This is a genomic window from Rothia terrae (assembly GCF_014705925.2).
Lineage (GTDB): Bacteria > Actinomycetota > Actinomycetes > Actinomycetales > Micrococcaceae > Rothia > Rothia terrae.
Window position 1 is genome coordinate 2,249,189 of record NZ_CP061539.1, and the last position, 115,343, is coordinate 2,364,531.

Annotated in this window: 96 protein-coding genes and 5 pseudogenes; 36 read left to right on the top strand and 65 right to left on the bottom strand. The window is 54.5% G+C overall.

Features of this window, described 5'->3' with window-relative positions; genetic code table 11:
* The first annotated feature begins 288 nt into the window (after nt 1-288).
* The 4 genes and pseudogenes from IDM49_RS10285 (at nt 289) to IDM49_RS10300 (ending at nt 3,795) form a co-directional block, all read left to right on the top strand.
* Nucleotides 289-1,059, top strand: coding sequence for an ABC transporter ATP-binding protein (locus tag IDM49_RS10285; RefSeq protein WP_228008088.1), 771 nt, complete (start codon nt 289-291; stop codon nt 1,057-1,059).
* Between the two features lie 17 nt (nt 1,060-1,076).
* Nucleotides 1,077-1,820 (top strand): ABC transporter permease, encoded by a 744-nt coding sequence (locus tag IDM49_RS10290; protein WP_190724438.1) that lies wholly within the window; start codon nt 1,077-1,079, stop codon nt 1,818-1,820.
* A complete protein-coding gene (locus IDM49_RS10295) occupies nt 1,821-2,600 on the top strand; it encodes an ABC transporter permease (protein ID WP_190724439.1) in 780 nt (259 codons plus the stop codon).
* 110 nt (nt 2,601-2,710) lie between these two features.
* Nucleotides 2,711-3,795: pseudogene (locus tag IDM49_RS10300) on the top strand (glutathione S-transferase family protein).
* A 156-nt stretch (nt 3,796-3,951) separates the two neighbouring features.
* Here the strand turns inward: IDM49_RS10300 and IDM49_RS10305 are convergent.
* Nucleotides 3,952-4,911 (bottom strand): phosphoglycerate dehydrogenase, encoded by a 960-nt coding sequence (locus IDM49_RS10305; protein WP_190724440.1) that lies wholly within the window; start codon nt 4,909-4,911, stop codon nt 3,952-3,954.
* A gap of 121 nt (nt 4,912-5,032) precedes the next feature.
* Nucleotides 5,033-5,689 (bottom strand): TetR/AcrR family transcriptional regulator, encoded by a 657-nt coding sequence (locus tag IDM49_RS10310; protein ID WP_190724441.1) that lies wholly within the window; start codon nt 5,687-5,689, stop codon nt 5,033-5,035.
* A 129-nt stretch (nt 5,690-5,818) separates the two neighbouring features.
* On the opposite strand from IDM49_RS10310, the gene cls reads away from it, so the two are divergent.
* The 5 genes from cls to IDM49_RS10335 all read left to right on the top strand — a co-directional run bounded on the left by cls (nt 5,819) and on the right by IDM49_RS10335 (nt 10,198).
* Nucleotides 5,819-7,306: a cardiolipin synthase gene (cls, locus tag IDM49_RS10315; protein ID WP_190724442.1), complete on the top strand. Its 1,488-nt coding sequence runs from the start codon at nt 5,819-5,821 to the stop codon at nt 7,304-7,306.
* A gap of 88 nt (nt 7,307-7,394) precedes the next feature.
* Nucleotides 7,395-7,703 (top strand): gamma-glutamylcyclotransferase family protein, encoded by a 309-nt coding sequence (locus tag IDM49_RS10320; protein ID WP_168614134.1) that lies wholly within the window; start codon nt 7,395-7,397, stop codon nt 7,701-7,703.
* Nucleotides 7,704-7,815: 112 nt separating this feature from the next.
* Complete coding sequence (locus IDM49_RS10325) at nt 7,816-8,238, top strand: GNAT family N-acetyltransferase (RefSeq protein WP_168614133.1); 423 nt, start codon at nt 7,816-7,818, stop codon at nt 8,236-8,238.
* Between the two features lie 141 nt (nt 8,239-8,379).
* Entirely contained in the window at nt 8,380-8,931 is a 552-nt protein-coding gene (locus IDM49_RS10330) for a hypothetical protein (protein WP_190724443.1), read from the top strand.
* Between the two features lie 49 nt (nt 8,932-8,980).
* Nucleotides 8,981-10,198 (top strand): glutathionylspermidine synthase family protein, encoded by a 1,218-nt coding sequence (locus IDM49_RS10335; RefSeq protein WP_190724444.1) that lies wholly within the window; start codon nt 8,981-8,983, stop codon nt 10,196-10,198.
* Nucleotides 10,199-10,218: 20 nt separating this feature from the next.
* Here the strand turns inward: IDM49_RS10335 and IDM49_RS10340 are convergent, their stop codons facing one another.
* Nucleotides 10,219-11,595 (bottom strand): carboxylesterase family protein, encoded by a 1,377-nt coding sequence (locus IDM49_RS10340; protein WP_190724445.1) that lies wholly within the window; start codon nt 11,593-11,595, stop codon nt 10,219-10,221.
* Between the two features lie 194 nt (nt 11,596-11,789).
* Between IDM49_RS10340 and IDM49_RS10345 the strand changes: the two genes are divergently transcribed.
* Entirely contained in the window at nt 11,790-12,335 is a 546-nt protein-coding gene (locus IDM49_RS10345; protein ID WP_190724446.1) for a VOC family protein, read from the top strand.
* Nucleotides 12,336-12,595: 260 nt separating this feature from the next.
* On the opposite strand, the gene IDM49_RS10350 is transcribed toward IDM49_RS10345, so the two are convergent.
* From IDM49_RS10350 to IDM49_RS10370, 5 genes are all read right to left on the bottom strand, one after another.
* The gene (locus tag IDM49_RS10350) at nt 12,596-14,215 is read right to left on the bottom strand and encodes a glycerophosphodiester phosphodiesterase (RefSeq protein WP_190724447.1); all 1,620 of its coding nucleotides are present in this window, start codon (nt 14,213-14,215) and stop codon (nt 12,596-12,598) included.
* A 437-nt stretch (nt 14,216-14,652) separates the two neighbouring features.
* Nucleotides 14,653-15,390, bottom strand: a complete 738-nt coding sequence (locus tag IDM49_RS10355) for an amino acid ABC transporter ATP-binding protein (protein ID WP_168614127.1) — start codon at nt 15,388-15,390, stop codon at nt 14,653-14,655.
* Nucleotides 15,383-16,060 carry an amino acid ABC transporter permease gene (locus tag IDM49_RS10360; RefSeq protein WP_168614126.1) on the bottom strand — a complete coding sequence of 226 codons (678 nt, stop codon included), beginning with the start codon at nt 16,058-16,060 and terminating at the stop codon, nt 15,383-15,385. The genes IDM49_RS10355 and IDM49_RS10360 overlap by 8 nt, the downstream gene beginning before the upstream one ends.
* Nucleotides 16,061-16,309: 249 nt before the next feature.
* On the bottom strand, nt 16,310-17,131 hold the full coding sequence (locus IDM49_RS10365; protein WP_168614125.1) for a transporter substrate-binding domain-containing protein: 822 nt from the start codon (nt 17,129-17,131) through the stop codon (nt 16,310-16,312).
* Nucleotides 17,132-17,184: 53 nt separating this feature from the next.
* The gene (locus tag IDM49_RS10370) at nt 17,185-18,318 is read right to left on the bottom strand and encodes a trans-sulfuration enzyme family protein (RefSeq protein WP_190724448.1); all 1,134 of its coding nucleotides are present in this window, start codon (nt 18,316-18,318) and stop codon (nt 17,185-17,187) included.
* 361 nt (nt 18,319-18,679) lie between these two features.
* Here IDM49_RS10370 and IDM49_RS10375 point away from each other — a divergent pair, with 361 nt between their 5' ends.
* Nucleotides 18,680-19,252, top strand: coding sequence for a GNAT family N-acetyltransferase (locus tag IDM49_RS10375; protein ID WP_190724449.1), 573 nt, complete (start codon nt 18,680-18,682; stop codon nt 19,250-19,252).
* A gap of 185 nt (nt 19,253-19,437) precedes the next feature.
* Here the strand turns inward: IDM49_RS10375 and IDM49_RS10380 are convergent.
* The 3 genes and pseudogenes from IDM49_RS10380 to IDM49_RS10390 form a co-directional block, all read right to left on the bottom strand.
* Nucleotides 19,438-19,948 (bottom strand): annotated as a pseudogene (locus tag IDM49_RS10380) (CoA-binding protein).
* Nucleotides 19,948-21,390, bottom strand: a pseudogene (locus tag IDM49_RS10385) (O-acetylhomoserine aminocarboxypropyltransferase/cysteine synthase family protein). The pseudogenes IDM49_RS10380 and IDM49_RS10385 overlap by 1 nt, the downstream one beginning before the upstream one ends.
* Nucleotides 21,391-21,579: 189 nt before the next feature.
* Complete coding sequence (locus IDM49_RS10390; RefSeq protein WP_228008090.1) at nt 21,580-22,275, bottom strand: lytic transglycosylase domain-containing protein; 696 nt, start codon at nt 22,273-22,275, stop codon at nt 21,580-21,582.
* A 362-nt stretch (nt 22,276-22,637) separates the two neighbouring features.
* Here IDM49_RS10390 and IDM49_RS10395 point away from each other — a divergent pair, with 362 nt between their 5' ends.
* Complete coding sequence (locus IDM49_RS10395; protein WP_168614122.1) at nt 22,638-23,273, top strand: DedA family protein; 636 nt, start codon at nt 22,638-22,640, stop codon at nt 23,271-23,273.
* Between the two features lie 278 nt (nt 23,274-23,551).
* On the opposite strand, the gene IDM49_RS10400 is transcribed toward IDM49_RS10395, so the two are convergent.
* From IDM49_RS10400 to IDM49_RS10410, 3 genes are all read right to left on the bottom strand, one after another.
* Entirely contained in the window at nt 23,552-25,081 is a 1,530-nt protein-coding gene (locus tag IDM49_RS10400; protein WP_190724451.1) for an MFS transporter, read from the bottom strand.
* 222 nt (nt 25,082-25,303) lie between these two features.
* The gene (locus tag IDM49_RS10405) at nt 25,304-26,500 is read right to left on the bottom strand and encodes an RNase H family protein (RefSeq protein WP_190724452.1); all 1,197 of its coding nucleotides are present in this window, start codon (nt 26,498-26,500) and stop codon (nt 25,304-25,306) included.
* Nucleotides 26,501-26,546: 46 nt separating this feature from the next.
* Nucleotides 26,547-27,587: an AAA family ATPase gene (locus tag IDM49_RS10410; protein ID WP_190724453.1), complete on the bottom strand. Its 1,041-nt coding sequence runs from the start codon at nt 27,585-27,587 to the stop codon at nt 26,547-26,549.
* A 195-nt stretch (nt 27,588-27,782) separates the two neighbouring features.
* Here IDM49_RS10410 and IDM49_RS10415 point away from each other — a divergent pair, with 195 nt between their 5' ends.
* Nucleotides 27,783-28,064, top strand: coding sequence for a putative quinol monooxygenase (locus tag IDM49_RS10415; RefSeq protein WP_168614118.1), 282 nt, complete (start codon nt 27,783-27,785; stop codon nt 28,062-28,064).
* 73 nt (nt 28,065-28,137) lie between these two features.
* Here IDM49_RS10415 and ilvD read toward each other — a convergent pair whose 3' ends face one another.
* The 7 genes and pseudogenes from ilvD to IDM49_RS10450 form a co-directional block, all read right to left on the bottom strand.
* A complete protein-coding gene (ilvD, locus tag IDM49_RS10420; RefSeq protein WP_190724454.1) occupies nt 28,138-29,976 on the bottom strand; it encodes a dihydroxy-acid dehydratase in 1,839 nt (612 codons plus the stop codon).
* Nucleotides 29,977-30,181: 205 nt separating this feature from the next.
* Nucleotides 30,182-31,768: a GDSL-type esterase/lipase family protein gene (locus tag IDM49_RS10425; protein ID WP_190724455.1), complete on the bottom strand. Its 1,587-nt coding sequence runs from the start codon at nt 31,766-31,768 to the stop codon at nt 30,182-30,184.
* A 186-nt stretch (nt 31,769-31,954) separates the two neighbouring features.
* Nucleotides 31,955-33,160, bottom strand: coding sequence for a cobalamin-independent methionine synthase II family protein (locus tag IDM49_RS10430; RefSeq protein ID WP_190724456.1), 1,206 nt, complete (start codon nt 33,158-33,160; stop codon nt 31,955-31,957).
* Between the two features lie 260 nt (nt 33,161-33,420).
* Nucleotides 33,421-34,952, bottom strand: a pseudogene (locus IDM49_RS10435) (amino acid permease).
* Nucleotides 34,953-35,272: 320 nt separating this feature from the next.
* The gene (locus IDM49_RS10440) at nt 35,273-36,472 is read right to left on the bottom strand and encodes a cobalamin-independent methionine synthase II family protein (RefSeq protein WP_190724457.1); all 1,200 of its coding nucleotides are present in this window, start codon (nt 36,470-36,472) and stop codon (nt 35,273-35,275) included.
* 232 nt (nt 36,473-36,704) lie between these two features.
* Nucleotides 36,705-37,358 carry a LuxR C-terminal-related transcriptional regulator gene (locus IDM49_RS10445; RefSeq protein ID WP_190724458.1) on the bottom strand — a complete coding sequence of 218 codons (654 nt, stop codon included), beginning with the start codon at nt 37,356-37,358 and terminating at the stop codon, nt 36,705-36,707.
* A 101-nt stretch (nt 37,359-37,459) separates the two neighbouring features.
* The gene (locus IDM49_RS10450) at nt 37,460-38,992 is read right to left on the bottom strand and encodes a sensor histidine kinase (protein WP_190724459.1); all 1,533 of its coding nucleotides are present in this window, start codon (nt 38,990-38,992) and stop codon (nt 37,460-37,462) included.
* A gap of 371 nt (nt 38,993-39,363) precedes the next feature.
* On the opposite strand from IDM49_RS10450, the gene IDM49_RS10455 reads away from it, so the two are divergent.
* The 5 genes from IDM49_RS10455 (at nt 39,364) to IDM49_RS10470 (ending at nt 45,612) form a co-directional block, all read left to right on the top strand.
* Nucleotides 39,364-40,335 carry an amino acid permease gene (locus tag IDM49_RS10455; protein WP_265578813.1) on the top strand — a complete coding sequence of 324 codons (972 nt, stop codon included), beginning with the start codon at nt 39,364-39,366 and terminating at the stop codon, nt 40,333-40,335.
* A gap of 43 nt (nt 40,336-40,378) precedes the next feature.
* Nucleotides 40,379-40,633, top strand: coding sequence for a hypothetical protein (locus IDM49_RS12430; RefSeq protein ID WP_265578794.1), 255 nt, complete (start codon nt 40,379-40,381; stop codon nt 40,631-40,633).
* Between the two features lie 333 nt (nt 40,634-40,966).
* Nucleotides 40,967-41,683 (top strand): trehalose operon repressor, encoded by a 717-nt coding sequence (gene treR / locus IDM49_RS10460; protein ID WP_190724460.1) that lies wholly within the window; start codon nt 40,967-40,969, stop codon nt 41,681-41,683.
* A 35-nt stretch (nt 41,684-41,718) separates the two neighbouring features.
* The gene (treC, locus tag IDM49_RS10465; RefSeq protein ID WP_190724461.1) at nt 41,719-43,362 is read left to right on the top strand and encodes an alpha,alpha-phosphotrehalase; all 1,644 of its coding nucleotides are present in this window, start codon (nt 41,719-41,721) and stop codon (nt 43,360-43,362) included.
* Between the two features lie 63 nt (nt 43,363-43,425).
* A complete protein-coding gene (locus IDM49_RS10470; RefSeq protein ID WP_190724462.1) occupies nt 43,426-45,612 on the top strand; it encodes a glucose PTS transporter subunit IIA in 2,187 nt (728 codons plus the stop codon).
* Between the two features lie 124 nt (nt 45,613-45,736).
* Here IDM49_RS10470 and IDM49_RS10475 read toward each other — a convergent pair whose 3' ends face one another.
* The 7 genes from IDM49_RS10475 to IDM49_RS10505 all read right to left on the bottom strand — a co-directional run bounded on the left by IDM49_RS10475 (nt 45,737) and on the right by IDM49_RS10505 (nt 51,180).
* Nucleotides 45,737-46,297, bottom strand: a complete 561-nt coding sequence (locus tag IDM49_RS10475; RefSeq protein ID WP_322745995.1) for an MATE family efflux transporter — start codon at nt 46,295-46,297, stop codon at nt 45,737-45,739.
* 9 nt (nt 46,298-46,306) lie between these two features.
* Nucleotides 46,307-46,978, bottom strand: a complete 672-nt coding sequence (locus tag IDM49_RS10480) for an MATE family efflux transporter (protein WP_228008256.1) — start codon at nt 46,976-46,978, stop codon at nt 46,307-46,309.
* A gap of 608 nt (nt 46,979-47,586) precedes the next feature.
* Complete coding sequence (locus IDM49_RS10485) at nt 47,587-48,507, bottom strand: glycine betaine ABC transporter substrate-binding protein (RefSeq protein ID WP_190724465.1); 921 nt, start codon at nt 48,505-48,507, stop codon at nt 47,587-47,589.
* Between the two features lie 9 nt (nt 48,508-48,516).
* On the bottom strand, nt 48,517-49,176 hold the full coding sequence (locus IDM49_RS10490; RefSeq protein ID WP_190724466.1) for an ABC transporter permease: 660 nt from the start codon (nt 49,174-49,176) through the stop codon (nt 48,517-48,519).
* Complete coding sequence (locus tag IDM49_RS10495; protein WP_168614101.1) at nt 49,173-49,847, bottom strand: ABC transporter permease; 675 nt, start codon at nt 49,845-49,847, stop codon at nt 49,173-49,175. Before IDM49_RS10495 ends, IDM49_RS10490 begins: the two co-directional genes overlap by 4 nt.
* The gene (locus tag IDM49_RS10500; RefSeq protein WP_322745984.1) at nt 49,844-50,908 is read right to left on the bottom strand and encodes an ABC transporter ATP-binding protein; all 1,065 of its coding nucleotides are present in this window, start codon (nt 50,906-50,908) and stop codon (nt 49,844-49,846) included. Before IDM49_RS10500 ends, IDM49_RS10495 begins: the two co-directional genes overlap by 4 nt.
* A gap of 77 nt (nt 50,909-50,985) precedes the next feature.
* Entirely contained in the window at nt 50,986-51,180 is a 195-nt protein-coding gene (locus tag IDM49_RS10505) for a hypothetical protein (protein WP_190724467.1), read from the bottom strand.
* 880 nt (nt 51,181-52,060) lie between these two features.
* Between IDM49_RS10505 and IDM49_RS10510 the strand changes: the two genes are divergently transcribed.
* Complete coding sequence (locus IDM49_RS10510) at nt 52,061-53,437, top strand: NAD-dependent succinate-semialdehyde dehydrogenase (RefSeq protein WP_190724468.1); 1,377 nt, start codon at nt 52,061-52,063, stop codon at nt 53,435-53,437.
* 155 nt (nt 53,438-53,592) lie between these two features.
* Here the strand turns inward: IDM49_RS10510 and IDM49_RS10515 are convergent, their stop codons facing one another.
* Nucleotides 53,593-54,639, bottom strand: coding sequence for an ABC transporter substrate-binding protein (locus tag IDM49_RS10515; RefSeq protein ID WP_228008091.1), 1,047 nt, complete (start codon nt 54,637-54,639; stop codon nt 53,593-53,595).
* Between the two features lie 98 nt (nt 54,640-54,737).
* Here IDM49_RS10515 and IDM49_RS10520 point away from each other — a divergent pair, with 98 nt between their 5' ends.
* On the top strand, nt 54,738-55,919 hold the full coding sequence (locus tag IDM49_RS10520; protein WP_190724469.1) for a FecCD family ABC transporter permease: 1,182 nt from the start codon (nt 54,738-54,740) through the stop codon (nt 55,917-55,919).
* Nucleotides 55,903-56,940 (top strand): FecCD family ABC transporter permease, encoded by a 1,038-nt coding sequence (locus IDM49_RS10525; protein ID WP_190724470.1) that lies wholly within the window; start codon nt 55,903-55,905, stop codon nt 56,938-56,940. Before IDM49_RS10520 ends, IDM49_RS10525 begins: the two co-directional genes overlap by 17 nt.
* A gap of 110 nt (nt 56,941-57,050) precedes the next feature.
* Here the strand turns inward: IDM49_RS10525 and IDM49_RS10530 are convergent, their stop codons facing one another.
* The 3 genes from IDM49_RS10530 to IDM49_RS10540 all read right to left on the bottom strand — a co-directional run bounded on the left by IDM49_RS10530 (nt 57,051) and on the right by IDM49_RS10540 (nt 59,678).
* The gene (locus tag IDM49_RS10530) at nt 57,051-57,812 is read right to left on the bottom strand and encodes a GTP pyrophosphokinase (RefSeq protein WP_190724471.1); all 762 of its coding nucleotides are present in this window, start codon (nt 57,810-57,812) and stop codon (nt 57,051-57,053) included.
* A 160-nt stretch (nt 57,813-57,972) separates the two neighbouring features.
* Nucleotides 57,973-58,995: a magnesium and cobalt transport protein CorA gene (locus IDM49_RS10535; protein ID WP_190724472.1), complete on the bottom strand. Its 1,023-nt coding sequence runs from the start codon at nt 58,993-58,995 to the stop codon at nt 57,973-57,975.
* A 107-nt stretch (nt 58,996-59,102) separates the two neighbouring features.
* Nucleotides 59,103-59,678 carry a hypothetical protein gene (locus tag IDM49_RS10540; RefSeq protein ID WP_190724473.1) on the bottom strand — a complete coding sequence of 192 codons (576 nt, stop codon included), beginning with the start codon at nt 59,676-59,678 and terminating at the stop codon, nt 59,103-59,105.
* Nucleotides 59,679-59,876: 198 nt separating this feature from the next.
* On the opposite strand from IDM49_RS10540, the gene IDM49_RS10545 reads away from it, so the two are divergent.
* The gene (locus tag IDM49_RS10545; RefSeq protein ID WP_190724474.1) at nt 59,877-60,650 is read left to right on the top strand and encodes an SDR family NAD(P)-dependent oxidoreductase; all 774 of its coding nucleotides are present in this window, start codon (nt 59,877-59,879) and stop codon (nt 60,648-60,650) included.
* 168 nt (nt 60,651-60,818) lie between these two features.
* Here IDM49_RS10545 and IDM49_RS10550 read toward each other — a convergent pair whose 3' ends face one another.
* A complete protein-coding gene (locus IDM49_RS10550) occupies nt 60,819-62,114 on the bottom strand; it encodes an adenylosuccinate synthase (RefSeq protein WP_190724475.1) in 1,296 nt (431 codons plus the stop codon).
* 292 nt (nt 62,115-62,406) lie between these two features.
* On the opposite strand from IDM49_RS10550, the gene IDM49_RS10555 reads away from it, so the two are divergent.
* From IDM49_RS10555 to IDM49_RS10565, 3 genes are all read left to right on the top strand, one after another.
* Entirely contained in the window at nt 62,407-63,252 is an 846-nt protein-coding gene (locus IDM49_RS10555) for an HAD family hydrolase (protein WP_228008092.1), read from the top strand.
* A gap of 181 nt (nt 63,253-63,433) precedes the next feature.
* Complete coding sequence (locus tag IDM49_RS10560; RefSeq protein WP_190724476.1) at nt 63,434-67,318, top strand: S8 family serine peptidase; 3,885 nt, start codon at nt 63,434-63,436, stop codon at nt 67,316-67,318.
* Nucleotides 67,319-67,426: 108 nt separating this feature from the next.
* A complete protein-coding gene (locus tag IDM49_RS10565) occupies nt 67,427-68,581 on the top strand; it encodes a polysaccharide pyruvyl transferase family protein (protein ID WP_190724477.1) in 1,155 nt (384 codons plus the stop codon).
* Between the two features lie 87 nt (nt 68,582-68,668).
* Here the strand turns inward: IDM49_RS10565 and IDM49_RS10570 are convergent, their stop codons facing one another.
* Nucleotides 68,669-69,319: a DUF4870 domain-containing protein gene (locus IDM49_RS10570; RefSeq protein ID WP_190724478.1), complete on the bottom strand. Its 651-nt coding sequence runs from the start codon at nt 69,317-69,319 to the stop codon at nt 68,669-68,671.
* A gap of 219 nt (nt 69,320-69,538) precedes the next feature.
* Between IDM49_RS10570 and nadE the strand changes: the two genes are divergently transcribed.
* Nucleotides 69,539-70,360, top strand: coding sequence for an ammonia-dependent NAD(+) synthetase (gene nadE, locus IDM49_RS10575; protein WP_190724479.1), 822 nt, complete (start codon nt 69,539-69,541; stop codon nt 70,358-70,360).
* Between the two features lie 107 nt (nt 70,361-70,467).
* Here the strand turns inward: nadE and IDM49_RS10580 are convergent, their stop codons facing one another.
* The 5 genes from IDM49_RS10580 to IDM49_RS10590 all read right to left on the bottom strand — a co-directional run bounded on the left by IDM49_RS10580 (nt 70,468) and on the right by IDM49_RS10590 (nt 74,367).
* Nucleotides 70,468-72,153, bottom strand: coding sequence for a glycoside hydrolase family 13 protein (locus IDM49_RS10580; protein ID WP_190724480.1), 1,686 nt, complete (start codon nt 72,151-72,153; stop codon nt 70,468-70,470).
* Between the two features lie 141 nt (nt 72,154-72,294).
* A complete protein-coding gene (locus IDM49_RS12435) occupies nt 72,295-72,426 on the bottom strand; it encodes a hypothetical protein (protein WP_265578795.1) in 132 nt (43 codons plus the stop codon).
* 54 nt (nt 72,427-72,480) lie between these two features.
* Nucleotides 72,481-72,786 carry a LysE family transporter gene (locus tag IDM49_RS12310; protein WP_322745996.1) on the bottom strand — a complete coding sequence of 102 codons (306 nt, stop codon included), beginning with the start codon at nt 72,784-72,786 and terminating at the stop codon, nt 72,481-72,483.
* Nucleotides 72,787-72,826: 40 nt separating this feature from the next.
* Nucleotides 72,827-72,970, bottom strand: a complete 144-nt coding sequence (locus tag IDM49_RS12315) for a hypothetical protein (RefSeq protein WP_228008094.1) — start codon at nt 72,968-72,970, stop codon at nt 72,827-72,829.
* 86 nt (nt 72,971-73,056) lie between these two features.
* Nucleotides 73,057-74,367: a M18 family aminopeptidase gene (locus IDM49_RS10590; protein WP_190724481.1), complete on the bottom strand. Its 1,311-nt coding sequence runs from the start codon at nt 74,365-74,367 to the stop codon at nt 73,057-73,059.
* A gap of 151 nt (nt 74,368-74,518) precedes the next feature.
* On the opposite strand from IDM49_RS10590, the gene IDM49_RS10595 reads away from it, so the two are divergent.
* A complete protein-coding gene (locus tag IDM49_RS10595; protein ID WP_190724482.1) occupies nt 74,519-75,391 on the top strand; it encodes a hypothetical protein in 873 nt (290 codons plus the stop codon).
* 45 nt (nt 75,392-75,436) lie between these two features.
* Here the strand turns inward: IDM49_RS10595 and IDM49_RS10600 are convergent, their stop codons facing one another.
* The 7 genes from IDM49_RS10600 to IDM49_RS10630 all read right to left on the bottom strand — a co-directional run bounded on the left by IDM49_RS10600 (nt 75,437) and on the right by IDM49_RS10630 (nt 83,227).
* Nucleotides 75,437-76,549 (bottom strand): CPBP family intramembrane glutamic endopeptidase, encoded by a 1,113-nt coding sequence (locus IDM49_RS10600; RefSeq protein ID WP_190724483.1) that lies wholly within the window; start codon nt 76,547-76,549, stop codon nt 75,437-75,439.
* Nucleotides 76,550-76,766: 217 nt separating this feature from the next.
* Nucleotides 76,767-77,300 carry a carboxymuconolactone decarboxylase family protein gene (locus IDM49_RS10605; RefSeq protein ID WP_168614076.1) on the bottom strand — a complete coding sequence of 178 codons (534 nt, stop codon included), beginning with the start codon at nt 77,298-77,300 and terminating at the stop codon, nt 76,767-76,769.
* The gene (locus IDM49_RS10610) at nt 77,300-77,890 is read right to left on the bottom strand and encodes a peroxiredoxin (RefSeq protein ID WP_168614075.1); all 591 of its coding nucleotides are present in this window, start codon (nt 77,888-77,890) and stop codon (nt 77,300-77,302) included. Before IDM49_RS10610 ends, IDM49_RS10605 begins: the two co-directional genes overlap by 1 nt.
* A 278-nt stretch (nt 77,891-78,168) precedes the next feature.
* Nucleotides 78,169-79,653, bottom strand: coding sequence for an anion permease (locus IDM49_RS10615; protein WP_190724484.1), 1,485 nt, complete (start codon nt 79,651-79,653; stop codon nt 78,169-78,171).
* Nucleotides 79,654-79,780: 127 nt separating this feature from the next.
* Nucleotides 79,781-80,533: a succinate dehydrogenase/fumarate reductase iron-sulfur subunit gene (locus IDM49_RS10620; protein ID WP_168614073.1), complete on the bottom strand. Its 753-nt coding sequence runs from the start codon at nt 80,531-80,533 to the stop codon at nt 79,781-79,783.
* The gene (locus tag IDM49_RS10625; RefSeq protein ID WP_190724485.1) at nt 80,533-82,473 is read right to left on the bottom strand and encodes a fumarate reductase/succinate dehydrogenase flavoprotein subunit; all 1,941 of its coding nucleotides are present in this window, start codon (nt 82,471-82,473) and stop codon (nt 80,533-80,535) included. The genes IDM49_RS10620 and IDM49_RS10625 overlap by 1 nt, the downstream gene beginning before the upstream one ends.
* A 10-nt stretch (nt 82,474-82,483) precedes the next feature.
* Entirely contained in the window at nt 82,484-83,227 is a 744-nt protein-coding gene (locus IDM49_RS10630; RefSeq protein ID WP_190724486.1) for a succinate dehydrogenase cytochrome b subunit, read from the bottom strand.
* A 635-nt stretch (nt 83,228-83,862) separates the two neighbouring features.
* Between IDM49_RS10630 and IDM49_RS10635 the strand changes: the two genes are divergently transcribed.
* Complete coding sequence (locus tag IDM49_RS10635) at nt 83,863-84,729, top strand: VIT1/CCC1 transporter family protein (RefSeq protein WP_228008095.1); 867 nt, start codon at nt 83,863-83,865, stop codon at nt 84,727-84,729.
* A 107-nt stretch (nt 84,730-84,836) separates the two neighbouring features.
* Here IDM49_RS10635 and IDM49_RS10640 read toward each other — a convergent pair whose 3' ends face one another.
* The 3 genes from IDM49_RS10640 to IDM49_RS10650 form a co-directional block, all read right to left on the bottom strand.
* The gene (locus IDM49_RS10640; protein WP_190724487.1) at nt 84,837-86,120 is read right to left on the bottom strand and encodes a glycosyltransferase 87 family protein; all 1,284 of its coding nucleotides are present in this window, start codon (nt 86,118-86,120) and stop codon (nt 84,837-84,839) included.
* Nucleotides 86,121-86,606 carry a hypothetical protein gene (locus tag IDM49_RS10645; RefSeq protein WP_190724488.1) on the bottom strand — a complete coding sequence of 162 codons (486 nt, stop codon included), beginning with the start codon at nt 86,604-86,606 and terminating at the stop codon, nt 86,121-86,123. It abuts the gene before it with no gap.
* Between the two features lie 141 nt (nt 86,607-86,747).
* Entirely contained in the window at nt 86,748-87,248 is a 501-nt protein-coding gene (locus IDM49_RS10650; RefSeq protein ID WP_190724489.1) for a DUF456 domain-containing protein, read from the bottom strand.
* Nucleotides 87,249-87,398: 150 nt separating this feature from the next.
* Here IDM49_RS10650 and IDM49_RS10655 point away from each other — a divergent pair, with 150 nt between their 5' ends.
* Together IDM49_RS10655 and IDM49_RS10660 are read left to right on the top strand one after the other, a co-directional pair.
* A complete protein-coding gene (locus IDM49_RS10655; protein ID WP_228008096.1) occupies nt 87,399-90,206 on the top strand; it encodes a multicopper oxidase domain-containing protein in 2,808 nt (935 codons plus the stop codon).
* A gap of 184 nt (nt 90,207-90,390) precedes the next feature.
* Nucleotides 90,391-91,050, top strand: a complete 660-nt coding sequence (locus IDM49_RS10660) for a lytic transglycosylase domain-containing protein (RefSeq protein WP_228008097.1) — start codon at nt 90,391-90,393, stop codon at nt 91,048-91,050.
* Nucleotides 91,051-91,133: 83 nt separating this feature from the next.
* Here the strand turns inward: IDM49_RS10660 and IDM49_RS10665 are convergent, their stop codons facing one another.
* A complete protein-coding gene (locus tag IDM49_RS10665) occupies nt 91,134-92,735 on the bottom strand; it encodes a Na+/H+ antiporter (protein WP_190724490.1) in 1,602 nt (533 codons plus the stop codon).
* A 152-nt stretch (nt 92,736-92,887) separates the two neighbouring features.
* Here IDM49_RS10665 and IDM49_RS12440 point away from each other — a divergent pair, with 152 nt between their 5' ends.
* Complete coding sequence (locus tag IDM49_RS12440; RefSeq protein WP_265578796.1) at nt 92,888-93,016, top strand: hypothetical protein; 129 nt, start codon at nt 92,888-92,890, stop codon at nt 93,014-93,016.
* Nucleotides 93,017-93,263: 247 nt separating this feature from the next.
* Here the strand turns inward: IDM49_RS12440 and IDM49_RS10670 are convergent, their stop codons facing one another.
* The 11 genes from IDM49_RS10670 to IDM49_RS10720 form a co-directional block, all read right to left on the bottom strand.
* Entirely contained in the window at nt 93,264-94,859 is a 1,596-nt protein-coding gene (locus tag IDM49_RS10670) for a GMC family oxidoreductase (RefSeq protein WP_190724491.1), read from the bottom strand.
* A 30-nt stretch (nt 94,860-94,889) separates the two neighbouring features.
* The gene (locus IDM49_RS10675) at nt 94,890-96,365 is read right to left on the bottom strand and encodes an aldehyde dehydrogenase family protein (protein WP_190724492.1); all 1,476 of its coding nucleotides are present in this window, start codon (nt 96,363-96,365) and stop codon (nt 94,890-94,892) included.
* Nucleotides 96,366-98,594: a choline BCCT transporter BetT gene (betT, locus tag IDM49_RS10680; RefSeq protein WP_190724493.1), complete on the bottom strand. Its 2,229-nt coding sequence runs from the start codon at nt 98,592-98,594 to the stop codon at nt 96,366-96,368. It lies immediately after the preceding gene.
* A gap of 348 nt (nt 98,595-98,942) precedes the next feature.
* Nucleotides 98,943-100,097: a cytochrome P450 gene (locus IDM49_RS10685; protein WP_228008098.1), complete on the bottom strand. Its 1,155-nt coding sequence runs from the start codon at nt 100,095-100,097 to the stop codon at nt 98,943-98,945.
* A 164-nt stretch (nt 100,098-100,261) separates the two neighbouring features.
* Entirely contained in the window at nt 100,262-100,744 is a 483-nt protein-coding gene (locus IDM49_RS10690) for a hypothetical protein (protein WP_190724494.1), read from the bottom strand.
* A gap of 43 nt (nt 100,745-100,787) precedes the next feature.
* A complete protein-coding gene (locus IDM49_RS10695; protein WP_190724495.1) occupies nt 100,788-101,342 on the bottom strand; it encodes a cysteine hydrolase family protein in 555 nt (184 codons plus the stop codon).
* Nucleotides 101,343-101,351: 9 nt separating this feature from the next.
* Complete coding sequence (locus tag IDM49_RS10700) at nt 101,352-101,783, bottom strand: MarR family winged helix-turn-helix transcriptional regulator (protein ID WP_190724496.1); 432 nt, start codon at nt 101,781-101,783, stop codon at nt 101,352-101,354.
* A gap of 78 nt (nt 101,784-101,861) precedes the next feature.
* Nucleotides 101,862-102,602 carry a glycerophosphodiester phosphodiesterase family protein gene (locus tag IDM49_RS10705; protein WP_190724497.1) on the bottom strand — a complete coding sequence of 247 codons (741 nt, stop codon included), beginning with the start codon at nt 102,600-102,602 and terminating at the stop codon, nt 101,862-101,864.
* 390 nt (nt 102,603-102,992) lie between these two features.
* Nucleotides 102,993-104,495: a glycoside hydrolase family 32 protein gene (locus IDM49_RS10710; protein WP_168615585.1), complete on the bottom strand. Its 1,503-nt coding sequence runs from the start codon at nt 104,493-104,495 to the stop codon at nt 102,993-102,995.
* Nucleotides 104,496-104,624: 129 nt separating this feature from the next.
* Entirely contained in the window at nt 104,625-105,632 is a 1,008-nt protein-coding gene (locus tag IDM49_RS10715) for a hypothetical protein (RefSeq protein WP_190724498.1), read from the bottom strand.
* A 114-nt stretch (nt 105,633-105,746) separates the two neighbouring features.
* Nucleotides 105,747-107,105, bottom strand: a complete 1,359-nt coding sequence (locus IDM49_RS10720; protein ID WP_190724499.1) for a sugar porter family MFS transporter — start codon at nt 107,103-107,105, stop codon at nt 105,747-105,749.
* A gap of 90 nt (nt 107,106-107,195) precedes the next feature.
* On the opposite strand from IDM49_RS10720, the gene IDM49_RS10725 reads away from it, so the two are divergent.
* Both IDM49_RS10725 and IDM49_RS10730 read left to right on the top strand, forming a co-directional pair.
* Nucleotides 107,196-107,618: a GNAT family N-acetyltransferase gene (locus IDM49_RS10725; RefSeq protein WP_190724500.1), complete on the top strand. Its 423-nt coding sequence runs from the start codon at nt 107,196-107,198 to the stop codon at nt 107,616-107,618.
* Between the two features lie 176 nt (nt 107,619-107,794).
* The gene (locus IDM49_RS10730; protein WP_190724501.1) at nt 107,795-108,637 is read left to right on the top strand and encodes an SDR family oxidoreductase; all 843 of its coding nucleotides are present in this window, start codon (nt 107,795-107,797) and stop codon (nt 108,635-108,637) included.
* Nucleotides 108,638-108,744: 107 nt separating this feature from the next.
* Here IDM49_RS10730 and IDM49_RS10735 read toward each other — a convergent pair whose 3' ends face one another.
* Complete coding sequence (locus tag IDM49_RS10735; RefSeq protein WP_190724502.1) at nt 108,745-109,359, bottom strand: isochorismatase family protein; 615 nt, start codon at nt 109,357-109,359, stop codon at nt 108,745-108,747.
* A 118-nt stretch (nt 109,360-109,477) separates the two neighbouring features.
* Nucleotides 109,478-110,464 carry an aldo/keto reductase gene (locus IDM49_RS10740; RefSeq protein ID WP_190724503.1) on the bottom strand — a complete coding sequence of 329 codons (987 nt, stop codon included), beginning with the start codon at nt 110,462-110,464 and terminating at the stop codon, nt 109,478-109,480.
* A gap of 502 nt (nt 110,465-110,966) precedes the next feature.
* Here IDM49_RS10740 and IDM49_RS12320 point away from each other — a divergent pair.
* Together IDM49_RS12320 and IDM49_RS10745 are read left to right on the top strand one after the other, a co-directional pair.
* On the top strand, nt 110,967-111,143 hold the full coding sequence (locus tag IDM49_RS12320; protein WP_228008099.1) for a hypothetical protein: 177 nt from the start codon (nt 110,967-110,969) through the stop codon (nt 111,141-111,143).
* Nucleotides 111,144-111,178: 35 nt separating this feature from the next.
* Nucleotides 111,179-111,709, top strand: a pseudogene (locus IDM49_RS10745) (trypsin-like serine protease); the annotation flags it as partial.
* 409 nt (nt 111,710-112,118) lie between these two features.
* Here the strand turns inward: IDM49_RS10745 and IDM49_RS10750 are convergent.
* A complete protein-coding gene (locus IDM49_RS10750; RefSeq protein ID WP_168615579.1) occupies nt 112,119-112,313 on the bottom strand; it encodes a hypothetical protein in 195 nt (64 codons plus the stop codon).
* A 26-nt stretch (nt 112,314-112,339) separates the two neighbouring features.
* On the opposite strand from IDM49_RS10750, the gene IDM49_RS10755 reads away from it, so the two are divergent.
* On the top strand, nt 112,340-113,338 hold the full coding sequence (locus tag IDM49_RS10755; protein ID WP_190724504.1) for a S1 family peptidase: 999 nt from the start codon (nt 112,340-112,342) through the stop codon (nt 113,336-113,338).
* A gap of 446 nt (nt 113,339-113,784) precedes the next feature.
* Here the strand turns inward: IDM49_RS10755 and IDM49_RS10760 are convergent, their stop codons facing one another.
* On the bottom strand, nt 113,785-115,278 hold the full coding sequence (locus IDM49_RS10760) for a DHA2 family efflux MFS transporter permease subunit (RefSeq protein ID WP_190724505.1): 1,494 nt from the start codon (nt 115,276-115,278) through the stop codon (nt 113,785-113,787).
* Nucleotides 115,279-115,343: the final 65 nt, after the last annotated feature.

Consider the following 115,343-nt stretch of genomic DNA (forward strand, 5'->3'; position numbering starts at 1 on the left):
TCCCGCGAGGGGTCACTTCACGTTCAAAAATTACGCTTTTTTGAACGATAAGTGACCCCTCTCGGCATTTAAGAGTATGATTCAGATAACATCTTTGTTTTTCTAAGGAATGCCACATGTCAACAACTGTTCGCGCGCACGGGATGCTGAAGGTAACCGCCTAACCCGTCTTAAAACAGTTGATACCTCCTGCCCGTAAATACCGGACTCGTAGGGTTTATTTGTTGTGCCTTCGGCTCCCCTTTCATCACGCATCCTCTGAATTTCTCATGCTTGAAAGGCATAACGTTGGCTTTCCAACCTATTTTTAGCGCGCACAATCTGGTGCGCGATCTGGGCCCGAAGAATTTTCGCGCGGTCAATCACGTCTCTTTTGAAATCAACGCTGGGCAGATTCTCTGCTTTCTCGGGCCAAATGGTGCCGGTAAAACCACCACTATTAACATGTGCTCCACTCTGTTAGCGCCGACGTCCGGCGATATACAGGTAGCCGGTGTGGACGCGGTTGCGCAGCCCCGCGCGGCACGTCAGCACATTGGACTGGTCCTCGGTGGCGATCGAGGTTTCTACTCGCGTGCCACAGCTCGGGATAACCTACTCTTCTTCGCAGATGTCTTGGGCGTCCCCCGTAAGCTCCGCAAGGAACGTGTTGAAGATGCGCTAGAGGCTGTGGCTCTCACCGACCGCGCCGATTCTAAGGTTCAAGATTTTTCGCGCGGTATGAAGCAGCGACTGCACATCGCGCGCGGACTACTCAACGACCCCGCCCTGCTTTTTCTGGACGAGCCGACCAACGGGCTTGATCCAGAACTGGCTCTTGAGGTGCGCAAACTCGTGAAGTCGCTAGCGCAGCGTGGCACGGGCATCCTACTCACCACGCACTATCTGGCAGAAGCTCAGGCACTTGCCGATGACCTTTTGATTATCAATGAGGGCAAGACAGCTTTCCACGGAACGCTACAGGATCTACGGGCGCACAGCTCACTTGCCGACCATGCCACCTTAGAGGACGCCTACTTTGCGCTTCTGGGCATTGAAACTGAGCAGGAGGGCGAGTAGTAGTGAGGGTTCTTCGTATGCTCGCCTTTCACACACGCTTATTCGCGGGCAATAGTTATTTTGTACAGTTGATGATTACATCGACGGTGACGATTTTACTGATGCAGTATGTGGCGTCGTTTGCATCGCACTCCCCCTCATCGGCCAGTAGCGCCTGGTTGCGCGCTGGACTAGTGGGTACGTGGACGGTCTGCACGGTTGCCGCGGGCCTCATTGGTTTTCAACGGTTTCAGGGCACACTGGTGCACTTGGTATTTACTCCAACGCGTGCCGGTTCTACCCTGCTTCCGCTCGTAGGTTCGGCGTCAGCTTTTGGTCTGTTTGCTTTTCCGCTTGCCGGTCTACTCGCGTGGATTCTGCGGTTACACCCGCAGGTTAGCTGGCAGCTGGTGCCCGCGGTATTCGTTTTCTGGCTCGCATGTTTGAGTATTTCGTGTGCAGTGGCGGCTTTGTTTGTGCTGACGCCCTACGCCATGACGTACGAGGGGTTGCTAGTTGCTCCCTTGATTCTGGTCAGTGGCATTTTCGGTATTCCAGCCTCCATTGAGCACTGGGCAGTGCCGGTGAGCTATCTGCTACCGACGTCCAGCGCAGTGCGTGCCGTGTTGAACGCGGGGTCAACAAGTACGACGGAATCTAGCTTCTGGGGCGCCATTGCTGTCTCGGTAGCGGTGAGCTTAGCGTGGTTTGCTCTCAGCACCGTTCTGCTCAAACGCGCCCTGATCAAGGCACATCGCGACGCGTCATTGGAGGTGATGTAAGTGAGTACCTCACGCTACGCAGTTGCGGCGCGGCTTGCTGCAACGCAAACCTTCATCAACGTGCCCACCACTCTCACCACGCTGGTGGCGCTACCTCTGACAGAGTTACTGATGCTGGTAGCTGTGGCATCCGCGATGAACTCGCCTCAGCTAGTCATGACCGCCTACTGCGGTGCGCTAGTAGCTGCTGCAACCGGGGTGATGGCACAGAGTATTGCCTTGGTAACCTACGACCGCAATATTGGTGTGTTGCACGATGTATTGCTCACCCGCTTTTTCAACCCTGTGTTCTGGTTTTCGAAGCTGGCTGTTCCTTGTCTCAACGCAGCGCTGATGGGGTGCGTGATGATCGGCGGTATCTGGTTATTCGCACCGGATTCTTCAGCGAAAATAGCGGGAACAGCACTTGCACTACTCCCCTGTTTTATTCTGGCGGGTACGCTATTGGGGTTTGCCTGTGCGACACTTTCGGTTGCCCTCAATGACCCTTACCTGATCTCCAACGTGGTGGCAGCTGCACTACCGCTCACGGCCGGGGTGCTCGCGCCTGTTTCTGCCTACCCTGCGTGGCTGGCCGTACTGGTGCAGTGGTTACCTCTCACCCACGGGATAGTAGTTTTCCGTGAGGTCGCAGCCGGGAACGGGTTATCCGACGCGGTGCTTCTGCATGCCCTCGCCGAGCTGGCAATCTGCTGCACCTGGGCACTTGCGGGGGTACTCGCGTCCTCACGTATTCTGGCGCTGATTCGTAGCGGACGACGTACCGAAGAAATCTGGTAGTTATCCGCTGTAGATAGTTGAAGGTCGCATAACATTCGACATCAAGTAATTTTCGGATGTTTGTGCGGCCTTCAACCCCGTAAAATAAAGAACAATACTTTACTTCGAAAATATATTGGGAGTATAGTAACACGCATGACTACTCCACCCTCGGCTCTTACGTTCACGCGGGCGAAGAATACAGCCGCGACACCAACTATATCGAAGACCGCATCGTGGCAGACCCTGCCGCGCACACAGCGGATAACAACCACGAGTTCTGGCGGGTTGAAGCCGGCAAATACCGCTTGGTTGCCGCACGCGCCTGCCCCTGGGCAAACCGCACCCTGATTGTGCGTCGTCTGCTTGGCCTTGAGGACGCTATTTCCATTGGACTCCCCGGCCCCACCCACGACGCACGTTCCTGGACGTTCGACCTCGATAAAGACGGCAAGGACCCCGTGCTCGGCATCGAGCGCCTGCAGGAAGCCTACTTTAAGCGTTTTCCCGACTATCCGCGCGGCATCACCGTACCCGCGATTGTCGATATCAAATCTGGCGCAGTCATTACCAACAACTTCCCGCAAATCACCGAAGACTTCTCGAAGGAATGGAAAGAATTCCACCGTGAGGGTGCACCCAACCTCTGGCCTGAGGAACTGGAAGACGAGATGAACCAGGTCATGAAGCGCGTTTACACCGAGATTAATAACGGCGTTTACCGCTGCGGTTTCGCGGGCTCACAAGAAGCATACGATGCGGCGTTTGAACGCCTATGGACTACACTTGACTGGGTTGAAGAACGCCTGGCCACCCGCCGCTACCTCATGGGCGACCACATCACCGAGGCTGACATTCGCCTCTTTACCACCCTGGTTCGCTTTGACGCGGTCTACTACGGCCACTTCAAGTGCGGACGCAGACCATCGCATCCATGCCCAATCTGTGGGGGTACGCACGCGACCTCTTCCAGACTCCCGGCTTTGGTGACACCGTAGACTTCCAGCAAATCAAGGAACACTACTACATCGTTCACGAGGACATTAATCCCACCGGCATTGTTCCTGTAGGCCCTGACCTTTTGGGATGGCTGAGCGAGCACGGACGCGAAAAGCTGGGCGGCTCGCCCTTTGACGCGGATGCCGGTGCCACCGCACCCGGCGAGGTTCGCGCGTCCGAACGTGTGCAGGCCGGACATAACCCGATGTATGCGTAAGCTTTAGCTTTTGACCGCGAGAGGAGCTAGGGAAGAATTTTCCGAGCGAGCGAGGAAATAAAAATTCTTTCCTAGATAGAACGTGAGAGGGGAGGGATGTACCGTTTTTAGCTAAAAACGGTACATCCCTCCCCTCTCACGGCTCTAAGACGGCGCTTACATCTTGTTACGCCAGTTCGGCTCCTTACCCGCTTCAAGGTCGCGTACAGCCTGCAGGTTCTGCGCGATGAGCTCCTCGGGGTTGACCGGACGTCCGCCAGCTGAGTGAGGAGTAATCACAATGTTCTTGGTACCCCACAGCGGTGAGTCCTCAGGCAACGGCTCTTCAACGACAACGTCCAGTGCCGCACCCGCGATCTCACCGGAATTGAGCGATGCCATCAGAGCATCTTCATCAACAGTGGTGCCACGTCCAACGTTGATGACGTAGCTACGCTTGGGCAGCTTAGCCAATTTGTCGGCATCCAGCGCATTCTTGGTGGAATCGCTGGTGGGCAGAATCATGACCAAAACATCAGTCCTCTCAAGCTGAGCATCAATATCTTCGGTAGCAATCACGGGGTAACCGTGACGCTCACCCGCGGTAGTTGCCACACCGGTGACGTTCGCACCAAACGCCTTGAACAGGTCAGCCGTTTCTTTACCAATAGAACCGAAGCCCCAAATGGTGACGTTAGCGTTCAGCAGGGTGGTGACCTGATCTTCAGGATAAAGCTCCTGCGCACCACCTAGTTCTGATGCCCAGTGCTTGCGTTCCTGGTGATCCGCCAGGGTCGGCAGAAAACGGATGAAGTTGAGCGTCAGCGCCAGCGTATGCTCAGCAACGGTCTTAGAGTGCAAGCCACTACCTGAGGTAATGACAGCTTCATCGCGGAAGCCCGCAGCTCGCGCCTGATCAGGGCCAGCCAACAGCGCCTGCACCAGCTTGACATCCTTCAGGTTGGCAGCCGCGTCCTTGAGCTGATCATTGGTGTTAGCCCAGGCAATCATGACGTCCGCATCGTAGTCGGCAGAATCAATAGGCTTCTTGGGGTCGTAGCTGACAGTAGTGTCTTCGCTGGTCAGACCCAGCTTTGATTCATCGAGCTTTACGGAGGTGGGTACAAGAATCTTCATTGGAACTTCTCCTTCACGGTTTGAGGTCTCTCACAAAAATACCGCACTTTCTAAGCCTACTGGCTAAAAAGTGCGGTAGATACGTTTATTGCGCTCTTTGAATTTCAGCGGTGTACCAGCGCTAGTCTTCGCGAAGCAGCATACGGAACATCGCCACAGTATCTGAGATGTACCGGTCAATGTTCTCAAGATCTACAGCGCCCTTGTGCAGCTCAAGGTGACGCACTGCTGCAGAAGCAATGAGAACGGACGCGCGCACACGCGAGAAAGTATCAGCATCAGGTTCAACACCCTCCCCCAGCAAAGGGAACTCGCCCTTACGGCCGTTCGCGGCGAACGTTTTCCAGTCAATCGTCAGCAAAAAATCGGTAAGAATCTGCTCACCGGAGATTTGAATCCATTTGATGCGATTGCGAAGCTCCGGGTACTGTTCCACCTTTTTTTTGATGCGCGGCAGGGCGTCCTCACCAAAACTTGCCACCAGGATATCGAGTAGCAAATGGGTGATGCGTTCAAAGACATAGACATCGTGACGGCCGGCATCGGCCTCAAGCATTTCAGGAGCTAAACGAGGCTTGCGTAAGCCCAGTACGGCGTCCTCTTTCGTGGCAAAATAGTTGAAGAAGGTACGCGGCGACACCCCGGCACTCACCGCGATTTCTTCGGTGGTAGTGCCTTTTAGACCGCGTTCTTGCACGAGTTGCTGGGCAGACTCGTGAATTGCTTTCCAGGTGCGATCTTTTCTGCGTTCGCGTAGCGATACCTCACTTTTTTGCATAACTGCAATTTTATGTCTCTTTTGAGTTTTGAAATACCCCAAACCGGCTTTAACCGCGGTTGTGTTCACCACAAGAACCTTCGACACAAAAAGAAACCAGCCAGCCCACACACGATACACTTATAAACGATGAACCAGCTAACCTATCCCTTCATTAACATCCCAGACTTACTCCCCTGGGCATCTGTTGTTGCAGTCATTATCGATATCGTCATCCGCATTATCGCTATCTGCTGGTTACCGTACAACCGCAAACCCAACGTGGCACTCGGTTGGCTCATGGCAATCTTCTTCCTGCCCTACATAGGGTTTATTGCCTTCTTGATTTTCGGATCATCACACCTGCCCCGCTACCGTCGCGCTCGTCAGCGCGTCATGAACGAACTCATGCGCGAGGCAGTCCCCACCAACGATCCGATCCTGGGCAACAACCACCGCATCTCAGACGAGGTGCGCGTAGCCGCAAACCTGAACTACAAACTCGGCGCGCTTCCCATGGTCAGCGGCAACAGTTTTACTCTGCACCCTGATAACCACCAGGCAATGATTGACCTAGCGGCAGAAGTCGATAAGGCACAGCACTATGTGCACGTAGAGTTCTACATCGCCGCTTACGACAAAGCCACCTCGCCCCTGTGGGACGCCCTTGTGCGCGCCCACCAGCGCGGCGTCACCGTTCGTGTCCTCGTTGACCATATCGGCTCGCGCAAATATGCAGGCTTCAAAAAGCTCAAGCGCATTTTGAAGCAGGACGAGATGGACTGGCACCTCATGCTACCCGTCAAACCCTTCAAAGGTAAATGGCAGCGTCCTGATCTTCGCAACCACCGCAAAATCGTCATCATTGACGGCGAACAAGCATTCGCCGGCTCGCAGAACGCTATTCACCGCTCCTACGAAACCCGACGCAACAAACGAAAAGGTCTTGAATGGCTGGACCTCTCGTTCACTGCCCGCGGCCCCATCGTCGAAGAACTCAACGCAGTCTTCATCTCAGACTGGTACTCAGAAACCAAAGAACTCCTTCTCGAAGAAATTAAACCTACCCTCGAAGAAGTTCACGGCGGTGCGCTAGCCCAGGTAGTACCATCAGGCCCCGGTTACGAAACCGAAAATAACCTGCGCCTGATCAACTACCTCATCTACAATGCCGAAAAACGCATCCTTATTTGCTCGCCCTACTTCGTCCCTGAAGAAACACTTCTGCAAGCGCTCACCAACGCCGCTCTCTCTAACATTCGGGTGGACCTCATCGTGACGGAAAAGGGCGACCAGTTCCTCGCCAACATGGGACAACGCTCCTATTACGAGCAACTTCTGCGCACCGGCGTCAAGATTCATGCCTACCCCGGCCCCACCGTCCTGCACTCCAAGTTCATGCTTATTGACGATGACATCGCTTTCATCGGCTCATCAAACATGGACCCGCGCTCATTCTCGCTCAACATGGAAATCTCAACTTTCGTCGTCAACCGAGAGGTCGTCCACGAAATTGAAAGCATCGTTGAAGACTACGACAAACTCACCAAAGAAATTCGCTACAGCGAATGGGTAGAACGCCCGCTACGCGTAAAAATGGTAGAGAACGTCTGCAGACTCTGGTCATCGCTCCTGTAAGACTTTTCTCGCGGGATTCTAAGTATAAAAATCCTCCGTGCTCGTTCTCGTTTTCAGGACGCGAGCGCAGAGGCTTGTAAGCAGTGGCTTGACAGCTAAGCGTTGGGGCGGCAGCTTTCCCTATCTTTTGCCCGCCCAGGATGCGAGCGCCCGCATCCTCGGCACCCTAGTTTTTGTGGATGCGACCGCTTGGGCGCAGGTTTCGGCTGCCCTTGACGAACTTGAAGACACTGACCCGGCGCATCCTGAGCATGACGACAATTTGTATAACAGGGTCCTTCACGAAGTAGAGACCACGGACGGCACCACACACACCGCCTGGGTGTATATTCCACCGGCCAAAAACCACGCGTCATTGCGTAAACAGTACGCAGTGATTGGCGGGGAATGGCGTTAGACCCCACCAATCACCGCACTTTCCGTGGATTTGCGCTGTAAAAACACCAAAATTACAGCGCGAATCCACGGAAAGTAAGGTCAGCCCGATTCAGGTGCTGTAGATTTCACTCATGAAGTATGTTGAAACCAAAGAACTAGACGCCGAGCAACTGCTCAACCTCTACACCGCCGTAGGGTGGGGCGCATACAGCAATAATCCTGAAGATCTAGTACCCATGGTAAGAAACTGCTGGTATGTGTACGCTGCCTTCGATGAGGATGCTCTTGTTGGGCTAGCGCGCGTGGTTGGCGACGGTTTTAGTGTTGCCTATATTCAAGACCTCTTGGTTCTACCTGACTATCAACGGCAGGGCATCGGTCGCGAGCTAATGAATCGCGTCCTCACCCGTATTTCTGAGGCTAAAATTCGCCAAACTTATCTGACGACAGACTCTGCAGCTGCTAATCAGCACGTCATTGATTTCTACCTCTCATTAGGTTTTAAAAACGTTGATGGCTATGAGTGCACCACGCTGGCACAATTCACGTTCTAGGAGCTAAGCACTTTCCGTGGATTTGCGCTGTAAAAACGACCAAATTCCAGCGCAAATCCACAGAAAGTGAGGTTCCTCGTTACTGGCCGACCCTCTTCGATAAGATAGTGAGGTCACGCTCACTCACCGATTGGCTTTTCTATGTCACTTCACCGCCCTCGCCACCCGTTCATCATCGCGGTGACCACTGCCGCAGCCGCGGGCGTCCTCGCTGCGGCCGGCTACGGCGTCACGCACGCACCCGTGCGCGCTACACAGCCACGTCCGAACCGAACCAACCGCGAAGTTTCACGCCAGTACGCGCAGGTTTGCTACGACGAAGCCACCAATGAGCGTGTTGATGACTCCTACTGTAAGAACATAGACGACGGTGAATCCGGCGGCGGCGGACATTCCAGCGGTGGGCACGGCTGGTACTGGGTTAGCAACTCCTCATCCTCAGCAAATCGTGTTCCCGGCATGGGGCAAAAAGTAGCTGGTGGTCAGACGACGCGTCCCACCAACGGCCATATTTACAAGGGTATTTCACGGCAGGGTGGCACCTTCGCGCAGTCGTTCCGCGACGCGAAAAGTAGCAGCAGCGCAGGTAAAGCATCCGGTGACAGCAAATACGGCGGAAAGTCAAGCAAGAGCTCGAGCCGCGGTGGCTTTGGTAGCGGCGCGCGTACAGGTGGCGGATCAAAGGGCGGGTAATAGAGACCTCAACCGCTAGTTTTACCCGTTCACAACTTCAGAGGATTCCATGCAACGCAAAACCTTCCCCGCCCCTCGCCCAGATTGGGAAAACACCATCAAGTCTGAGGGCCTCGTTTTCTCGCAGGATTTTGACGGCGATGACCACTACTGGAACGAATTTGCCGCCTACACTTTCACCCGCGGTGAGACGATGTGGTTGCAAGACCGCATCGAAGAAGCCCACGCCATGTGCTTGGAAGCTATCGATCACATCATCAACGGCCCGCTCCTATTCCGTTTAGGGTTGCCCGATCACGCTATCCGCTTGGCGTTAGATTCTTGGCGACGACGCGAGCCCGACTTTTACGGCCGCTTTGATTTCATCTACAACAGTGACGATGATTCTCTCAAGTTGCTGGAATACAACGCAGATACCCCCACCGGCATGGTGGAGGGCGCTATCTCGCAGTCCACCTGGTTTACCGACAAGAACATGCACTTGCAGGGCTTTGAAGAGTGGAACGAGCTAGGCACCGGTTTTGCGTCACGCTGGCGCGAACTACGTGACTATACCGAGCATCATGTGCTGCATCTTGCCTGCGTCAATGACGAGATCAACCCCACCGGCGAAGACAAAGCCAACCTTGAGGTAGTGGCACACGCCGCGAAGATGGCGGGCTGGGAAACCCACATTATCGATATTGATCAGCTATTTTGGGACGCGAAAAACCGCATCTGGCACGATGCTGCTGGGCGGCGCGTCCGCAATCTCTTTAAGCTCTACCCGTGGGAAGATATGGTCTCTGACGAGTACGGCAAGGTGCTTGCCAACGGCGGTTATGAGGCGATGGATAACTGGTTTGAGCCAGCGTGGAAGATGTTCCTCTCTAACAAGATTCTGCTGGTGGCGCTGTGGGAGCTGTTCCCGCATCATCCGCTACTTGTGCCTGCTTACCTTGATTCCCCGCGCGAGATGCGCGACTGGGTAAAGAAACCCCTGTTTGGGCGCGAGGGTGACGGCATCGTGATTAACGCGCCGAGTTTTGACGTGCACGTTGAACACACGGACGGCTACATCACCGAAACGGCAACAGAAGAGGAGTACATCTACCAGGCGTACGTTCAGGCACCGAACTACCTGAGTGATGAGAACGAACCTAACCACCCGCTACTTGGTGCGTGGGTGGTGGACGCTGAATCCGTCGCTTTTGCTATGCGCGAGGCAGACGGGTACATCACCGACTATTACAGCCGTTTTGTGCCGTGCATGATTGAGCGTTATTAGGTTCGCCCCTAGCAATAATGTTAGATAAAGCTGATAATTCCTTCTTCACGCTGTGTTGACACGTCGAGTCCTCGGGCAAAATCAGCCCAAATATTACGCAGCAGCACCCCTGCACGGTGAACCTCTTGGGCGGTAGCGCCATCGATAATCGGCAGGTTTTCAATGCCGGGTTCTTCAAAAAGCAGTGGCACGTCGATGCCGTGAACCGCTCCAAGTTCCCCTGACCCGTGCCAGCTCAGCTCGTACCGAGTCACCGGTGCGCCCGCCTCCTGCTGGTTACGAGTGAACTCCTCGATCCCCGCGGCGTAGACCGAACGCGTCGTTGATTCAATCAGTTTTTCTTGGATGCGTGACCCCGTCTTGCCCAGCGGCTGTAGAGCATCGGCGATGCCGAGAGTCTGGGTAAAGAACCCCGTCTCGTACTGTGTGTGCCCTACCATGAGCGCTACGTGGGATTTCTTTTGCCACGCAATAGGGAGCATGGCGGCGGGTGGAACGGGTTCGGCACCGTGTTGCACACCGAATGCCATACCCGTTTTTACCCCGTACCCGAGCACCGATTTCAGAATCTTTTTCTCGAGGGCCAGAATGTCAGAAATCGGGGTGTCTTGGTTCAGGTCGGCGCCAAGTTTAAGCATTTTGGCTGTCATTGACTCGCGTCCTAGCACGATACCAGCAGGTGGGCTCTGCAAGATTGCACGGTCAAACAATGACTCAGGCAGGGATAGGAGGTGCTGGATAGCATCCGCGCCGGCGGACTGGCCAAAGACCGTGATGTTCTCAGGGTTACCGCCAAAAGCTGCGATATTACGACGCACCCAGCGCAAAGCTTCTGCCTGATCTAGAAGACCGCGGTTGGCGGGGTGACCCTCAATATTGAGATATCCCAGGATGCCCAGGCGGTAGGTCACGTTCACCACTACCACGTTCTGTTCGGTGACCAGGGCAGTCGGATTTGTACCGTGCATATCGCCTGCACCGCAAATGTTTGAACCGCCGTGAATCCACACCATTACCGGCAGGTCATCGCCCTCAGCCGCATCCTCGGGCGCTGTAATCGAAAGGTTCTGGCAATCCTCGCTAAAGCCCAGTTCTTCGACGCGGGCGTGAAACATGTTCTCAATGGCGGGGCTGGGATTTTGCGGGCATGCCGGGGCAGGACGCGTCGCCACTAGGACATCGTCCCAGCGATCAAGCGGGTGAGGAGCTTCAAATCGTTCCGCCCGAGCATACGGGATTCCGGTAAAACGTGCGGTCCCACGCTCATAGAAACCTTGAACATCACCCGCTGGCGGATGCGCAAAAGGGGCAGAGCGAATCATTGTCTGAGCAGCTGCTGGGACAGTCTTACCCTTCGATAGCGATTGCTGACCGATTTCATGTTCAAAACGACTCACAAGAAACCCCTTCGTTTGTTTACTCACTTTTAGCCTTACATATACCCATATCGCACGGCTAGTGGCAGGAGCACATTTTACGGCGAAGAAACACCGCGTTCCCGATAAACAGTGCACTGTAATACCTTCGCAATGACCTTCCGCATTTTAAAAGCAGGCTGATTACCTTCGTGCCAGAGGAGTATGTTTAAACCATGACTAACAAGAAGAATCTCGCACTGCCCCGAGCTGTACAACATATCGGAGTGACGGTTTCCGATTTAGAAGCTGCAACCACATTTCTTGTAGAAGGTCTGGGTGCCAAGATAGCGTACGACGGACTCTCACCGGATGATGAGCCACGTCAGGGGCCGGAGGTAGAACGTCAGCTAGGACTACCCCAGGGAGCTGCAATCCACCGTCAGCGATTCTTTGTTATCGGCAATGGACCCGGCTTAGAAGTTTTTGAAATTTCAGGAAAGCAAAGAGAAGCCGCAGGACTCGCTGACTTTGGTCTCAACCATGTTTCTTTTTACTGCGACGACATCAACGAATCTCTTGAACGCTTGGTCGCCGCAGGCGGCACAGCACTGTCAGAAGTACACGGAAATAGCCGATACGAAGACTCAGAGGGCAACGGCAGCGTCTATGTAAAAGCTCCTTGGGGAATGCTTATCGAACTTCAAACGATTCCTGAGGGGCATTATTACCCATCAGATTCTGAAGCAGAGGTATGGATGCCCACTCCTCGTGCTGATTAAGGAAAAATTCGCCAAGATACCGGACAGTAACAAAAAGACATAAAGCCTACACTGAAAAATACCTGAAAAGAATTTAGTAAATGTGGGTGACTATCTGCATATTTACTGAGAAGATAAAAACGTCCTCAAAAGACAAGCAGTGAACATAGCGCAAGGCAACTCACCGATGAGAAACCGCGGGAACGACCAGACCCGTCACGCTATAACAAAGCGGGGAGCACGATAAACCGTGCTCCCCCGCTTTGCTTTATACAAGCGTCCTACAGGCGGTACGCAGTCACATTGCTGAGCGCCAGACCGCCACCGGTTGAGTTGTCATGGTAACGACCAAAGTGCATGTAGGGGCCACGGTACGCGGTATCTGCAATAGCCTCTGAACGCGCACCGGCAACATCAATAGTGATTGAGTCAGGACGAACGATAATCTTGCCGTTGATATCCTTATTCGGCGCAAAACCCTGCTTGGGGTAAAGAGTCTTCACCGGCACAGGATTATTCGTTCCATTATCGATACGAAGCAGCTGAATCATGTCGCCGTTGACGTACTTGCCGTTCTCATCCATAGCATCAGCCTTAGGACGAATCGCCAAAACATAGCAACCATTGTTGTTCGTAACAGCGTGCTTACCACCCAAGCCGAACGGCGCATCGGTCTGGCGACCGAAAGCAATGTAGCCGTACTGCCAGTTAGTGGTCGGCAACAGATCTTCCCACTTCATCGTGAAGTACAGAACATACGAAGGGTAAGACTGCGCCAACGGAGTCAAAGGACCAAGCATGATGGACTCATCGTAGGTCTGACGGTGAATCAGCGCACCGTTTTCCCACACCGGCATATTCGCAACATCCTGCTGGCCAGCCGGAAGCATACCGTGCTGACGACGCGCGGTGGTCAGCTTCAAATCTGCCGCCATGCTACCGCCGGAGAGCCAGTAAGGATCCGGCGACATGAAGCCGCGAACGCCCAAGGATGCGAAGTGCTCCATTGCGCTGCGACGGTGAATTTCCCACATAATAACGGGCTTACCCATCGCTACAACCTGTCGCACCTTGTAATCAGACATTGATGCGTAGTTGCGATCCAGAACAGTCTCAAAGTAGGGCAGACCAATCAGGTCAACATTAGCTGACTGAGCCATAGCGTTAATCGAGGTGGCAGCATCGCCAGCGTCGAAGTAGCACCAGGTCAAGAAACCAGCGTCCTTGGCGTACTTTGCAAAACCTGCGTTGGGATCAAAGCCACCGGCACCGTTGCGGTACATCTTAATGACGGTCTGACCAACCAGGCCACGGCGGGTCATAACATCCAGAATCTTCAGCTGAGCCGCAGAATCCTTAGCTTCCAAGAAGAAGATGGTGTTAGGGCCAGATGAGCCGTAAGTACCGCCTGCAGGAGTTGCCGCAATCAGATCTAGAGCTTCGTCAAGAGTCACGATATTCTGCAGCGGAGTGCCAGAACCCAGGAACGGGCGCATATCAATCATGGCGCGCTTTACATCAGCCAAAGTAGTGCTGCTGACGTAGCCGCTCTTCTGAGTGGTGGTGCGTGAAAGTGCGTTATCGTGCATACACACGAGCTCGCCATCCACAGTGGAGCTCACTGAGATTTCTATAGCCTGCGCACCCTTAAGGATTGCCTGCTGGTAAGCGTAAGCGGTGTGCTCAGGATTAACATCGCCAGCACCGCGATGTGCAATAACAAACTGCTGCTGCGAGATGAATCGCTGAGCAAGAGTCTGTGTGCTGGGATCAGGTACAGGAGTCGGCGGAGTAATTGTGCCTGATTCTTCAGCCGCATAAGCCGGTGATGCGGCAAGTACGCCGGCACCTGCACCGACAGCGATCAAAGCAGTTCGACGGTTTAGACGGAAGTCGCCCATAAAATTTGTTATCCCCTTGTAGATAAAAATGGGCGTGATTTACGCGTAACACGGTGTGTGCGATACAGTCTTGCTCTTCCCCGCAGTTCAGGTTTCCCCTACCCGAACTGGTGCAAGACCATCTACCACGCTACGGGTTTTTGGCTATTTATAAGCAGTCTGAGCGTCCGACATACAGCCCCAGGCTGTACCCATATTGGTTGAAGAAAAAAGTATTTTGCAGATAATAAGCACCGTGACTAGGCAAAACGGACAACACTAAATTGTGGTTTTTAGCCAACCTTGAGAGATAACCTTAAACATAGATTCCAGTTACTGGACTGTTAATCAAGTGAACTATAAAAAGTTCAGGTGCCCGTAAATAAAAGGACAACAAAAGAGCGGGTAAGGCGCCAACGCCTTGCCCGCTCCTCATTTATTGATCTACTCAAGCAGCCTTAAACGGTTTCGAAGATATTTAAGAACCTGCGAATACGTTCATTCGTTGACGAGAAAAAGCCTTCTGGTCTGCCGTTATACAGCACATGCCCGCCCTCAAGAAAGACGATGCGGTCGGCTACCTTCTGCGCAAACGCCATATTGTGGGTAACCACAACCAACGAACGCTTTTCACGCGCCAAATCAATCAGAACACCGATTACTTCAGCCTCAAGCTCCGGATCAAGCGCGCTCGTTGGCTCATCAAACAGCAAGTAATCGGGTGAGACCGCAAGCGCGCGAGCAATAGCCACACGCTGCTGCTGACCACCCGAAAGATTATCGGGGTACGAATCCTTCTTCGCACCCAAACCCACCTTATCCAGCAAGTCAGACGCCAGCTTGTTCGCGTCCTTCTTATTCATCTTGCCGTTAAGAACCGGCGCCAACGCCACGTTCTGCAAAGCAGTGTAATGCGGGAAAAGATTAAAGCTCTGAAACACCATAGCCGAGTGCTTGCGGATAGTGCGCACCTGCTCATCGGTGAGCTTACCGCCGAACTCCACAAGATCGCCCTCAATAAACAAAGTGCCGGACTGCGGAGTCTCCAACAAGTTCAAGCAACGCAGCAACGTAGACTTACCCGAACCCGACGGGCCCAAAATAACAGTGGTCTCGCCACTCTCAAGGTCCAGCGAGATGTTATCGAGCACCGTGGTGGCCTCAAAGCTCTTTGTAAGATCCTCAAGCTTAAGCATTCGCACTCCTTACATAGCGGCTGCTGCGCTTCTCAAGATAACGCTGACCCCACGAAAGAATCGTGACAATAATCAGGTACAGGAAAGCGACCTCAAGGTACATCGCCAGCGGCTCGTAGGTACGAGCAGCCACCTGGCGTCCTGACTGGAAAAGATCAACCAGCGAAATCGTTGAAACCAACGCAGTGCCCTTCACCAAGTCAATCAAATCATTACCCAGCGGCGGCAAAGCAATACGCACAGCCTGCGGAATAACCACCTTGGTCAGCGTCTGCATCTTAGTGAAATTGAGGGTGCGAGCAGCCTCAAACTGGCCACGCGGAATAGACGCCACAGACGCGCGGAAAGTCTCAGCAACGTACGCGCCAGTATTGAGGCTCAAGGTGATAATGGCGGCCGTCCACGTATCAAGGGTAATGCCCAGACGCGGCAGGCCGTAGAAAATCAAAAAGAGCTGTACCAGCAGAGGCGTTCCGCGGAAAACCCACACATAAAAACGTGAAATCCAGTTCAACGGGTTCACATTCGAGCGGGTGCGCATCACGGTTGCCAAAATACCAATCAGCAGTGAAAGCACGAACGCAATCAGAGTCAGCGGCAAAGTCACCTTCACCATTGCCTCAAGCAACTGAGGCAGCGACTCTATCCAGAGTTCAATGTAGCGGTTCATCAATAACCTTTAAAAATATTGGGGGTGTAGATGGTGCCTGCAATCAACAAAACTTACACAGAGCAGGCCTGACGAAGACAGTTTCAACGCCTTCTATCGGCGTCCGTTGAACGGTAGATACATCTGTCGTCCGCTGCTGGCTCGGGGCTGGCGTGAATCGCTTCCGAGCGCCCCGCGCGAGTGAAGCGAGAGGGACAGCGGACGACGATGTATCTGCCGGACAGAACACTACTCTTGAGATGGTGTTAGTTATGCCTTCGGGCTCAAATCAGCGTTGACGTACTTCTCGTAGATCTTCTTGAAGTCGCCGTTGTCCAGGTGCTTGGTGATAGAATCATCCACTGCTTTCTTAAGGTCAGTTGCACCCTTAGGCATAAGGATCGCAGCCTCTGAACCTTCGCCCAAAGTGCCATCAAGCAAGCGGAGCTTAGCTTCGGGGTGCTCCTGGATGTACGCCTGGAAGGTCACGAAGTCATTGCCGGTAAGGTCTGCGCGACCCGAGAGAACCTGCTCAATTGCCTCATCAAAACCGGTGACGGGAATGATGGTCGCGCCCTTTTCTTCAACCAGGGTGCGGAAGTTTGAGGTCTCTGACTGCGCTGCGGTCTTACCTGAAATGTCGTCAATCTTCTTCAACGATGAGTTGTCGAGCACGCCCACGCGTCCCTCTGAAATTGCGTAAGGAACTGAGAAGTCGTACTTCTGCTTGCGCTCATCGGTAGCCGAAACGTTGTTGATCACAAGATCGTAGCGGTCAGCATCAACGCCACCAATCAGTGAGTCCCACTGAGTTTCAATGTACTCCGCTTCAACGCCGAGATCCTGAGCGATAAGGTCGCCGATTTCCTTCTCGAAACCGACAAGCTTACCTGACTCGTCGTGGTAGCCGAAGGGCTTAAAGGTGCCTTCCATACCGATGCGGATTTTGCCGGCATCCTTAATTGCCTGCAACTTATCTGCAGCGTTGGTGCTCCCTGAGCCGTTGTCTGACGAGCATGCCGCGAGAAAAGCGCCAACTGCGCCCAAACCAACAAGCTGAAGAGCTGCTTTACGTGTTACTGCCGGTGCCATGTGTGTTTACCTTTCGTTGGCGGGGTTATTTTTAAACTCTAGTGGACGCGGGTTTACGCGGCGTCGAGCGCGGTGCGCAAGTCGCCCAGAAGATCGTCGATGTCTTCGATACCGACCGCTACGCGAAGCAGGTTGGGGGCAACGTGCGAGTCTTTGAGGTGCTCAGGTGCGTAGGCGCCCTGCGTCATGGTTGCAGGCAGGCAGATCAGTGATTCGATGCCGCCCAGTGATACCGCGAATTCAAAGATTTGAAGGGTGTCGAGGAAGGCCTTGACGTCCTTACCTTCTGTGAGGGTGAAGGAGAACAGTGCGCCGATGCCCTTTGCCTGGCGTGACTGGATTTCAGCCTCATTCTCGTTGGCTGAGCCCGCGTAGAAAATTTCGTCAACGGCGGGGTGCTCGCGCATCATCTCAATAATCTTGAGAGCGTTTTCCTGCTGGCGTTCCATGCGGATTGCCAAGGTCTTGACGTTCTGCATCAGGCGGTATGAATCCATCGGAGGCAAGATGCCGCCGGAAATCAGCTGTGCTTTGAAGACCTGCTCGTCGATTTCTGCATCGTTGGTGGTGACAACACCACCCAGCAAGTCACCGTGACCAGCTAGGTACTTGGTGGCTGACTGTACAACGACGTCCGCGCCGAGTTCTAGCGGGAGCTGCAGGTAGGGCGTCATGAAGGTGTTATCGACAACCACGATTGCGCCGTTGCGGTGGGCAATCTCAGCGATGCGCGCAATGTCAGCAACACGCAGGGTGGGGTTGGTGGGAGTCTCGAGAAAGACCATCTTGACGGTCTCATCGAAGTCATCATCGCTCAGGGTTGCAAAGTCGTGGATAAAGCGTGATTCGACGCCGCGCTTGGGTAGCTCGATGGTTGCAAAGCGGTAGTTACCGCCGTATACAGGCATTCCCATGAGCATGGTCTCGCCGGTCTTGAGCATACCCATAACCGCTGCGGTTGCACCCATGCCGGATGCGAAAACACGCGCATGCTTGGCACCCTCAATTTTTGCCATGGTGGTTTCCACATTGGCGCGGGTGGGGTTGCCGCCGCGCTGGTATTCAAAGGGGCCCTCTTCGAAAGTGGTGGGCTGACCGAAAGTGGATGCGAGGTAAATCGGCGGGACGATTGCCTCATTCTCGATGTTCTCAATGGCGTGAATAGCGCGAGTAGTAAAACCTGACATGTGAAACTTCTTTCGTGGTTGTTCGGGGACGCTTCGCGTACTTCTGTGATTGGGTTAGTTTATGCCCGTCAAAAGTGGTTACCGTAATTAATATGAAGCTTTATGACTTAAAAGCTTTTGGTACGCTTTTCTTGTGAGCCAGCCTACGAAAAACCGCTTTACTTCGCGGGTTTTTAGCCGCTCGGACACTCTCTAATACTTTCAAATGCAAGAATTAGCGGAATATTCCCCGCACATTTCGCCCCGCTAGATTTTGCGACGCCCACGCAGACTGGTAATGATTTTTGGTTAAGAATTTATCGGCCAGCGGGCTTGCCTTCAGGCTCCCCCGGTAAATAAGCCTCACTAAAGGACGGCTCTCATGCACCCAGATCTCATTGCCGAACGCTTTACGTTGCGTCCTTTGCGGGAGGCAGACGCATCCGCTATTACTGCCGCTTGCCAAGACCCTGAGATCTTGAAATGGTGCATGGGTGTGCCGTTGAACTACACCGAAGAAACGGCGCGCAACTACATCAGTCTTACGCGTGCAGCCGGTGAACAGGGCACTGAATTGGTATGGGGTATTGATGCTTCGGGTAAGCTCGCCGGAATCGTCACGCTCCACGAGATTGAGGGGCCTTTCGCGGAGCTAGGCTTTTGGGCGCACCCGGAATCTCGTGGGCAGGGATTGCTCACCGAGGCGCTTCGCGTGATGATTGGGTTTGCGTTTGACCCGCAGGGCCTGGGCTTTGACGCATTAGGTTGGACGGCTATTTACGGCAACGATGCCAGCCGTCATGTGGCAGAAAAACTCGGCTTTAGCGACATCGAGTTCGTAGAAAACGGCACGGCAGGACGCCCGGACGCGGCAAGCGCCCCCACCCGCCTGGATGCTTGGCGCGCAACCATGACGCGGCAGCAGTGGCTAGAGAAAAACTTTCGGGTCTCGTAAACCGCGAGATGAGCTGACGGTGAAAATTCCGAGCGGGAAACAAATTTTCACCATCAGAAAAGCCCACTGTAGGGAAATCGCTCACCCACCCTTTTCGCGGGCGAGATTTTATGTGTGAGAGAAAGCTGTGGTGCACTTTATGAAAGTGATAGTGCACCACAACTACTCTCACGTTTGCTCAGACTCTAGGCTGTGACCTGACGCTTTGAGCTAATGACGCCGGTATTGAAGCCTGCCAGGTGCAGGCCGCCGTGGAATCGTGCGTGCTCAATCTTCACGCAGCGGTCCATGACCACGTTGAGTCCGGCATTCTCACCAAGATGCGCCGCGTCCTCATTCCACGACCCCAGCTGCATCCAGACGGTCTTAGCTCCGAGATCAATGGCTTCTTGCACAACGCCGGGAAGGTCCCTCGTTACGACGGAAAATCTCAACCATATCGGGCACCTCAGGCAAATCCTCCAAAGAAGCGTAAACCTTCTGCCTCAAAACTTCCTTGCCCTTCGCCGCGAGAATAGGGTTCACAAAGTACACGGTGTAACGCGAAGATGACAGCAGGTAAGTTGCCACAAAGTAAGATGCACGAGAAATCTTGTCGGACATACCCACGATCGCAATGGACCGGGTATCACGTAGAATGTTCAGACGCTCCGGTGCTGACGGGCCTTCCCAGGTGCGTTCGGTAGTCTCAGCCATTATTTGCCCTCCTTTTTGGCAGCTTCGTAGGCAGCAGCGTCCGCGTCGAATGCCGCCTGTTCAGCAGCTAATTGAGCGGCGCGTTCTGCGGCAGCACGCTGATCCGCAGCGGACTCACCCACCTTCTCACCTTCGCGATTAGTACCGGTGGCATAAGTCAGTGCCTGATCAAGATCCCAGGTAATGTCTTCAACATCTTCAAGACCTACCGAAATACGAATCAAATCTTCTTTCACGCCGCCTTCTACCAGCTACTGCGCGGTGAGCTGCTGGTGAGTGGTGGACGCCGGATGCAACACGAGCGTGCGAGCATCGCCAATGTTAGCCAGATGCGACGCCAGTTGTAGCGCACCAATAAACTCGGCGCCCACGTCGCGTCCACTCGCGTTCTCATTACCAGCAACACCAAAGGAAAAGACAGAACCCACGCCTAGTGGCAAAAGCTCCTGCGCACGCGCATGATGCGGATGATCAGGCAAGCCAGCGTAGTTGACGTACGCGATGCGAGGATCAGTGTTCAGCCACTCGACAACAGCTTGCGCGTTGGCAAGGTGGGCGTCCACGCGCTGAGGCAGGGTCTCAACACCCTGCAACAGGTTAAACGCTGACTGCGGGCTCATGGACGGACCAAAGTCACGCAACTGTTCAGAACGCAGTTTGGTCAAGAAACTATATTCACCAAAATTGCCCCACCATGAAACATTGTTGTACGAAGGCACGGGCTCGGTCATGGTCGGAAAGTTACCGTTACCCCAGTGGAACTTTCCAGACTCAACCACAACACCACCGAGAGTGGTACCGTGACCACTCAAGAACTTGGTCACGGAGTGAATCACGATGTCAGCACCGTGTTCGAAGGGGCGCACCAGGTAAGGAGTGGAAAGCGTCGCATCCACCACCAAGGGAATATCGGCCTCGTGAGCGACCTGAGCCAGCCCCTTCAAATCGGCAATCTCACCGGACGGGTTAGCCACAATCTCGGTGTACACTGCCTTAGTCTCAGGGCGGATAGCCGCCTTGAAATCAGCCGGATCAGTTCCCGGCACAAAAGTGGTCTCAACACCAAAACGACGCAACGACACATCCAGCTGGGTCACGGTGCCGCCGTACAGCTGGGAGGACGCCACAATATGATCCCCTGCCTGGCACAAAGCAACGAACATAATGAACTCAGCCGCCATACCCGATGCGGTCGCTACCGCACCGATGCCACCTTCCAATGACGCAATGCGCTCCTCAAGCGCCGCCACGGTGGGGTTTGAAAGTCACGAATAAATATTGCCGTACTTCTGCAAGGAGAAGAGATTAGCGGCGTCATCTGCATCCTTAAAAACGAAGGACGAGGTCTGGTAAATCGGGACGGCACGAGAACCGTGCTCAGCGTCAGGGGTGCCACCGGCGTGCAATGCGCGCATGCGGAAACCGAAAGTATGTTCAGCCACCTCAGTGCTCCTTTAATCAGGGTAGAACTTTTCACTGTCCATAGTGGGTGAAGGCGGCGCAGGTAAACAACTGTGACCCAGGTTTCGAAATATGACGGACGCGGGTGGCGGCACGCGTCTTGCCCTCTCACTTTCCGTGGATTGGCGCTAAAAAAACCCGAAAATTACAGCGCAAATCCACGGAAAGTATTAGCTAGTCTCTTCATCCGCATAGTGATTGGCGTAGTCAGTGACCTGATGCGCGTAGCGTCTAGACCTGTTATACGAATAAACCGCCGAATGCCAGCTATCGTTTACGCTCACATCGCCCTGTCGTTCATTCTCAACCGCGCCCTCACACAGGTGCACAGCAGCTGCCAGCGCAGCGTCATCTATCTGATGCGGATCGCGAGTACCATCGTCATTCCCGTCTTGCCCAAGGCTCTCCCACGTTGAGGGAATAAACTGCATTGGGCCCACTGCCCTATCCCAGTTTCTATCGCCATCAAGCACACCGTCATCGGTATCTTCAATCGCCATCACGCCCTCATCACCGTTGAGGGCAACACCTCGAATATGCGGGGTGACACTACCCTGCTCATCAACAGATGCTCCCTGAAAAGTGCCGTGCGCGGTTTCAACAGCGCCAATTCCCGCGATAGCGTTCCACCCGAGATTGCACTGCGGGTTATCGTGGTGAACACGTAAGGATGCGCCAGCGTAAGCAGTGAGCGCGCGTTCGGAAATGCCCGTGCGGGCGGCTGTGGTTTGTACCCACTCGGAATCAGCAAGTTCCGCAATCGGCCCGCTAGCCGGGTTTGCGCCAGCTTTAAGCGGAGCCATTTTTTGAGTCGGAGCATCCGGAAAATCTGTGTACTCGGGCTCAGGGGCCGTTTGTGTCTGCACACCGCATCCTGCCAATACCGCGCTGAAAGTAACTAAAGTTGCTGTCCGTACAGTGGCAGAGCAAAAAGATGATGCGCGCATATATCTCTTTTCAGGGGTAGGAGGTGAAGGAGCCTCAAGCCTATTGGGGCAACCTGATAATTCACCGGCATTTACCTCTCACTTTCCGTGGATTGGCGCTAAAAAAACCCGAAAATTACAGCGCAAATCCACGGAAAGTGACACTCAGTATGTTTTTTGACAGTCCCGCCTAAAACTTTTACAAGAGGTCAGTTTCACAGGTGACACGGAGCAAGTTCTGTAGCGCAATACAGTAAGTTCGCTGAGAATAGTGAGAACCACAAAAATTTTGAAAGGCCTCAATGTTCGATTCGATCGTCAACTGGATCATCTCTCTCATGGAAACCCTCGGCGCGCCCGGCGTGGGCATCGCCATCTTCCTTGAGAACGTCTTCCCGCCGATCCCATCCGAAGTTGTTCTGCCGCTCGCCGGCTTTACCGCATCCGTTGGCACCATTAACGTGTGGGCCGCCTTTATCTGGGCAACAGTAGGCTCAGTAGCCGGTGCCTACGTGCTCTACTACATTGGTGCCGCCATCGGCGCGCAACGTCTGCGCCGCGTCGCCGAATGGATGTGGCTAGTTGAGCCCGAGGACGTTGATAAGTCCCTCGCATGGTTCGATAAATACGGTCAATGGTCCATTTTCTTTGGACGCCTACTGCCCGGTGTGCGCTCACTCATCTCGATTCCAGCAGGCATCGACCGCATGAATCTTGTGACCTTTGGCCTGTTCTCGCTGGCAGGTTCTGCCCTGTGGAACGCCGTACTTATCTACCTCGGTTTTGTGCTGGGCGAAAATTGGGAGCAGGTAGGAGTCGTCATCGATGAATACTCCCTGATCGTCAAAATTGTTCTGGGCCTTGCAGTTGCGGCGCTACTTTTCTTCTTGATTCGTCGCCAGCGCAAGCGCAAAAAGCAGGGCAAGCCGGCGCTGTAAAACACTGAGTCCAAGGATGCGACGCTCAGCTGCGATAGGCGCGCTCGATAGCCGATCGCAGTCGCCAGCAAACGGATGCTTGTAGGACGCTACGACCCGCCAGCAGTCCCTCTCGCAGGGTTCGCTGACGCTCACATTGCGATTCATGCCAATCCCAATGCCAGCTGACGGTCGCATCGTCCTACTCGCTTTCCTCTTCTTTAAACGCAAGGACGCCGATGCCCAGCAGTTGCTGAGCGCCGGCGTCCTTCATGTTTCTTCGCGAAGGTTCAGGCAGTTTATTCTACGCGCTGTGAATCTTCTGCAGCAGAAGTTGCAGTACCGTTTTCGGATGCGAGTTCTGCTTCTGCCTTCTCGATGCGAACAACGGGAATGGGCATGGTTGAGGTGTCGAGCTTGTCGTTTTCAAGCTGGGTTTCAACCAGTTCCTGTACTTCTTCGTGTGATTCAACGGTGGGCATTGAGCCGAGCAGGTTGCGTCCTGCTGATTCACGCAAGAAGAACATACCGATCAGGCCAACAACGCAGGCAATCATGATGTAGTAGGCGCCGGCATAGTCGGTCTTCCACCATGATTCAAGAACGGTAATGACTGAACCGGTGGTTGAGCCGAGCAACGCAACAGCGATGTTGAACATGATACCCATTGCTGCGTAGCGGTTTTCGGTTGCAAAGAGTGAGGGCAGTGCCGAGGGCTGGATAGCTGCCTGGAACATGAGCATGAAGCCCATAATCAGCAGGCCGAAGAAGGTCATCCAGACGCCGCCGTTCATCATGAGGTAGAAGGACGGGATTGCCAGGAAGATGCTGATGATAGCGCCGGCGATCAGAATCGGCTTGCGGCCGATCTTGTCTGAGAAGTGACCGAAGATGGGCAGGCCAGCCGCCACAATCAGCAGTACCGGAATGAGCAGGGCGTTACCGTGCAGGGTGTCGTAGCCCAGGTTCTCGGTGAGGTAGGTGGGCATGAAGGTGGTCAGCGCGTAGCCGATAACCTGTGCACACATTACCAGAGCAGCACCGGTGAGAAGCTGGGGCCAGTACTTCTTGAAGATTTCAATAAGGGTTGCGCCCATACCTTTTTCTTCTTCGTCTTTAGCGGCTTCCTGCTGCGCTTCGAAGGTTGCTGATTCCTTGATGTGCGAGCGCATGATAACGCCGATGATACCGAGGGGCAGAGCAACCCAGAAGCAGATACGCCAGCCAAATGAGATCATCTGTTCGTCGGTGAGCAAGAGTTCAACACCGGTTGCTAGGGCAGCTGCGAAAGCGAAGCCGATGTATGAGCCCATGTCCAGGAAGGACGCCCAGAAGCCGCGTCGGCGGTCTGCTGAGTATTCTGCGATGAAGGTTGCTGCACCTGCGTATTCGCCACCGGTTGAGAAGCCCTGAACGAACTTGAGCAGGATCAAGGTGATGGGTGCCCACATGCCCCAGCTGTCGTAGGAGGGGATGCAACCGATGAGGAAGGTGCCCAGCGCCATCATGATGATGGTGAATGCGAGTACCTTGCGGCGTCCGAGCTTGTCGCCCAGCGGCCCGAGAATGAGACCGCCGATAGGACGCACGATGAAGGTCGCGGCCAGCGCACCGAAGAACGCTAGCTGGTTCCAGGGCTCACCGAAGGGGAAGAAGACAGCTGTGATTGAAGCGGAAAGGTATGCGTAGACGCCTATGTCGAACCACTCCATGAAGTTACCCAAGATGGTAGCTCGCAGAGCCTTCTTCATTTCTTTTTGGTCGACAACCAGCACGTCTTCTTCTTTGAGAAGGGGGACGGACTGGTGAATCTGTTCTGGAGTATTCATAAGTGAACTTTCTGGTCAAGTACAGAGCTACGGTAACGCATGGTGCGCGGGGTGGAGCCTCTAAAACCAAACAAGTTCGTTACTTAAGTAAGCCATCTCTCCACCTATTGAGTGCTATATCACTTAATATGAGCGGTTATCTGGGCGGATGCTAGATGTTCACAATAAAAGATCTCCCCGTCCTCAAGAGGCGAGGAGATCTTTTCAGTAGAGTAAGTGTTTTTACTTCCACAACCGGTTGCGGGCGTGAACCACCGAGGGGCGAATCTGTAGCCAGTCGGGGCACATCAGACGCACAGCCTTTTGGCATCCCGACAACGCGGTGATAATTGACTCGCATCGGCGATTGAACTCAGCCATATCGCACTTTTCAACAATCTGCCCTGGAAAGTGCCGGTGCATCTTAGACACCGAGTCGCTAGATTCCTGCAGACCGTGACCGGTATGCCCCGGCACGTGCTTGACCAGCACGCGTCGTTCGCGAATAGCGGTGGTCAAATCGGTCATTTCTTGAATGACCTGCGGGTTCTGCACACCCTCTTTAACCCAGTGCTCAAAAGACCAGCGATTATGCGCCAGACGTAGCAAAAAAGTGAGAGCACCCAGAGAGTCAGTATGAATAATCAGCTGACGGCCACCGTGGTAGAAAATGTTGAAAGCAGCCAACATGGCAGTCAGCTCACCGGTCATAATGTTGGTGGCATCGTAGTGCGAGTGAAAGTAAAAGCCGTCCTCACTCACGCCTCCGATACCCATGCGTCCGCCCTTGGAGTACCGCTTATTGTTTGTCGAACGGAACGAACAATCCGTAAAGACCCTGTACTCTTCAAGTTTCTCTAAAGGACGCTGCGCAAGGTTGCGATCCATCTGCTCATGAGCAAGACGCGATGCTTCTTCAAGGTGGTAAGGAACAACCTCACCGGCCTCAGAGCGCAGAACCTTCACATGAATCTCGCCCAGTGAATGAGACTCGTAAGGGTTGAGAATTTTCTCAAGCGCCCTGTACTCAAGAATTTCTTTCAAATGCGGGAACTGACGGAACAGCAACTTAAGATAGTGCTTATCAGCTACCACCGTGACCAGATTCTTTTTGTACTGCTGCGGAATCTGCTCCCACGCCCGCAAAATAGTGCGACCAATCATGGCAACGTGCACATCGTCGCACGAATCCAACATTGAGTGCGTTCGGCCCTCTGTAATTGGTTCGCACGCTAAAATCTCGCGATCACCGTTTTCACGCGACACGTAGAGCATCGCTGATAATCCCGTGTAACACATCCCTTTTGACTGATGCGTATGCATCATAATCGCAATAACAGCAACGCCCTCTTGCGTGTAACCCGCAGGATAGGACGACGTGTAGTCAGGCGGTTCCCATGTCAGCTCTATCTTTTTGATACTTGCCGGTGTTATACCCATTCTTTTCACCTCCAAATGTTGATGTTGTTTTTCTGTTTTAAATCTTTTAAAAATCAAAGTCTGAGGGTTGCTCAGCTTTTCTACGCAAATACTCGCGCAGGTGAGGAATCGCAAAGGTAACTTTGCCGTAGGATGCCGCGCGAATAATATGCGCTTCAACCAGGCGGTTACGGTAGACCCCGGCATACTGGGGATTTTTGCCCAGACGAGCTGCGATATCGCTCATTTTGGACGGCCCGTCATCCACCGACATAGCTTCCAAGAAAGCGCAGTCACCGGCAGAGAATTCGGCGAGCATCGGCTCAAATACTGTGGAGTCTAGAACCTCTGTGGCAACCTTAGCTCCTTGCTCAATCTCATGTTCGGTGGGCGGGTGCACGCAGGAATCCAGCAGGAATTTCGAGAGCAAACGCACCATATGTGGATGCCCCTTGGTGACTGCGCACATCATCGCCAACGCATCGCTAGCAAGATTACGGTTTGACCTCACGTATGCTTCTTTGAAAGCCGCTTCGGTCTGCTCACGGTTGAAGGGGCAAAGATCTACGCGCTCCCCCGCGTTCAGGTAGGACGCCTTGGACTGCGCAAGAACATCGCGCATATCGGTAGGACGCCCCGCCACCACAATCTGCAAGGGCTGGTTGGTTTCTCTGGTTTTTTCCGCAAAAACAAAGAGCTCTTTGAGTTCTTTCACGCTGGATTTTTGAAAGTCGTCAAAGGTGATAAGCAGGCCAGCGCCTAGCTCTTCAAGGGCGTCCAACAGCATCTCAAGTTGCTCTGTCAGACATAGAGTTTCAAAGTTTTTCTCAGAAGAGCTACCGGATGAATCTTGCAAAGAATCCCATAGCGCCGGCAAATATGTGCCGGTAAGACGAGAGTAAGCGCCTTTGCTGGCGGTTTCTGAAATAACGCGCCAATTATGAGTGCGTGCTAAATCTTCAAACGCGGTGACCACGGTGGTTTTACCGAACCCAGCGGGTCCTGTGATAACAAGAGGCAGGCGGTTTTCACCCGTCATGCGAGAGGTAAAGATTGCAAGTTCGCTCGAGCGCTCAGCCGCTTGCGCCGCTGACATAGACGTTAACATGCTCTTTTCCTCTCTCTGATGACTGCGCTATGAAGCTTTACGTTTATATCCTTTATATCTTTTATATCTATGAACGGAAGATTAACGCAATGAGCTCAACTGTTCTGGGGACAAAATATTACTGTGAGAGGAGCAACTGAAAACTAATGTTATGTTGAAAAGACCAAACCACTCATCTTTTAAAAGGAGAACACCATGATTGGTGTACGCGCCGCTGTTGAGGTCAAGCCCGATAATATCCAAGAATTCATCGCTATTGCTCAGGAACTGGTAGAAGCAAGCCGTCAAGAAACCACCAACATCAGTTATGATTTTGGCAAGCTTGCAGACTCCGAAACTTCTTTTGCTTTTATCGAGCGATGGGAAGATCAAAAAGCTCTAGATCAGCATATGCAAACCTCCCACTTCACCGGTGCGGTAGCAGCATGGGAAAAGCACTTGGCAGCACCATTGGATGTAGAAATCTACACCTTCTAAACTTTTCCATAGATAACAATTGGTCCCGGGTGTAAAACCCGGGACCAATTGTTATACGCAAACTACATCATTTTTACTCCGGAACAACGCGCACGCCGCCCTTGTCAGCGCTAGTCACCATAGAAGCATAAGCACGCAAAGCCTTCGACACCTCACGCTCGCGCGGCTTGGTGGGCTTCCACGGCGCATCGCCCTTCTTCGCGCGTCGTTCAGCCAACTCAGCATCAGAAACATTCACGCGCAGGATGCGGTTATGCACGTCAATCTCAATCTCATCGCCGTGCTCCACCAAACCAATAGCGCCACCAGCGGCAGCCTCCGGTGAAATATGACCAATAGAAATACCCGAGGTACCGCCCGAGAAACGTCCGTCGGTAATAAGCGCGCACTTCTTACCCAGCCCAAGACCCTTGAGGTAGGACGTCGGGTAGAGCATCTCCTGCATACCCGGGCCGCCCTTGGGACCCTCGTACTGAATGACGACAATGTCGCCTTCCTTTACGTTCTTAGACAGAATCTCGTGTACAGCCTCATCCTGCGATTCCACAACGTACGCCTTACCCACAAAGTGAAAGAGTTCCTCATCAATACCCGCGCTCTTAATAACAGCGCCGTCTTCAGCAATATTGCCGTAGAGAACCGCCAGACCGCCATCCTTGGTGTAAGCATGCTTAACCGCGCGGATGCAACCGTTTTCAGCATCGGTCTCATGGGACTCATACTTGTTAGCGGTTGAGAAAGCCTGCGTGGTGCGAACGCCGCCGGGAGCAGCCAAGAAGAGCTCCTTAGCGGTCTCAGTTGCAGCGCCGGAACGGATATCCCAGTCGCTCAACCACTGATCCAGTGAATCAGCATGCACCGAGCGGACGTCAGTGTTCAACAAATCAGCGCGGTTTAGTTCACCCAAAATTGCGGGGATGCCACCGGCACGGTGAACATGCTCAATATGGTATTTGGTGGAGTTCGGCGCAACCTTAGCCAAACAGGGAACATTGCGCGAAATACGGTCAATATCAGCCAGGGTGAAATCAACCTCACCCTCATTAGCAATTGCCAAGATATGCAGAACAGTATTGGTAGAACCTCCCATTGCAACATCCAACGCCATAGCGTTTTCAAACGCAGCCTTAGTCGCAATGTTGCGGGGCAACACAGACTCATCATCCTGCTCGTAGTAACGCTTGCAGAGCTCAACAATTTGCTTACCCGCGTTCTCAAAGAGATCCTTACGCGCCACCTGGGTAGCCAAAGTGGTGCCGTTACCGGGCAAAGCCAAACCGATAGCCTCATTAAGGCAGTTCATGGAGTTCGCGGTAAACATACCCGCACACGAACCACAGGTAGGGCACGCATTCTTCTCAATCTGAGCCAGGTCGTTATCACTCACCGAATCGTCCACAGCCATCACCATCGCATCCACGAGGTCAAGGCGGTGCTCAACAACGCCCTCAACGCCCTCGCCAGACTCCATAGGACCACCGGACACAAAGATAACCGGAATATTCAGACGCATAGCCGCCATCAACATGCCCGGGGTGATCTTATCGCAGTTAGAGATGCAGACCAGCGCGTCCGCACGGTGCGCATTCACCATGTACTCAACAGAATCGGCAATCAAATCACGCGAAGGTAGAGAGTACAGCATGCCGTCGTGACCCATCGCAATGCCATCATCCACCGCAATAGTGTTGAACTCTTTAGCAACACCGCCAGCTTCTTCAATAGCGGATGCGACGAGCGAACCCATATTCTTCAGGTGCACGTGGCCGGGCACAAACTGGGTGAAGGAGTTAGCAATAGCAATAATCGGCTTACCGAAATCGCTATCTCCCATGCCGGTTGCACGCCACAGGGCGCGAGCGCCAGCCATGTTGCGACCGTGAGTTGAGGTGCGTGAACGCAAGTGGGGCATTGCTTTTCTTCCCTTCAAGTCTCTTCAAGTGTGTTGTGTAAAAGTCTACGCTTCTGAAGAGATGCGACCAATGAGCGAGAATCTATTTCACAGTGTGAACAGGTGGCCGCGGGGGTGCGCGTCCTCCCTCACGGCTTTGTACATCCTTTTTCTCTGTGTACAACGAAAATCGTTGTACACAGAGAAAAAGGATGTACGAAACGGGCTAACGAACCACTACGCCGCCGCGTGCCGTCCACGTAATGTCAGCACCACCCGAGAACTTCACGTGAGTGACGCCGTTAGCATCCGTGTACTCATCGGTAGTCGGGAACCCGTACTTGCCGATGTAGCCAGTGCGCGCAAAGTGATTGTAGATTGCGCCCTTTGAGTTCATGGTGTGAGCGCCGGTAGCAGGCGACCAGTAGATTCCGGTTTCGCGTCCGTTGGATGCGCGGAAATACTGAAGAGCGCCGCCTTCGCGAGAGATTTCATCGGTTGCAGGGAATCCCAGGGTAGGCGCGTGGCCTGCCTGAACCCACTTGTTGAAAATCGCTCCGTTGCCGTTCATCGCGTGAGAGCCGGTGTTAGCTGACCAATAGAAACGAGTCTGCTCGCCATTTGCCTTTTGGAAGACCTGACGCACGCCGTAGTAGTAGGCAGTCTCGTCCTCGATGGGGTAACCCACCCCGCGCTCATAACCAGCGGCGCGGAAGCTATTACCGATTGCCTCGCCACCAAGCTTGACGCTGTGCGTACCACCGAACGGTGACCAGTAGACGGTCTTAGCGTTAGAGAAGCTCTGCCACACTCCCCCGTCAACAGACGCGGTCTCATTAGAAGTCGGAACACCAAAGTAGGCAGCGCCACCGTTATTAGACACATAACTCTGGACGCCACCCTTCAGGGTGAAGCCGGCGAGGGCTGCGTTCAGGGAATTGCGGACGGGAGTAGCGAGGAGGTGCTGGTAATAATCGTGAAAGTGCAAGCTATCGTATAACGCATAACCCACTCCGTAATCTGATACCCAATGCTGATAGGGGACAAAAGTAACGTTCATTTCCCGAGCTAAAGCAGAATATTTCTCGCTGAGATCATCTCGGCTACCGTGATTGGAGTCCTTTTCATTACTAATAAGACCCGTCAGAATAATCTGCGTATCTGGGTAAATGAGGCGGAGCTTATTGATAGTTTCACGTGCACGTGAAATAGCCCGTTGACGGTCTGCTTCGTTGTACGAGTCGTTGCCTGAACCCTGAATGTAGATTGCACGAGGCTTACCCATGGGCAAATCCCATTCATTGCTCACTACACCGCCGTAGTAGTCGCTACTAACATTGGGGCGCCACTTACCAAAACCAATTCCACCGCAACGGTAGGTGATAGGTGTGAGACCGGTTTGCTTGATGCCGCGCAGAACCCATGAACCCATTTCAGCCTGAGTACCACCCCACAAGCCTGAATCTGGAGTGTTACCGCCCCATACCTGCGAGTCACCGACAACCAGAATGTTTTTGGCGTTCATGGTGACATTGCCGTCCTGATGTACTCCTGCACGTGCATTCCACACGCGGTTGGATGAATGCGCTTCAATCTTGGGTGTGGCTTCGCAGTTAAAACCTGGGTTGTTTGAATCGCCAACAGATGCCGCTGACGCCATTTGGCCGGTTTCACGCTCAGCGTCGGATACATAAACTTCGGTGGGCTGTGGTACAGACGGTGCTTCTTCTGCGAAGGCCGGCACGTTGAGGGAGAGCATGGAAGCTGAGAGGGCAGCGACGGTGCCGAACTTCCACCATGATTGTGTTTTCATATTCATTCTTTTTTATAAATGTGTGCGGGGGACAAAACATTAGATACATCTAATAGTCTTCATCTTTCCAGAATGAATATAAAAAGCAGGTTTATTACTTACGCAACCCCGCGGTGTCGTACATTATTTTTCCCTTTGTACAAAGATTATCGATGTACAAAGGGAAAAATAATGTACGAAGCAGGTTTATGAGAACAGGCGCTCCGACGCGATGCGCGCGCCCTCAGTTAACGCCGACAGTTTTGCCCACGCGATGTCCTCATGAAGGCGTCCGCCCAAACCGCAGTCGGTGGATGCGACAACGTTTTCCTTGCCAACGACGGAAGCGAACTGCTCGATGCGCTGAGCTACCAGCTCAGGGTGCTCAACCACGTTGGTGGAGTGCGAGACAACGCCGGGCACAATGTACTTGCCCTCGGGCAGAGTCAGGTTCTCCCAGACCTTCCATTCGTGCGCGTGACGCGCGTTTGCAGCCTCAAAGGTGTAGCCACGCGCATTGATCGACGGCAAGGTGTCTGCCAGGTACTTGAACTCAAGGTCGGTGGTGTGCGGGCCGTGCCACGAACCCCAGCACAGGTGAAAGCGCACCTGGTCCTCTGGAATGCCTTCCAGTGCGTAGTTCAATGCATCAACAGAGGTCTTGATAAAGGCCAGGTAGTCCTCAACAGAAGGCTCAGGGTTGATCTGGTCCCAGCCCTCAGAAATTGAGGGGTCATCAATCTGCAGGGTCAAACCGGCGTCCGTAATTGCCTTGTACTCTTCGCGTAGAACCTCAGCCCACGCAAACTGGAAGTCCTTATCGGATGCGTAGTGTTTGTTGCCCACGCGAGCTGCAGAACCGGGTGACAGCGCCGCAACGAAACCTGCGGATGCGCCTGCCGCCTCAATACCGGCCTTCAGGTTACGCACGTCGGAGGCAACCGCGTCCTGCCCAATGTAAGAAATCTCGGAGGTAGCAACTGGGAAGGCACTGTCAGGGTCATTGCCGGTATCAATTTCGCTGGTGTAAAAATCGCGGAACTTCGTCCAGTCACGACGATCGCCGAAGGTGGTGTATTTCAGGTTGCCGGGGGTTGAGCGGTGAACCTCGTTAGCGGGGTTGCCGTCCTTAACCAGCTCAAGGCCGCCAGTGCGAGCGAAGGAGTACGTCCACCATGCACCGTAGTCAACAGCCTGAGTCATTGCGTGGCCGTATTCGCCGTCGTTGACGATATCGATTCCGGTCTCAACCTGCTTGGCGACTACCTGCTTGACCTCATCGGCAAGGGTGGATTGGAAGTCAGCTTCATCAAGTGTGCCAGCCTTGCGAGCGGCATTAGCTTCTTGCAGTTTCAGTGAGCGCGGAAGTGAACCAACGTGGGTGGTCAAAATGCGATCGGTGCTCAGTGACATGATAGGTATTTCCTTTGTTTATACGGCTGTATGTCACTACCTAGAAAACACCATGTGCGGGGGTGAAATAAAGCGGTTGAAGGCGTTATTCGCTATGTTTCTATATGCAGTTTTATGACGCTTCACAAACAGTAAAAAGTCGCATTGCGGAATCTTCAGTAACATAGCTTCACTAGGTCATATACCCCGTTTTGTGACCATTTTATGACGCAAAAATGCCCCTTACCGCCGGTAGGCAGTAAGGGGCATATTCGCACTATTTAGTGGCGACGATGGTGTTCCGGGTGCTCTTTGAGGTAAGAGGTTGCAGGACGCTGCGCGATGACCGGGTTGAGACCGGTAAAGCCTTCGCGTTCCGCTGCGATTTGCAGAACGCGCTTGCGCACTGCGTACCAGCCTGCGATGAGAGCAGGAACAACGATGACGATCATCACGCCGAGAGTCCAGGTACCCACGGGGTAGTCCAGGCCGATCAGAACGATAACGCCGATCAAGAATGCGACGGTCAGCCAGTCAGTGAAGGGCGCACCGGGCATACGGTATTCAGGACGCTTGTAGACGCCCTTCTTTGCCAGCGACAGGAACTTCTGGTGAGCCAGAACGATGGAGCCCCATGCCGCGATGATGCCGAAGGACGCGAGGTTCAGCACGATCTCGAATGCTTGGTCGGGAACGATTGCGTTCAGGGCAACACCGAGAAGTGCAACACCTGCGGTCAGCAAGATGCCGCCGAAGGGAACACCGCTCTTGCTGAGCTTCTTAGCGAAAGCAGGTGCTGAGCCAGCCATTGCCATGGAGTGCAGGATGCGGCCGGTGGAGTACAGGCCAGCGTTGAGCGATGACAGTGCTGCGGTGATAACAACGAGTTCCATGATAGGTGCTGCGTAGTCAACACCGATGGAGCCGAAGAAGGTCACGAACGGGGATTCGTCCTTGCTAAATGCGGTGTAGGCAGAAGCAAGGTGAGTAACAGAACTGAGCCAACGTAGAAGATCGCAATACGGTAAATCACGGTGTTGATTGCCTTGGGGATTACCTTGCGGGCGTCCTTAGTCTCACCCGAGGGAGTACCAACAAGCTCGACCGAAGCGTACGCGAAGACAACACCCTGCATAATGACCAAAGCAGGCAGAATACCGTTGGGGAAGAAGCCACCGTTATCAAAAATCAGTGAGAAACCTCGCTCAGAACCGGTGGGAGTACCGAAGATAACGAAGTAAACGCCCAACAGCAAGAGAATCACCAATGCGGCAACCTTGATCAGTGCAAACCAGAACTCAAGCTCGCCAAAAACCTTCACAGAAATCAGGTTGAGAGAAACAACCAAGAAAATAACGAGAAGGGCAATCAACCACTGCGGGATACTCGCAATGAAAGTGCTGTACTGACCAAACCCCTTCACATAAATAGCGATAACAGTGGAGTCAAAAAGGGAGGTCATAGCCCAGTTAATCCAGTACATCCAACCGGAACCAAAGGCAGCTTTTTCACCGTAAAATTCGCGGGTGTACGAAACAAACGAACCGGAGGACGGGCGGTGAACAACCAGTTCACCCAAAGCACGCAAAATCAAAAATGCGAAAATACCGCAGAATGCGTAGCTTAAAGCAAGAGCGGGACCTGCAATTGCAAGGCGTCCACCTGCACCGAGGAAGAGTCCGGTGCCGATAGCGCCACCGATGGCAATCATCTGAAGCTGACGCGGTCCGAGTGACTTATGAAAGCCCGCCTGCTCTTCTTGAAAGAAGTCGCCAGCAGGGGATACTGGGTTCTCAGAGCGGTTCTGAGTCATATTCTGTTTTATCCTTACATGAAATATCGGTCATCGCGAAAAAACGTTGATGACCGATATATATGATGCTGTGCATCACTAATAACAGTGATTCACACCATTACGCATTCATGCGGAATAATAAAAACCAGCTACCGTCTTTAAGCCGCGCGTCTTTCATCAAGCAAACCCTCAGAAAAATGCGAGCCTGTGAATAAAAATTCACAGACCCGCAACTTACCGAATATTAGAGTTTCCCGCCTATAAGGCACGATATCTAAAGATGCTCGAAATGTTCTTACGTCTTACCGTAAGAAGTCCTACAAATTTGACAAATTTTCCTATGAAAATAATTTTTCAGAAGCGATACGCGCGCCCTCCGTCAATGCCGACAGTTTTGCCCACGCGATGTCCTCATGAAGGCGTCCGCCCAAACTGCAGTCTGTAGATGCCACCACATTCTCTTTACCCGCCACCGACGCGAATTGTTCAAGACGCTGAGCCACCAGCTCGGGGTGCTCCACAACATTCGTGGAATGTGAGACCAGACCGGGGTAAAGAATCGTCCCCTCAAGGTCCACGCCCTCCCAGACCTTCCACTCGTGAGCATGACGCGCGTTCGCAGCCTCAAAAGTATAGCCACCAACATTTAGTCCAAAAAGTGCCTTCTGAATATGCTTGAGCTCAATATCGGTAGTGTGCGGGCCGTGCCACGAACCCCAGCACAAGTGATAGCGAACCTGATTCTGAGGAATATCCTTGAGCGCGTAATTCAACGCCTCCAACGCCAGCTGCGTGAACTTCAAGTACTCATCAACAGTCGGCTCGGGAACCAGCTGGTCCCAGGCTTCAGCAAAAGACGGATCATCAATCTGAATTGTCAGACCCGCATCCGCAATTGCCTTGTATTCCTCGTGCAGAACATCAGCCCACGCATAAATCCACTCTTCATCGGTTGCATAAAATTTATTACCGATGCGAGCCGCAGAACCCGGTGACAGTGCCGCCACAAACGCATCCTGCGCGTCAGCCTTCTGCGCCGCAGACTTCAGGGTAGAGATATCACGCTGAACTTCATCCTGGCCGATGTAGCTCAGCTCGCCTGTCGCTACCGGGAATACACCATCATTCTCGTTCCGAAGATTCAACGTGGAATAAAAATCCGCGAACTTGTTCCAGTCACGGCGAATACCGAAATCATTCAAACGTCCGTTACCCGGAGTTTTGAAAAGCTCTTCGGGAGTAATGCCTTCAACAATCTCAAGGCCACCGGTGCGCTCAAAAGAATACGTCCACCATGAACCGTAATCACTGTTGCTCACCGTGGTGTGCCCGTACTCGCCATCATTGACAATGCTTACGCCTACTTCAGCCTGACGCGCAACAATTGCATCAACCTCTTCAGTAAAGACATTCAAAAAATTAGTGTCGCTGAGCGCACCGGCCCGGCGGTCCTTGTTTGCCTGCAAAAGACGCTCTGAACGGGGCAAAGATCCCACGTGAGTACTCTGAAAATGATCGGTGTTCTGAGTGATTGCCATAATGGCTCCTTAGTCTGTGAGTAACGTTCGGCGTGCGCCGTTGATTACTATCACACCGCATCCACAATGCGCTCACCAAACAATGTCGCTTTTATGGCAGGCTATTTCTCTATGTTTATTTATGACTTCGTGGTGCGCAAAAATACGTCATGACGCAACAGGGACGTAACAGTAAGCTACCGAGGCTATCACCAGAAGCAACACCAGCGAGCAAACCCTCTCACGCGGTGCGCTAGGATGCCTCCAAGAACGCCAACACCGCGCGCACACGACGATTACCCGCGTCCGGCGGTAACCCCAACTTGTCAAACACATTACCGATATGTTTTGCCACCGTGGCGCTAGAGACAAACAGCTCTTCTTCAATATCAGCGTTCGATTTCCCCTCCGCCATCAGCGCCAAAATCTCACGTTCACGGCCGGTAAGCGCCGCCAACTTGTCAGTTTCCTGCGGCGCGTTCATCAGATGTGAAATAACGTCCGGATCAATCACCGTGCCGCCTGCGGCGACTGTGGTAAGAGCACGGGCAAACTCCTCGATGTTACCCACGCGATCTTTGAGCAGGTACCCCAAGCCGGTGGCACTGGTGGCAAATAGCTCCCGCGCATAAGCAGATGCGATGTACTGGGAAAGCACCAGAATCGGCAAGTCAGCGTAGGCTTCGCGCAACTGCAAGGCAGCTTGCAAGCCGTCTGACGTATTTGTGGGCGGCATACGGACGTCCGTCAGCACAATGTCAATGTTGGCGCGGCCAAGTCGCTGACAGGCATCCAGCAGACCGGGGGCGTCCTCAGACCATGCCACGACCTCGTGCCCCAGGTGAGTCAGCACCATTTTGAGCCCCTCACGCAAAAGGGCGGAATCTTCAGCAAGAACAATGCGCATAGTCTTCATTCTAGAAAAAGTGCCGAGGTTCTCCCCGATGTCAGCTTCACTTCCTCGGCATTGATGCATAAAAGCTGATGATCTCAAAGAGAACCGTTGGACTAACCGTGGAGAAGAACAGACAGCGCAATGGTGCTTGATTCACCGGGGACGCTTGTCACCTGCACGTTACCGCCCAGAGCTTCGGCTCGCTCGCGCAGACCTGCAAGACCGGTGCCCGCACTGGGGTCCGCTCCCCCGCCACCATTGTCGATTACTTCAACCATGAGGTGCGTCAGCGAATCCCAAACGTTGACCGTGATGCGCGTGGCCGCAGTGTGCTTGAGCGTATTAGTAATCGCCTCATTGACGGTGTAGTAGGCAACGCGTTCCACCTCTCGACGAGGACGTTCCCTCAGCTGAAAGTTCAACCGAGTTGGGATAACACTATGACGCGTTAATTCCTCAAGTGCCGCGTACAAACCGTGATCTTCAAGCACAGCCGGGTAAATCCCGCGTACAGTGTTGCGCAAGGTTTGTAGCGCGTGGGTAAGTTCTGTCTTGGACTGGGTGAGCTGTTGCTGGATGCTCTCCACCGGCAATCCTTGTGCTACCAGATTCTTTGCCTCCATCTCTGCCAAACCCAGACGCAGATTAATATTCACGAGCTCCTGCTGTACACCGTCATGCAGGTTACGCTCAATTCGACGACGTTCCGATTCAAACGAATCAACAATGGTGGTTCGTGATGCGGTCAGCTTAGCCACCTTGCGTTCATACTCTTCAGGACGCGGGGACAGAATGAGCTTTGACAGCGTTGTACTCGTTGCCGCTAAGAGACCGTTGATGTAGGCGAAGAAAAAGAGCACGATAGAAATACTCAGCGGAGCAAGCCACCACATATCAGACGTGATGACCCAGTTAGGGTGATCAAGATCCAGATTCGAGAACATCAGTGGATCTGAGTGACGGTACAGCTCCACTTGGCTCTGAAACATGGTGTTCAGCCCGAAGCTACTGGGGTCATACCAGATATTCAACGGATCCCTATTAATTGCAAGGTAGTACCAAACAACTCCGGCGATCATGAGAATGATGGTCTCGAGCAGAACGATAAGCCCCGCAATGCTCGCCATAAAAGCGCCAAAGACCAGTGATGCTACCTCGCGCCACGTAACCGCCTCTGTATAACGAACCTTCAGCCACTCACCAAAATTATGCAACGGTACCGGCACATGCCCGCTAGCAATCTTGCCGTGGCCAGCGAGTTCAATGCGCCAGCGCTCAAAATATCCAAACCATAGCCCAAGTAGCGGCAGGGTCAGAAAACCCAAAAGCATCACAACCGGAACAAGAAGAAGAGCACCTGATGATCCGAAAATAGCACCTGTTGCAGCCAAAGGAAGCGCAGGTAAAAGAAACGTGTAGCTCAGAACCCCGAGAACGACAAGGGAAAACAAGGCGATCCAGGGACCCGCACCCACCGCATACAGCGGGTTCGTCATGCGATGCCACAGGCTCTTTGATCGGCGGGGTGCCTCGTACTGGGCAGGCAGGTGCTCCGGCTGAGCGGATGCAGGGAATGACGCGTCCTCACCATGCGTAGCTACAAGAGGAACAGTTGGTTCGTTATCAAAAGTGTTGTGCGATGTCATGGTTCAATCGTCTCGCTTTTTACCCGCTAAAACAGTGGAGCAGGTTCTACTCTTCAAGGGTATAGCCAGCTCTACCAGAGTGCTTGAAACCTCACAGGTGCGAGCCACGGGGTTTCCGCATCTTACTGTCATACCCCAGCAGATATACCCACAAGTAGCCGCAAGAAAATAGTCCGTATTTTGAGATTTTTAGTGGTTTTATGTCCTGCAGTCTGAAAGTTGTTGATGGTCATTTTTCTTCCATGCTCAGAGAAGAAGAAAAATCATCTCCCCGGAAGGAACATCATGGCTGAACACACCGCGTCAGTCGCGCCGACCGCAAGCAACCGCACAAGCTCGAGCGCACCCTGAAACGACGCCATCTTGAATTCATCGCACTCGGTGGCGCACTCGGATCAGGCCTCTTTCTGGGATCAGGTCTAGCAATCGAGACTGCCGGTCCCAGCATTCTATTTGTCTATGCGTTTATCGGACTCTTCACCTTTTTAGTGATGCGTGCAATGGGTGAAATTCTGCTTTCCAATCTCTCTTACAAATCATTTGCAGATTTTACTAATGACATCGTGGGGTCAGGGGCAGGATTTTACGTAGGCTGGACCTATTGGACGGTGTGGGTCATCATCGCAATCAGCGACGTGGTAGCTATTACCGTTTATCTAGACGTATGGTTCCCTGACGTCCCCAAATGGATTCCCGCACTGTGCATCATTGTTCTACTAACCGGCGTTAACCTGGTGGCAGCTAAAGCATTCGGTGAAATCGAATTCTGGTTTGCCACCATCAAAATCGCGACCGTCGTAGCGTTGATTGTAGTAGGAATCGTCCTTGTCCTTACTCACTTCCAGCCCGACGGGCACGGCCCAGCAAGCATTAGCAACCTGTGGAGCTACGGCGGATTATTCCCCCATGGTTTCTCAGGCCTACTCGGCGGTTTTCAGCTAGGTGTTTTCAGCTTCTTGGGTGTTGAGCTTGCTGGCACAGTTGCCGCTGAAACCGAGGACCCAAAAAAGAACCTGCCTCGTGCCATTAATTCCATTCCCGCTCGCATCATCCTCTTCTACTTAGGATCCCTAGCGCTCATCATGATGGTTCAGCCCTGGGACACCATCACCTCATCTACTAGCCCCTTTGTGCAGATCTTTGGGTACATTGGAATCCCCATCGCCTTCCACCTCATCAACTTTGTGATGCTAACCGCCGCAGCATCATCCGCCAACTCAGGCATTTTCTCAACCTCACGCATCATGTGGGGTCTTGCAAAAGAAGATCAGGGCCCTGCGATTTTCGGTCACCTCACTGCTTCTCGTATCCCTATCCGAGTCAATTATCAAAGCCTTCCATAGCCTCACCGGCGTTATCGCAGTTTTGTACCTGACCGTATGGATTATGATCATCATTTCTTATCTGGTCTACTACAAGAAGTTCCCCGAACGTCACGCACAATCTAAGTACAAGCTTCCCGGTGGCATCGTCTCAGCATGGGCAGCCATCGGCTTCTTCATCATCGTGTTCGTTGCCCTTGGTCTAGGTGAAGGCTCTCGATTCTCACTACTAGTAGCTCCCCTGTGGTTCATTATTGTGTTTGTGCTCTACCGCATCTTTGGCAAAAACAACCGCATCAATACCTCAGTCACTAACTAGGTACTCACCTCAGCAACTTACGTTTACTACGCCAGAACTCTTTATCATTAGGGTCCCACCAGGTCTTACGGTAAAGGGTTCTGGCGTATTTACGTGATGGGGACGCGCGGGTTAAGGTCGGGTGCGGACGCCTTTGTGGGACGAAATCACCGTTTCGGGTGTAATTTCACACCCGAAACGGTGATTTCGTCCCAGGACGCGGGTTTGGGTAGGTGCGCTTGGCTTTCTGGATTTGAAAAATTATTTCCTCGCTCACTCGGATTTTTCAAATCCAGCCTGTCTAGACAGGTGGTAAAGTTAACCGCGTCCACCTACCAACCCAAGGGACCCACCGTGGCAGGAAAATACCAGCACATCGCAAACGACCTCGCCCATCGCATCAACCACGGCGAATTCAACGTCGGCGACATGCTCCCCAGCGAAAACCAACTCGCCACACACTACAAAGTCTCCCGCGAAACAGCACGCAAAGCCCTCGCAAAACTCACCGACGAAGGCCGCATCCAAAAAATGATGGGCAAAGGCTCCATCGTCATCAAACCCGCGCGCTACACCCTACCGGTCTCACACCTCGTCAGCTACACCGAATTCCTCAAAGACAACGGCATCGACTCAGAAAACCACGTCTTCGCCCTCGAAGACGCCCCCCTACCAGCCATGCCCTTTCAAAACATCGACCCAACACTCACGCCGGGCCAAGAATGCACCTACGTCGGACGCGTGCGGATTATCGACAAACTACCCTCCATCGTGGACCACGACTTCATCCTCAAAAGCGTCGTCCCCACCATCTCTGAGAACACCGCGCAAGCCTCCCTCTACAACTACTTCGAAGACGACTTAGGGCTAACCATTGCCTACTCCCCCAAACAAATCACGGTCGAACCCGCTAACGCCCAAGACCAAGAACTTCTAGGACTATGCGAAGGCTCCTACGTGGCGGTCACTACCTCAATCGCGCACCTAGCTGACACCACCGCCTTCCAGTTCTCACAGTCGCGTCATCGCGCTGACAAGTTCAAATACCAAGATTTTGCACGACGCAAGTAAACCGCACACCATCACACAATACGAAAGAGAGAACGTTGAGTTTTCGAGATAAGGTCATCTACCAGATCTACCCCAAGTCGTTTTACGACTCAACGGGCAGCGGCGTCGGCGATCTTCGCGGCGTTATCGAAAAAGTGCCCTACATTGCCTCGCTGGGCGTGGACATGGTGTGGTTCAACCCGTTCTTTGTCTCACCGCAACGCGATAACGGGTACGACGTAGCGGACTACTACAACATCAACCCAGACCTGGGCACCATGGACGATGTTGACGAACTCATCGCTGCCCTCGCGCAGCACGGCATCGGCGTCATGTTCGATATGGTCTTCAACCATGTTTCAACCGAACACGAATGGTTTAAGCGCGCGCTGGCGGGTGAAAAGGAATACCAGGATTTCTTCTACCTTCAGCCCCTGCAGGCGGACGGTTCGCTTCCGACCAACTGGGAATCTAAGTTCGGTGGCCCGGCATGGGCGCAGTTTGGCGACACCAACCTCTATTACCTGCACCTCTATGACGTGACGCAGGCCGACCTGAACTGGCACAATCCGCGCGTGCGCCAAGAGCTTTTTAACGTGGTGAATTTCTGGCGCAAGAAGGGTGTGAAGGGCTTCCGTTTTGACGTCATCAACGTCATCGGTAAAGACGAAGTACTGCTGGACGCGCCCGAGGGCACCGTCGACAAGCTCATGTACACCGACACCCCGCGCGTCCACCCCTGGTTGCACGAGATGAACCGTGCAACCTTTGCGGATGACCCCGAGTCAGTCACCGTGGGTGAGATGTCATCGACCACCATCGCCAACGCCGTGCGCTACTCCAACCCGCCCAACAAAGAGCTGTCGATGGTCTTCAGCTTCCACCATCTGAAGGTGGATTATGACCGCGGTGAAAAGTGGTCAAAGGTTCCCTTCGATTTTGTGGCACTCAAAGGCTTGCTGCACGGCTGGGCTGTTGGCGTGCAGGACGGTGAAGGCTGGAACGCACTGTTCTTGAACAACCATGACCAGCCGCGAGCGCTCAACCGCTTTGGCGATGTTAAAAACTTCCGTGTTGAGTCCGCGACGATGCTGGCGTCTACCGTGCACCTTTCGCGCGGTACCCCCTACATTTACATGGGCGAGGAGATCGGCATGGTTGACCCGATGTACGATTCCATGGCTGATTATGTTGATGTTGAGTCGCACAATGCGAATAAAATTCTCAACGAGCGCGGGTTCAGCGATTCTGAGGCGTTCGAGATTATCAAGACCAAGTCGCGCGACAATTCGCGTACGCCGATGCAATGGGACGCGGGTGAGAACGCTGGTTTTACCACCGGTACTCCGTGGTTGCGTCCGACTGATTTTGAGGACATCAATGTTGAGGCTGAGCAGTCGCACGGCAAGATTCTGCCCTATTACAAAGAGCTGATTCGTCTGCGTAAGGAATACCCGGTGATTGCGCGTGGATCGTACGAGCCGTGGGCGGAGGACCACAGCCAGGTGTACGCCTTTATTCGTGAGCACGAGGGCAAAAAGCTGCTGGTGCTCAATAACTTCTACGGTGAGGCCACCACAGTGGATGTGCCGCAGGAGTTTGTGGACGGCGAAATGTTGATTTCTAACTATGAGTCACAATTACCCGACACCAACACCATTGAGCTGGCACCGTACCAGAGTATGGCAGTCTTGGCCTAAAGCTTACTTATTTTGCATCGTTGCAAAAATAATGATTTATCAACACACATGAAAGGTGAAGTCATGACTGACTCATCGAACGCCGAAATTCTCGCGCCCATGCGCGGTGAAGTCATCGGTATTGGCCAGGTCAACGACCCCGTTTTTTCGGGCAAGAAGCTCGGCGACGGTTTTGGTGTTAAGCCCACCGATGCTCAGGTTGTTGCACCGGTTTCTGGCACGGTGACTATGGTGGCATCCACCAAACACGCGGTAGGTATCGAGGCTGATAATGGTGTGGAAATTCTTCTGCACCTGGGCATCGATACCGTTGAGATGGACGGCGCACCGTTCACCATGAACATTGCTAAGGGCGACACCGTAACTGCTGGTGAACCCATCGCGACCATGGATGTGGACGCTGTTGTCGCCGGTGGCAAAGACACCACCGCAATTCTGGCAATTACCAACACCCCTAAGGTTCTTGACTCACTGTCATTGAACTCTGGTGTCGCTAACGCCGGCGATGTTGCTGCGGTAGCGCGCCTTAAGGGTGCAAGCTCAGCCCAGGGGTCAGCCCAGGGAGCGGCTACCGGTGCTGGCACTGCAGCTGTTGCTGCCGGTGCCGTTGTTGCAAGCGGCAAGGGCGCGGACGCTTCTGCCGACCGCGCGCACGCGGGCAACGTTGAGCACGCAAATGTTGGCGAAGCTGGCCAGGCAACCAACACCGAGCAGGCACTGGATTCGAACGCGTCCAACGCATCGGGTAGCTCCGTAGAGCATCCTGCGAACCTCACCGGTCACGATGCACTGGCGTGGGACATCCTCAACAACATTGGTGGTGCAGAGAACGTCAAGAGCGTTATTCACTGCATCACCCGCGTCCGCTTTTACCTCAAAAACGACTCACTGGCTAACGACAAGGTGGTTTCAAACCTTGACGGCGTTATCGACGTAGCGCGCGCAGGTGGACAGTACCAGGTTGTGATCGGCCCCGCTGTTGAAGACGTGTACGACGCTGTTGTGTGCCAGCTCGGCGACGGCAAAGCAGGCGGTGACGCCCCCTCCGACGCTGAACCCGCAGAACGCCCCACCACCGTGGGCGGCTGGTTCAAGTGGGGTTTCTCGTCACTGATCGGTGTTATCACCGGCTCTATGATGCCCGTGATTGGTCTACTGGCGGCATCAGGTGTGCTCAAGGGCATTCTGACTATTCTCACCCACTATGAAGTGGTTGATGCAGAGTCACAGACCTTCACCATCATCAACGCGATGGGCGATGCGGTCTTCTACTTCTTGCCCATCTTTGTTGGTTTCACAGCGGCTAAGCGTCTGGGCGCAGACCCCATTATTGTCTCGATTATCGGCGGCATTCTTGCCTACCCAACTATCGCTGAAATCGCTAAAGGTGAGCCAACCGGTTCCATTGCCGGTATCGCGACCAACGCGGAATTCTTCGGTATTCCCTTCCCGATGGCGTCCTACACCTATTCCATTTTCCCGATGATTGTGGCAGCTTGGCTTGCAGCCAAGATTGAACCGGTACTCAAGAAGTACATTCCCGCAGTCCTACGTATGATTTTTGTACCGCTCATCGAAGTATTCGTTGTAGCAACTGTGATTCTGGTTGTTCTTGGCCCCGTCATTATGTGGATCTCCACCGGTCTTGCCAACGGTATTCAGTGGGTATACGACCTGTCACCGTCTATTTCAGGCCTGATTATTGGTGGCTTCTACCAGTGCCTCGTGATCTTCGGTCTGCACTGGGCTGTTATCCCGCTGGTTGCAAACGACATCTCAACGCAGGGTCACTCCTACTTGAACGCGATTATCTCAGCGACCATGGTTGCCCAGGGTGGCGGCGTTTTGGCTGTCTTCCTCAAGACTAAGAGCGAGCAGATGAAGGGCCTTGCTGGTTCCGCTGCTATCGCGGCTCTCTGCGGTATTACCGAGCCCGCGATGTACGGCATCAACCTCAAGTACGGACGCGTGTTCGCGTTGGCTTCTGTTGGTGGCGCTGTGGGCGGCTTCTTGACCGGTCTGTTCAACGTCAATATGTGGGGCTTCACCGGCTCACTCATTGGCTTCTTCAGCTTCATGAACCCCGAGGGTCTTGACGGCTCATGGACCGGCTTCTGGATCGCATCACTCTCCGCTTTGGCAGTGGCGTTCATTCTGGTCTACCTCTTCGGCTTCAAGGACGCGGATCTCGCAACCGAACGCGTCGTTGAGAAAAAGCGCCTGGGCCGCCGCGAGCCCGTCGCTAAGTAGGCTCTAACCTCACTATAAGAAATACCCATATGTCATCGGGTGCCCGAGTGTTCGGGGTTCGATGACATATGGGTATTTCTCTATCTGACACCAGATTAGCCTTAGACTTCTTTTCTCTTGACTTTCAGGTACGCCACAGCAAGCACCGCGAAAGCACCCACCCACGCCAAGGGATGGCAGATGAGCACGCCCGTGTACCCGAGCACGGGCGCAATAAAGAAGGCAGTAAAGATGCGATGCGCATTCCCAGCTCGATAAACCCGGCAATCGTGGGCACCAGCGAATGTCCCAAGCCCTGCAAGGTGTATCGGTAAATAAACAGCAGAATCAGCGCGGGATAGAAGGGAACCGTCACCCAGAAATACTGTTGGCCCATGCGTAGGACGTCGGCGGGCGCGTCCTTGATAAAGGCGTCCACCAGCAGTGGGCTCAAGAATACGAGCACCAGCCCAATAGCAAGACCATAGGCAAAAGACATGAAGGCTGCTTGACGCACACCCTGCCACACGCGTCCGTGCAATCCCGCCCCAAAATTCTGGGCCGAGTAGGTGCCCATCGCAATGCCGAAAGAAACGAACGGGAGCATCGCCAACTGCTCAATACGTTGGGCAGCGGTATATGCCGCAACAACAGAACTGCCCATCTGGTTAAGGGCAACCTGAATAGTAATCGACCCCAGCGCAATGACAGACGCCTAAAAACCCATCGGCAAACCAATCCGCAGGTGTGCCGCGACATCGGCCCGGTGAACGCGCCAGTTCTCCCGGGTTACGTGCAAGGCGGGAATCCGCCGGTAGATATAGAACAAGCAGCAGGCGGACGCGATACCCTGCGACAGTACAGTAGCGGCGCCAGCACCGACAACGCCCCAGCCAAAGCTCAGCATAAACACGAGGTCCAGGGTGAGGTTAATGAGTGCTGCCAGAATCAAAAAATACAGCGGCATGCGACTATCGCTCAACGCGCGAATAACATTGGCTAAAAGGTTGTAGGCTACGGTAAAAATAGCTCCGGTGAACACTGTACGCAGGTAATCCACGGCGTACGCAAACATGTCATTCGGGGTTTGCAACAGAGCGATAATCTGCGGGGCATAGAAAACACCCGCACCGGTAATGACCAGCGCAATCACCAAAGAAATGAGCGCAGACACCGCGAAGCTTCTACGCACACCGGATTCATCATTCGCCCCAAAACGTTGAGCCAGCGGAATTGCCAAGCCCCCTGTTGCCGCCTGCGCAAAACCCATCACGAGAAATAAAGTACTGCCCACAGAACCAACAGCGGCAAGGACCTGTAACCCAACGGCGCGTCCGACAATAGCGGTATCAGTAATGTTGTAAATCTGCTGGAAAAAATTACCCACCAAAAGGGGTAGCGCAAAGAAGAAAATCAGCTTTCGCGGGTTACCCTACGTTAACTGCTTGACCACTGTTTAGAGATCATCCTCCAACTCGCGTATGACGCGGGCAGGCACCCCAGCAACCAGAGAATTTGAGAGAACGTCCTTAGTAACCACGGCACCGGCGGCTACCACCACGTTGTTACCAAATAGTTATCGAGCCCTACGAATGTTGCCGGTCGCGTGGACGCAATATTCCAATTATAAAAAGACAACCGGATGTTATCGATAAGCGGTCTGTAGGTAAAAACCAGCAGAAGAATCAGGTTAGGAATAACCAGAAGCAAGCCAAGAAGCATTGTCTTGACGCTCATCTTTTGAGAGCGTTGCGGCGGTTCTGTTGCGGGGGTTGAGTTCTCTAGCCCGGGTATCGTTGGTGCAGTCACAAGATATAAGAGTGAACCGCTCAAGTAAACAAAAAGTAATCAAACGGGAATGTTCTGCCTAACCAGAGGGCAACTTTGGGCAAGTAGAAGTTGAATACTGGGCAGTGAAAATGAACAGAATACAAAAACCGAGAGACCCCCGTTTCAGATAAACAGAGGTCTCTCGATGAAAATAAAGGTGAGAACTTACTTCAGCTTCTCATTCACCCAGTCACTGGCTGCGGTTGCCGGGTTGGCTTTTTCTTCGCCGGATACGCGGTCGTTCAGCGCGATCAGATCTTCGGTGGTCAGTAGCGCGGAGATCTCATTGAGGACGTCCGCCGCGGCTACCGAAACAGCCTTAGCGTTAACGACGGGCACCACCTGCTGCGCTAAGAAGTTGTTCTTGGGGTCTTCAAGGACCACAAACTTGTTCTTCACAATGGCGGGGTCGGTTGAGAACAGGTCAGCCACCTGCACGTCATCGTCCAATAGTGCCTGCACTGTCAGCGGACCGCCGCCGTCGTTGACGGGCGAGAAGTCCTTGGGCACAAACCCGTACTTACTCTTGAGCCCGGGCAAGCCGTAGGCGCGTTCGGCGAATTCCGGGGGCGCACCAAGAACCAGCTCGTCTGAGTGTGCCGCGAGATCAGCGATGCTGGTGAGCCCCAGACGCTGAGCGGTTTCGCGGGTGACCACCAAAGAGTCACTGTTCTGTGCAGGAGCAGCCTCGAGCACGCTGAGCTTATCACCCACCGCATCGGGTAGTGCCTGCATGATTTCCTCGGGTGTAGTCGCCTTGGTTTCTGCATCAAAATAAAGCAGAAGGTTGCCAGAATAATCGGGCACAACGCCTACCGTTCCTTCTTGGAGCGCACCAATGTACGCCTCACGCGCACCAATAGCGGGAACAGTTTCAGCATTAATACCGCGCTTCTTCAAAGCAGCCGCGTAAATTTCAGCGATAATCTGCGACTCCGTGAAGTCAGCCGAACCGACAGTCACGGTGTCACTCACTCCCCCGCTACCAAAAGCTGTTTCGCCGGAGAGACCGCATCCGCTCAGCGCAAGCACGCCCGTGCCTAGCCCTGCCAAAGTAAAAAGTTGACGACGATTCATAGTGTTCATGGGTAAGTCCTATCGGGTTCCGCGCGGGGTAAGTGCGCGCTGAAGCAAAGCAAGAAGTGCGTCCACAATGAGCGCAAGAAGAGCAACGAGAACAACGGCGGCAACCATGCGCGGGTAATCACGCACAGCAAGACCGTCAATGAGGTAGCGGCCAAGACCACCTAGGTTGATGTAGGCGACCACGGTGACGGTTGCGATAACCTGCAGTGCAGCATTGCGGATGCCACCGAAAATCAGCGGAAGCGCCAGCGGCAACTCAACCTTGCGCAGAATCTGGCTTTCAGTCATGCCCTGGGCACGAGCAGCATCTACCGTGACCTTATCGACGGCGGCGATACCCGAGTAGACGCCTGCCAGAAGCGGCGCAATTGCGAGGATCACCAGAGCGGCAATCGGGGCCACCAGCCCCAGCCCGAGCCACAATGCGAAGAGAGTCAGCAAACCGAGAGTCGGCAAAGCGCGTAAGGCACCGGTGATAGCGACCACCACGTTTTCACCGCGTCCGGTATGCCCCACCAGCAAACCGATCGGCACAGCAATCACAGCTGCGATTAGCAAAATAAGAGCCGAGTAGCCAAGATGCTCAGCCACGCGCTGGAAGATACCACCGGCGCCCGTCCACGCGCCGTCAGCAGTAAACCAAGCCCACGTCTTATCGAAGATATTCATGCTTTCCTCCAGCGGGTGAGCCACGCGCCGATGAGCGCAAGCAGGCGGTCAAGAATAAGAGCAAGGACGACGGTGCCCACAATACCGACGATGATTTCAGCAGGTAGGTTGCGGCGCAGACCGTCCGTAAAAAGCGTACCGAGGGATTGAATACCAATCACTGCACCCACCGACACCATTGAGATGTTCGAAACGAGAGCCACGCGCAGACCCGCCAGCATAACGGGCACCGCGAGGGGAAGTTCCACTGCCCAGAAACGACGCACAGGTTTATAACCCATAGCCGTTGCTGATTCCAGGGTGACCGGTGAGACGGACTCAAAGGCATCCACGGCGGAGCGCACCATCATGGCAACCACGTAAATAGTGAGTGCCACGTAGACGTTCAACGGTGAGGTGATCGAGGTACCAAGCACCAGCGGCATCAGCACAAAGAGCGCCAGCGACGGAATGGTATACAGCAGCGCGGCAGTGTTCACAACCGCCCCACGCTTAAACGCTGACCCCGCAGTGTGACCGGCGGTTGAACGTCCATCGCGGCGGCGTCCTACCGCCAACCGAGCTATCGGAATTGAAATGAGCGTTCCGGCAATTACCGGAATAATCGACTGCAACAGGTGCAGCGCGCTCAACTGCCCCACATAGGGCAGGTTATTCATCAGCCAGTTCACGCGTTCACCCCGTAACGACGGTGACGCTCAGCTTCAGTGGCGGCAAGAACGTCCTCGGACTTCAGTAAGCCCAGCACCTTACCGTTACGATCAACCGCCACACCAACACCCGACGGCGATGACAGCACCGAGTCCAGCGCATCACGCAAAGTGCCGCCCTCGACAAAGAGTGAGCCACCGGGAATGGTGCGTCCATCAATGATCCAACCGGCGGGTTTGCCGTCTTCTACCTTGAGTTCCCACTGTTGCCACGGAGTGTTCTGGCTCGTCAGCGGGTGAATTTTTACGTCGGATGCGCCCGCGAACGTCAAGCGGCGTATACCGCGGTCGCGTCCTACAAACGATGCCACAAAGTCATCAGCAGGTTCACGCAGAATTTCTTCGGGGGTGCCAAACTGAGCGAGGCGTCCTCCCACTGCGAAAACAGCAACGTAGTCACCGAGCAGAACAGCCTCATCGATATCGTGCGTCACGAAGATAATGGTGCGCTGAAGCTCTGATTGCAGGCGCAAAAGTTCTTTCTGCAAGTCCTGACGGACAACGGGGTCAACAGCTGAGAAGGGCTCGTCCATGAGCAAGATCGATGAGTTGGATGCGAGCGCACGAGCCACACCTACGCGCTGCGCCTGACCGCCGGAGAGCTGCGCGGGGTAGCGCTTTGCCAGTGAGGTGTCGAGGCCGACGGTTTCCATGAGCTGAAGTGCCTCGGTGCGCGCTGATTTAGCGCTTGTGCCGTTGAGGCGAGGCACGGTTGCGATGTTGTCCACGATAGTACGATGCGGCATCAGACCAGCCTGCTGAAGCACATAGCCCATGGAGCGACGCAGTTTGTGGGGTTCTTGCGCGGTATTGGGTTCACCGTTGACCAGGATCTCACCACTGGTGTGCTCAACCATGCGGTTAATCATTCGCAAAGAGGTGGTTTTGCCGCAACCAGAGGGTCCCACGAATACGGTGATTTTGCCGCGGGGGATGCTCAGGTTGAGGTTATCGACAGCCACAACATCACCGTATTTTTTGGTGACTGACTTGAATTCAATAGCGTTAGGGGAATCTAGCACATCAGTATCTTTCACAGGAGTTAGGTTATTCAAAACTTTATAAGCAAACTTGTCGGTTGTGTCGAAGGCATCACTGTTTAGATGACATATGAACCTTCTTTACCTGCAAGACATGCCTCAACCGCGTCCTGAACAACGGTTGCTATAGCGCCGCCCGCTACAAGTTCAATCGCGCTAGCAAGATCATCGGCGAGCGCGCGGTCATCATCCAGCGGGGCAATGAGCTCACGAACAGCGGTGTAAACCTGAGTGGAATTAAAATCGGCCGTCATCTCCTGCTTTCAGGAGGGAACATGAAGAAAAGATACCCAAATTATCTAAGTATGCGGAAAGACCGCAGATGAGGGCATGAGGGCAAAAGATTAGGGCTGACCAGTAATTTTTCATACACCATACCCTATGCACTCCACAGGAGAGTCCGCTTAATCCTCGCATCATGAAGAAATGTGATAGGGAAAACCGCAAACACACTAGCCATAAACTACTTCTTAGCCTACAATCTTTTATTACCAGTGAGAAACTTAGCGTTTACTTTGCAAGTTTCTACGGTTAGAAGGGGTGCCTCAGCCAGATGAATTAAAGCGCACTGGCTGAGACACCACAGGGACGCTCGACCTCATTGTGTAGGGGGAAAGCAATAATGAGGGAGCAAAGAAGTCCCGTTCCAGCATCCTCTAGAAACGTTTAGGGAAGACCGTCTCTAGTAGCTGAAGACTCTTACCCGCTAGCTCCGTAAGAGCCTTTTTTATTCTAGAGCAGAATATTGCCTTGTAAAGGCAGAATCAGCTTGAAAATGAAAATTTCTAAACTTCTTTTCACTAAGCATACTTCTAGTAACCTAAAAAGGTTTAACTCCTAGTCAGAAGCCTCTTTTGACAGCTTGCTGAGTAAAAATAATTAGTTTATTAGGCTTACTAAATGTCATTTTATGCGGTCTTAAGCGCACTCAGCAGAGGCATGAAGCGCCCCTTTTTGTGAGGTGGATGCACCGCATCAAAACACTATTTCGCACTTTCCGTGGATTCACGCTGTAAAAACGCGCAAATTACAGCGTAAATCCACGGAAAGTTGAGGTGGCAGAAGAACCAGCCCATGTTTCGCTGTACGACAAACCTCTAGCTCTCATCCACGAAAGATGATTCGCTTAACATTATGAGTAAATACGCACTAACCAACGCAAACACGGGCGAAGTTGAGCAGACTTTTGAGACGCTCACTCCCGAGCAGCTTCCCGCCATCATCGACGCTGCTGATGAGGCTTTCACCCTGTGGAAGGCAACTCCCATCGGTCAGCGCGGCAAGGTTCTGCGCACTTTTGCTGACCTCGTTGACGAGAACGCAGATGAGCTCGCAGACATTATCGGACGCGAAATGGGCAAGCCCTTAGCACAAGGTAAGTCGGAGCTTGAAAAGGTTGCCCGCACCGCCCGCTGGTTCGCTGACAAGGCGCCCATTCACCTTGCGCCCACCGAACTGGAGGCATCTGGTGCTGAGCGCACCTATGTTGTGCACCAGCCGCTTGGCGTTCTGCTGGGTGTTATGCCATGGAACTTTCCCTATAACCAGATTGCCCGCTTTGTGTTGCCCAACCTCATGGTTGGTAACACCATTTTGATGAAGCAGGCGTCCATCTGCCCCGTCTCATCACAGAAGTTCCAGGAACTTCTTGAAGAGGCTGGCCTGCCGCGCGGTGTATACACCAACATCTACATGGACAGCAAAGACACCGAGAAGATTCTTAAGGACTTCCGCGTTAAGGGTGTCTCGCTCACCGGCTCTGAGGGTGCGGGCGCATCCATCGCGTCCATCGCGGGTGAAAATCTCAAGCGTCAAGTGTTGGAACTCGGCGGCAATGATCCGTTCGTGGTTCTCGACACCTCGGATGTCAAGAAGTTAGCGCAGCAGGCAGTGACCTACCGCACCACCAACGCCGGTCAGGTCTGCACCTCCCCCAAACGCATCATTGTGCTTGAGGAGTACTACGACGACTTTGTGGCAGCCGCCAAGGAAGCCGTAGAAAACGTGACCGTCGGTAATTACGACGACCCCAACACCGACATGGGTCCCATGTCATCAGAATCAGCTCGCGATGATGTTCTCAAGCAGATTCAGGACGCGGTTGCTAACGGCGCGACCTTGGTGACCGGCGGTGAGAAGCTGGACCGTCCCGGCTGGTTCATGTCACCGGCGCTCCTGACCGACGTGGATGTTGAGTCTGAGGCTGGGCAGGAGGAAATCTTCGGCCCCGTCGTCAACGTCTTCAAGGCTAAGGATGAAGAAGATGCCCTGCGCATCGCGAACGCCACAGAGTTCGGTCTCATGGCGTCTGTCTGGACCGAAGATTTGGAGCGCGGACGCCTGTTTGCTGAGCGCATCAACGCGGGCATGACCTTCGTCAACAAGCACATGGAGTCAGAACCAGCCTTCCCGTTCGGTGGCATTAACCGATCAGGCTTTGGACGCGAAAACGAGCGCTGGGCACTGCGCGAATTCACCAACGAGCATTTGGTACGCGTACACAAGCAGTAGGTCTGGTATCTCAATACGCCAGAAGGAAGCGGTGGGACATTTTTGAGTAAAGGTGTCCCACCGCTTCCTTCTGGCGTATTAACAAAGTTACGCTTTTATCCGGTGTACAAATCAGTAAACTCTAGTAAGTTTTACTAACCAGCTATAGCGCTACTTTATAGGGCGCTCTGAATATCTTCGATCACACCAAGAGCGGCCGTTATACCTGCATTTAAGAAGAACATCTCTGAATCAACTTTGACAGCATGATTGTTCTGTACTGCACCCAGAGTCTCCCAGAGGGCCTCAGATTTTAGTGCAGTGTCGTCTTCGCCTTGCACGCCATAGAAAAGCCAGCTAGCATCTGCCTGATCCAGCTGCTCGGCACTAATATCAACACTGGTCTTTTCAACCTGCTGAGATTCAGGACGCGCTAGTTTTGCATCTGCTGCAATGGACCCCACAAACGAGGACGCTGCGAATATACGGTTGCGATTAGACTGTGCGTAGAGGAAAGAGAAAGTGTCAGAATCTGATGCCTTTTCGGCCAGATCAGATACCTTGGTGTTGTAGTCACTGAGCAATGAATTTGCCTTATCGGTGGTGCCCAGTCCCGCAGCAATCAGCAAGAAATCCTGTTTCCAGTTCACGCCGGTACCCTCAGTGACCACTGTTGGTGAGATGGCTTTAAGAGACTCGTAGAGGGAGTCATCCTTGTTGGTGTTGTTAATCAGAATTAGATCCGGCTTGAGATTCGCAATTGCTTCGATATCAGGTGCTTTGCGTGTACCAACAGTCGCCATAGAATCAAGAGCAGACTTCTGATCGTTATATTTTTCAGCTAGGTATGCCGGTACTAAATCAGCATCGTTAGCAGTCGCAGAAGCCGCAGGAACAATACCCAAAGCGAGGACATCGTCCAACTGACCGGTTGATAGAACCACGATTTTGCTGGGCTTGGTTTCCAAAGTAGTTTCACCGCGGAAGTGCCTTACTGTGCGGGGGAATTCGCCATCTTTAGCAGAGGTTCCCATGCCATCGGGTAGGGTAGCTGGCGCTAGGTCAGTACTCGTTGTTGCCCCGGTAGAAGAAGATTCAGAGGAAGTAGAGGGCGTTTCTGAGCCGCAGGCAGCCAAAAGAATGCTGGCGATACCAGCACCACCTACTGCAGCAAAAGAACGACGGGACAGGATAACGTTGGACAGTTTCTCGCGTGAACTCATATGGATAGGGTAACCTAAGTTAAAGAGAATTAGCGAATAAATATATGCTTTTATCCACTTTATGAAATAGTTATCCAAGAGGGCTTTTGCTAGGAGGTATGGTGGCAGTCGTAGGAATCAGTCGTGTTCGCGCACGCCAATTCTCACTGCGCCATTCAATCTTTGCGCACCGACGAATCCCTCTTATAGCCTTTCTCTCGCTCCTTCTGTTGGTGTGCCTGATTATACTTTCTCTAGGTATCGGTTCTCGTGCGCTCACCCCAACGGAAACCCTTCAGGGACTTTTCAGCCCAAGCACTACTACTGAATCAATTATCGTTTGGAAGCTTCGTTTACCCCGTACACTTGCTGCCATTGTGGTGGGCGCATCCTTAGCAAGTGCCGGTGTCCTCATGCAAGCACTGACTCGTAACCCTTTAGCGGAGCCAGGACTACTCGGCGTAAATAGTGGAGCTGCGATAGCTGTAGTCAGCGCAGTAGCATTTTTTGGGATAACTTCCACCGGTGGTCAGGTGTGGTTCGCCCTGGCAGGCGCAGCGTTAGCTGCCTGCTTATCCTTCTTACTAGGAAGTACTCGCAGTCGCTCACAGGACTCCGTGACTCGACTTATTCTTGCTGGTGTTGCGCTAAACGCCTGTTTCGGTTCTATTACTGGCATTATCACAATGTTTAATTCCGTAGCTTTTGATTCTCATCGTTTTTGGGTGGTGGGATCAGTTGCTGAGCGCACTTACGGTTCAATAGCGGCCGTTACCCCCGTAATTCTTGTTGGATTGGTGGCGGGGTTACTACTCATCAAACCGCTATCCGTTCTCGCGTTGGGTGATGACTGTGCTGCTAGTTTAGGGCTCCCATTACCGATTATCCGAGTAACAGCTCTTACCGCAATTACTCTCTTATGCGGTGGTGCGACAGCGCTTGCTGGTCCAATTAGCTTTGTGGGTCTAGCAGTGCCGCATGCTTTACGGATACTAGTAGGCAACAAGCTTTCACGTCTGTTGCCCATGTCTCTTATCGCCGGTCCTATACTGATGCTTGGCGCCGATATTTTGGGACGTGTCGTTGCCATTCCCAACGAAATCGAGGTTGGAATCGTCACTGCTTTTATAGGAGCACCTGTTCTGCTGTGGCTGGTGATGCGTATAAATTCAACCCCTAAGACACCTCGCTTTAGCAAAACAATGCGCGCTGACTGCTCCTCAAAAAACTATTGCACTGCGCCTAGTGAGTCTCTGAACCACGCTAAGCGAAAGCACCTTCCGCATGCAGGAAGAGCGTGAACTAGTGCAGATTCGGCGTGAAACATGGACGGTTCTGTGTCTATTAACATTGGTGATCATGGCGCTTTTCACCCTGTTGGCGGGGACCTATCAGGTGGAAAGCGGAAATATCTGGTCAGTATTAACCGGTAGCGGTAGCGCATTAGATCAACATATTATTTTCAATCAACGGCTCCCCCGCCTGGTAGCTGCGGGAGCGGTGGGTGCATCGCTGGGATTAGCTGGTGCTATCTTCCAGTCTGTTTCTCGCAACCCGTTGGGGTCGCCCGATGTTATTGGTTTTACAACAGGTTCTGCTAGCGGCGCGCTCTTTATTATGTTGGTCGCTAGCTCTATGACGAGTTCAGATTCTACTGGTTTACCTGGAATTAGCATCGGTCTGGGCGCTGTGTTAGGAGGTTTTCTCACAGCGGCCATCGTCCTTCTTCTAACGAGTCATGCATCCAAAAATGATGGAACGTCCCTGGGAAACCAGATGGTCCTTATAGGTATTGCGGTGGGAGCAATGTTAGGGTCGCTCAACGATTACTTACTCACCCGCGCAGATTTGGACGCCGCAGAGAGCGCTAAAACATGGCTCTATGGTTCTCTGAACGCGTTGACGTGGGATGTGGTGGCGGGGCCGGTTCTGCTTATTCTATTCTTCGTCCCAGCAACCCTACTTTTAACCCGCCGGTTACGAATTCTAGAACTGGGTGACGACCTGGCCTCTAGTTTAGGAGTCCCGCCTAAAGCCACTCTCAATATGCTGGTGGGAGCAGCTGTTTTATTAACTGCTCTAGCTATTATGCTGGGCGGTCCCATTAGTTTCGTGGCTTTGATTGCTCCGCAGTTGGCAACCCGTGCATGGAAGACACCGGGTATCGCTCTCTGTCAATCCTCGCTACTGGGCGCTACCTTACTCGAGATCGCCGATTATATAGCCGCCCATGCGCTGAGCCCTTTTCAGATTCCGGTTGGTTTAGTCATGGGGGCAGTAGGCGGCCTCTATTTACTGATAATGCTGATACGCACTCGATAGCTCTGAACCGTATCAGGGACATCGCTTTCACACTCTGACGTCAAAACGCTAAGAGAAAATCTGCAGTAGAGATTATCTAAATTAGTGACATTGTAGGTACCCGAGAGGGGCTAGTCTTTGTGTTTGATAGAGGCCATCTCCCACAGCTGTTGCAGCAACGCGGAGTTCGCGATTTCATCGTTACCCACGATGCGCGGCCCGTTGCCTTCACCGTGCACGGATGTATGTAGGCGTTCCATACGCTCATCTAATTCGGCGGCAACGCGAGCGGTCTCGGTAAGCTCATCGACCAAATGATTAGGCACTTCACCCTCGTACTTGTAGAAGATTTTGTGTTCCAAAGCCGCCCAAAAATCCATGGCAATCGTGCGAATCTGCAGCTCAACCACGACGTCCTTGGGCCCGGTAGATAGAAAGACCGGCACCTGCACAATCGCGTGCAGAGACTTATACCCGTTGGGTTTGGGGTTCTTAATGTAGTCTTTGACCTGCAAAACCGTGATGTCAGACTGGGAGGCGAGCGCATCCAGCACACGGTAGGTATCGGCGATAAAACTGCAGGTGATGCGGATGCCCGCGATATCGAAGATGTTTTGCGCGATTTGCTCGGAGTCTAGTGGGATGCCCTTGCGCACCAGCTTTTTAGCGATAGATTCGGGGGTTTTGATGCGTGAGCTAACGTGCTCGATGGGGTTGTAGCGGTTGCGCTGCATGAACTCTTGGCGCAGAATCTCCACCTTTGTCATGACTTCGTTGATACCGAACTGGTATTCCATCATGAGCTGAGCAAAATCTTCACCAACTGCTCGCATGGCGCTGAGCGCCGGTATGAGGGCTTCATGAAATTCGCGGGAGGAGTCGTGCTTTTTCATCGTGTTCCTAAAGTAGTGCGACGGGGTTATCCCACTATTTTTTCACGCACCGGGTGGGGGTAGGCAGAACGCAACCTGCAAAAATAACGTGAGAGGGGAGGGATGTGCCGTTTTTGAGCTTAAAAACGGTACATCCCTCCCCTCTCACGGTTCAAGGAATTTACAGCCATTCCTTACGCTTAAACACCATCCACAGCACGAAGGACACAATGACCATGAGCGCTAGCGACGCCGGATAGCCAAATGCCCAGTGGAGCTCAGGCATATCATCAAAGTTCATGCCGTAAATTGAGCCGATAATAGTGGGAGCAACCAGAATTGCCGCCCACGCAGAGATACGCTTCATGTCATCGTTTTGGCGCTCCGCAACAATAGTGGAGTTCACAGCGAGCGCGTTCTCCAGTGAATTTCGCAGGTCATCTACGCGATCATTGACATGCAAAACGTGGTCGTTGACGTCTCTAAACCGGCGGATGAGTTCTACTTGCTCCTCGTTGTCTTCCGCCTTGGCAAGGATTCGGATGCGTCCCATCAGAATATCCAGCATCTGTCCCACAGGTTTTACCGCACGCTTGAAGTCGCTCACCTCATTCAACAATCCGTAGGTGCGCTGAGAGATTTCGGAGGCCTCTGAATTATCGGCAAACAGGGTATCTTCAACCTCGTCCCCGTCATTTTCAAGGCCTTCGATAACCGGGAAGTAGCTATCTACCAGCGAGTCAAGGACGCGGTGCAAGAAGACGAGCGGGACGACGGGGCGCCCTTCTTCATCGAGTGCCTCTTGGAAGGCGTCCTGCATTGCTTTGCGGGTTTTGTCTTGTGAGCGCAGCGCGTCCTTTACCAGCCAAATCACGAAGTTTTTGCCGACGAACATGTGGGTCTCACCAAAGCGGACTTCTTCTGTCTCGTCGAGGTAAACGGTGGGGCGAAGAACCAGAAAGTAGGTGCTGCCGTAGCGGTCGAGCTTCGCGCGCTGGTGACCGTGTTCGGAGTCTTCCACTGCCAGCTCGTGCAGGTCAAAGATGCGGGTGAGCAGCTGAAGATCATCGTGTGTTGGGTCGAGCAGGCCGATGAAGGCGCGGTCGTCACTGTCGGCAGAAAACTTGGTTTCCAGTTCGGCCAGTGTTTCAATTTCTTCAATCGGCCCGTCGATGCGGGCTACTTTATTGAGTAGCAAAGACATGGTTTCTATCTTAGGTGAGGACACGTCGTTGCACGAAAACGACTACCCCTGGTGTTCCGCTCACTACAAGGTGTTAAAGTCCCAGTGGATGAGCGCAGCGCCAAGGGTTAGTTCAGCGCGCTCAGGTAAAACAGAGCAACGATGCCACCCACGAGCGTCCCCAACACAAGTTCGAGCGCACTATGACGCTTGTTGTGCAGGCGCGCCCAGACAGTCACCGCCCAGATAAGTGCCCCGACCACAAAATAGAGCGTAGCCCCACCCAAATACACCGGCAACACAATCCCGAACAACGCCGCCATCAGGGCATGAATACTGACTTTGATGATGAAGTTGAGAAGCATCGCAACGACCAGAGTCGCGGCAGCGGTATTCATGATGAGCTGCACGTCACGGCTTGTGGGAAGCAGGTTAAGCAGCAGGCATCCGATGACAACGGATACCAGCGTCATGACGTACAGTTGCGTGCGCTGTTCACGCACCTGCACAAAACGGTCGGTGGTTTTGCCGCTTCTGGCCAGTCGAATAGAAAGTGCTTGCGGCACAAACACCAAGAATCCTAGTGCCACGCAAATTGCAGGTAGCGGATGCGGGTCTGTAGCTAGCGCAATGGTCGAGATAAGGATTCCGCAGAGAATAAACGGAGAGAAAATCTCGGCAAGCAAAGAAGCAAGTTTGTGCATGGCATCGTTTCTGGTAGGTGTTTGTCTCTAGGGTACTCCCGATGCCGTATATCCCGCAGCAAAAGTCCTAGCGAGCATCGCTTTCTGCGGCGCTCGCAGTGTTCGCTACACGGTAACGATGCGTCTTATACCTTTACTTTGACTGTTCGGAAGAGAAAGATAAGTATAAAGACTTTTTGATACATGAAAGGTAAAAACATGGCTCCCTTGGCACTGGTTACAGGCTCATCAGCCGGTATTGGTTTCAACATTGCGCAGCAACTAGCCCAGCGCGGTTACGATATCATCACCGTTGGCGCGTCCGATCGCGTGCACGAATCCAGCAAGCACCTGCACGGCGGTCAGGTCTACCCTGTGCAGGTTGATCTCACAGCCGATGGCGGCGTTGAGCAGCTGTGGGCAGAGGTTGAAAAGCTAGGACGCCCGCTGGATATTGCCGTACTCAACGCGGGTAAGAGCTTGGGCGGCTCTTTCGTCGATACTGACCTCGACGAAGAGCTGTATATGCTGAACTTAAACGTCACTTCGCAGGTCAAGCTCGCGAAGAAGGTCGTGACCGCTATGGCAAAGCAGCGTAGTGGACGCATCCTTATTACCACTTCAATGTCAGCCTTGACTCCCACCCCGTTCGAGTCTATTTACGGCCCCACCCGCGCTTTCATGTACAGCTTCGCCCAGGGTTTGCGTGAAGAAATGAAGGATTACGGCGTTTCAGTGACCGCGCTTTTACCCGGTGCTACCGCAACTGACTTCCACCACACCGCAAAGATGGATAACACCAAGTTCGGTGATAACAGCTGGAAGAACGATCCAGCGTTGGTTGCCCGACGCGGCGTTGAAGCGCTGTTGGCTGGCAAAGACCACGTGATCGGCGGTAACCTCAAGACCCGCATCGACGCTTTCAAGAAGAAGTTCCAGAGCGAGGCAGCCAAGGCGCAGCAGTTCGCGCGTTCTAGCCGCCCGAGCAAGTAGGACGCGGCGTCCTACGGTGGGCAACCTCTAGCGTTCCGCTCACCGCAAGGCATTAAAGTGCCAGCGGATGAGCGCAACACCAGGGGTTACCCCGCACGCCACGCAAAAAGCCACCCGGCGCCTCACCAAGAGGTGCCGGGTGGGTTTTGTATGAAAGCGAAAGAGGCTTTACTTCTCGTCCTCTATCAGGTCGCGCACGACGATGGTCTGCTCGCGGCCGGGGCCAACGCCGATTGCTGAGATGCGGCATCCTGAGATTTCTTCAAGCTTCTCAACGTACTTGCGAGCGTTCTCGGGCAACTCATCGAGTGACTTAGCTTCGGTGATGTCCTCGGTCCAGCCATCGAAGTACTCGTAAATGGGCTTCGCGTGGTGGAAGTCCGACTGGGTCATGGGCATCTCATCAAAGCGCACACCGTCAACGTCGTAAGCTACACATACCGGAATCTTATCCAGGCCGGTGAGAACGTCCAGCTTGGTGATGAACAGATCGGTGAAGCCATTGATGCGCACTGCCTGACGCGCCAGCACAGCATCGTACCAACCGCAACGACGCGGGCGGCCGGTGTTCACGCCGAACTCGCCGCCGGTCTTCTGCAGGAACTCGCCCATCTCGTCGAAGAGCTCGGTGGGGAAGGGGCCAGCACCCACGCGGGTGGTGTATGCCTTCTGAATACCAATCACGCGTGAGATGCGGGTGGGGCCAACGCCTGAGCCGACGGATGCGCCGCCAGCGGTGGGGTTGGATGAGGTGACGAAGGGGTAGGTGCCGTGGTCAACATCCAAGAAAGTTGCCTGGCCACCTTCCATGAGCAGGTTCTTACCCTCGTCCAGCGCGTCGTTAAGTAGCTGAGTGGACTCAACAATCATGGGCTTGAGGCGCTCAGCGTAGCTCATGAAGTACTCAACGATTTCTTCAACTTCTACGTGGTGACGGTTGTAGACCTTCACCAACAGTTCGTTCTTCTGACGCAGTGCGCCTTCTACCTTCTGGCGCAGAATAGACTCGTCGAGAATATCCTGAACGCGGATGCCCAGGCGTCCTACCTTGTCCATGTAGGAGGGACCGATGCCGCGTCCGGTGGTTCCGATAGCGCGCTTACCCAAGAAGCGTTCGGTGACCTTATCCATGGTCTGGTGGTAGGGCGCTACCAGGTGCGCGTTTGCTGAGATTTTGAGCTTTGAGGTGTCTGCACCGCGTGCTTCAAGACCGTCAATTTCTTCGAAGAGAGCTTCGGGGTTTACCACAACGCCGTTACCGATAACGGGTACAGCGTTTTCTGAGAGGATGCCTGCCGGAAGGAGCTTGAGCTCGAACTTCTGGCTGTTGACAACAACGGTGTGGCCTGCGTTATTGCCGCCGTTGGGCTTGACAACGTAGTCGACGCGTCCGCCGAGCAGGTCGGTTGCTTTGCCTTTACCTTCGTCGCCCCACTGGGCACCGACGATTACGATCGCTGGCATGAAATGTGTACTCCTTGGTAAGGATGCTTCACCCGGCTGAATTTCACAGCAGGTGCGGTGTGCGTGAGCGTGGTTTCTACACCGCGCTGCTGGACGGCATAAGTGCAGTGCACACCAGTTTTTAAGAATACCCGTCTGATGTGTAGGCGGGCTATCTTTTGCGGGTTTTTATGCTGACAAGTTGCGGTTGAGTGGTCGAGAGGTCAATTTTGGACGGGTTTGGGGTTAAAAACTGTCTTACATTGACCTCTCGGAGCGGGTGGTAGCTAGGCTTAAAAGTGCAGTTACTTGTGTGGAGGTTGAATTGTCTCAGCTGATTTTTTTGGACGTCGATGGCACTGTCTGCGATTACGAAGGCAAGGTTCCTGCTTCTGCGGTGCAGGCTATCCGTGCCACGCGCGCCAACGGGCATCTGGTGTATTTGTGTACCGGTCGTAGCCGCGCAGAAATTTATCAGGAGCTTTGGGATATCGGTGTCGACGGGCTGATTGGCGGCAACGGCAGCTACGTGGAGCACCGTGAAGAGGTGGTTGCTCACCAGCTTATCTCCGCTGAAGATTCGCGGGGCATCGTGGATTGGCTGACAGCCCGAGGTCTCCCCTTCTTCCTTGAAAGCAATAACGGACTGTTTGCCAGCCCAGATTTTGAGGAGGGAGCTGCCACCGCTATTCGCGACTATGCCGCGGGCAAGGGCAACCAGGACGCCGCGTCCTTCACCGTGCGCAAGGCTTTTCCCGAGATGATTTTTGACGGCGAACTCTACCGCAGTGACCTCAATAAGATCAGTTTTGTTCTGCATGATTACCAGGATTTTCTGGATGCTAAACAGCAGTTTCCTCATCTGAAAGCGGGGACTTGGGGCGGCAAGGGTGAGCACGCCCTGTTTGGCGATTTAGCGCTTGATGGAATCACTAAAGCAACCGCTATGCAAAAGCTGGTAGAGCATCTCAATAAATCGCAGGCTGACACTGTAGCGTTTGGTGACGCCGCAGTGGATATTCCGATGTTCGAATACGCTGCCCGTAGCGTCGCTATGGGTAATTCTGGGCAGGGTGTCAAGGACGCAGCTGACTGGGTAACGGCGGATGCCACCGAGGATGGTCTCTATAAGGGTTTTGCGCATCTGGAGCTTATCTAGCCGGTATTTCTGCACGTCAAAGAACAGTTTGTCACAAAAGGTTCATGACGTAAGAAAGCTGCATTTTGCCCATTTGGTGGATTTTTTCACAGGATTCCTTGACAGAGCGGTGACACATACCACTAAATAGTGAGTGAACTATATCACCACATCCACTTTGGAAACTCCCCGAGGAACCCATATGAAAAACACATCACCGCGCAAGAAGTTTATGCGTGCATGCACGTCCACGGCTTTGGGTCTTAGCTTGGCGCTACCGCTTGCAGCCTTCCCCGCTGCTCAGGCGCTGGATTTGAGCAAGGCAACCCCCACCGTCACCAACCCTGCAACGTCTAAGGTCAGCGGCAATTTGAAGGACGCATCCGGCCAGGTAGCCGTGTTCGTCACCTTCAAAGGCAGCGGCGCATTCGAGGCAACGCAGCCCGCGAATGTTCGCCAAGGCAAGTCAGAACCCGTCAAGGCAACTGCACAGGCGCAGTCCATTGAAAAGGCAGTGGAATCCCAGGCCGCTCAGGTTTCTGATCAGGCAAACTCTGAGGTTCTCTATACCACGCACAATACCGTGCGCGGCGTGGCACTTCAGGGCGATGCGCAGGCACTGCGCGATCTTGCAGGACGCAGCGATGTTGAGCATATTGCCCGCATCATTCCCAAAAAGCGCAGCAACGGTGGCACCGTCATCGACACCAAGGCTATTGATACTTGGACTCAGACCGGCCACACCGGTAAGGACGTCAAGGTAGCAGTGATTGACTCCGGCCTTGACTACACTCACGCTGATTTTGGTGGCCCGGGCACCGATGAGGCGTACAAGGCAGCTAAGGCATCTAAGGATATGCCTGCTGCCGACAGCAAGCTTTACGACCCCGAAAAGTTCGTGGGTGGCTACGATCTTGCCGGCGATGATTACGACGCTGAACAGGCTGACAAGGCTCCTCAGCCCGACAGCAACCCTCTTGACTGTGAACTTGGTGGCCACGGCACTCACGTTGCAGGCACCACCGCTGGTTACGGCGTCAACGCTGACGGCACCACCTTCAAGGGCGATTACACCAAGCTCACCGCAGAGCAGGTCAAAGACATGAAGATTGGCCCGGGTTCAGCACCCGAGGCGCAGCTCATGAGCTTCCGCGTCTTTGGTTGTGAAGGTTCAACCAACCTCACCGGCCAGGCACTGGATATGGCGCTTGACCCCAACGGTGACGGCGACTTCTCAGACCGTGCAGACATCGTCAACCTGTCCCTCGGTTCAGACTTCGGTTCTGTTGATGATCCCGAAAACGCAATCGTGGATGCCCTCTACCGCAACGGCACTCTGTCCGTTATTGCAGCAGGTAACGCTAACGGTTACAACGGCGAAGGCGATACCTACAACATTCTGGGTACCCCCGGTAACACCATTTCATCGCTAACCGTTGCAAACTCCATTGGCTCTTACGCTTACGGTGACAAGGCAAAGATTCTTGCGCCCAAGGGGCTCGGTGACGTTGTTGGTGACTACAGCGCGAACTTTGACTACGGTTCTGCAACTGAAGATCAGCTGACCGGCGAAATCGTCATGACCACTCCCGAGAACCCCTACGCTTGCGATGCGTACCCCGACGGTACTGATTTTGCGGGCAAGTGGGTCTTCATTGACTGGTCAGATGAGACCGGTGACTTCCCCTGCGGTTCAAAGGTTCGCTTTGACCACATTGAGGCAGCAGGCGGTAAGGGCGTCGTTCTAGCATCACAGGTGAAGCTTGAGGATTCCGGCATCGCTGGCAACACCACCATTCCCGGCGTACGCATCAATTCCGATAGCGCCGAGAAGGTTCGTGAAGCCGTCAAGCAGGGCGGAGCTAAGATCCAGCTCAACGCCGATTGGCAGTCAACCGTTGCTGTTGAGACCGGCGCACGCGACACCTTGAATCCCTCAACTTCACGCGGCCAGCACGGTTCACAGGGCTTTACCAAGCCCGACGTTGCAGCACCCGGCACCTCCATTAAGTCAGCAGGCGTTGCAGGTGGCTCAGACCCCGCCGTCATGACCGGTACCTCTATGGCGTCCCCGCACGTAGCGGGTGTTGCCGCACTGGTTCTTGAGGCACACCGCGACTACTCACCTGCCAACATCAAGGCAGCAATCATGAACACCGCTAACCACGATCTCGTGGACGATGAAGGCGATGTATTCTCTGTTGAGCGCGTAGGCTCGGGTCGCATCGACGCATTGGCAGCTATCAACGACGATGTCTTCCTCTACAACTCAGACCGCCCCGAGCAGGTTTCAACCTCCTTCGGCGTAGCTGAGGTAGCTCACGGCGACACCACTACCCTGACCCGCAAGGTCACCGTTGAAAACCGCGGCGATAACGCACGCACCTTTGAGGTCAAGCTGGCAGACAGCTCCAGCCTGGAAGGCGTAAGCATCTCAGCTCCCTCATCCGTGAGCGTGGGTGCGCACTCCTCCACTGAAATCACTCTGACTGCAACCATCGACGGCTCCAAGCTCGCAAAGCAGCTTGACGCTTCCACCGAAGAAAAACAGTTGGACGAGGCACGCCAGTACATTTCAACCGTCTCAAGCCGTTTGATTCTGACCGACGGCGGCTTGCAGCTGCGCACTCCCGTTCAGATTGCGCCCAAGCCGGTCTCTGACATGAAGGTTGAAGACAGCAAGATTAACTTCGCTACCGATGAAGAGGTTGCAAAGGTAAAGCTTGCAGGCTCATCACTCAACCAGAACGGCTACGTATCAGCACTGGGCGCCTTCCAGCTCGGCATCGAAAGCCCGCGTATTCCTACCGGCAAGCTTCCGATTCCTTCAGCTCAGGCAGCAGATCTGCAGTACGCAGGCGCTAACTCCACCATCCCGGCACAGCGTGCAGCGGGCGTCAAGGATCAGCCCGCGTTCGTGAACTTCGGTCTCACCTCATGGGGTAACTGGGACACCGTAAACCCCAACTTCGGCTACGAGATTGATATCGATATCGACAATGACGGTCAGGCAGACTTCTTCGCTATTACCTCACGCGTCACCGGTCTTGATTACCCCATAGTTGAGCTACACAAGCGCAACGCAGAGGGTAAGTTCGACATCGTAGACCTACAGCCTCTCAACGGCTCATTTGGCGATATTGACACCAACACCATGGACTCCAACGCGATGGTTCTGCCCGTCCAGTACGACAAGCTGGGCATTACCGATGAGCAGGCTCAGAACTTCCGCTACAAGGTCTTCTCATCCAGCTGGGCACAGCAGGGTGACTTTGAAGGCACTGACTGGGTCTCTTACAACCCCGTCAACCCGGAACTCGCATTCGGTGCAGATAAGAACGTGAATGGCTCACTGTTCGTTGATGCTCCCGAAACCAGCCTGGTTGCTTTCGGTAACTCACAGCACGACACCAAGGCTCTGTTCCTGCACATGCACAATGCAACCGGTGATCTCTCCGGTATCCACGCAGGTGAAGACGGCGCTAAGGCTCAGGTTGTAGGCGTGGGCAAGACCAGCGTCATCAAGATTCAGGATGCTCGCTTTACCGACGTTCCCAAAGACTATGTGTTCTACAACGAGATTTCCTGGTTGGCAAGCCGCGGCATCACTACCGGTTGGAGCGATGGCACCTTCCGTCCCGCTGCGTCAGTAGAACGTGGCCAAATGGCAGCATTCTTCTACCGCATGGCAGGATCACCACAGTACACCCCACCGGCAACCTCACCGTTCAAGGACGTACCCACTGACTACGTCTTCTACAAAGAAATCGCGTGGATGCATTCACAGGGCATCGCCAACGGCTGGGACGACGGCACCTTCCACCCCGCTGCGTCAGTAGAACGTGGCCAAATGGCAGCATTCTTCTACCGCATGGCAGGATCACCACAGTACACCCCACCGGCAACCTCACCGTTCAAGGACGTACCCACTGACTACGTCTTCTACAAAGAAATCGCGTGGATGCATTCACAGGGCATCGCCAACGGCTGGGACGACGGCACGTACCGTCCTTCTGCATCCATTGAACGTGGTCAGATGGCCGCATTCATCTTCCGCTTTGATCAGCAAGTTCTCAACAACAAATAGAACTTACTGAACCAAACGCAAAGTTAAGAAGGGTGGTCTCAACGGCAAAACCGTTAAGACCACCCTCTTACCATGTTCGTCCCCTGTTTTCTGAGTAAAATTCACACTATGTTCTCCAAAGTTCTCGGACTAAAATCCGCATCTACCCAGGCACAAGTCGTACCCGAATCTTCCTTTGAAGGTCCTGTCTATTTGATCTCCATGGCTGGTTTTCCCAACTACGGTGATGAACTCATAGCTGCTCGTTGGCTACATTTTTTGGCAGAACATCACCCAGATGTTGATGTTTGGTTAGACGTGCGAGAACCTGGCACAGTTGCCTCACTTCTTAAAGGAATACATCCTCGTCTTCACATCACTAATACTCTTTTTCGAGCTATCCACGAACATGTTCACGGATTAAACCGCACTCCAGCTGAGCTGGTCAGAGATTTGGGGTCTCCTAAATTCGATGTTGGTCTCTTGGAACTACGAGAAGCCACAACGATTCACTTATTAGGAGGTGGGTTCGTCAACGCTATCTGGCAGGAGAATACCCTGCTGGTAGATGCGATGCGTGCTGCCCGTGAAATCTCCGGAGCACGCCTGCTTGCTACTGGACAAGGTTTAATGCCCCGAGTTCCTGAAGACTTTCATGACTTTGAGTACGTCAGTGTAAGAGACCAGGCAAGCGCAGACAGTCTGGGAATAGCGCGCGGTTACGACGATGCTTATCTCGTAACCGGAGTGCCCACTTTTTCTGAGCAGAGTTATACACCAGAAGAATCAGAGCTATATATCTGCATCCAGAATGATGCCTTGGATGAAAATGCTCATACCCAGCTGATTTCATACGCCAAAGCTCAAATCGAGAAACTAGGCATTCCACGCGAAAAGACTTTCTACGTTGAAGCAATTCCAGGCGATGATTACGCTGGTTACGCATCGCTTCGCGAATACATTTCTGAGGATAATGGGTTTATCCCCTTTGCACATTTCTGGCGTTCAGGGTTTAGATTTGCACCCCATCAGGTATGGTTGACGACTCGCTTTCACCATCATTTGGTGGGATCGATGCACGGGGCACGTGGTATTGCACTGAGCGGAAAAGTCGGGTACTACGATGTAAAACACGGTTCGCTCGCAGATACAGGTACGCGTTGGAAGGTTCCTACCGACCTCACGCGCACTTATAGTTTTGATGATTTAGAAAGCCCACTACCGTCGGCTCAGCAGATTCAGATCAAAAATAGGGAAGCTCAGCAACTTTATACTGCTAAGTAAAACGCTAAAGAGCCCCAATACCAAGGGGGCGCGGCGTCCTCTCCTGAAGAGAAGACACCACGCCTCCTTGTGTTTACACAGAGCTAGCTACTTGAGGATGCGAATCTGCATGGGATAGTTGTAGACCTCGCCGTTATTAGCCTTAACCGCCGCAATGATATGGAAGATCAGCATCGCGATGGTAGTTGCTAAGAAAACAATCCACATAAAGACAGCTGCAATACCGAAAGTAATCGCGATAACCAGCCACGCCGCCATGTTGATCACCCACATGGTGAAGTTGAAGTTAAAGGCACCGGCGGATGCCACGCGCACAAACGCGTACCCCGGCTTGTCCTTGTAAATAAACCAGAAAATCAGCGGTGCCACAAAGCTCAAGAACGTCGCGCTGAGAACCGTAGCCACCAAGGATGAAAGATGCGAGAGCACCGCAATCATCTTGGCATCCGACGGAATGGGATTACCGTAAGCATCAAAAGTCTGCTGCTGACCGCCAAAACCGGTGTTCTGGTTGAACTGGCCGTGGTGAGGCTGCCCATAGCCCTGCTGGCCGCCAAAGCCAACGTTGCCGGGCTGCTGAGTAAACTGGCCGGGCTGCTCATTCAGCTGGCGCGGCTGCTGATGCTGGCCCTGCTGGTTCTCTGAATGACGGTAGCTACCGTAGGGGTTCTGCCCCGCACTATTTTCGCGGTTTTCGTTATCGAAATTAGGGTTTTCCGGGTTGGGCGAGGTGCTCATTGCTCTTCTCTTTCATAGGAACTACATCTGATGTATCCAGTCTATCGGCGCCAGACCGCGCCCAACAGGGGTAAGCCTAAAGAGTAGAGCTGGCTCTACCGGGCCCCTACCAGCGCAGTGGAGGAGACCGCGTCCTTACTGCCTAGAAACAATTTCGCTATAAGCAACCCAACCGCCCTCACGTTTTATAACCCCGCTCACACAGACTACCATGGTTATATGAGTGAACTCCAGAAGAAAATCATCGAAGAACTCGGCGTACACCCTGAGATTGACCCCGCAGAAGAAATCCGCAAACGCGTCCAATTCCTCTGCGACTACCTCAAAGCAACCGGCACGCAGGGCTTCGTGCTCGGCATCAGCGGCGGCGTAGACTCAACCCTCGCAGGTCGACTCTGCCAGCTCGCCGTCGAAGAACTCGCCATCGAAGGCACCGACGTCGACTTCGTTGCCATGCGCCTACCCTACAAAACCCAGGCAGACGAAGACGACGCACAGGCAGCCCTCAAGTTCATCCGCCCCAAGCACACCGTCACCTTCAATATTGGTGACGCGGTCGACGGCTTCGCATCCGCATTCAACGAGGCAACTCTGCGCGACATCGCAGACTTCAACAAGGGCAACGTCAAAGCACGTGCCCGCATGATTGCGCAGTACGCGATTGCAGGTGAAAAGAACCTGCTCGTTGTAGGTACTGACCACGCGGCAGAATCCATCACCGGTTTCTTCACCAAGTTCGGCGATGGCGGCGCGGACGTCCTACCCCTGGCTGGCCTGAACAAGCGTCAAAACCGCCTGCTACTGAAAACCCTCGGTGCTGAGGATCGCCTGGGGGGGAAGGTGCCCACCGCAGACCTACTCGACGGCAAGCCCGGCCGCACCGATGAGGACGAGCTCGGCATCACCTACGACCAGATCGACGATTATCTTGAAGGCAAGCAGATTGATGCCGCTGCCGCCGAGAACCTTGAAGGCAAGTACCTGCGCTCACGCCACAAGCGTGCCCTACCCGTTACCCCGGCAGATACCTGGTACAAGTAGGCCGGTTCTAGCCCTTACGGCGGAAAGTTACTCCCGAAGTGCGTTTGTACTGACACTAGTGTCAGTACGTTCACACTTTGGGAGTAACTTTTTGCGCAAGGTGGGGGCTAGCTCAGCTTCAGCCAAACCGTCGTCGCGCCGGGCACAATATCGCCGCTGACGTCCGCGGACGCCACCTTTAACTCACCTACGGCAAGCTCAGCGGGCAGTTGCACGGGCTCATTGCCGAAGTTGGTGAAATTCACCCAGCCGTTGGGACGACGGAAAGCCAACGCGTCCTCGCTACCGGATTCCAGCCATTCCAGCCCCTCGGTAGTCTGCAACTCACGTCGCGCCTTAAGGGCCACACGGTAGAGGTTGAGGGTGGACGCGGCGTCGTCCTCCTGAGCCTGCACTGAGTAGTCACCGAACCATGCCGGCTGAGGCAGATGTGCCTTAGCCTCACCGAAACCGAAGGAGGCACCTTCACGCGTCCACGGCAGGGGCACACGGCAGCCGTCACGACCAATGTTGACGCCGGGTGAGCGGAAGAAAGTGGGGTCCTGACGCTCTGCATCGGGAATATCTGCAACCTCGTGCAAGCCGAGCTCTTCACCCTGGTACAGATAGGCGGAACCGGGCAGAGCCAACTCAAAGAGGGTAGCTGCGCGAGCGCGCTTTTCACCCAGTTCGCGGTCGAGCTGATCCTCGCTACCGCCCGCTAGAAGCCATTCGCGAGCTACCTGCTCATTCGTCTTCTCGGGGTCGATAGCAAGACCGTAGCGCGTTGCATGGCGCACCACGTCGTGGTTGGAAAGCACCCACGTCGATGATGAGCCTGACTTGGATGAAAGCTCCAAGTTATCGCTGACGATTTTCTTGAATTCGCCCGCATCGAAACGCGCCGAGAGAAGGTCAAAGTTGAACGCCTGACCCAGTTCTTCGGGCGACGCATACGGCGGGCGACGGTCAGTCTCAACCCACGCCTCAGCCACAGCGGTGCGCGGCGGGTTGTACTCGTTGAAGACCTCACGCCACTCCTTATAGATGTCGTGGACGTCGTCGCGATCCCAGATGGGGTGGTTACCATCTTTGGGCATGGCAAGAAGCTCAGCCTCGCTGGGAAGGTCGCCCCACATATCGCCTTTAGCGCAACCGTGCGCAACGTCGATGCGGAAGCCGTCCACGCCGCGGTCTGACCAGAAACGGAAGGTCTTTTTGAAGTCCTCGTGGACGTCGTGGTTGTTCCAGTTGAGGTCAGGCTGTTCGGGGGCGAAGAGGTGCAGGTACCACTGGCCATCCTCGACGCGTTCCCATGCGGGACCACCGAAGATTGAGACCCAGTCGCTCGGTGGTTCTTCACCGTTTTCACCCTTACCTTCGCGGAAGATGTAACGGTCACGCTCGGGGGAACCGGGGCCAGCCGCCAGGGCAGCCTTGAACCATTCGTGCTGATTAGAGGTGTGGTTAGGCACAATATCAACAATCAGCTTGATACCAGCCTCCTTGAGAGCAGCCGACATTTTGTCGAAGTCATCCAAAGTGCCGATCTTGGGGTCAACATCGCGGTAATCATCAACGTCGTAGCCGCCATCAGCCAGCTGTGAAGGGTAGAACGGTGAAAGCCAGATAGCGTCCACACCCAGCTCTTTGAGGTAGGGAACGCGTGAGGTAATGCCCTTGAGGTCACCGATGCCGCTAGCATCAGCGTCCGCATAGGAGCGCGGGTACACTTGGTACACCACTGCCTGACGCCACCAGTCGGGGTCAATACCGAGAGGGGTTTCGCCGTTGAAATCCTGGTTTTCAGTCATGAAAAGTCCTTAAGCGTGAATGTGTAGCTTGTTCTTACAACGCTAGCTAAGTGTGATTCATGACGGAAGACAGTGTTAAAGAATGCCGATTTTAGGCACAAAAGTTTTCCTAGAACTTTGCGCCACCAACGCCGCGAGGGGCTACAACCAGTGCGCCACCTGCTCGCCCACCAACATCAGCGCGATGATGATCATGACGACGCCGGATGCCCGTGATACCCACTGTGCCGCAGCCGGACGTTTACTTAGCACCTTGCGGACAGAGAACCCCACGATCAAATAAACCAGAACACAGTTGAACGTGTGAATGTGCCCCAGCACGCCGAGCTAAATCATCATCGGCCACGTGTTATCTACGGACGTAAACTGCGGCAGCAACACCACGTACGTGAGTAGCGCCTTGGGGTTTAGCCCGCTGATGCCGGCGCCGGTCCAAAACTGGCGTGCAGGCGTCGTTGCTCGCACCGATGCTCCTGATGCAATAGGCTCGCCGGATGCGGCGTCCACCGCTTGATCGGGTACCACGCCATGCAGGGTGGGCGGGTTGAACAGCGTCGTTACTCCTAGCCAGAGCAGGTATACAGAGCCAACAATGGTGAGCGTTGCCAGCGCACCGGGCACACCTGCAATCAGGGCAGACGCCCCCTACGGCTGCCAGCAAAGCCAGGATTACCTAGCCCAAGCCCAGACCGGCAACAGCGGGCACAGGCGTCCTGTGTTTGATTGCCGCGTTAATGGTGTACGCCCAGTCCGCGCCGGGCACCCACGCGAGCATGAACGACATGAGCCAAAACGCGCCGATAATAGAAAGCGGCATGGAGTCCTTTCAAAAATTACTCTCATAATGCGAAAGTACTGACGCTAGTGTCAGTACAAACGCATTTTAGGAGTAACTTACAGCGGTTAGAGCGAGAAGAAACCTTCAATTGCGCGGGTCATGTATGCCATGTCGTTCACGTGGCACATTTCGCGTACCGAGTGCATGGATAGCAACCCGATACCCACGTCGATGGTGCGCATACCCATGCGCGTTGCGGTAATCGGGCCAATGGTCGAGCCGCAGGGAACATTGTTATTCGACACAAACTCCTGGTAAGGCACCCCAGCCTTTTCGCAGGCCAGAGCAAAGATTCCCGCGCCCATCGCGTCCGTAGCGTAACGCTGTACCGCATTGATTTTCAGTAGCGGGCCGGATGCCGGTTGCGGACGCACGTTGTTATCGTGATGCCCCGCGTAGTTGGGGTGGACGAGGTGACCGGCATCGGATGAGAGGCAAATAGAGTCAGCGATAGAGCGGCGGTACTCCTCGGGGGTTTCCCCACGGGCAGCGCTCAGACGCACCAGGATGTCCTCAAGGAAAGGGCCAGCCGCACCGGAGCGGGTTGCCGAGCCAACTTCTTCGTGGTCGAAGGCTGCGAGCATGACGGTGCGGGTGGCGTCCTTGCAGTCCTCGGACTCCACAAAACGCTGAAGCGCGGTCATACCGGCGTGCACGGATGACAGGTTGTCCAGGCGTCCGGACGCGAAAAATTCGTTGTTCTCGCCGAAGGTTCGCGGTGCTTGGGTGTCAGCCAGCAGCAGGTCATAACCCAGGATGCGACGGGAATCGACGGGTTCACCCTCCACCTGGTCGGAGAGGTAGCCGAGCACATCGCCCGTCGACTCACCTGCACCCCAGATCGGGTAGATGTTGTTCTGCTTATCAAGCTTGAGCCCGTTATTAACGTCGCGGTCCAGGTGAATAGCCAGCTGCGCAATACGCGCAACGGGGCCGGTCTTTACCAGGCGCTGCTCAACCTTGCCGTCCGCGTCCAGCACAGCCAGGCGTCCTGCAATGCACAGTTCCCGGTCAAGCCACGAGTTCAACAGCGGGCCACCGTAAATCTCAACGCCTACCTGATTCCACGAAAAAGTGCGCACCGATGAGTTGGGTTTTAATTTAAAGGATGGTGAATCGGTGTGGGCACCGAGGATGCGATAACCGGACGCCTTGCCCGCCTGCGCAGCACCCGCCCACGCAATAATCGCGCCGTCGCGCACCACAAAATGCTTGCCGGTCGCGGCATCCGCACCCCACGCGTCCTCTTCTTTGAGGGCCGTGAACCCTGATGATTCCAGCCGTCTAGCAACTTCAGCCGCTACATGGAACGAGGTAGGCGACGCCTGAACAAAAGCGCTGAGATCTTCAATATTCTGCTGTGGGTCAATGCTCATGGCACTAGGTTACTACGGCCGTATTTTCCTGTGCACAGTTCAGCTACGCGTACACGTAATGTAACACGCATGAGGATGAAACTCCGCAACGGTCAAAAGGAACTTCGGTAATGTGTACCTCAGACACCGCACGCTAGATAGATCAACCCCCATGAGCACACAACGATTTTCTCCTCGACGCGCTCTGTACATCTGCGTCCTCGCATTCATCGGAATTTTGGCTATTGCAGGCGTCTTTCTTATAGCGCCTCCAACACAGTATTCCGCGCCGAGCACCGACGAATTCAACCAGCAGTACGACGCGGCACAGCGCCCCGAGGCACAGGACTTTCCCGAAGGCTCCTACAAAGAGTTCACCAAGGACAACACCAAAAACGTAGCAGCCGACGACACTGAGGCCTCACCCCTGCACGGTGAGTATATGTTCGGTGTTAGGAGGGACGATGCCTACCGCGATCTCGCCTGGGCAGAGCTCATCTTCACGCCCTCCGAAGCCGGTAGCGGGTACTTTGCACACTCCCGCGCTGAAACGCTGAAAGACAACGGGGAATTCGACAGCATCGTCGGCAAAGAATTCGACCTAGAGTGGGACGAGGCAGGTAAGGAATACCGCACCAGCTTCTGGATGCCGCACGTCTTCGAAGAACACAACGATATTTTTCAGATAGAGCTCCCCGAAGGGAGCCAGTGGAAAATCCGTGTGCACCCGCCGGAGCACGCGCCCACCGTCACCGGTGATTTCGCCAGCGACTCGCAACTGCAAGCCTTTTACTACGATCCCGAGAAAAGCGGCTCACGCATCACCCACCACACGCAGCGCATCGATAACGGGAGCACCTACGACAGCGGCGCATACACCCACCTGAACCCCGTTGACGAACTCTCCGGTACAGAACTTTTCGATGTTCTCGCGGGTGATAAGAGCGAAGACACCCACAGTTACAGCATCAAGGGTGACAACCCGCCGATTCCCGTACAAGTCTCAGCCCGTAACGCGCGGTGGATTTTCTCTCCCAAGGGCTAGATGATGCCGGTTTGCGCCGGACTTGGTGTGGCCGACATTGTGTGCTTAGTGGGTGACCTCGCGCGTCCGCTGAACCTTACGACGTTTGGCCGCCCACAACACGGCCAGCACGTAAGCCAGCTCAATGGCGAAAACAACGGCGAAGTCAGCGAACGTTGACCCCTCTTGCACAAAGGGATCTGCTGTTCCCATCAAACCGCCAAACATAGCGATGACGTTATTGACAACATGCAGGGCGATTCCCGATTCCAGACCGCCGGTTCGCCAGGCTAGAAAACCTGCTGCAATACCCATGCAGAGCACCGACGCTTGCCCCCACAAATCATAAGTGTGCCCCAGCATAAACAGCGGCGCAGGCAGAAGAATCGCGAAGGCAGGGTGTTTGAGCCACCGCCCAATGGTCTGCATGAGATAACCGCGAAAGACGAGCTCCTCGGCGTAACACTGAACAGGAACAAGAGTCAGCAGAAGGACAATAAAAATCCATAGTTTCTGCGGTGGTTCATGTAACGTCACTGTCTGGGATTCACCGGTGAAGAGTCCCACCAGCATCGGAAGACCCACAAAAACCACAACTGCTAACCCGATGCACAGCAGTAACCAGCCCCAACGCATGCGTCCTGACACAGAGTGCACAAGACCCCACGGGCGCGGCCCCAGACACAGACGCGCAATCCACAGCGACGGGAACATGATGGCGACGGAACCAAAAAGGTAGGCAAACATCCATGGGTTCTCAAAAGCCGAGTCGGTCAGCGACTGCATGGGGTCAGATGCCGTCAGCACATCTGCGTAGTAGGGGTCAACAAATATCGCAGCCAACAGCGGCAGGGTAATGATAAGAGAAAGACCCGCAAAAACACCGATTCCGATGAGTCCTTCCACCAGCGGTGACCACCAGCGAGTTTTGGGGTCTGCGTGTGAGAGTCTGTGATACCCCAAGACGCGAGTGACCGCTGGCCGCGCTGGTGGCATTTGGGTGTAGGCATCTCCCGGCTGACCATAGCTTCCCTGCAAGTTCACGGGCGTCTTCTGCCAGGGGATGTTGATGTAATCAGGTGTTTTATCGCCAGCGGCAGCGGACGCCTGCGACGGGACGTGTTGATGCTCTTGAAGTGCGGTGACGCGTGGGTAGGGTTCGCGGGGCTGAGTGCTCATGACCTCCAGCCTACCGAGTTTCCACCCCGCTCACCTCTGCTAACCCCGCCGAGATCCTGTTTTAAATCAGGATTTCGGCGCAAAAAACTGCAAAAAAGAGGCGCAAAAATAAAAAGAACCACCTCCCAAGCGCACATGTTTTGGGGTAGTGGACGTGTGCGCCCGTGAAGGTAGTCCTGAAGTTTGCGTACGGTTAGCCCGTGCGCAAAGTCTTTATTTATGCACCGAGTGCCTCAGCGAGCTGGATACCCTGAGCAACACCGGCCATGGTTGATGCAATACGGATTGCCTCGTTGACCTGGTCCTTGCTCATGCCGCCTTCGCGAACTTCGTGTTCGTGAGCGGACAGGCAGTGTGAACAACCGTTGACAGCTGAAACTGCGAGTGAGAAGAACTCGAAGTCAACCTTGTCGATGCCACCTGACTTGCCGATGATCTGCATGCGCAGGTTTGCGCGCTGATCGTCGTAGGCACCGTCCAAGTAACCGCGGGTGCGGTAGAGGACGTTGTTCATACCCATGATGGTTGCTGCGCCGAGAGCCGCGTTGAATGCCTCGTCTGAGAGGTGCTGCTTTGCTTCTTCAGCGATTTCTACAACAACGGAGTCAACCTTGGTTGCTGCTGCGGTTGCCAGAATAGTGCCCCACAGCTGCTGCTCGGTCAGGTTGTTGATGCGAGTCAGCGATGACAGGTTGAGGTTGAGGTCTTTTGCGTATGACGGCAGTGCGCCGCGTAGGTTTTCAATGCTCATTACTTGTCGCCACCCATTTCCTTGAATGCGTCGATGGTTGCTGCGCCCTTCTTCCAGTTGCATGCGCAGAGTTCGTCTGACTGCAGTGCGTCGAGCTGGCGCAGGATTTCATCGGTGTTACGTCCAACTGAGTCAGCGGTGATGGATACTGACTGGATAACGTTGTTGGGGTCGATGATGAAGGTTGCGCGGTCTGCTACGCCTGCAGCGTTCTTGATGCCGAGGGCGGTTACGAGTTCGCGGTTGAGGTCTGATGCCATCACGATGGGCAGGTCCTGCAACTCTTCGTGTGAACGGCGCCATGCGTAGTGGGTGTATTCGTTGTCAACGGATGCGCCGATAACCTGGCAGTCGCGTGCTTCGAATTCGTCTGCGAGCTTTCCGAATGCTGCGATTTCGGTGGGGCATACGAAGGTGAAGTCCTTGGGCCAGAAGAAGACAACGCGCCACTGGTCTTCATCGCGGTCCTTGGATGAGACGGTGGTGAAGTAGTCCTCGGGCTGCTGTGCGTCTACCTTTGAGAGGTCGCCGGGGATAACGCCGGTGAGCTCGTACTCGGGGAATTCGTCGCCAATGGTGAGAACGGGCATGATGCTCCTTCTTTTGTGAATGTTTTTCGTGGCGCTTCGTGCGCCTTCATCATCTATCTTATTATGAATTATTCATAATAAAAAGGGGTTTAGGGTTGAAAATATCACTTTCTTTTTCAAGTAATGGAAAGTTTCTGCATCTCAGGTGCTCTTTTCACCGATTTTCACCCCAACATCAGCGCACACTAAAGGACGCGCCGCCCCACTCCCCCACACCAGCGGGAGAAGCGGGACGGCGCGTCCTTGAGGTAAAACTTGCTAAAGAACCTGCGCGTAACTTAGCGCCACAGTCCAATGAGCATCAGCCAGCCGGTGCCAATAACACCGAAGATGAGCACATTCACCAGTGATGCTAAGAAGCTGGTCTTGAACCATTCGCTGGTGGGCACGTAGCCCGAGCCAAAGACAACACCTGCAGGGCCGGATGCGTAGTGGGTCAGACCGCCAATCAGGTTACCTGCGAAGCCAAGCATGAGCGCTGCGAACAGGGGAGGTGCGCCAGTTGCGATAGCTGCCGAGAGGAAGACCGCGTACATTGCCACAATCTGCGCGGTGTTGGATGCGAACAAGTAGTGAACGTAGAAGTACACCAGGAACAGAATCACAAAGGCGACAGCCCACGGCAGACCGCCTACCAGGTTGCTGACCGAGGTACCGATCCAGCCGATAACGCCCAGGGTATTGAGGTGTTCAGCCATTGCAACGAGCACCGAGAAGAAGATGAGGGTTGACCATGCGCCGGAGTTTTTAGCTATATCGCTCCAGGTCAGAACCTTGGTCACCAGCAGAAGAGCGATACCGAAGAAGGCTGCTGAGGTCGCATCAATCTTGAGGGTTGAGCCGAGAATCCACAGCGCCAGCAGAAGCACAAAGGTGACCAGCATGATCCATTCACCGCGTGACATGGGGCCGGATTCTTTGAGCTGCTGACGCGCCTGAGCCGGTGCGTCCGGAGTCTCACGCAGTGTGGGCGGGTAGAGCTTCATCATGACCCAGGGCATCACGACCAAAGCGATCAGACCGGGCACGATAGCACCCAAAGCCCAGGTGCCCCAGGTAATGTGCACGCCCTGCTTTTCAGCGAAACCAACAGCCAGCGGGTTACCCGCCATAGCGGTCACGAACATAGCCGCGGTGATGGTGTTGACCTGAACTGCAGTCAACGAGAGGTAAGCACCAAGACGCTTGCGGGATTCATCGGTGGTGGGCTCAGAATTATTCACCACAGCCAGCGACTTCACGATGGGGTATACCACGCCACCGGCACGAGCAGTGTTAGAAGGCGTCGCCGGTGAGAGCACAAAGTCAGTGAGTGCCATGCCGTAAGCCAAACCAAGAGATGACTTACCGAGCTTCGAAACAAAGATCAGCGCGACACGGCGTCCTAGCCCCGTGAGCAAGAAGCCGTCGGCGATAAAGAAAGCAGCCACAATCAGCCAAATAGTAGAGCTACCGAAGCCGGTGAGTGCCTCATTTTTAGCTGCCATCGTGCCTGTCATCATTGCGGCAGCCAAACCAATCAACGCGACGGACGCGGTAGGAAGCGGCTGCAGAATCAGGCCGAGAATTGTACCGGCAAAGATGCCTGCCATGTGCATACCGCGAGGGTCAACGCCCTCGGGCACGGGCATGAAGTAAAGAATCAGCGTGACGGCGAGAATCGCAACAACTTTTGCGATCACCATGTTTCGCTGCTTTGAGGGTGCCGGCGCTGTTTTCTGGGCGGTTTCTGCCGTTTTCGCCGGTTGAGTTGTCGAAGCCATGATTGCTTTCTTTGCCCCCCGCTACGACGAACAGAGGTACTCGTGGGTATGTGGTGTTTTCACCTTTAATCCTACGCCCGAAAACCGCGTGATTCCGGGCGTAGGGAACGTGATATCAAGCTAGATTTTAGTCATCCTTGCCGGTGCGAATGAGCGCGCGAGCGCGTTCGCGGTTGACTGCCGCGATGGCTGAGAGCGGGATGCCTGCGGGGCAGACTTTTGCGCATTCGCCGTAGACGGAGCAGGGGCCGAAGGATTCATCGAGTTCGGCAATGACGGCGCGGGCGCGTTTGGATCGCTCGGTTGAGCCCTGTGGCAGGGTTGAGAGGTGGTTGAGCAAAGAACCCGCGAACAGGTTTGCTGCACCGTTGGGGCAGGCCGAAATACAGGCGCCGCAGCCGATGCAGGCGGCAAAGTCCAGAGCTTTTTCTGCCCTACCGTGACCAATCTGCATGGAATCAGCATCCGCGGCGGTACCCGCGTCCACCGAGATATAACCGCCGGCTTGGAGGACGCGATCCATGCCGGAGCGATCGACGACGAGGTCGCGGATTACGGGGAAAGCGCCGGAGCGGAAAGGTTCTAGGCGCAGTACCGCGCCGTCCTTGAAAGAACGCAAGTGCTGACGACATGACGGGGTGTTTTTGACTGGCCCGTGGGCGTCGTCGTTCACGGTGATACCGCAGGTACCGCAGATGCCCTCGCGGCAGTCGGAATCGTAGGCGATGGGTTCGCGTCCTTCAGACACCAGCTGGTCGTTGAGATAATCAATGAGCTCCAGCAGAGACATCTCTTCTTGGGCGCCCTCCACCAGGTGAGTCTCAAAATGGCCCTCGACCTCGGGGTTGTCTTGGCGCCATACTTCAATGGTTAAACGCATTACTTGTAGTTCCTTGTCTGTAGCTTGATGATCTCGAAGTTCAGCGGCTCGGCGTGGCGAATATGCTCGCCGTTAGCGCCTTCTTCCCAGGCTGAGACAAAGCACCAGTCGTTATCGTTACGCTGCGCTTCGCCTTCTTCGGTTTGGTATTCTTCGCGGAAGTGCGCGCCTGCCGATTCTTTGCGGTCAAGAGCGTCCACGCACATGAGTTCAGCGAGATAGAGGTAGTCTTCGACGCGTCCTGCGCGTTCTAGCTCCTGGTTATAGGTTTCGCCGGTGCCGGGCACAAAGAGGTCCAGATAGAACTCCTCACGCAACTCACGAATCTGCTCGATAGCGCGAGTCAGTTTTGCCTCATTGCGTGAGACGCCGCAGCCTTCATACAAAATCTCGCCCAAACGAGCGTGAAAGTGATCCGTGGGGGTCTTGCCCTTGATGTTCACCAGTCGTTGGACGCGGTCGCGCACCTCGCGCAAGGTCTCTTGCACGGCGGCGTCCTGCACATCGAGCGGGGCGGTACCGAGGTGATCCGCGAGGTAATTGGGCACCGAGTAGGGCAGGGTGAACCAGCCGTCAACGCAGGCAGAAAGGAGCGAGTTAGCACCCAGGCGGTTAGCGCCGTGATAGCCCCAACCGGCCTCACCGCCCACAAAAAGACCGGGGATGCTGGTCATCTGGTCGTAGTCGCTCCACAGGCCGCCCATCGCAAAGTGGGCACCGGGAGCAATACGCATGGGAACCTCGTGCGGGTCCTCGCCCGTGGCGTCCTGGTACATCTCAAAAAGGTTGCCGTAACGTTCGTCCAGCACTTTGACGCCCAGGCGAGCTTTCGCGTCGCGGAAATCCAGGTAGACCGAGTTCTTGAGCGGACCAACACCGTGACCGGACTCAATCTGCTCACGCGCCGCACGCGAGGCAATATCGCGCGGAGTCAGGTTGGCGAATGCCGGGTACTTGCGCTCTAGGTAGTAGTCGCGCTCGTCCTCGGGAACCTCGTTGGCAGGGCGGTCATCGCCTGCTTTCTTGGGTACCCAAATACGGCCGTCGTTACGCAAAGACTCCGACATCAGCGTGGTCTTTGACTGGAACTTATTGCTAATCGGCAGCGCCGTGGGGTGGAACTGAATGTACGCCGGGGACGCGAAATAGGCACCGCGACGATGAGCGCGCCAGGCGGCGGTGCAGTTAGAGTTCTTAGCCAATGTGGACTTGTGGAAGACGTTGCCGTAACCACCGGTTACCAGGACGACCGCGTGCGCCGTTTCTGCCGTAATTTCGCCGGTACGCAGGTTGCGAGAGACAATACCGACAGCGCGACCGTCTTTCACAATCAGATCAAGCATCTCGGAGTAGGTATGCAGGGTGACAGTACCGGCTGCCACCTGACGCTGCAGCGCACGGTGCGCAGAGACCTGCAACTGCTGACCGGTCTGACCGCGCGTGTAATACGTACGCGACACCTGCACGCCACCGAAGGAACGGGTGGTCAACTCGCCGCCATACTCACGGGCAAACGGAGCACCAATACCGTTCATGTGGTCGATCACGCGCACCGACTCCTCAGCCAGACGGAAAGCATCCGCCTCGCGTCCTCTAAAGTCACCGCCCTTCACGGTGTCTTTCACAAAACGGTGAATCGAGTCGTTATCAACCTTGCGAGCGCGCGCCGCGTTAATACCGCCCTGCGCTGCCACCGAGTGAGCACGACGTGATGAGTCATGGAAGGTGTAGTTAGAAACCTGGTAGCCGAGCTCGCCAAGAGCTGCAGCGCATCCTGCACCGGCAAGACCGGTGCCCACCACAATAACCTTGAACTTGCGGCGGTTCAGCGGTGAAACGAGTTTGTAGTCGTCGCGGCGACGCTCCCACGCTGTTGAGGGATCGCCCTCAGGGACATTGCCACTGATGTCGTCGCCGTAAGTAATTTTGATGTCTGTCATGGTGGGTTCCTTAAGAGATGATTCCGGTGAGAACGGCAATGGGAATGCTGATATTGCCCAGCATGACGATGAGGGCGAATACGCCGGCAATCAGGATGATCCAAGAGCGTACTTTCTCGCTGACGGTCACACCAAAGTCATAAACCGCTGCCCACAGGCCGTGCGCTAGGTGCAAAAAGAGAATGACCATTGCAACGATGTACACCAAGGACGCGAGGGGTCGCTGAAAACTTGCGATCAGGTTCTGGTAGGCGAAGCTCCCCGCCTCAGAACCGTGCTGGAAGCCTTCGGGTGCAACAGCGACGCCAGCGGTGAGATCAAGAATGTGGAAGATGATGAACAGCAGAAGCACGATACCGGTAACAAGCATCGTACGTGCCGTGAAAGACTTGAATCCGCGCAGCCCACGACGCTTATGCGCACCGCGTGCCTTCTTAGCGCGGGAACTAATCAGAAACGCGCATCCAACATGGCCAATCAAACAAGCCAGCAAAACAATGCGGAAAACCCAGAGGAAACCCTCATAAGGAAAAAGCGGTTCAAAGAGAGTACGCAAAAACAGTGCGTAAGCATTGAAATGTTCCGGACCCGTATAGACCTTGAGGTTGCCGTACATATGCACGAATACAAAGAGTCCGAAAATGATGCCCGTGACCGCCATGATGTATTTAGCGAGCACATTTGAAATCAGCGGACGCTTGCGCCTGCCAGTGGATGCGCGAGGTGAAGATTTGGTTGAGACTAAACTTGCCATCGTCTTTTCCTGATGTGTGTGAGTGCCGGTTGCGACCGGTTTCTTATACTCAGCTTTTCACTTTTAAAAGACGAAGCACAGGGTTACGTGCGAATACCTGCGTTTATGTTTGATTCTTACGTTTTGTCGGTTTCTACCTTTAGGAAACACCTAGCGTTCCGCTCATCCGCTGGTACTTTAACTACTTGCCGTGAGCGAAACGGTGGGGGTTAGCTGAAAATGAAAATAGCGTCTTCGAAAAAACTAGTCTCTTCGATATACTAGAGCGCATAAGGAGACAGCGATCTAAACGGGAAGCACCCCGCAGGTGCGAACTGCAAAGTACTTCCCTTGCTGTGTTGACTATTGAATGAACGGTTCAATAGCCTTCAAAAGTTTAGCTATAGTCTCAATGAGTACCGCAACGGCCACTAACCATGCGATACCATTGGGGCTATTTTTATTAGCCTTATCTTTTTTCACAGCCATCACCCCCTTCAACGAATTCACTCGCGACGTGAATAAGGAGTGGATCGCGGCAGTTCGCTAGAGGGCTAGTTCCAGTATAAAGATGAGCGTTTAGCTAGATGATATTCCCTAGTGTTCCGCTCATCCGCTGGTACTTTAACTACTTGCCGTGAGCGAAACGGCAGGGGTTGCCTGAAGGTAAGGACGCGCTACCTTACTTGGTCCTGTACAAATACTTGCTAGAAAAACTTTTGATTCAGGTGTGTACTAATACCATGATGGCAACCATTGAAGACCGCGCGAACCTTTTGACCTCCGTGGTACACGATCCGGCTCTGAAGTACACCCAGCACGCCGATGAAGCTCACGTTAACAGCGCCTACCAAGAGAACCTCAACCGCCTGCGCGCATCCGTACTCGGTGCGAATGACGGTATTGTCTCCGTTGCAGCAACCGTTGTCGGTGTTGCAGGCGCAACCACCTCAACCAGCGCAATCGGCATCGCGGCCGCCGCAGCCGTTGTCGGTGGCGCACTCTCTATGGCACTTGGCGAGTATGTCTCAGTCTCCTCGCAGGTAGATAGCCAAGAGGCACTGATTACCAAGGAGAAAGCCGAACTCAAGCAGGAGCCTGAGCAGGAGCTCGACGAGCTCACCGGCCTCCTCATGCAACGCGGTCTCACCGCGAAGACAGCGCGCGCGGCGGCTATCGAGCTCACCGACCATGACGCCCTACACGCTCACCTGGACTTTGAACTCGGCATCGACGCCGAAGACATCCCCTCACCGTGGACCGCGGCCCTTTCATCAGCGCTTGCTTTCGTCGCTGGCGCACTTTTGCCGACCTTGCTGATACTGCTCATGCCGGCAGGCATTCGTGTTCCTGCAACGTTCGCGGGCACACTGATTGCACTGGCGATCACCGGCACGTTGGGCGCTAAGTGGGGCGGCTCCCCCAAGTACGGACGCGCCGCTCTGCGCGTCGTGATTGGCGGTACGCTGGCACTGGCAGCAACCTGGTTGATCGGCACGCTACTGGGAACCAGCGTCGCGTAGCCCTGCCCTAACGCACAGTGACCACGAAAGCGTCAAAATACTCCGAAAAGTAGGTGTATTTTGACGCGTTCGTGGTCACCATGATGTTTATGTGGTCACCTTGCGGTTTAGGGGATGCGGTCCGCCTTCACGGACGCCACGCGGGTCTTCGCCGCAACAGCCAGCCAGGTGTGGCGGTCAGCGATAATCACAGCAACCCAGATAAAAGCAACCAGGTACATGAGAGTCGCCGGAATAGCCGAACCAATCAGCGGTAGCGGCGGCAAGAAGTCCAAGCTCGCGCGTCCAAAATTCAGCATCTTAGCAATGCGCATGGGGCTGATATAAAGCCCAAGAGTCGCAATCCATGCCAGCACCGCAACGGTGATGCGGAAGCCCCTCCCGCGTCCGACAAAGTGCGTGCCGAAACCATCAACCCACAGCGCCACCAAAAACAGCGGCAACCAGGTGTTGTGGTGCGACCAAGAAATCGGTGACATCGCGATCATCAGCAAAGCGTTCAGAGAAATCTGCGACATCAGCATGTCAGAGCGGTTCATCACGGCAATCGCGATCGCAACGCCCACCAGCAAAATCAGGATCAGGCCGTACACTAACAAAGAAGCAAGCGGTGAATGCTCCGGCAGACCGGTGTGCAAAACATTGCCCTTGATAGAAATGTTATCGGGGTAGTTGAGGTTACCGACGCGGGCAGGGTCGCTGAGCGCGTCGAACCAAAACTGGTGCGCCTCGGTAGGAATGAGAATGAAGCCCAAAGCGATAGTTGCCGCGAAAGAAAGACCGAGGGTAATAACACCCTTGACGTCCTTGCGCATGAGCAAAATCAGGCCGAATGCCAGCGGGGTCAGCTTAATACCGCCCGCAACACCAATCAGCACGCCGCGCGGTACGCGGGTTGCCGGGCGCAGAAGGTCAGCCAACACTAACAGCATAATCAGCGCATTAATCTGGGTGAGACCCAGCGTGCTCCACCAGGGGCCGGACGCCACGATAACACCCATAATGGTGGCGATAGTTCCGCTATGCCCCAGATATTTTTCAAGAGGGAAAGTCTTACCGCGCTGATGAGCGTAGTCGTAGACCAGCTTAGAAACCCACCACGCCATACCGAGAATCAACAGCACCATCAGCAGCGCCCCGATTTTCTCGGGGAAGATACCGAAAATCATGAAGATCATCGCAGCAAACGGCGGGTACGTGAACGGCAAACCGCCCTGGAAGGTGTAAAGGTCAGTCACAGAACCCCAGCCATGCACCAGGGTGTGACCGCCACGCCAGTACACCGAAAAGTCGATACCGCCGCGAGTCAGAGAATCAAATGAAATCAGCCAGACAACAACAGCCAGAAAAACAAAGCCTACCCAGGCAAATGGGGCACGAGTTTTGGGCACTTACTGCTCCTTCTGAGCAGAATCTGATTTAGAAACAGCTACAAGATTAGTGGGGCGGCCCTTCTTGGGCGCGCGACGGAATGCCTTCTTAGCCGCAGGCTTAGCGGACGCGTCCGATGCGGCGTCCTCGTCCTTCTTCGCAGCCTTAGGTACGGAAGCGATAGTCAGCGCCGTGGTGATAATCAGCAACGCGAGCGCGGCATAGTACATGTAGGTGCTCGGGTAGAACCAGTATATGTCGGTGAATATGCCGATGCCGGTAAGGACCAGCAGAATAAAACCGAGCCCCGCAAGACCGAGGAGTACCCCCGAGAACTTGGTGGTTTTGGGTGCTCTAAAACCAATGTAGGCGCTCATCAACACGAAAAGAATCGGGAAGAAAATCTGCCCCGACATGGTGAGCGGATCGTTGGAGTAGCGGTACATGCCCATCGCCTGAATGATGGCGGTGGCTAGCAATAAGATGAGGGCTGGCAAAGATTTCACGCACGTAAGTTTACCGCAGGTGCCCTGTTCGACACCGTGAGGTGCTACGTGGGGTTGTTCTCTTTTACTATTGTGCCGAGACTGCACTTTAACCCGGATTTTAAGTGAAAACAGGGGTTAAAGTGCAGTCTCGGCGTGAGCTTACGCAGTCACAAAGTAAGTGATCGCACCGATGGTGAAGATGGTGCCGGCAACCAGTGCGCAGGACAGCTCGACGAGAATGCCTAAGCCCATTGATTTGAGGGCTGCCAGCGTGCCGGGAATTGCCTGGCTGAGGTTGCGGTGGCGGGCTGCTTCGCTAGCGAAAAGTCCCACCGCAAAGCCGATGAAGAGCCCCACCACGGGAATCACGAACATGCCAATCACAGCACAGACGATGCCCCACAGAATGGACTTATTGGGAATCTGCCGACGCTTGAGCGTGCGGCCTGTCAGAGCCGCCTGTGCACTCATACCGATAATGACGGCAATACCGCCAAGGGCAAGCGTCCACCAGCCTTCGGGTCCGCGGATGCACAAGCCCCACAGCACAATGCCGGTAAGAACCGCGAAAGAGCCGGGCAGAATCGGGTAGACGATACCGATAATTCCCCCGCCAATAAGCAGCGCGGCAACGAGGGTGATGATGATTGCGAAGGTCATATCTTCAAGACTATAGGAGCGGAAGCTTCTGCGAGGCGTACCACCCCTTTTTTTGCTTTGCGTGCGTTTACCCACTACGGGTTGGGTTCCGGCGTCTTACAAGAATATAATTGCCTCAGAAATACCAATTAAACGCACATGAGGTGAATCGTGCCCGACTCCCCTAATCCCCAGCGACGCTCCGTCTCTATAGGTAGCATCGGGCACAAGCCTGTCGACGCGCCCGGCCAGCCGGTCAGCGACAAACAGGCACGCGATAAAGCAACAGGACGCGCCACCTGGCACCGCAAGGCATCCAAGCCGGTGAGCGTATGGATGATGGCGCTCTTTGTAGTGCTCATGACGCACCGCTGGATTCCCGAGTCCTTGTGGCTCATGGTGCACATGATTACCCTAGGGCTGATCACCAACTCCATTTTGGTGTGGAGCCAGCACTTCACCGAGGCACTGCTGAAAAACCGTCTGCCCGATTCGGCGCGCGGTGAGCAGATTCGCCGCATCTACCTACTCAATGCCTCGATTGTCACCATGATGGTCGGCGTCATTTTCAACCTCTTCCCGGTGACACTTGTGGGTTCCACGGGCGTCGGGCTTATGGTCACCTGGCACGGCTATTCGCTGCTCAAACAGGTCAAGCAAGCCCTCCCCGCGCGCTTTCAGTCGACTATTCACTTCTACATCGCAGCGTCCTGGTTGCTACCGATCGGTGCAGCATTCGGTGCAACTTTAGCGGCGGGTCTGAGTAGCCAGTGGCACTCCCGTTTTCTGCTAGCTCACGAGGCAGTCAACGTTCTGGGCTTTGTCGGCTTCACCGTGGTGGGAACGCTTATGACGCTGTGGCCCACCATGCTACGTACAAAGATGACGACGGGCGCCGTCGGCACCTCTCAACGCGCGCTGTACATCATGAGTGCGGGCATTGCGGTGACGGTTCTTGGCGCACTTGCCGGTTGGCGTTTTGTCGCCGTTACCGGTCTTGTTCTGTACGCTCTCGCGCTCTGCCTGGTTGCCTATCTAATGATTCGCACCTGTGTAACCAAGAAGCCGACCGAGTTCGCAACCATGTCGGTGGCAGCAGGTTTTGCGTGGTTTATTATCGGTGTGCTGACAGCCGCCACCCTGGTTGCAACCCACGATTTCCCGTCGCTCAACCTGCGCACCGCCACCCCCATGTACACGGTGGGCTTCTTAGTCCAGGTTCTCCTCGGTGCTATGTCGTACCTGCTTCCCGCACGCATGGGTGGCGGGTCGGCAGCAGTGCGCGCCGCCAACAAAGAGTTCAACAGGTTCGCTGCAGGACGCGTGCTCATGGTCAACCTGTGCCTACTGCTCTTTGTTCTCCCCGCCAACTGGACGGGTTCGTGGATTCGCACTACCACGTCCTTACTCGGCGCCTTCACACTCTTCGCGTTTGTTCCGCTCATGCTTCGCGGAGTCAAAGCATCCGTTGCCAAGCGCAAAGAAATGATCCTGGCACGCTCACGTGGCGAGGCACCCAAACCCGACCCCGAGGCACTAACCCCCGCCCCGGCGTGCCACCGTCGCAACATGGCAATCGGCGCGGCAGCCGTTGCACTCGTTACCCTCCTCGGCTTCATCGCAGACCCCGCAGCAGTGCGCCTACCCGGAAGCACACAAGCATCCAGCGTGCAAGCAACCGGCGAAACAACCACCGTTCAAATAGAAGCCACCAGCGACATGCGCTTTACCCCCGACACCGTTGAAGTCCCCGTCGGCAATCGCCTGATGGTCGAAGTCAAGAACACAGACACCGGCAACGTGCACGACCTCGCCTTCGAAAACGGCACCGAAACCGGACGCATCGACCCAGGCCAAACCGCCAGCGTGGACGTCGGCATCATCGACGGAAACCTCGAAGGCTGGTGCTCAATCGTCGGGCACAAAGCAATGGGCATGAACTTTCACGTAATCGCTACCGACGGCTACAGCGCTGACTCAGCCTCATCCGGTTCAATGAACCACGACGCCATGAGGCACGGCACTGCCGACTCCGCCACCATGAAATCCAGCGACATCGACCTCGCCACCGCACCCGAAGGTTTTGAGGCGCGCGACGCGTTCCTAGCACCCATCGACGAAAGCGAGATTGAAGACGGCGCCACCATCCACCGCGAAACCTTCAACGTGGAAGAACTGCAACAAGAAATTGCACCGGGCACCAGCATCAACGCCATGACTTACAACGGCAAGTACATGGGCCCGACGCTACGCGGCAAGGTCGGCGACATTTTCGAAATCACACTGGTCAACAAAGGCACCATGGGGCACTCGCTGGACTTCCACGCGGGCATGGTCTCACCCGACCCGGTGATGAAAACCATCGCACCCGGCGAATCCCTCACCTACCGTTTTGAGGCGCGCGGCGCAGGCATGTGGCTGTACCACTGCTCATCCATGCCTATGAGCTCACACATGGCAGCGGGAATGTTCGGCGCCGTCATCATCGAATCCGAAGACCTGCAACCCGTCGACCGTGAATACGTGCTCGTGCAAAACGACACCTACCTCACCGACACCGGCGAAAAAGCAGACAACGGCAACATGCTGGCAGACGTCTCACCCGAAGGCATCTCAGCAGGTACACCCACGCTGACCATGTTCAACGGTTACGCCAACCAGTACATCTACCAGCCACTGCAGGCGAAAGTCGGCGACCGCGTCCGCATGTGGGTGCTCGCTGCAGGCCCCTCTAAAGGCATCAGCTTTCACGTGGTCGGCAGCCAATTCGACACCGTCTATAAAGAAGGCGCCTACTCCTTGAAGAACGGGCAGGACGCCTTCGGCACAGCAGGTCACGCGCAAGCACTCGATCTGTCGGCAGCCCAAGGAGGCTTCGTCGAAATGGAAATGCTAGAACCCGGCAACTACGCCTTCATCAACCACGACTTCGCAGAAGGAGAGCGCGGCGCCAAGGGCATCCTGCACGTCAGTGAGTAGACAGGATGATTATGTGACCTAGGTTCGTATGATGAGATCCAATTCAGACTTCTTATACTGAACGTCCTCGTCGCCTCAAATGCGTATGCTGCGCTCAACACCCCTAAATACTGACGCCGGAGCATTCTCCCGCGTCCTCGCCCCCAGTTATGTCAGTCCTGCCACCTCTTCTACACATTTGCAGGTGCAAACAACTAAGCTAGATGCGATGGTTGAAGAGAAGAAGAGCGTCCGCGCACCTAAGAAGTTCATGGCTGGTTTTCTGGCGCACTGGCAGATTGTTGCCTCGGCTGTTTTGCTGGGTGCAGGCGTCACCGGTCTTGCTGCTACCTATGAGGATTACTGCGGCATGACTGATTTGGCGTACGCGCCGACGGAGGTTCGTGACGAGCTGCAGCGCGCATCCGAGGAATCCGGTGTACGCACGGGTGTTCTTGCTTCTCAGTTGGAGACTGAGAGCCGCTGGCGTGTGGGCGTTGCCTCGCACGCGGGCGCGCAGGGTCTGGCGCAGTTCACCCCTGAGACGTGGGAGATGTGGGGTCAGGGTGGAAAGATTACCGACCCCGAAGATTCTATTAAGGCGCAGGGCCATTATTTGGCGTATTTGCGTGAACGTTTGGCGCCGTTGGCTGATTCTGAGGACGAGCTCGTTGATCTCATGCTCGCTGGCTATAACGCGGGCCCGGGCGCGGTTGAGCATTACAAGGATATCCCGCCGTATGGTGAAACGCAGGAGTACGTGAAGAAGATTGATGCCCTGGCGAGTAGCAAGTACAAGGTGACGTGCGATCCTGATCCGCAGTTTAGCCAGGCGCAGATTAGTTACCCGGTGACTAACGACTAGGTTTAAACCGCGAGAGGGGAGTTGTGTTGCACTTTTTAACCTAAAAGTGCAACACAACTCCCCTCTCGCGCATCGTATACTCTCTATTCCATCTCAATAGGACCGACCAGACGCATTTCTTCAATGTCGTAGCGGTCCATCATGGCAATAAGTACTTCATCGTCGATCCTGCCCGCATCACGCAAATCGATAATGTGCTGGCGGGCACTCTGAATAACTCGCAGGCGCAAGGCATTTTCCGCGCTAACTTCAGCTACTCGCTCGTTTTCTTCGTTGCCTGCCTGCCAGCTTGTTGCGATGGTGAGCTTGCGTTCCCATTCTCCGCGGACGCGGTCGGCTGGGCCTTGCGGTACGTCGAGTTCTTCTACGAGCTGCGGCAAATCTTCCAGCACGCGTTCGGCGGTGGTACGTACTGCTTCCTTGAATTCTTCGGCGTCCGCTTGAGAACGCTGTGCTTCTAGCGGGTTGGGGTTCTTTTGGGTGAGTTCTACAACCTTGGGTAGTAGTAGCCCTTGCACTAGAAGCGAGAGAATGACGACGCCTGAGGTCACGAAGATAATCTGGTCGCGGTATGGGAAGGGTTCGCCGTTTGCGAGGGTCTCAGGAATAGAGAAGGCTACCGCAAGTGAGATTGCTCCGCGAAAGCCTGCCACGGTCGACACCAGGCGTTCAAAGACGGTGGTTCTGCGCAGTTTTTGTGAGGGACGGCGGTCTAGCATTCGGATGAGGCGAATGATAGTTTCCCCGAAGATCCAGCGTGCCAGCATCATGGCGCAGTAAATGGCGACGGTAGCTAGTAACGCGTGCGTCAAGGAGTCGCTGTTGAGCCCGCGAACGGTGGCCGGCAGGTAGAGACCTACCAGCAAGAAGAGCAGAGAGTTGAGAATGTAGGATGCGACACCCCACACTTGGCGCGCCAGAACTCGAGACTGCATAGAAACAAATTTGGGTCCCACCTGCGCCATGTACAGGCCGGTGACTACTACCGCAAGAACACCGGATGCTTCAATTTCTTCTGCCAGAAAGAAGGCGATAAACGGCGTCACCATGCGAAAGGCGCTGGCGATCATGTGCGACTCAACAAAGCGTCCGATGCGGGCAATCACCCAGCCGACAGCGAGACCAACGACTGCGCCGCCCACGAAGGACAGCAGGAAGCTACCGATAGCATGGGTTGCGGTAATTTTTACCTCGTCAGTGGCGTATTCCAGCGCGAGCGCAAAAACTACCAGCGCGGTACCATCGTTGATGAGGGATTCTGCGCGCAAAACAATCATCTGACGCGGCGATATTCCCTTGCCGAGGGCGGCGACCGCGGTCGCATCCGTAGGGCCTACTGCTGCACCGATGAGCAGGGCCGCGCCGAGCGTCAGACCTACAAGATGCCCAACTAGCCCCACTGATACGGCAACAAAGATCACCATGAGCGTGCCGTTGAGCATGATACCGCGGAAGGTGCGCTTGATGCCTCGTAGGGAAATGTTCAGCGCCTCCCAGTACAGCAGAAGAGGCAGAAAGACACTCAGCACAAGGTGCGGGTCGACGGTAATCGGTGGCAGATGCGGGATGAAAGAGACGAGGGCACCCACCGCAATAAGCACTAGGGGCGCTATGAGCTTGAACTTCTCAGCAATGGTGTTGCCGATAATGATGGCGGCACCAATAACAATCAGGATTTCGACCACAAGCGTCCTTGGGGTGTGTGAAGAAGACAGAAGAAAAGCCGGTAACCACAGGGCAACCGGCTTTGGCGTTGACAATTAGTATAGCTATTACACATAGCTTTCTTTATGTGACGTAGGTCATAATGTAATTATCCGCATTTTAGGAGAGCCCCATGAGCGAATCACACGACAAAGAATCCAGCGCCCTCCCCATAGGAATCTGCGGGGCAATCGCATCCCTGGGAATGCTCGGGATAATTTTCTTTCGCCTGCCCGCAATCTTCATGTACGTGGGGCTGTAGGCATGACAATGAGCACGTACTACTACTTCTCACAGGTCGGCAAAGACTACTAACCGCGGGATAGCCGCGAGAGCGGCTGGTGGGCAGTTTTCCGAGCTAGCCGTGGCGGATGCGAGCTAGCGAGTATGCAAAGAGCCACGGCTATAAAACCCGCGGGCAAGTAAACCCGTGAGCTTTCTGAGTGGAGATTTTCATTTCCTCGCTAGCTCGGAAAATCTCCACTCAGCCTCTCGCGGTTGAGAAGTCCTTATGCGATGTCCTCGGTGATGAGCTCCGCCGCTCGCTCACCAATCATGTAGCAGGTGATATTGGGGTTAACCGCGGTGATCTCGGGCATCACAGAAGCATCCGCAACACGCAGCCCACTGACGCCCTTAACGCGCAGGCGAGCGTCCAACGGTGACATAGCATCATCGTCAGCACCCATGCGCACAGTACCGACCGGGTGGTAGACGGTGTTGTGGCAGTCGCGCACGTAAGTTGCGAGTTCTTCGTCTGACTGCTTATCTACGCCGGGGAACTGCTCCTCGCCCTTCCACTCAGCAAGAGCCGGCTGTTCCGCGATTTCGCGTGCCTTACGAATGCCCTCAATCATGATCTTCATGTCGTAGCCTTCAGCATCGGTGAAGTAGCGGGGATCGACCTTGGGCTTGTCGCGGAAATCCATGGAACGCAGACGCACGGTACCGCGCGAGCGAGCATGAGGCACGTTCGGGGTTAGGCAGAAGACATTGTTGGTGCCGGGCATACCGCGTCGCAGGGTGTGCATATCGAAATTCACGGAGCCGTAGTGCATCATGAAGTTAGGACGACCCGGGAACTGCTCCTCGTGCCCGGTTTCTAGCTGGGTGAAGATGCCAATTTCCCACCACTGGGTGGAGTCTTCAACCATGGGCTTCTTAGCTTCCCACTGGATAACCGCTTCGGGGTGATCCTGAAGGTTTTCACCCACGCCGGGTGCATCAACCAGAGTTTCCACGCCAACTTCTGCCAAGTGTTCCGCCGGGCCAACGCCTGAAAGCATGAGCAGCTTGGGGGTATCAATAGCGCCTGCGGAGAGAATAATCTCTTCACGAGCCTTGATAACGCGAGGCGTACCAAAGGCGTTGTCCACTACCTCAATGCCGGTTGCGCGTTTGTTCTCGTCAATGAGGACGCGCTTTACCTGAGTGCTCGTGATGAGGTGAAAGTTTTCTCGGTCGCGAATCGGGTGAATGTAAGACACCGATGAGGACGCGCGGGTGCCGTCTTCCTTGCGGTTAATCTGGAAGAAGTTAGCGCCGTTGATAACGGTCTTACCCGAGTTGAACTGGGTGCGCGGAATACCTGCCTGTTCACAAGCATCAAGGACGGCGACGCCGCAGGGATCTGCCGGGGGCACGTTCATCAGGCGCACGGGGCCGGAGTCGCCGTGGTGCTCGTTGCCTGCCTTGCCAGCGTCCTCATTGTTTTCTAGCTGCTTATACAAGCGGAAGGCGTTTTCAGCGTCCCAGCCGGTGGCACCGTACTTGGTTTCCCACTCGTCCATGTCTTCAGCGGGTGCCCAAAAAGCAATGCAGGAGTTGTGCGATGAGCAACCACCCATGACCTTTGCACGCGCCATGCGCATGAAGGAGTTTCCGTTTTCTTGGGGTTCAATCTGGTAGTCCCAGTCGTAACCTGATTCGAGCAGTTCCATCCAGCGGTTAAGCTGCAGGATTTCGTCAATGCCCTGGTCATCGGGGCCTGCCTCAATAAGTGCTACCTGCTTATGTGGGTTCTTTTCGCTCAGTCGCGCAGCTGTTGCCGCACCGGAGGAGCCACCGCCAACAATAATAAAGTCGAATTCCTGGATTTCTGCCATAGTTTTCAGTCCTTCCAATTGTTCAGTGGTTTACTTGGTGTCCTCGAACCAGCCCGTCACTGCAGGTGCAGTGTTGTGGTAGATGTGCTTGGTTTCGGTGTACTCAGCAAGACCGTGCAGGCCCAGCTCGCGACCGGTGCCGGACTGCTTGTAGCCGCCCCATTCTGCCTGCGGCAGGTAAGGGTGGAAGTCGTTGATCCAGATGGTGCCGTGACGCAGCTGCGCAGCGATACGCTCAGCACGACCAGCGTTGGACGTCCACACCGCACCCGCCAGACCGTAGTGAGTATCGTTGGCAGTTGCTACTGCTTCTTCTTCGGTGGTGAAAGTTTCAATGGTGACGACGGGCCCGAAAGCTTCGTCTCGCACCAATGACATACCGCGTTTGACCTGATCAATTACGGTGGGTTTATAGAAGTAACCCTTTTCTAGATCGCCCTCGGTTGCCCATTCGCCGCCGGTGAGGACGCGAGCGCCTTCTGCCTTGCCCGCCTCCACATAGTCGGTGATCTTCTGACGGTGTTCTGCTGAGATGAGCGCACCGGTTTCTGCGTTTTCATCGAAGGGCCCACCAATGCGAATGTTCTCGGCACGGCGCACCAGTTCCTTGGTGAATTTTTCGGCGATAGATTCTTCAACAATGATGCGAGCGCCCGCCGAGCAGACCTGGCCAGAATGTACGAAAGCACCGTTGAGCGCGTTGTCTACTGCGGCGTCAAAATCAGCGTCGGCAAAAATAACGTTGGGGTTCTTGCCGCCCAACTCGAGCGCTACTTTTTTGACGGTAGCAGCAGCTGATTCGGCGATCTTTCGGCCGGTCGCCAAGCCACCGGTAAATGACACAAGGTCAACATCGGGGTGGCTAGAAAGCGGCGCACCGGCCTCTGCACCTGCGCCCAGCACCAGGTTGGCAACGCCTGCGGGCAGTCCGAGTTTATCCAGCACATCAATAATCAAAATTGCGGTGTGCGGCGTAAGTTCAGCGGGCTTGAGGACGAAGGTATTTCCGGCAGCGAGCGCGGGAGCAATTTTCCAGGCAGCCTGCAAAAGCGGGTAGTTCCAGGGGGTAATCATGCCGCACACGCCAACGGGCTCGTGCACGATCTTAGAAACCACGGCGGGGTCGCCAGCATCGACCATACGACCAGCGTCCTGCCCGGCAATTTTGCCGTAGTACTCAAAGCAGTTAGCGATGTCGTCCATATCAATTTCTGACTCGACCAGGCGCTTACCGGTATCTAAAGATTCTGCGCGCGCGAACTCGTCTTTGCGTTCGCGAATCTGCTCAGCGACTTTAATGAGAAAGCTACCGCGCTCGGGTGCGGTGATATCCCATGCTTTGTTATCAAACGCAGCGCGGGCAGCGGCAATAGCCTTTTCTGTATCGGTAGCTGTAGCTTCTGCAACTACACCCACCTCTTCGCCGTTGGCAGGGCAGACAATCGTTCGGGTTCCGCCCTCGGTGGCTGCAACCCATTCACCGTTGATAAAGAGGGTCTTGCTCATTTATTTTTCTCCTTTATCTGAAGCAGGATTTACTGCGATAGAACCTGATGTAGCTTTTTCGTCTTTAAAGTCTTGCGACCAGTCAATCAACCCGGTCTCAGCTCCAATGATTTCAGTCGCCCCGGTCACCGGGGTAACACCTCGGGCAATCTCCACCGGGGTTACACCTGATAAGCGAATAAATTCCAAGTGTCTCTCGTGGTTATCCAGCACATCGTGGATAATCTGCTCCTTGGTGTACCCGTAGATGTCGTAACCACGAGAACCAGTAATAGCAAAAGGCTCCAACCTGAAGTAGAGATCATCCTCACGGTCGGTCGCCAGCAAATACTTAGGTGTCTGGCTCGCTACCGGATAAACCTGGTAGATAAAGTCCTGTTCACCGTCCATATGCTCAGTGAGGGTAATGTAAGGAAGCTGCGTCGCGGGGTCGTGCCCCTTTTCAATCTCTGCGTTGACACCTGCATCGCAAAGAGCAGCTGACACCTCAGCCAAAGCCGGTTCGACAGTGCCTTGCATGTATCGGCTAATGGCACGAGCATCCGGGTAAGAAACCGAGCGAGCCAGGCGCTGACGCCAGTTACGCTGATTATTCGCCGGCTCGATGCTCATCGTTCGGTTGGAGGCGCGAATACCGGCAAGCGCGGCGGCGCGTGAATCAATCTGATGGCGTTCCAGCCGTAGAGCTTTCCACAGACCAAACATCACCAAGTATAAAACAATCGCAAACGGCAAACCAAAGACGATGGTGGCGGCCTGCAAAGTGGCGATACCGCCTACCAGCAGCATGGCAATAGTGAGCAGGCCGGTGGCAACCGCCCAGAATACACGCATCCACTTGGGGCCATCCTCATTAGGATCTTCAATGCGCGTAGCGAAGTTTGACATCACCAAAGCACCAGAATCCGCACTGGTCACGTAAAAGAGTAGTCCGGTAAACGTTGCGACCGCTGCGGCAGGAACAGCTCCCGGATATTGAGCCAGTAATGAGTAAAATGCCTGCTCAGGCTCGTTCATAATGACATCACCGAACGCAGAGTTGCCCTGCTCGTAAATCAGTTCCAAAGCAGCGTTACCGAAGATGGAAATCCACAGCAGAATAAAGATGAAAGGAATGGTCAGTGTTCCGATAACGAACTCGCGGATAGTACGACCGCGAGAAATACGAGCGAGGAACAGGCCCACAAAGGGAGACCACGCAACCCACCATGCCCAGAAAAATAGCGTCCAACCATTCATCCATTCGGTCGGATGATCGTACGCCATGGTGTTCATGGTCATGCCCGGGAAGCGGCTCAGGTAATCACCCAGATTCATGATGATGGCGTTCATCAGGGTTTCTGTCTTACCCATCACCAGCACGTACAGCATAAGAGCTACAGCCAGGTAGATGTTGAGCTCTGACAGTCGACGAATGCCCTTATCAACGCCAGAAACCGCCGACGCGATGGCTAGAGCAACGGACACAACAATCAGACCAATTTGAACAGCGGTACCCTGCTCCCAGCCAAAGAGAAACTGCAGACCGTAGTTAATCTGAACCACGCCAATACCCAAAGAAGTAGCAACACCAAAAACAGTGCCAAGCAAAGCTGCTACATCAACGGCATCGCCCATGCGTCCTTTGATGCGGCGTCCAATAATGGGGTAAAGCGCAGAACGAATGGAAAGAGGCAGGTTATAGCGAAAAGCAAAGAAGCCAAAAGCCATACCCATGAGGGCATACATACCCCACCCTGTAATGCCGTAGTGGAACAGCGTCCACACCACTGCTTGACGGGCAGCTTCAGCAGTTTCTCCCTGCCCCTGCGGCGGGGTGTAATACTGAGTGACCGGCTCAAGAACCGAATAGAACATGAGGTCCACGCCGATACCGGCTGCAAAGAGCATAGCTGTCCATGAGAACAGTGAATACTGCGGACGCGAGTGATCCGGCCCCAAACGAGTATTTCCCTGTTTAGTAAAAGCCACCACAACGATGAACACCAAGACCAGGGTAGCGGTTAGAACATAAAACCAGCCAAAACTTGAAGATACCCAGCCAACCACCGCGCCAAGCGCTGTCTCGGCAGAGGTGGGAGAGAAAATGCCCCACAGAGAAACAGCTAGGACACCAAGCGCCGCACCTAAAAAGACCCACCAATTAGTTGTACTGGTGGGATTCTGAGAATGCGGGGAACTTTCTGATTCATCGCCGGGCGGGGCGGAAACATGGTTACTAACGCTCAAACTTTTGACTCCTTCTGTACTTCGATTGAATGTGGTTCTTAATCGGGGACTCGAGAAGACTTAAAGAATCTATCAAAAAAATAACCGTTTGGTTAGTTTTTATACATAAAGAGCTATTGAAAATGCAAAAATATGCAGGCTGTCTAGTGTAAATACATCTTTTTAATGCGAGAGGGGAGGGATGTGCCGTTTTTTAGCTAAAAACGGCACATCCCTCCCCTCTCGCGGCTAAAGAATGCTTTTCATTAGAAATATTCGCGGGCAAGTAAACCCGTGAGCTTTCTGAGTGGAGATTTTCATTTCCTCGCTAGCTCGGAAAATCTCCACTCAGCCTCTCGCGGTTAAAAATTAGTTGATAACAGCTTTCACCGTTGAGTAGCCGGCAGCCGGGTAAATCGCGTTCTCGGTCTTCTTCACCTCAATAGATTCAGTGCCCTTCAGCAGCTCCTCCATGAGCACTCGCAACTCCAAGCGCGCCAGCGGCGCACCGGGGCACACGTGAATGCCCGAACCGTACACCAAATTCTTCTCTTGGCTGCGCTCGGGCTTGTACTCCAGCGCATCTTCGAAAGCATCCTCATCGCGGTTAGCACTTGCCCAGTTGATGGTGACGCGCGACCCCTCGGGCAGGACGCGTCCGCCCACCTCAACTTTTTGGGTGGTGATGCGGCGGTTAGTGACCAGCGGATCTTCCAGTCGCATGATTTCTTCAACGGCCGCAGGAATCCCAGCCGGGTTCTCGCGCAGACGCTTCTGCTCTTCGGGATGGTTTGCCAAGAAGCTCACGATGATACCCGCGCATGCTGAGACGGTGGACAGCTCACCCACGGTCCAGTTGCGAATGAGCGAAATCAGCTCTTCCTCAGTCATGGTGCGCTCCCCCTCGGGCAGCTTCACGGTGTCATGAAGCAGCTCGGTGGTGACGTCCTGCGGCGCGTTATCGCCAGCGTCGCGACGAGCCTGCAACAGGTCGTGAATGTAACCATCAAATTCCAGTGCTACCTGGGCAATCTCCTCGCGGTCACGCTTGAGGGTTGCTTTGCGGTTCTTATCAATCCATTCAATCAGCGGACGCTCAAGTTCGGCGGGCCAGCCCATGAACTCGTTTTGGATGCGCATGGCGTACAACTGGGCGAAATCGTCCATGATTTCGACTTCTTCACCGCGGGGCAAATCGGCCACCAGCTCGGCCAAAATTGCGCGAGCTTTAGGTTCAAACGCATCCATGCGTTCAGGGGTGAAGTACTTGTCATTTACCGCGCGGAAGGCAGTGTGTTCGGGGGCATCCATACCGTTGGGAACAGCGATGTGGCGGGTTGAGACCTTGTTGGAGAAGATTTCGGGGTGTTCGTTGACGTAGCGAATATCCTCGTTTTTGAACAGTGAATAGCCCATGAAATCGTCGTGCGCGACGGGGCATTTGCTACGCATGCGATCGTAGGCGGCTACCTGGTCTTTCTGTACGTCTTCAGATCGTGAATCCCAGTCGTTTTCTATAGTCACTGTGTGCTCCTTGTGAAGGTGGTTCGGTGATGGTTCAGCACGCAGAGCTAAATTGGCATCTGCGATACTTATTTATATTTTGACACTATCACCAGACCTTGCGCGGAACACCGAAATAGCAAGGTGACTTACAAAACAGGCGCGCCACAGCGGCACCCCGCGCCCTAGCTACGCGCAGGAGTCTCGCGATCTGCCACCGTCAACCCCACCAGCACCACAGCAAGCACCGCAAACACGCCCGCAAAGACCAGCATGGACGCATTCGACGCGCCCCCACTAAAGAGAGTGGCTATCACGCCGGTTGCCACAAAACCACCCAGATAGGACGCGGTGCGATAGAAGCCGCTATTGACGCCCATATCTTTGGGCGGGCTGGCGATATACAGCATCGCCTGGTTACCGACATTCGCAAGCCCCATTGCCACGCCTGAAAGAGTCACACCAACAACCGCAATCGCAACGCTCATAAGCGCAGAGCCGCCCGCCCCCACCGAGAAATACTCACCGATGCTGACCAGCGCGGTGGCAACCACCGACGTATTGAGCGGGTTCAGCGTAACGCCCAGCAAGAGCGCAAGAGTGAATCCGCGCGTGAAGGGGTTGCCTTGCCCAGCCTGAGAAGGATCAGAATGATAGCGACTGGACACAGCAAACCTTCTTTTCAGCAACGGACGGCGGTGAGAGCGCGGACTACGCCAGGAGATCCAGCACGTTCTGGGTGGTACCGATTTCCGCAAACGAGGGCATAGAAATCTTCAGCGCGCTTTCCAGACGCTCGGGCATACCGTCGGTCACCGCGTCCGAAACTACGGTGACGTTGTAGCCGGCGTCGAATGCTGAACGCGCCGTTGACTCAACACCGACCCCCGCAGCAAGACCGGTAATAACTACCTGGGTGGACCCGTGCTTTTTGAGGTATTCGGTGGTTTCAGGAACGGTAAAGCAGCTCAGTGCACGCTTGAACACCACAAGATCGCGAGATTCATCAATGGGCAGGTTCTCATCGGGGGCGTTCCATGACTCATCATGATCGTCTGCGGGAGGCCCCATTTCTTTACGGCCGGCAGGCATACCCAGCGCACGCACCCAAATCACCGGCAGGTTGCGCGCGTGGAATTCGTCCGCCAAACGAGCAGTGTTCTTCACGATTTTTTCGCGTTCTGCAGGGTCTGCAAAGTTCAAAATACCCTGCTGAAGATCCACAGCAATAAGCGCTGACGAAGCATCAATAGCGGTGAGAGTCATCGGTAATCCTTAGAGTTCTGGCAGTACTTTTTTGAGGGATGCGAGTGCAGCAAGGGCCTGTTCCCGTTCCTCGTCGGTGAGTTTTTCATCAAGTTCTTCGCGCAGCCATAGGGTTTTGTAGGCGCGAATTTTTTCAACTTCAGCATTGCCTGATGCGGTGAGGTAGAGTTCGCGGCGGCGGCCATCGCGAGCGCTTTTGCGCACTTCTACGAAGCCTTCGTCGATCATGGTCATGACGGTGACGTTGATTGACTGCGGGGTGAGAAAAAGTTGACGCGAAATTTCAGCGCCGGTGCGGCCGGGTTGCTGGTGGATGCGTACAGCAACAGCCTCTTGCGAGGGCGTGAGTTTGCCAATGTGGGTGGATTCTTGCGCCATCTTTCGGGTGAGGTGCCACGTGAAAGCGCGGATTTCCTCTGCGAGTTTTTGTGTTGAATCCATAGTTTGATAGTAGCTGTCAGCACCAAACTAATCAAATAGACTGATTAGTTTGGTGCTGACAGAAAGCCCAACCCTTTCTTATCGACCACTTTCCAATTCAATAAAAGTGTGCGCTTCATCAGTAATAACGCCGTCTACGCCCCAGTTAATAAGTTCATTGGCGCGCGCACGAGAATTCACCGTCCACACATTGATTTCAACACCAGCAGAACGCGCGATCTGCACCATCTCGCGGGTCAGACCGTCTTCATTAACGTGAATAGCATCAGCACCCACCAACTCAACAATGGAACGCCAGTCGTAGCCAAGAGCTTCTTTGCTAAACAGAACACCAAGTCGCAGATGCGGCGCACGACGCTTGAGTTCAGCCAGCAACAACTGATTGAAGGACGAAATCAGAACCTCGCGGTCATCATCAAGTTTTTCAAGTTCAGCAATCACAGCATCAATGAGCTGATAGGTGCGCTCAGTACCCTGCTCATTGGACTTAATCTCAATATTGCCGTTGAGCTTCTTTTCATTCATCAGCTCAACCAGCTGCGCCAGAGTAGGCAGCCCCTCCCCCGCAAATTCTTGCGAGAACCACGAGCCGGTATCAATATTTTCAAGGTCGGACGCCTGAAGATCATAGATACTTCCGGTGCGGTTAGTCGTGCGATCCAGGTGGCTGTCGTGGATAACAACGACGGTTCCATCAGCGATGATATCCACGTCCGCTTCAAACCAGGTCACCCCGTAATCTGCGCACTGACCAATAGCGGCCAGAGTGTTTTCGGGGGCAATTGCAGACATGCCACGGTGAGCAAAAATACGAGCCATCAGAACCTTCTGCAGTTCAAGCTTTCCTACCGCACACGGCGCGATTACGCGTCCTGCCTTGCGCAGTCGCTACCATCAGCCTACTGCGTGCGTAATGTTCGGCAAACCCTTGAATTTAAAAGAACTGTGTCTTAAATTACATTTAACCGGAAGGTTGCACTACGTTAATAACTTCGCTGACAAAGGAGTCATCATGCTTATTCTCGTAGCCGGAGGTATCACCGGACTCATCGCCATAGGCACGCTCTGCTGGGTTGCCGATCAGAACCAAACCGAGCTTTACCCCTCATGTACCGAGCACGGAACCTAAACCTCTTTCACACATGAAATCCCCGGAGGGCATACGAAAAACATATGTCCTCCGGGAATTTTGTATGTAGCAGCCCTTTGCTACTGGCGCTCGTCTTCCCAAATGGTGTCGAGCGGGTAAATATCCAGACGGTCAACGGTAATCGACCCCGATTCTGAGCTCAATGCCACGGAGCGGTCACCGGCATTCGGGAACGCAAAAGATGTCACGCTCTGCACGCCACCGTTAACGAATACTTCGACAGAACCCCGGTCAATTAGGATGCGAAGGCTCAGCTTATCGCCGCCGGGGAAGGGCGCGGCGCGGTAGCCGCGGTCGCCGTTACCGGCAAGACGGCGGTCAACAAAGATGCGTTCAGCTAGCGAATCGTAGCCCACGTAGGTGTGCGAGCCGTCCTCGGTGAGACCAATCTTCAAGCCCACACGCTCACTGTCAGTCACGCTCAAATCAACGTCTAACAAAATCTCACAGGGCGGAGTCTGCTCAAGCAGCACCTTGTCTTGGTTAAGGCCCAGCACAAAGCTGCCGAACTCGGTCTTCTCACCGCGCAGTTTTTCAATCTCAGCCACGGGGTAATTAATGAGGTTCAAATCCTCATCCAGCGATAGCTCACGCGGAACGGTGAGCTGGCCACCCCAACCATCGGTCTCCTGGCTGGGCGTACCAATGGTGAACGAGCCCATCCAGCCGTAGCAAATACGGCGGCCGTCGGGTGCCTCAAAAGTCTGCGGTGCGTAGAAGTTATGGCCCCAGTCAATCAGACGGTAATCGGTGAGTTGCTTGAAGTCTTCACCCGGCGCCCAGTCGCCCACCACATAACCGGCATTGTGACTGTTGCGTGCCTGGTAGGCGTCCTTGCGCGGACCCATGGGGCAGTAAATCAGCACCCACTTATCGCCCAGCGGAAAGATATCGGGGCATTCCAGCATGAAAGCATCGGGATTAGGATCCTCAAAAAGGATGCGGTCGAATTCCCAGTTGAACATGTCAGTGGAAGTGTACATCCACACCTGACCGCGGTTGTCCTCTGAACATGCACCAAAAATCATGTACCAGATGCCGTCGATGCGGAAAACCTTAGGGTCGCGGAAGTGCTTAAGCCCCGGGCCCTCAACAACTACGCCGTGCTTCGTGAAGACAACACCGTCTTCAGACGTCGCCAAGCACTGCACCTGCAAGGCACCATCGTCATCGTTGAACATATTGTTCCAACGGTGACCGGTGTAGTAGGCATACAACTTGCCATCATCGCCCACCACAGCGGAGCCCGAGAAAACGCCGTCGCGGTCAGCCTCAATTGAGGGCGCGAGTGCCACATGCTCACGGCGGAAAGTCACCATATCCTCAGACGAAACGTGGCCCCAGTGCATCGGACCCCAATAGGCAGAATACGCGTGATGCTGGTAGAACACCTGGTAGCGTCCGTTAAAGAAGGACAGACCGTTGGGATCGTTGATCCACCCCGAACGGGCAGCAATATGAAAGCTGGGGTACCAGCGGTTATTGCGCTCTTTCTCAAGCTTCATCGCGGCTTGCTCAGCGCGTTCAACCAGCTCAGCGTGCACTGCGGCAGCATCAGACATGGGGTGGGACCTTCCGTAGTGAATTTGTCTTCTTATATTTTACGTCCGGTCAGGTAACTGAATAACCCTCAATCTGCGGATAAAAAGTTACTTCCGCTACGGATATTGAAAGGACGCAGTGAATTACCCCTACTGGTAGGTGACCACCCAGGGCTTGGGGGTCAGCGCATAGGTCTGTTCTGGCGTGAGCATGGGCGTGTCTTCATCGTAGAAGTTCTTCCAGGATGGCTTGATGTCTTTGCTCAGCCCTGCCAGCAAGGTGTTGTAGGTATCCGTTTTCAGTGATGGTGTGCCGTGGCCGTCCGCGTGCAAGGTGAGTGCGAGTTCAGGATGCGCGGTGTTCAGCGTCTCGCGTTCGGTAATCATGGTGCCGGTGAACTGGTGGAGCACCACCATTTTCTGGGGTAGCTTATTCTCTCGGGTGAGTTGCGCAAGGTAGTCGAGGGTCTGATTGACCTCAGCGGCCTGCACCGAACCGATCTGTTGCAGGTGCACCTGCCACGGCAGAAGACGCCATTCGGGATCAATACCCACACCCACATTGGGAAGTTTCAAAAGCTCCTCGTAGCGCACCACCTGACTCAAGAAATCCGAGCGTCCAGGCTGGAAATCAAGCACCACGTACACATCGTTCTTAGCGGCTTCCTCGATGAGCGGTTTGAGATCTTTCACCGTTGCTTCATCAGAGTAATCCCCGTCAGTACCAGGCACGCTAGAGGCTGTTGTCGCGATGACCTCAAAGGCGGGGTACACCTTCTCTTTACTGTAGGGCTGATACTGCTTAACCAGCTCTTGGACGCGGACCACCGACTGAGCGGGCTCCTGCTCCCCCAGCACGCCAAGAGCCGGGCGACCCGGTGCACCGTACAACGCTACGTACCTGCGGTTCTGAAAGATTTTCTGCCCGCCACCGGGAAGCTCAGTCTGAGTTTGGGTAGGACTAGGGATCGCGCTCAATGTGGCGCTTGGTGAGATAGTCGACGACTGTTCAGAAGAGGATGCGCCCGCGCCGGTTGATGAGCTCTGAGCAGGGTTTTCGCCGCTACTCTGCGCGGTGTTATCGGCGGCGCATCCGGTCAACAAAAATGCGGTCAGCAAAGAAAAGGATGCGAGACGGGGAAAAAATGAGTGTGCCATGAGGGCTTTCTACGGGGGACAATAAGCTTACATACCACACTAGCCGGTCAAGCGACTCAGCTCCTAGTCAAAGGCAGAAAGTTACGCCCCACTTGCACGCCACCGCCGCGCATCTTACGCCTCAATATCCTCCAACGCGCGTCCTGCAGTTTCAGGAACCAACGCACGCACAAAGAGAATCGCGCCAACGCCCAGCACCGCAAAAATACCGAAGGTAATGCCTAATCCGAATGCCGCCACAATCTGAGGAAAGCTGAAAGACACCGCGAAGTTAGCCAGCCAGGACACAAAAGTCACCGCACCCATGCCAGCGCCGCGAACGCGTGACGGGAAGACCTCAGACATCAGCACCCAGGTCACCGGCGAAACCGCGCCCTGTTGGAAAACCAGGAAAATAACAGAAATAATCAGCACAAACCAGGCGCGAGCGCTACCGTCCACAAAGGTTGAGATTAGGGCAAGAGCAAGCAGTGAAAGCGTTGTTCCGGCAAGGCCCACGGTGAGCGTGAGGCGACGAGGCAGACGCCCCACAAACCAGATGCCAATCGCCGCACCAATCACCGAAATAGCGCCGTTGGCAATGTTGGCGGTGAGCGCCGCATCCGTGGCAAAACCAGACTCGCGCAACACCTGCGTGCCGTAGTACATCAGCGCGTTCACGCCGGTAATCTGCTGAACAATACCGATCGCTGCACCGATCAGCAGGATGCGACGCAACGCCTTGGACGCAAAAAGATCACGCAGAGTACCGGCGCGAGTAGAGCGTTCCTTCTCGATGGAATCGTGCAGGTGCGCGTACTCGGCAGAAGCATCCGCACTGGTCTTTTCAAGGACGCGACGGGCGGCTGCCTCGCGTCCTGCCAGAAGCAACCAGCGGGGCGACTCGGGCACCGCAAACATACCGAGGAACAGGGCAAGCGCGGGGATTGCGGATAGCGCAAACATAATGCGCCAAATACCGGGTTCGTGCAGGAAAACATTGCCGAGCCACGCGTTCATTCCGTACGCCAGAAGCTGGCCAGTCACAATCATGAACTGGTTACGAGTAACAATGGCACCGCGCTGATCAGGTGGCGCGATCTCAGCCAAGTACAGCGGAACAACAGCAGACGCCGCACCTACCGCCAGCCCCACTACGACGCGAAAAGCCACCAAAACCGGCAGGGTAGGCGCGAAAGCTATGCCCGTTGAACCCGCGATAAAAACCAGCGCAAGAACGAAGAGGACGCGGCGGCGGCCAAACCTATCAACCAGCTGACCCACCGTCATCGCACCCAGCGCAGCACCCAGCGTCAACGAGCTAGTAGTAACACCCTCCGCCACAGGTGAGAGTGAAAACTGCTGCTGCAAAAACGGCAACGCACCATTAATAATGCCGGTATCATACCCAAACAAAAACCCGCCAAGAGTGACGATCCAGGTGTAAAGGTTTAGGCGGGACCGCCTGGCAGGAGCGTGTGCTGATGTGCTCATCGTTCTTCTCTCGCTAAATCATATAACGGAGAAACTTTACATGAGTTACTGGCCGGACAACTAGATTCACCGAGCGATTATGCTGAAGACATGCCTATTTCTGCTGATTATGTTCTTGAAGAAGCCGCCCCCAGCCCTACCCAGTACTGCGCGCTGCGCGAGCGGGCGGGCATGACACCTCGGTCTGAGCGTCAGGCTACTGGTGCGATTGCTGGCTCGTGGGCGTTTTACCGGGTGAGGCACGTGCCTACCGGCGAAGTGGTGGCAATGGGACGCGTCATTGGCGATGGCGCCTGGTACTTCAACGTTGCCGATATGGCGGTTCTGCCCGAGCACCAGCATCAGGGGCTAGGTAACGCCGTTTTGACGGCCCTACTCAATAAGATTCGCGCCGAGGCGGATGACGGTGCCTACGTCACTCTGATTGCGGACGCGCCCGGCCAGCCGCTCTACCTCAAACACGGCTTCGAGAAAAAGCTCGAAGGCTCCGTGGGCATGGCGCAGTTCCTGTAGGTGGACGCGGGTCAACCTCTGCCCTAACCCCTGCCGTTGCGCTCATCCGCTGGTACTTTAACTACTTGCGGTGAGCGGAACGCCAGGGGTTGGTAACGCCCGTCGGCCCGGCACCCCCGGAATAAGCAACCACCCGTATGCGTTGTCCTCATAAAACCTGTCGAAAGGATGCTCTCATGAAGGTTGTTGTCACTGGTTCCACCGGTTTTGTGGGCGGCCTGGTCGCGCAGAAGCTCGCTGCTGAAGGCGTGCCCCTCGCACTGCTGGTTCGCTCAGCTAACCGCGCTCCGGCCCTGCCCGACGCCCAGGTTTTTGAGACGGCGGGATATTCAGATCTCGAGGCTAACGTTGCCGCGCTAAACGGCGCGAAGGTGGCTTTCATGGTCTCTGGTGCCGAAAGCGAAGACCGTCTGCGGCAGCACAAACAGTTTGTGGACGCCTCTGCACAAGCAGGCGTGGAGCATCTGGTGTATCTCTCATTCCAGTCAGCTGCCCGCGATGCAACCTTCACGCTGGCTCGCACCCATTGGGAGACAGAAGAATACATCAAGGCATCAGGCATGAAATTTACCTTCCTGCGCGATAGCTTCTACATCGATTTTCTAGCCAATCTCGCCGGTGAAGACGGTTTAATTCGTGGCCCGGCAGGTGAAGGACACGTCGCCGCCGTCACTCGCGCGGATGCGGCCGAGGTGGCAACCCGCGTCCTGCTTAACCCGGGAGCGCACGAGAATCAGACGTACACGCTCACCGGCCCCGAGTCTTTGAGCATGAACGAGATTGCGCGCATTGTGGGTGAAGAAACCGGCCAGAGTATCAGCTTTTACAACGAGAGTATCGATGAAGCCTACGCCTCGCGTAAGGCGTGGGACGCCCCTGACTGGCAGTACGACGCGTGGGTTTCTACCTACACCGCCATCGCGCAAGGAGAACTTGCCGAAGTGACGTCAAGTGTCCTCGATATCACCGGACGCGCGCCGACTAGCCTGCGCGAGTTCTTGAAAAGCACCCCGCGGTAGAACCAGATAGCGCTAACCCCTGCCGTTGCGCTCACTGCAAGGGTTTAAAGTCCCAACCGGTGAGCGCAACGACAGGAGGTTTGTGCGTCAATGCTAAATGCTCCTATCTAGCGGGTCAGGTTTACCAGTGATACAACCTGCCCCGTAGTGCCCGCTATCTGGTCTAACGCGAAACGATGACGGTCAACGGTGTAATCAGCAACAGCATCGGCAACAACAAAGAATTCTAGATCTCGGGCGAGGGCATCAAAACTTGTTGCGACAATGCCACCAGCAACATAGACACCTGCAACCACAAGCTGAGTTTTACCTAGCCGTCGAAGTTCCACTTCTAAATCAGTGGCGTAGAAAGCGCTAAGCGACCGTTTATGAATATGCAAGCACCCTCTCAGTTCGGGAAGAATAATCTCTCGGGTCTGAGCATCGCTTGGTCCTATTCCCCACAGTTTCCCGCCCAGTCCTCGTTGTGCTGCAAGAGCCGCAGGACGCGGTGCCGTCATCAGCACAGAAACATCATGAGCTTGCGCCCAGCTCACTGCCTCAGCAACGTTGCTCACGAGTTCAGCCTGTAAATTTTCGGGCAAAATCTCTAAGTAGTAGGGCAGGAAATCATGCACCAGTAAAGCGCACTGGGAAGGGTCGAGCATCCACCCTAACCCACGGTTCTCATTCGAGAAATCTTTGAGGGAGTAGCCGTGTACGCCAGCCGAAAATGTTGCCATGTAAATCTACCTTTATGGGTGTTGCTGAGCTAAACCTAACCCCTGCCGTTGCGCTCATCCGCTGGTACTTTAACTACTTGCGGTGAGCGAAACGGCAGGGGTTACTTGCGCGCACTGCCTAGAACAGCGCGATTTTCTCGGGTGCGGGGAAAATCTCGTCGAGCGCCGCCAAATCGTCTGCGGAAAGTTCCACGGACGCGGTTGCCGCGTTGGCGCGCACCTGCTGCTCACTGGTAGCGCCGGCAATTACGGACGCGATGGGATTCTGCGCGGCCAACCACGCAAATGCCACCTGCACTTCACTCAAACCACGCTCGGATGCGAACGCACTAAACGCCTCTAGCTGCTCCCAGTTGGCGCCTTCCAGAATCTGCGGTTTGAGCTGAGTCAGGCGTCCGTCGGCAGGCGCATTGCCGCGCGTGTACTTGCCGGTGAGTAGCCCGTTTGCCAGCGGGAAGTAGGGCAGAACACCCATACCGAATTCGCGGGCGGCGGGCATGACTTCTAGTTCTGCGCGGCGGTCCAGCAGGTTGTAGTGGTTTTCTGCTGCGATGTAGCGGTGAGTCCCTAGCTCGCGTGCCACATACTCGGCCTGGGCAATCTGCCAGCCGGAGTGGTTGGAGTTTCCGATGTAACGCACTTTTCCCTGCTCAATGAGGGTATTCAGCGCAGAAAGCGTCTCTTCAACCGGCGTTAGGGTGTCCGGGGTGTGGTGAAAGTACAGGTCGATGTTATCGGTTCCTAGGCGTTGCAAAGATGCCTCTACCGCGCGCATGATGTAACGACGCGAGCCGCGAACACCGTAGTCAGCGCCGTTTGCGCCGTCCATGTCCATACCGAACTTAGTCACGAGCACAATGTCGTCACGCACCGAAGAGTCCAAAGTTTTCAGTGCCTTGCCGAACATGGTTTCCGAGACGCCGGGGGCTGAGCCGTAGATATCGGCAACGTCGAAAAGCGTGATGCCGGCATCCACCGCGGCGGCGATGACGCGGTTGGTGCCCTCCTGAGTTTCGGTGGCGGTTTTAGTGCGCCCTAAGTTGTTGCATCCTAACCCTACAGTTGAGACGGTGAGGCCGGAATGTCCAAGCTGGCGGTACTGCATGCGCTATCTCCTTGACGATCACGATTTTCCTTCTCTTCTTTTATACGTCAGCGAGGTGGGACGCGACAGGTTTGTGACCCGGTAGCGCGGATGCGTAAAGATAATTTTTTACTCATAGCTACCGTTTATCAGTCATTTTTAAAATATTTGTCCCCTAAATAACCTACGGCTAAAAATCAGCGTCTCCACACCCGAAATTTACTTTCAATTTTTAAGCACATTAAAACAACTTCAGCGAATTGAAGCACTTTTCAAGGCGGGAGCGTACGCAAGGACGCCACAAATCGCCACCCATATACCGGTCTAAATTTTTTCTAAAAACCTCAATTAAGCCCACAAACGACCTCATGGCAGCCCACAGTTTTTGTGCATACAATTCATGCCCACTGAGGGCGGAACTTTTCAGGGGCGCCCGGTGGGAACCAACCTCAGCCACACCAATCTGTGAACACGACGACAACACGTATTCACAATTCACTTGAACACAAAAAGGAACCCCTTTATGAAAACTTCACGAGTTCTCTCAGCCGCACTGGCAACCTGCGCACTGTCCGCAGTAGCCATGGCACCCGCATCCTCAGCACCTGCAGCAACCCCTCTTACATCGTGGGTGGCTCGCAGGCAACCTCAGAATAGACCGTCCAGCTTGAATTCCAAACCCACAGTGGCGGCTCTGTAGAGACTTACGGTTGCACCGGTGAACAGCTCAATGACGAGTGGGTATTCACCGCGCGCCACTGTGTGGAGAACGTTGCACGCATGAACGTCTACCAGTCAAACGACCAGATTGACCGCGGCGAGCCCATCGCAGCCGACTCGGTACACGCAGCCCCTGCAGGCGACATTGCACTGGTGCACCTGTCAGAATCAGCTCCGCTCAACTCGTACGCTGATGTGGACGCGAACTACGAAGTAACCCCCGGCGATACCGGCTCGATCTTCGGTTACGGCTTGGGTGCAAACAAACAGCCCACCACCACCTTGCGCACCGCAACCGTGACCATCGACGGCACATCCACCGACGCGTACTACGGCATCGCAGTGCACCTCACCGGCAACTCCGGTGCAGCTAACCACGGCGATTCAGGCGGACCTCTCGTTGTCAACGGCAAGGTCGTAGCTGTCTGCTCAACCGGTGATGAAAACGATCCCGGCGCCAACATTAACGCAGGCTCAAACTACGCGCTACTTTCCCAGTCAGCCGACTGGATCGAAACCACCTCGGGTGTAGATGTCGCTCCCTAGAGCGTAAAGCTCTAACGAGGACGCGTAGCGATTCCCCTATCCCCCGGTAGTTATCCCCTCGCCGCGCGCCCTACAACCCCCGGCTCGCAGAAACTTTACCGACGTCGAAAATCGGTATATGTCCTAGCGAGACGGGGGTCTTCTTATTTTTTGAAACAAGAGACTCTGCAAAATTTTCCCCTGCAGAATAGCCCACAGAGACCCCCTTTAGAGAGCGATTACTAACAAAGCTTAAGTTACTCAAATAGGCTATTTTTCTACCTCTTGGGCTTGTTTTAAGGTAGGCGGCGAAATTATAAACAGGAAAATCTGATTCTGCGACACCGAATAACACAAAAAAATTTTCCTCCACATATACATTTAGACCCACAAAACTCCGGGCTGACAAGTGCAAATAACCTGCTTAGAATCAATCCAGCTGAGTTTTGAAGCGGGCAAACGCAAAAGCATTGCCGAGTTTCATAACTGAACCACCGGCATCATCACGAACCAACGCCAACGGCGCCATACCAACCGCCAGCGGCACCCAAATCCCCAGTGATTTTTGCGGGCTCCCTTTGAAACCAGCATCCCCAGGTGAAGCGAATAAACCACATTCATTCACACACCTACTGTTTCAAAGGAAACTTCATGAAACTCTCAAAGATGCTCGCAACATCAGCAGTTGCAGCAGCACTGACCGCATCGGCGGCTTCATCAGCATTCGCGCAGAACGCTTCTCCCTACGTCGTGGGCGGCTCCGAGGCTAACGTCGAATGGATGGTTCAGCTTGAATTCCAGACCCACTCCGGTGGCACCGTAGAGACCTACGGCTGCAGCGGTGAACAGCTCAACGACGAATGGGTACTGACCGCTCGTCACTGCATCGACGACGTTGCACGCATGAACGTTTACCAGTCAAACGACCAGGTTGATCGCGGCGAACCGATCGCAGTTGACTCAGTACACGCAGCTCCTAAGGGCGACATCGCTCTGGTACACCTTTCAAAAGAAGCTCCCCTGTCTTCATACGCAGAGGTAGACACCACTTACGAAGTACCCGAGAATATCACTCTCGGCCGTATCTACGGCTTTGGTCTTGGCGCTTACAAGCAGCCCACCGACCACCTGCGCACCGCAACCGTTAACATCAACGGCACCTCAACCGACGCGTTCTACGGCAAGGCAGCTCACCTGACCGGTAACGATGGCGCTTCAAACCACGGTGACTCAGGCGGACCCTTGGTTGTCAACGGCAAGGTTGTAGCTGTCTGCTCAACCGGTGACAACGCTGATCCCCGTGGCGACATCCACGCAGGTTCAAACTACGCACTGCTCTCACAGACCGGCACCTGGATTGAAACCACTGCTGGCGTTGACGTAACCCCTGAAGAGGAAACCCCTGCACCGGTTGACGAGACTCCCGCTCCCGTAGATGAGACTCCCGCTCCTGTTGAAGAACCCATCGACGAGACCCCTGCACCTGTTGAAGAGCCCGTTGAAGAACCCGTTGACGAGCTTCCTGCAGATGACACCGACTGGGCAACCGGCGACATCAACTGGTCACCTGAGGACATCCTCGGCCCGAACTGGGATTGGCACTCATCATGGGGCTGGTCAGACTCATGGAGCTACGACTACGCTGGCTAATCCACTAACTTACTGATGGTAAGCCCGGTGGAACCACGCACTTCCCCCTCCCCCGTGTTGAACCACCCGTGAATTACTTTTCCACACAAGTAAACTGATACACGTAACACAGTGCAATCGGGCTCACCATCTCATTAACGCCTACAACTTCTCTCCCTGACGGTTTAGAGAAGGGCTGTAGGATTGTAAAGAGCCAAATGCCTCAAGGTCCCTGGGTTTTTCCCGACCTAGAGCACCTCCTTGTGGCGCATGGCTTATGCATGAATCTGGTAGCTTCAATGAACTTAAAGATTATTTCTTTCAGTCTTTTGGAATACCAGTTCTATGCATGAAACAGCGCATCGCTTTCCCCTTTAACAGCGGTGCGCTGTTTTCTTTTAAAAAGGTTGGCCCCCTGAACTTTCAGAGTTCAGGGGGCCAACCTTTTACGATGTGTCAGTAGATTTTTAGTGAGCCATGGGAGCTTCGCCCTTAGTCTTTCCGCTGGGCACGAGGAAGGCAAGAACGATGGCTGATAGTGACACGAATGCCGCAATGAGTAGGGCAAAGTGGACGCCTGCCGCGTTAGCTTCAGGGGTGTTTCCGCCACCGTATGAGGCGATGCCGACGCCCATGAGCATCACGAACAGGGCTGTTGCAGCTGCACCTGCCACCTGCTGAATGGCAGAAAGCGCGGAGCTACCGAATGAGTAGAGGGACGCGTCCAGGCTGCCTAAGCCAAGGGTCATCATGGGGGTGTTGATGAAGGGCAGGGCGATGCTCATGAGCACGTGCGATGCCACGATAAACCACAGCGGGGTGTTCACACCGAAGGTTGACATCATCCAGACGGATGCGCTCAGCGCGATGGCACCGGGAACAACGAGGGTGCGAGCGCCGAATTTATCGACGAGTCCACCAACGAAGGGGCTGAGAACAGCCATGACGATGCCGCCGGGAAGCAGGAGCAGGCCGGTGGTGAGCGCGTCCACGCCCAGGGCATTGGCGGTGTAGAGCGGAATCAAAATCGCGGTGCCCAGCATAACGCCCATACCAACGGAGCTCATGAGCACGGTCAGCGTGAAGGGGAAGGCTTTGAACACGCGCATATCTAAGAAAGGAGTGCCTGTGCTTTGCAGTTTAATCTGACGTAGAACAAACCATACGAGGGCGATAACCGCAACAATAACGGCAACCCAGGGGTTCACGGGGAGCGAGCCGCCACCGTGACCGGAGTGACCGCCGAAGGAACTCAAGCCCAGAACCAGGCCACCAAATCCGATGGTTGAGAGCGCAACGGAGAGAAGGTCGAGCTTCTGCGAGTCGCCAGCATCGCGGGTAGCGGGCGCCAGTTTAAACCCGATCAGCAGGGCAATGAGACCGATAGGAAGGACCATCCAGAACAGCAAACGCCATGATCCCACTGACAGAATGAGACCGGACACGGTGGGGCCCATCGCAGGAGCCGCCGAAATGACCATACCGATAATGCCCATCGCCTTACCGCGCATCTGTAGCGGCACAAGACGCAGCATGGTAGTCATCAGCAACGGCATGATGACGCCGGTGCCGCCAGCCTGTAGCACGCGTCCCAGTAGCAGAAAACCAAAGGACGGGGCAAGAGCCGCAACCAGCGTACCGGTTGCAAAGAGAATCATCGCCCCAGAGAACACCTGGCGAATGCTAAAACGCGACAGAATAAAGCCGGACGCCGGGGTTACCACAGCCATGGTCAGCATAAACGCTGTTGAAGACCACTGGCCGAGGGAAGCCGAAACATGAAGGTCAGCCATAATTGACGGCAACGCAACACCGAGCAGGGTCTCGTTCAAGATAAGGACGAACGCCGCGACCACCATCACGGCAAGAAGCAGAAAATCAGTGCGGTCTAACCGAGCCGCAGGTAACGCACCCGTTGGCGGATTTTTATGTGTATCTGGGGAGGAGTGATTCTCAGTCATAAGGCACTAGCCTACGGGTTACTTTCCCCAACAAACAATAAACAAGGGTGCAGTTGTTGGTCACA

Bases quoted from the DNA above. Each gene is read 5' to 3' on its own strand.
- IDM49_RS10290 (WP_190724438.1), top strand. From the start codon at position 1,077: ATGCTCGCCTTTCACACACGCTTATTCGCGGGCAATAGTTATTTTGTA.
- IDM49_RS10305 (WP_190724440.1), bottom strand. From the start codon at position 4,911: ATGAAGATTCTTGTACCCACCTCCGTAAAGCTCGATGAATCAAAGCTG.
- IDM49_RS10310 (WP_190724441.1), bottom strand. From the start codon at position 5,689: ATGCAAAAAAGTGAGGTATCGCTACGCGAACGCAGAAAAGATCGCACC.
- cls (WP_190724442.1), top strand. From the start codon at position 5,819: ATGAACCAGCTAACCTATCCCTTCATTAACATCCCAGACTTACTCCCC.
- IDM49_RS10325 (WP_168614133.1), top strand. From the start codon at position 7,816: ATGAAGTATGTTGAAACCAAAGAACTAGACGCCGAGCAACTGCTCAAC.
- IDM49_RS10330 (WP_190724443.1), top strand. From the start codon at position 8,380: ATGTCACTTCACCGCCCTCGCCACCCGTTCATCATCGCGGTGACCACT.
- IDM49_RS10335 (WP_190724444.1), top strand. From the start codon at position 8,981: ATGCAACGCAAAACCTTCCCCGCCCCTCGCCCAGATTGGGAAAACACC.
- IDM49_RS10345 (WP_190724446.1), top strand. From the start codon at position 11,790: ATGACTAACAAGAAGAATCTCGCACTGCCCCGAGCTGTACAACATATC.
- IDM49_RS10350 (WP_190724447.1), bottom strand. From the start codon at position 14,215: ATGGGCGACTTCCGTCTAAACCGTCGAACTGCTTTGATCGCTGTCGGT.
- IDM49_RS10355 (WP_168614127.1), bottom strand. From the start codon at position 15,390: ATGCTTAAGCTTGAGGATCTTACAAAGAGCTTTGAGGCCACCACGGTG.
- IDM49_RS10360 (WP_168614126.1), bottom strand. From the start codon at position 16,060: ATGAACCGCTACATTGAACTCTGGATAGAGTCGCTGCCTCAGTTGCTT.
- IDM49_RS10365 (WP_168614125.1), bottom strand. From the start codon at position 17,131: ATGGCACCGGCAGTAACACGTAAAGCAGCTCTTCAGCTTGTTGGTTTG.
- IDM49_RS10370 (WP_190724448.1), bottom strand. From the start codon at position 18,318: ATGTCAGGTTTTACTACTCGCGCTATTCACGCCATTGAGAACATCGAG.
- IDM49_RS10375 (WP_190724449.1), top strand. From the start codon at position 18,680: ATGCACCCAGATCTCATTGCCGAACGCTTTACGTTGCGTCCTTTGCGG.
- IDM49_RS10395 (WP_168614122.1), top strand. From the start codon at position 22,638: ATGTTCGATTCGATCGTCAACTGGATCATCTCTCTCATGGAAACCCTC.
- IDM49_RS10400 (WP_190724451.1), bottom strand. From the start codon at position 25,081: ATGAATACTCCAGAACAGATTCACCAGTCCGTCCCCCTTCTCAAAGAA.
- IDM49_RS10405 (WP_190724452.1), bottom strand. From the start codon at position 26,500: ATGGGTATAACACCGGCAAGTATCAAAAAGATAGAGCTGACATGGGAA.
- IDM49_RS10410 (WP_190724453.1), bottom strand. From the start codon at position 27,587: ATGTTAACGTCTATGTCAGCGGCGCAAGCGGCTGAGCGCTCGAGCGAA.
- IDM49_RS10415 (WP_168614118.1), top strand. From the start codon at position 27,783: ATGATTGGTGTACGCGCCGCTGTTGAGGTCAAGCCCGATAATATCCAA.
- ilvD (WP_190724454.1), bottom strand. From the start codon at position 29,976: ATGCCCCACTTGCGTTCACGCACCTCAACTCACGGTCGCAACATGGCT.
- IDM49_RS10425 (WP_190724455.1), bottom strand. From the start codon at position 31,768: ATGAAAACACAATCATGGTGGAAGTTCGGCACCGTCGCTGCCCTCTCA.
- IDM49_RS10430 (WP_190724456.1), bottom strand. From the start codon at position 33,160: ATGTCACTGAGCACCGATCGCATTTTGACCACCCACGTTGGTTCACTT.
- IDM49_RS10440 (WP_190724457.1), bottom strand. From the start codon at position 36,472: ATGGCAATCACTCAGAACACCGATCATTTTCAGAGTACTCACGTGGGA.
- IDM49_RS10445 (WP_190724458.1), bottom strand. From the start codon at position 37,358: ATGCGCATTGTTCTTGCTGAAGATTCCGCCCTTTTGCGTGAGGGGCTC.
- IDM49_RS10450 (WP_190724459.1), bottom strand. From the start codon at position 38,992: ATGACATCGCACAACACTTTTGATAACGAACCAACTGTTCCTCTTGTA.
- IDM49_RS12430 (WP_265578794.1), top strand. From the start codon at position 40,379: ATGATCATCATTTCTTATCTGGTCTACTACAAGAAGTTCCCCGAACGT.
- IDM49_RS10470 (WP_190724462.1), top strand. From the start codon at position 43,426: ATGACTGACTCATCGAACGCCGAAATTCTCGCGCCCATGCGCGGTGAA.
- IDM49_RS10485 (WP_190724465.1), bottom strand. From the start codon at position 48,507: ATGAACACTATGAATCGTCGTCAACTTTTTACTTTGGCAGGGCTAGGC.
- IDM49_RS10490 (WP_190724466.1), bottom strand. From the start codon at position 49,176: ATGAATATCTTCGATAAGACGTGGGCTTGGTTTACTGCTGACGGCGCG.
- IDM49_RS10505 (WP_190724467.1), bottom strand. From the start codon at position 51,180: ATGACGGCCGATTTTAATTCCACTCAGGTTTACACCGCTGTTCGTGAG.
- IDM49_RS10510 (WP_190724468.1), top strand. From the start codon at position 52,061: ATGAGTAAATACGCACTAACCAACGCAAACACGGGCGAAGTTGAGCAG.
- IDM49_RS10515 (WP_228008091.1), bottom strand. From the start codon at position 54,639: ATGAGTTCACGCGAGAAACTGTCCAACGTTATCCTGTCCCGTCGTTCT.
- IDM49_RS10520 (WP_190724469.1), top strand. From the start codon at position 54,738: ATGGTGGCAGTCGTAGGAATCAGTCGTGTTCGCGCACGCCAATTCTCA.
- IDM49_RS10525 (WP_190724470.1), top strand. From the start codon at position 55,903: ATGCAGGAAGAGCGTGAACTAGTGCAGATTCGGCGTGAAACATGGACG.
- IDM49_RS10530 (WP_190724471.1), bottom strand. From the start codon at position 57,812: ATGAAAAAGCACGACTCCTCCCGCGAATTTCATGAAGCCCTCATACCG.
- IDM49_RS10535 (WP_190724472.1), bottom strand. From the start codon at position 58,995: ATGTCTTTGCTACTCAATAAAGTAGCCCGCATCGACGGGCCGATTGAA.
- IDM49_RS10540 (WP_190724473.1), bottom strand. From the start codon at position 59,678: ATGCACAAACTTGCTTCTTTGCTTGCCGAGATTTTCTCTCCGTTTATT.
- IDM49_RS10545 (WP_190724474.1), top strand. From the start codon at position 59,877: ATGGCTCCCTTGGCACTGGTTACAGGCTCATCAGCCGGTATTGGTTTC.
- IDM49_RS10550 (WP_190724475.1), bottom strand. From the start codon at position 62,114: ATGCCAGCGATCGTAATCGTCGGTGCCCAGTGGGGCGACGAAGGTAAA.
- IDM49_RS10560 (WP_190724476.1), top strand. From the start codon at position 63,434: ATGAAAAACACATCACCGCGCAAGAAGTTTATGCGTGCATGCACGTCC.
- IDM49_RS10565 (WP_190724477.1), top strand. From the start codon at position 67,427: ATGTTCTCCAAAGTTCTCGGACTAAAATCCGCATCTACCCAGGCACAA.
- IDM49_RS10570 (WP_190724478.1), bottom strand. From the start codon at position 69,319: ATGAGCACCTCGCCCAACCCGGAAAACCCTAATTTCGATAACGAAAAC.
- nadE (WP_190724479.1), top strand. From the start codon at position 69,539: ATGAGTGAACTCCAGAAGAAAATCATCGAAGAACTCGGCGTACACCCT.
- IDM49_RS10580 (WP_190724480.1), bottom strand. From the start codon at position 72,153: ATGACTGAAAACCAGGATTTCAACGGCGAAACCCCTCTCGGTATTGAC.
- IDM49_RS12315 (WP_228008094.1), bottom strand. From the start codon at position 72,970: ATGCCGCTTTCTATTATCGGCGCGTTTTGGCTCATGTCGTTCATGCTC.
- IDM49_RS10590 (WP_190724481.1), bottom strand. From the start codon at position 74,367: ATGAGCATTGACCCACAGCAGAATATTGAAGATCTCAGCGCTTTTGTT.
- IDM49_RS10595 (WP_190724482.1), top strand. From the start codon at position 74,519: ATGAGCACACAACGATTTTCTCCTCGACGCGCTCTGTACATCTGCGTC.
- IDM49_RS10600 (WP_190724483.1), bottom strand. From the start codon at position 76,549: ATGAGCACTCAGCCCCGCGAACCCTACCCACGCGTCACCGCACTTCAA.
- IDM49_RS10605 (WP_168614076.1), bottom strand. From the start codon at position 77,300: ATGAGCATTGAAAACCTACGCGGCGCACTGCCGTCATACGCAAAAGAC.
- IDM49_RS10610 (WP_168614075.1), bottom strand. From the start codon at position 77,890: ATGCCCGTTCTCACCATTGGCGACGAATTCCCCGAGTACGAGCTCACC.
- IDM49_RS10615 (WP_190724484.1), bottom strand. From the start codon at position 79,653: ATGGCTTCGACAACTCAACCGGCGAAAACGGCAGAAACCGCCCAGAAA.
- IDM49_RS10620 (WP_168614073.1), bottom strand. From the start codon at position 80,533: ATGCGTTTAACCATTGAAGTATGGCGCCAAGACAACCCCGAGGTCGAG.
- IDM49_RS10625 (WP_190724485.1), bottom strand. From the start codon at position 82,473: ATGACAGACATCAAAATTACTTACGGCGACGACATCAGTGGCAATGTC.
- IDM49_RS10630 (WP_190724486.1), bottom strand. From the start codon at position 83,227: ATGGCAAGTTTAGTCTCAACCAAATCTTCACCTCGCGCATCCACTGGC.
- IDM49_RS10650 (WP_190724489.1), bottom strand. From the start codon at position 87,248: ATGACCTTCGCAATCATCATCACCCTCGTTGCCGCGCTGCTTATTGGC.
- IDM49_RS12440 (WP_265578796.1), top strand. From the start codon at position 92,888: ATGAGCGAATCACACGACAAAGAATCCAGCGCCCTCCCCATAGGAATC.
- IDM49_RS10670 (WP_190724491.1), bottom strand. From the start codon at position 94,859: ATGGCAGAAATCCAGGAATTCGACTTTATTATTGTTGGCGGTGGCTCC.
- IDM49_RS10675 (WP_190724492.1), bottom strand. From the start codon at position 96,365: ATGAGCAAGACCCTCTTTATCAACGGTGAATGGGTTGCAGCCACCGAG.
- IDM49_RS10695 (WP_190724495.1), bottom strand. From the start codon at position 101,342: ATGACTCTCACCGCTATTGATGCTTCGTCAGCGCTTATTGCTGTGGAT.
- IDM49_RS10700 (WP_190724496.1), bottom strand. From the start codon at position 101,783: ATGGATTCAACACAAAAACTCGCAGAGGAAATCCGCGCTTTCACGTGG.
- IDM49_RS10705 (WP_190724497.1), bottom strand. From the start codon at position 102,602: ATGGCTCGTATTTTTGCTCACCGTGGCATGTCTGCAATTGCCCCCGAA.
- IDM49_RS10710 (WP_168615585.1), bottom strand. From the start codon at position 104,495: ATGTCTGATGCTGCCGCAGTGCACGCTGAGCTGGTTGAACGCGCTGAG.
- IDM49_RS10715 (WP_190724498.1), bottom strand. From the start codon at position 105,632: ATGGCACACTCATTTTTTCCCCGTCTCGCATCCTTTTCTTTGCTGACC.
- IDM49_RS10720 (WP_190724499.1), bottom strand. From the start codon at position 107,105: ATGAGCACATCAGCACACGCTCCTGCCAGGCGGTCCCGCCTAAACCTT.
- IDM49_RS10725 (WP_190724500.1), top strand. From the start codon at position 107,196: ATGCCTATTTCTGCTGATTATGTTCTTGAAGAAGCCGCCCCCAGCCCT.
- IDM49_RS10730 (WP_190724501.1), top strand. From the start codon at position 107,795: ATGAAGGTTGTTGTCACTGGTTCCACCGGTTTTGTGGGCGGCCTGGTC.
- IDM49_RS10735 (WP_190724502.1), bottom strand. From the start codon at position 109,359: ATGGCAACATTTTCGGCTGGCGTACACGGCTACTCCCTCAAAGATTTC.
- IDM49_RS10740 (WP_190724503.1), bottom strand. From the start codon at position 110,464: ATGCAGTACCGCCAGCTTGGACATTCCGGCCTCACCGTCTCAACTGTA.
- IDM49_RS12320 (WP_228008099.1), top strand. From the start codon at position 110,967: ATGAAAACTTCACGAGTTCTCTCAGCCGCACTGGCAACCTGCGCACTG.
- IDM49_RS10755 (WP_190724504.1), top strand. From the start codon at position 112,340: ATGAAACTCTCAAAGATGCTCGCAACATCAGCAGTTGCAGCAGCACTG.
- IDM49_RS10760 (WP_190724505.1), bottom strand. From the start codon at position 115,278: ATGACTGAGAATCACTCCTCCCCAGATACACATAAAAATCCGCCAACG.